Here is an 83,673-nt window from a genome sequence, read left to right as displayed (position 1 = left end):
CGGCGAGCCGCCCTCGTTCGTGAGGCGTATATAGTCGCCACACAGCCAAACTGTCAACACACCATCCGCAAGTTTTTGAACTTTTTGCGACAGGGCTCGCTGGGCTCCAATATCCATGGCCAGCTGCCGTAGCGGAACTGGGACGTCACGGCGCGTCGCCCAAGAGGTGGTCAAGCGCGAGCCCTATTGCCGCCGCATTGCGGTTCGACACCAAGGCCAAGAAGCAGAGACGCAAAGCCGGCCGACATGACCTTTTCGGGGACTGCCAGTGGACAGCATGGCGGCCTCATCGGGACAAAACGGCGCCCCTCCGGGTTGAAGCGCTCTATAAGATAACTGCGCGAGGGGATTCGCCCAACCTGGCGCTTCGTTGACTTCACCTGCCGTGACGGGCAAATGTCACGGCATAACAAAAGCGACAAGCAGTTCCGCCCGGGGAAGAAGCAGCCTTTCTGGATGCCAGATACGGAAGATGTCATAGCCGAACTCGGCAATGAGCCGCCGCTTATCGCGGATGGCCGCAGCGGCCCGCCGGATCGGCGCGAGGTTTCGGCACGTTGGCTGTCCGGCACCTTTCTCACCGGCGTCACCTCCAGTGTGCTGATGGGCGTGGCCCTGTTCGCGGCCCTTGACGGGCGCCAGCAATTGGCAACGCCCCCCGAGATCGCGGAACTGATCAGCCTTGCCGGCAATGGTGATTCCGGCGAAGTGGCCAAGACGACCAGGCTGGTGGCCCCGCGTCAGATCGCCAAGGCCAAGGACCGCCGCCGTATGGAAGTGTCGATGGTGACCAAGGTCGGTGACCGCGACGTCATCCACACCATGCCTTTCGTCCAGATCAAGATGGCGCTTGCCGCCGGCCACACCACAAACCGGACCTATCCGCCCTTCGACCCGATGCAGGTGTTCGGAGATGACAACGACGACAGCCCGGCGCAGCCCGCGACGGCCGCGTCGGGTCAGATCTACGGCGCCAAGGTCGAAAGCGAGATGAGCCTGAAGACCGTGGATTTCCCGATCGAGACCGCCGCCTTCGACGAAAAGAGCGACCTTTCGGCCGACGAAGTTGAAAAAGTGGTCCGCGAAGCGGGCACCGACCTCAGCGACGGCGCCATACAGGTTGCCTCGCTCCACTATGTCGACCCGCAGCGATTCGGCGAGGCCTTTGCCGAGAGCATGGCCGGATCCTACGACGTCAAGATCGTGCCCGAGAACGTATCGGTGGCGCCGCGCGCGACGATCGACGACCAGGCGCCGGCCTTTGCCGAGGAGATCATTCCCTTCAACAAGGATCTCGACCTTACCGAGGCCTTTGCTGATTCGGGCTACACCGGCGAAGACGCCACCGGCATGGCCGAAGCGATCGGCAAGCTGTTGAACGCCACCACGCTCAAGGCAGGAACCGTGCTGCGTGTCGGCCTCGAGGTTCACGGCGATGCAGCCAAGGTCGTGCGCACCAGCGTCTACGACAAGACCACGCATATCGTCACCATCGCGCTCGACGACCGTGGCCAGTACGTGCCGGCACAGGAACCCGACCCGAACCCCGAATTGCTGAGCGCATTCGATGATTCGTCGGCACCGGTGGTGGTGCGCGGCAACCTGCCCAATATCTATGACGGGATTTACCGCTCCGCCTACTCCTACGGCATGTCCAAGCAAATGACCCAGCGGCTGATCAAGCTGCTCGCCTCCGACGTCGACTTCCAGTCCCGCCTCAGCCCTTCCGATCGCATCGACGTATTGTTCTCGCAGCCCGATGGCGACGATCAGACCTCCGACAGTTCCGAGCTTCTCTATGTCTCCGCAACCTTCGGCGGCACCACCCGCAATTTCTACCGCTTCCAGATGCAGGATGGCAGCACCGACTATTTCAACGAGGACGGCTCGAGCGCCAAGCAGTTCCTGCTGCGCAATCCCCTGCCCGCCGGCAAATTCCGTTCCGGCTTTGGCGCCCGCAAGCACCCGATCCTCGGCTATGTCCGCATGCACACTGGCGTCGACTGGGCGGCGCCCATCGGCACGCCGATCATCGCGGCCGGCAATGGCGTTATCGAAAAGGTCGGCTGGGCTGGCGGCTATGGCAAGCAGATCATCATCCGCCATGCCAATGGCTATGAGACCTCCTACAATCACCAGAGCGCTTTTGCCAAAGGCATGGAGCCGGGCACGCGTGTCCGTCAGGGACAGACCATCGGCTTTCTGGGCCAGACCGGTCTCGCCACCGGGCCGCACCTGCACTATGAGCTTATCGTCAACGGCACCAAGGTTGATCCGATGCGTGTCCGCTTGCCGGTCGGCAAGGTGCTGAAAGGCGATGACCTCGTCGCCTTCAAGCGCGAGCGCGAGCGCATCGATGACCTGCTGAAGCTGGAAGACAGCGATCCGCTGAAGGTGGCTAGCGCCAAGATCGACGGCTAGAACGTCTCAGCGGTTTTGGGGAAACGCTCGACCATTTTGTCCCAACGCAACGAGTGAAAACCGACAGGCGAATGAGCCTGATCTGGCTTCAACCACGAGAGCTCTCTGCGCGCTTCAGCCAAGGCAGCCTCTGGCCAGAAATGGTCATCCAGGCGACCACGGCCGAAAGCAGGCACAGCAGCGCGGTCACCAAGGAAACCGCTGAAAAAGCTGCATCGCCGGCGGAGAGCCTTGCCGCATCCATTCCCGGCGCCAGGCCAGCCGGCGCCGGTTCGCCAAAGCCGGGCATGCCGGGGATCGCATCGCCGCCCAGCGCGCCGGCGTAGACCCAGGCGGCAAGCGATCCCATCGCGGCCACGGCGATCAGGCCGCCAATGCGCGAAACGGCGTTGTTTATGCCGGAGGCGGCGCCTGTGTCCTTGTCCTCGACCGCCGTCATGATGGCGGTCGACAAAGGCGAGACGACCAGCGCCATGCCGAGACCCATCACTGTCATCAGCGGAAATGTTCCCATCCAGAAACTATGGATCCCGGCCTGGGTGAGCACGGCGAGCCCCCCAAAGGCGACAGCCACCACCAGGCTGCCGCAGGCTATTGGAAAGCGTGGGCCGATCCGGTCCGAAAGCTGTCCGACCGGCCCCGACAAAAGCGCGATCGAGACCGACAGCGGCAGAAAGATGAACCCCACTTCAGCCGTGCTCAGTCCCCATCCTGCAATGAGCAGCATAGGCAGATAGAAAAGATTGGCCGACAAGGCGAAATAGAGGAAAAACGTCGCGACATTGGCGCCGGCGAAGGCTCTGCTGCCAAACAGCGACAGATCGATCATTGGCTCACGCCGCCGGAGCTCGAAAACGATGAAGAGGACGAGCAGGACCACGCCGGCGGCGATGCTCGGCCCGGACATCTTGCCACCGCCGCTGTCACTCATCGAGGTCAGCCCATAGGCGAGCGCGCCGAAAGCCAGCGTGGCTAGCGCGGCGCCGCCGAGATCCAGGCTGCGTTTTTCCGTCGGCGCATCGGCGGGTATCTTGGCCAGCAGGAGATAGATCGAGACCATGCCGAGCGGCAGGTTGATGGCGAAGATCGCCCGCCAGATACCATCGCCGAACGCCGACAGCACGACGCCGCCTAGCACCGGGCCAAGCGCGGTGGTCAGCGCCGAAGCCGCCGCCCAGATGCCTATGGCACGGCCGCGTTCCTGCTTCGGATAGGCCTTTGCGATAATGGCGAGGCTGCCCGGCACCATGACCGCCGCGCCTATGCCCTGGATGGCGCGAAACGCGATCAGCAACACCGCGTTTGGGGCCAGCGCGCAGGCAAGCGAGGCAAGGACGAACAGGGCGATCCCGGCAACGAAGGCGCGGCGCAGGCCGAATCGATCGCCAGCCGCGCCGCCGGCGAGGATCAGCGCCGACAGCGTCAGCGCGTAAGCGTTGGAGATCCATTGCGCTTCGGCCAGGCTGGCGCCCAGATTGGTGCGGATCGCGGGCATGGCGATGGCCAGAATGGAACCATCGATGAAGCCGAGCGCCGACGCCAGGATCGCCGCGACCAGGACAAACTGCCGCCGCGACCGAGGACAGAAAGTACCGTCCCCCACAGGGTTGTCGGGCGGAGCGGCTGCGGCTTCGGCTGGTGAATGCATGGACCAATGCTTAGACCGCATCCGCCGGGGCAGCAACCGGCCAAGGGCGGTGCCCCTCGTGCCCAGCCGTTAGGCCAGGATTTGCGCGCTCCAGGCTACGGCGCGATAGCCGCGCTATTGGATACCGCCTGCTCGCTGATGCGACTGACCCTACTCGACGAATTCCACCGTCACACCCGGCGAGACAAGTTTGGCCAATTCGCGCGCGTCCCAATTGGTGAGCCGCACGCAGCCATGACTTTCGGTCTTGCCGATCTTCGACGGGTCCGGCGTGCCGTGAATGCCGTAGGTTGGCTTGTCCAACGCGATCCACACCGAACCGACCGGACCATTCGGTCCTGGCGGAATGGTAAGGATCTTGTCGTTCTGGCCCTGCTTGAAATTGATGTTGGGATTGTACGTGTAGTTGGGATCCAGCGCGACACGCGAGACGGCATGCGTGCCGGACGGCGACGGCGTATCGGAAGAGCCGATGGTCGCCGGATAGGCAGCGACCAGCTTGCCGGAGGCGTCGTAGGCGAAAACCTCTTTCTTGTTCTTGTCGGCGATGATCCGGGCAACCGGCGTGGAGACAAGCTTGCCGAAATTCGCAACCTTTACAATGGTACCGGGACGATTGAAATTGGCGTCGGGGTTAAGCCCCTTCAGATAGTTCTCGTCCATGTGGAACCGTTCGGCGAGCGCCTCGGTCACCGAGGTGTACGCCATACGGTCGAGTTGCGCCTTCTGGCTGTAGTCTTCGGGGATCGAGGCAACATAGGGGCCCGCCGCGTCCTCCGGCGTGATGGTATAGTTGGCGAACGCGTCACCGCCGGTTTCCGCCAGGGCGGCCTTGATCGCGACCTCGTCGGTCGAACGCAGATTGCTGCCCGTGATCTCGTTATAGGCGGCAAGCGCCTTGTCGACATTCGAGCCGAAACGTCCGTCGATGACGCCGGGCGAAGCACCGCCGCGGTCGAGCAGGACCTGCAGCGCCGCGACGTCCTGGCGAGCTCCAAGCGATAAAGACGGATCGACGCTCGTCTTGCCGCCGGTTTGTGGCGGCGGCACCGCCTGGTCGCCCGGCACGGCAGGTTGCGCGGGCTCTATCGAAGCCTCATTCAAAGGCTTTCGCTTGATTGGAGCGGGCTTCGCCGGCTGGGGCCCGTCTGGATAGTTGTTGTCGTAGCCGCCGTCATCCTCTTGGGAAGGCGGATAGGCTTCGACCGAACCGTCACTGTCGGGATCGTATTCGTCCGCGGGGGGTGCGATGACCTGGCCGTCATCTTCCATCCTTTTGCGGCGGAACCGCGCCATGTCTTCAGGATCGTCTAGGTAGTAGCGGTCGTCGTCGACAGGAGCCCGACCCAGCTGGCGGGGAAGCGCATCGCGGCGCAGCGCACGTCGATCGAGGCGTGACCCGGGCGGCTGAATGGCGATGACCTTGCCGGTATCGGCATCGACGATGACACGATTGCCCCGGGCGTCGTAGTAGATGTCGAGATTGCCGTCCTGGGCGATGAGGATGCCGCCTTCGGAGCGCACGATGCGTCGCGCATTGTCAAGCGTTGGCGCCGCGAACGCTGCGGAAGACGCAAACCAAACGGCGAGTACCGAAAGGGTGAAGATGGTGCGTGACATGAGCCAAGCTCTCCGGTCCGTAATTGCCGTCGCCCGGCGTGTTGCTGTTAGGCGAACCCCTTCGCCTGGAAACCAGTTGTCCAAACTATGGTTCCAATATGAACCGGGCATGAAGATGGCCGTTTTCCGGCGCCACATGGAATATTAGCCGGGATGCGGCAAACCTAAAGCGTTGCCTGAGGCGGGTCGCAGACGTCGGCCCAAGCGTCGGTCCCACCTTTGACATGACATCGCCGCGCGCCCGGAGGCGCGCGGCGTTGGAATTAGGCCGCCGCTTCGGTGGCGACAAGCGTCGGCTTCGATCGGAAGTTCAACCGGTCGGAACCGGCGGTCACCTTGACGCTGGAGCCGTCGAGAATGTCGCCAAGTAGGATCTTCTCTGCCAGGGGGTCCTGCAGTTCCTTCTGCATCACCCGCTTCAGCGGCCGGGCACCATAGGCCGGGTCGTACCCTTTGGCCGCCAGCCACTCGATCGCATCCTTGTCCAGAGACAGCGTGATCTTGCGGTCGACAAGCAGGCTTTCCAACCGCTTGAGCTGGATTTCGACGATTCGGCCCATATCCTGACGGCGCAACCGGTGGAACAGGATCACTTCGTCGACGCGGTTGAGGAACTCCGGCCGGAACGACGCCTTGACGACATTCATCACATCGTCGCGGACCTGGTCCACATCCTGGTCCTCGCCGAGATTGACGAGATATTCGGCGCCGAGATTCGACGTCATGATGATCAACGTGTTGCGGAAGTCGACGGTCCGGCCCTGGCCGTCGGTCAGGCGGCCGTCATCGAGCACTTGCAGCAGCACGTTGAACACGTCCGGATGCGCCTTCTCGATTTCGTCGAACAGCACGACCTGATAAGGCCGACGCCGCACGGCTTCGGTCAGCGCGCCGCCTTCCTCGTAGCCGACATAGCCGGGAGGCGCACCGATCAGTCTCGCGACCGAGTGCTTCTCCATGAATTCCGACATGTCGATACGCACCATGGCGCTGTCGTCGTCGAACAGGAAACTTGCCAGCGCCTTGGTCAGTTCGGTCTTGCCGACGCCGGTCGGCCCCAGCAAGATAAACGAGCCGATTGGCCGGTTCGGATCCTGCAGGCCCGCCCGCGCGCGCCGCACCGCCTTGGAAACGGCTTGCACCGCCTCGCCCTGGCCCACCACCCGCTTGCCGATCTCGTCTTCCATGCGTAGCAGCTTGTCGCGTTCGCCCTGCAGCATCTTGTCGACAGGGATTCCCGTCCAGCGCGAGACGATATGGGCAACATGGTCGGGAGTGACGACCTCTTCGACCATACCGGCCTTGCCGTCCTGCGCCTCGGCGTCCTTGAGCTTCTTTTCAAGCTCCGGAATCCTGCCATAGGCAAGCTCGCCGGCTCGCTGGAATTCGCCCTTGCGCTGCGCAATGGCCAGGTCGTTGCGCGCTTCGTCGAGCTGCTTCTTCAAGTCGGCCGCGAGCCCGAGCTTCTGCTTCTCGGCCTGCCATTTGGCGGTAATCTCGGTTGAGTCTTCCTCGAGGTCTGAAAGTTCCTTTTCAAGGCGAGAGAGCCGGTCCTTCGAGGCGTCGTCAGTCTCGACCTTCAGCGCCTCGCGCTCGATCTTGAGCTGCATGATACGGCGGTCGATCTCGTCCAGGGCCTCTGGCTTCGAATCGACCTGCATGCGCAACCGGGACGCGGCTTCGTCCACCAGGTCGATGGCCTTGTCGGGCAGGAACCGGTCCGCGATGTAGCGGTTGGAGAGCGTCGCCGCCGCCACAAGCGCGGAGTCGGAGATGCGCACCTTGTGGTGCTGCTCGTACTTTTCCTTCAAGCCACGCAGGATGGAGACCGTGTCCTCCACCGTCGGCTCGTCGACAAAGACGGGCTGGAAACGGCGGGCGAGCGCAGGATCCTTCTCGACATGCTTCCTGTATTCATCGAGCGTTGTCGCGCCGACGCAATGCAGTTCGCCGCGGGCCAGCGCCGGCTTCAACAGGTTAGAGGCGTCCATCGCGCCATCCGCCTTGCCGGCACCGACCAGAGTGTGCATCTCGTCGATGAACAGGATGATGTTGCCGCTGGCCGAGGTGACTTCCGAGAGCACGGCCTTCAGCCGCTCCTCGAATTCGCCGCGATATTTGGCGCCGGCAATCAAGGCGCCCATGTCGAGCGCCATCAACTGCTTGTCCTTCAGCGATTCCGGCACGTCCCCATTGACGATACGCAGCGCCAGACCTTCGGCGATTGCCGTCTTGCCGACGCCCGGCTCGCCGATGAGCACCGGATTGTTCTTGGTGCGGCGCGACAGGACCTGGATCGTGCGGCGGATCTCGTCGTCTCGGCCGATGACCGGATCGAGCTTGCCGGCGCGTGCGTCGGCGGTCAGGTCGCGCGCGTATTTCTTCAGCGCGTCATAACCCTGCTCCGCGCTCGCCGAATCGGCGGTGCGGCCCTTGCGGACATCGTTGATGACCTGGTTGAGCGCCTGCGCGGTCACGCCGGCCTTAGCCAGGATGTCAGCCGCCTTGGCTGACTTTTCCATGGCGAGCGCCTGCAGGAGCCGCTCGACCGTGACGAAGCTGTCCCCGGCCTTCTTGGCCAGTTCCTCGGCGGTCGAAAACACCTTGGCCAGCGGCTGCGTGAGATAGAGCTGGCCGTTGCCGCCCTCCACCTTGGGCATAGCTTCGAGCGCCGTTTCGACGCCGAGCTTGACGTCTCGGACGGTGCCGCCGGCGCGCTCGATCAAAGACGCGGCAAGGCCCTCATCGTCGTCGACGAGGACTTTCAAAATATGTTCGGGAGTAAACTGCTGGTGGTTGCGCGACAGCGCCATGGTCTGTGCGGACTGGATAAAGCCGCGCACGCGCTCTGAATATTTCTCAAGATTCATTTATGTGTCTCCTTCCATCACCGGCCCGCTTGGCAGCACCGGATCCGATTGCGGTGACGGACCCGCCCAATCGGGCCGGATCCTGTTCAGCCCAGATATGGTGAATGGGCCATGCCGTCTCAAGACGCCTTGATGTGGGTCAACACATATTATTCCACCGCCGCCCAAACGAAAACGGCGGGAATCTCCCCGCCGTTCAACGTCTTGACGTGCCGTCCGATCAGCTGTCGATATCGGCGGGTTCGGCGTTGCCGCTTTCGACGGGAGCAGCAGCCTCGCCCGCATTGGCATTGTCGCCAGCGCCATCGACTTGGCCGACACTGATGCGGGGACGGCGAGGACGCTTGGGACGACGGACAGCACCGTTTTCTGCAACCGCTTCATTGAGCTCGGCCTGGGCGGCAAGGCCGGCAGGCGAAAGGTTCTGGAACGCAGGAGCCGGCTCGGCGGTAACGACCGATTCGATCGGCGAAGTCGCCTCGACCTGACCAGGAGCTTCGTTACGCTGCTGCTGACCCACCTGTTCGGCGGATCCATGGTCGCGCTGGCCATTCTGGCCATAGCCGCCATTGGGGCGGCGATCACGATGACGGCCCCCATTATTGTCGCGGCCATTATTGTCACGGCCGCCGTTATTGCGCCCGCTATTATTGTCGCGGCCGCCTTCCCTGTTCAGCGCCACCTCGGCCGGAACGCCTTCGATCACCGGCTGCGGACCGCCGCCGTGACTGACGGGCGTCGGTGCCTCGGAGTTCGCGTTGCCGGCATTGCCATTGTCGAAATCGTCGCGATCCTCGTCGCCGTCATCGTCGAAATCATCGCGATTCTGCTGCGTGTTCTGGATCGGCATCTGCGCCTGCGCGGCGGCGATGATGCGATTGTAGTGTTCAGCGTGCTGGAGATAGTTCTCCGCCATGACCCGGTCGCCGGAGCTATGCGCATCACGGGCCAGGGTGGCGTATTTTTCGGCGATCTGTTGAGCCGATCCACGGATCTTCACGTCCGGGCCGTTGCTCTCGTAGTTACGCGTCAGGGGATTCGGCCCCTTCCGGTTATTATTGTTGTTATTATTGTTGTTGCCACCGCCGCCGCCATTGTTGTTGCGACCGCGCATGCGCCTGTTCTGCTGTTGTGGCCTCATTAGACTCTCTTCATTTTGAAATTTTTGAAAACTCGTCCCGAACGGAGGCGCTCATGCGGCCAGCCGTTTGGTTTCTTCACCGGCGTTCGCCCGCATCGATTGCGTTGGCGCCACGTGCCATCCTGTTCCGGTTGCATCACTTGCCGGACGATTCCCGCACGAAGCTTGGGCGTCGTTTGCGCAAGAAGGCAGCTATTTCCAAGGAAACCGAATCGCTAAGAGCACTGCCTGCTTCGTCTCATCCGGTTGCGGCGACCCTAGCCGCATTCCCTTGTATTGCCAAGCGCTTTTTTCGCACCGCTTCAAGGCTTTCCCAGCTGAAAGACAAGAACCCTGTCATTTCCGCCCAGATCGCGAAATGCTCCCGCTGGCTCATAGCCGGCTGCACGGAATATCTCGCCAACCTCGTCGCGTTGCGTGTGGCCGATCTCGACGGCGATTGTGCTTTCAGATCCCAGAAACCTTGCCGCCTCGGCAGCGATTATCCTGTAGGGATCCAGACCATCCTCGCCGCCATCTAGGGCCCGGAGCGGATCGAAATCGCGCACTTCGTCCTGCAGATTTCGGATGTCTTGGGACCGTATATAGGGTGGGTTCGCGACGATTACATGGTATCGGCCCGAAACTTTTTCGAACCAGTCCGACCGCAGCGTGGCGAATCGCCCGGAAAGACCCAGTTGGTCGGCATTGCGGCGCGCCGTCTCCAACGCATCCGTCGATATGTCGACGCCAATGGCAGTGGCAGCCGGCACGGCATTGAGCAGCGCCAGTGCGATGGCGCCCGTCCCGGTGCCGAGGTCGAGAATGCGGCATCCGCCCTCGCGCGCCGCGACCGCCCGGACGAAGGGCAGCAACGCGTCGACCAGCGTTTCGGTATCTGGCCGCGGCTCCAGTGTTTCCGGCGACAGTGACAGACGCAGGCCGTAGAATTCGCGATAGCCCAGGATGCGGTGCACCGGTTCGCCTCTTGCCCGCCGGCTCAAAGCGGCGTCGATTGCCGTGACCGCGCTCCCGTCGACCGTGCGATCCGGATCGGCCATCGCCTGAGTGAGGTTCGTACCGGAAAAGTGCTCGACGATCAGCCTTGCATCGAGCGCCGGGTCCTCGACCGCGGCGGCGGCAAGCCGGGTCCGCGCTTCCCGCAGCAGGGACCCCAGCGCCTCGGGCCGCCGTTCAGCCATCGATGCCTATGTCGGCGAGCAGTTTCGACTGATGGTCCGCGATCAGGGCGTCGATCACTTCGTCGAGTTCGCCCATCATCACCCTGTCGAGCTTGTAGAGCGTCAGGTTGATGCGATGGTCGGTGACCCGGCCTTGCGGAAAATTATAGGTGCGGATCCGCTCCGAACGGTCGCCGGAACCGACCTGCGCCTTGCGGGATTCGGAACGTTCCTCGTCGGCCTTGCCGCGCTCGAGGTCATACAGGCGCGCCCGCAGGATCTGCATGGCCTTCGCCCGGTTCTGATGCTGCGACTTTTCCGCTTGCACCACCATAATGCCGGTCGGCAGATGGGTGATGCGCACCGCCGAATCCGTGGTGTTGACATGCTGGCCGCCCGATCCGGAGGCCCGCATCGTGTCGATGCGGATGTCTTCGGGCCTGATATCGATGTCGACCTCCTCGGCTTCCGGCAGGACGGCCACAGTGGCGGCGGAAGTGTGGATGCGCCCGCTCGCCTCTGTCGCGGGCACGCGCTGCACACGATGCACGCCGGATTCGAATTTCAGATGGGCGAAGACACCCTTGCCGGAGATCGTGGCGATGATTTCCTTGAAGCCGCCGGCATCGCCGTCGCTGGCCGACACGGTCTCGAAACGCCAGCCGCGTTCGGCGGCATAGCGCTCATACATACGAAACAGGTCGCCGGCGAAAAGCGCGGCCTCGTCGCCGCCGGTGCCGGCCCGGATTTCGAGAATGGCGTTCTTGTCGTCGGCGGCATCCCTCGGCAACAGAAGGATCTGGATATCCTTCTGCAACTGCTCGATGCGGTTCTCGACCTCGTGCAGATCGGTCTCGGCGAGGTCGCGCATCTCGGCGTCGGTGCCCCTGTCGGCAAGCATCGCCTCCAGATCGGCCTGCTCGCGCTCGGCCGAGCGCAGCGCCCTGACCTTGACGACCATGTCCTGGATTTCCGCATATTCGGACGCCATCCGCACATAGGCATCCGGCGCCGGTCCGGCCGACATCTGCGCCTCGAGCATTTCGAAACGCTTGACGACTTGGTCCATACGATCGCGGGGCAGGTTGACCATGATCTGATGTTACAACGGGATCGCGCGGTCGTCGGCGAAGGCCTGCAGCAGCGCCCGCATCGGCAGCCCCTGCGCCGGCGCCATCAAATTGTCGTCGAAGAAGGCCTTCAACTCGTCGAGCGGCAATTCCGTCAGCATCGCCTTGACGGGGCCGATCGATGCCGGCGACATCGAGATCGAACGGAAGCCGAGGCCGATCAGCGCCATGGCCGATATCGGCTTGCCGGCGAGTTCCCCACACAGCGTAACCGGCGTGTTGTTGCGCACGCCCGCGTCGGCGATCTGCTTCAGCACGCGCAGGAACGGCGTCGACAGCGTGTCGAAGCGGTTGGCCAATTGCGTGTTGCCGCGATCGACGGCCATGACGAACTGGAACAGGTCGTTCGAGCCGACGGAGACGAAGTCGACGGCATTCATCAATTCATCGAGCTGGAACAGAAGCGAAGGTACTTCCAGCATGGCGCCCACCTTGAGGCTGGTCGGCAGATGATGGGCGAACCGGGACAGATGCCGCACCTCGCGGTCGATGATCTCACGCGCCTGGACGATCTCGCCAAGCTCGGTCACCATTGGCAGCATCAGCTTGAGTTCCCGACCGCCGCTGGCTTTGAGCAGTGCGCGGATCTGGGTGCGCAGGAGCCCCGGCCGATCGAGGGTGAGACGGATCGCCCGCCAGCCAAGCGCCGGATTCTCTTCCTGGACGGAACCCTTGAAATAGGGCAGCACCTTATCGCCGCCGATATCGATGGTGCGGAACGTCACCGGCTTGCCGCGTGCGGCCTCCAGCACATCGCGGTAAAGCCGCTCCTGCGCCTCGGCGCGGGGAAATGTCGAGGCGACCATGAATTGCAGCTCGGTGCGGAACAGGCCGATGCCGGCGGCACCTGCCTCCGCCAGCTGCGGCAGGTCGACGGCAAGCCCGGCATTCATCAGAAGGTCGACCTGGACGCCATCCTTGGTCGTGGATGGCTTCTTGCGCAGTTCGCGATAGACCTCCTGGCGGCGGGCCCGGAACCGCACCTTCTCGGCGTAGGCCGCTTCCAGATCGGATTGCGGCCGCAGGTGGATGGTGCCTTCCTCGCCGTCGACGATGATGGCGTCGCCGTTTTCCGCCATGGAAACGGCGCCCTTCATCTGCCCGGCCACGGGAATGCCCATGGCCCGGGCGACGATGACGACATGGCTGGTGGCAGCACCATCCTCGAGCACCAGGCCGCGCAACTTTTCCCTCGGATAATCCAGCAGCTCGGCAGCGCCCATCGAACGGGCGACGATGATGGCATCCTTCGGCAGTGATGCGGCGACATCGTCGGGGCCGCGTCCCATCAACTGACGCAGCAGTCGGTTGGCAAGGTCGTCGAAATCGCTCATCCGCTCGCGCAGATAGGGATCGGTCATGTGCAGCATGCGGGCCCGCATGTCGCTCTGCACCTTTTCAACGGCAGCTTCGGCGGTCAGGCCGTTGCGGATTGCTTCCTCAAGCCGGCGGACCCAGCCGCGATCATTGGCGAACATGCGATAGGCTTCCAGCACCTGGCGATGCTCGCCCTCGAAGGCGACGTCGCGCCGTTCCAGCATATCGTCGATGGACAACCGCAGCGAGCCGAGCGAGGTCTCCAGCCTTCTGGTCTCCTCCTCGCTGTCCTCATTGAACAGATTCGTGACCACGATTCGCGGCTCGTGCAGCACGACATGGCCGAGCCCGACACCTTCATTGAAGGACATGCCGGTGAAGCTGACCGGGCGGCGCAGGTCGAGCTCGAGGCCCGGCCGCGTCAGCCGCGCCAGGTCGCCCGTGGCGATCATCTCGGCGATGACCATGGCGGTGGTTTCGAGCGCCTCGACCTCGTCGTCGCGGTAGTGCCGCATCGTCTTGTTCTGCACGACGAGCACGCCCAGGGTACGCCCTGCCCGCAACACCGGCACGCCGAGGAAGGAATTGTAGATCTCTTCTCCGGTTTCCGGCAGGTAGGCGAAGGCCGGGTGTTCCTGCGCATTGGACAGGTTGAGCGGGCGCGCGCTGGCCGCGATCGTGCCGACAAGGCCCTGTCCCAGCCGGAGCTGCGCCAGATGGACGGCGTTCGGGTTCAGGCCCTCGGTGGCGTAGAGTTCGAGCACCGAATCGGCGCGCAGCACATAGAGCGAGCACACTTCCGCGACCATGTTGGACGCGATGTCGCGGACAATCCGGTCGAGCCGCTCCTGCGGCTCCAACGGCTCCTGCATGAGCTCGCGGAGCCGTTTCAGCAAAACGCGCGGGCCACTGGCCTGGTCACGCATCGCGGCTTCTTCTCCAATGGGTCTTTTGCCCGCCGCAGTTTCCACCGCGACCGACGCACACGCAACAACTCAAATCGTTCTCGCTACTGCTTATCCAGACCGTAGACGGAATGCAAAGTACGAACCGCGAGTTCGGTGTATGGACCGTCGATCAGTATCGAAATCTTGATCTCGGAGGTCGTGATGGCGCGGATGTTGATCGCCTTGTCGGCCAGCGCCTTGAAAGCGGTGGCGGCGACGCCGGCATGGCTCCTCATGCCGATGCCGATGACCGAGACCTTCGACATGCCCGCTTCCGACTGCACGACATCATAGCCGATGTCGGCTTGCAAGCGCTCGAGCACGGCAAGCGCCTTGTCCACATCGCCCGACGGCACCGTGAAGGTCATGTCGGTGAACTTGCCGTCCTCGGAAATGTTCTGGACGATCATGTCGACATTGATGTTGGCCTCGGCCAGCGGCCCGAAGATGCCGGCGGCTACGCCTGGGCGGTCGCCGACACGGCGCAGCGAAATCTGCGCTTCGTCCTTGGCATAGGCAATTCCGGTGACGACCTGCTGTTCCACGATCTCTTCCTCGTCGCAAATGAGCGTTCCGGGCGGATTGAGCAAATCCCCCATGCCGGGCGCATCCGGATCGTCGAATGACGACCGCACGAAGGTACGCACCCTGTGCACCATGGCAAGCTCGACCGACCGCACCTGCAGGACCTTGGCGCCGAGCGAAGCCATTTCCAGCATTTCCTCGAACGAGATCTTGGCCAGCCGCCGCGCCTTGGGCTCGATGCGCGGATCGGTCGTGTAGACCCCGTCGACATCGGTATAGATGTCGCAGCGGTCGGCCTTGACCGCCGCGGCGATTGCCACCGCACTGGTGTCGGAGCCGCCGCGGCCTAGCGTGGCGATCCGGTTGTCCGGGCCTATGCCCTGGAAACCGGCGATCACCGCCACCTGGCCCTCGCCGAAGCGCTTGATCAGGAATGCCCCGTCAATGTCGAGGATACGCGCCGCACCGTGCGCATTGTCGGTCTTGATCGGTATCTGCCACCCCTGCCAGGAACGGGCATGCACGCCCATGTTCTGCAAGGTGATTGCCAGCAAGCCGGCGGTGACCTGCTCGCCGGACGCGACCACCGCGTCATATTCGCGCGCATCGTGCATCGGCGAGGCCTCGCGCGTCCAGGCGACCAGTTCGTTGGTCTTGCCTGCCATCGCTGAAACCACGACCGCTACCTCATGGCCGGCATCGACCTCACGTTTGACGTGACGCGCCACATTGCGGATGCGGGCGATGTCGGCGACGGAGGTTCCGCCGAATTTCATCACGATGCGCGCCATGGAAGCGAAATGCCTTTGACTGGATGCCGGACTCCGCCGGAAGCGGAGGTCCCGAAAAGCGGAACAACGTCCGGCTGACGCCGGCAGTTGAATGCGCGGCCTCCTTAGCCAAATGACGAAGGTTTCGCAAGGCTGCCGGCTGATTGCCACACGCGATCACGGACGCTGGAGACATATTGCTTTCCCAGTCGCCGCCGCTTACGAAATGTCGCCTGCGGAAAGTCCTTTTGGTTCGGCTTAACAGATGATTGCTCGTCTCCGACGCGCCACGCGGTGGCAATCGCTTCCGCTTGTCGCCGGCTTCGCGGTGCTGGCGTTGATCGTCGGCGCCCGCAGCCTGCTGGTCGAGGGCCAGAGGGCCAACCGGATCGCCGCTCGCAACGCGATAGAGTATCAGCAGTTGCTTTCAGGACTGCTTTCGCTGGCGCAAGATGCTGAAAGCAGCCAGCGCGGTTATCTGCTTACCGGGGACAAGACCTACCTCGAACCATACCGGAAGGGTTTGGCTTCCCTGACGGGCCTGCTCGCCCGCATCGACGAGATGACGGCCGGCGACGACAGTCGCGTCCTTCAGGTGGCCGGACTGAAGGACGCCTTGAAATTGAAGCTCGACGAGTTGGAGCAGACGCTTCGGCTCTATGAGTCCGGCGACGCGGCAAAGGCGCTCGAAGTGGTGCGCGGCGGTCAGGGCAGGGCCGCCATGGATCAGATCCGCGAGCGCCTGGAAACGATCCAGCGAACCGGTGGCGCCGAACTTCAGGCTCGTTATGCCCGCACCGATCGCGTCGAATACTGGTTGCGCATTGGCTCGTTTATGGCGCTGCTGGCGATCTTCCTGCTCGCCGCATACACGATCCGCGAGTCGCGCCGCCGGTTCCGCGATGTCATCCTGGCCCAGGACCAGCTGAACCGGCAGAATGTCGCGCTGACCAACGAAATCGCAACGCGCGAACAGGCCGAATCCCAAATCCGCCAGATGCAGAAGATGGAAGCGGTCGGCCAGTTGACGGGCGGTATCGCGCACGACTTCAACAACATGCTGGCCGTGATCATCAGCGCCATGAACCTTGCCCAGCGCAAGCTGGCGCGCGGTGAGCATGACATCGAGAAATTCATCGAAGCGGCGACGGATGCGGCAACCCGTGCGGCGAACCTGACGGCCCGACTGCTTGCCTTCTCGCGTCAGCAGCCGCTGGCGCCCCAGATTGTCGACACCAACCGTCTGGTCACCGGAATGTCGGACCTGCTCCGGCGGGCCCTGGGCGAAGCCATCCGCATCGAGACCGTGCTGGCAGGCGGCCTGTGGAAGACCCATGTCGACCCGAGCCAGATCGAGAATGCCATTCTCAACCTGGCTGTCAACGCGCGCGACGCCATGGGTGATGACGGCAAGCTGACCATCGAAACCGCCAACAGCCATCTCGATGACAACTACGCCGCCACTCACCCCGAGGTCACGGCTGGCCAGTATGTGATGATCGCCGTCAGCGACACCGGTGTCGGCATGCCGCCGGACGTCATGGCGAGGGCCTTCGAGCCGTTCTTCACCACCAAGCCGGTCAACAAGGGAACCGGTCTTGGGCTGAGCCAGGTATTCGGCTTCGTCAAGCAGTCGGGCGGCCACGTCAAGATCTACTCCGAGCCTGGCGAAGGCACGACGATCAAGATCTACCTGCCGCGATTCTTCGGCTCGGAGGACACGGTCGCGCCCTCGGGACGGGGCGAAAAGGCCGCCACGCCCGTCACCGAAATGATCCTCGTCGTCGAAGACGATCCAAGCGTGCGCGCCTCCACCACGGATGCCTTGAGCGAACTCGGCTACACCGTCATCAATGCCGCCGACGGCCACGAGGCGTTGCAGAAACTGGCGCAAAACCCAAGCGTCGCCCTGCTCTTCACCGACATTGTGATGCCGGTGATGAATGGCCGCAAGCTCGCGCAGGAAGCGCTGCAGCGCGTGCCGCATCTGAAGGTGATCTTCACCACCGGCTTCACCAGGAACGCCGTGGTGCACAACGGCGTGCTCGACCATGACGTGCACTTCCTGGCCAAACCCTTCACCATCGAGCAACTCGCCGCGAAACTGCGCGAGGTGCTGGACGCTTAGCAGGCCAGCAGCGGCCCCGTAGGCACGGTCGCCCCCCGCATTGAGAATTGTTGCCTTGACATTCGCTTCCTCGCGCCCGACTTCCTAGCGCTGTGCGTCAACCAAGAGCTCTAGGAGACCAATCGATGCCGGAGCCCCGACGATCGACGATCGATGCCGGAGAAGTGGAACGCTTTTCCGCCCTTGCCGCCGAATGGTGGAACCCGAACGGCAAGTTCCGTCCCCTGCACAAATTCAATCCTGTTCGCCTCTCCTATATCCGCGACCAGGTGGCGACGCGTTTTGGACGCGATCCACGCGCGGCAAGACCTTTCGAGGGTCTGCGCATCCTCGACATAGGCTGCGGTGGCGGCCTCTTGTGCGAGCCGATGGCACGGCTCGGCGCCGAAGTGGTGGGGGCCGATGCCTCCAGAACGAATATCGAAGTGGCTAAGCTGCATGCCGCCGAGAGCAATGTGAGCGTCGACTATCGCGCCACGACGGCCGAGGATCTGGCTGATGCCGGCGAGACATTCGACGTCATCCTCAACATGGAGGTGGTCGAGCATGTCGCCGACATCGACCTGTTCGTCGCCAAATGCGGGCAGATGGTCCGGCCCGGCGGCATCATGTTCGTGGCCACCATCAACCGTACGCTGAAGGCGTTGGGCCTTGCCATCATCGGCGCTGAATATGTGCTGCGCTGGCTGCCGCGCGGTACGCATCAATTCGGCAAGTTGGTGCGGCCGGAAGAGCTGGAAAAGGCGCTTCGCGATGCCGGCCTGACCATCATCGACCGGACAGGCGTGACCTACAACCCGCTCGCCGACCGCTGGTCGCGATCGAAGGATTTGGACGTCAACTACATGGTCCTGGCGGAAAAGGGGTCGGTCTGACGCTCCAGCGGTTCAGGCATTGGATGCCCTAAGCTTTCTGACTTTGCGCCCTGGTTGTGATGAATACGCCGGCGGTGACGATGATCGCTCCCGCCCAGGTCAGCAACCGATAGTGCTCGCCGAGGAAGATGGTGCCGGCAAACAGGCCTACGGCTGCCGCCACGTAGCCGATCTGGCTGAGATAGACCGGGCCGCCGACCCCTTGCAGCCGAAAGAAGAACGCGAACATCGCCGACGCCGAGGCAACCTGTGCGACGACGACCAGCGGCACTGCGCCAAGCGGTGCGAAGGCTCTTACGCCAAGCAAGGCGAGAATGCCGGCGAGCAGCAGTGCCGCCGCAGCCAGATGGCTGCCCACGGCAAGCTCGATCGGGCCGGCGCCTTCCGGCCAGTCGACCGTGCGGTAAATGTTGCCGGCGGCAAGGCTGACCGGAATGAGCAGACCCATCACCACCCAAAACAGGTCGGCCGGCTGACCGGCCTCGCCGCGTGTCACCGCCACCATGACGGCGCCGACGAAGCCGACAGCGATACCGGCGACCCCCAGCATGTTGGGACGCCGAACGCGCAGCAGGATCGAGAACACCAGCGTGATCACCGGCGACAGCGTGAACATGATGCCGGTATAGCCGGCGCCAAGATGCGGTATGGCCGAGAACATCAATATATTGGGGACGGCATAGGATATGGCCGCGGTGACGAAGAAGTAGCGCAGTTTTCGCCGGGTGAGCCGCATACGCTGGCCGCGCAGGAGCAACGAGCCGAGAAGCACGGCGCCGGCGCCTAGCGAGATGACGAAAGCCCAGACCATCGCTTGAACGCCGGCTGTCGTGGCAAGCTTGCCAAACGGTAGCGTCAGGCCGAGCAGGCCGCCGGTGACGACCAGGAGGCCGAGGGCGGAATGCCACAGTGTTTTCATGATCGAGCCCTGTCGTGCGTGGCCTTGGCCAGCAGTGCATCATGCGGTATGATAATGCAAAGATTCTTTACGTCAAGATACATGATGGTGAGATAGTGGATCGAGCAGCGAGGGCTATCGAACAATGGGAACGGGAGCGGCCCGATCTCGATGTATCCCCGATGGCGGTGCTTGGACGGCTGAACGAAGCCGCGTCCCTGATCGCCCGTGAACGCCTCGGGCCACTGTTCGCCCGCTATGGATTGCAGTCCGGGGAATTCGATGTGTTGGCGACGCTGCGCCGCTCCGGTTCCCCCTACGCGCTGACGCCAACCGCTCTTTACGAAGCGACGATGGTAACGTCAGGCGCCATGACCAACCGGCTCGACCGGCTCGAAACTTCCGGATTGATCCTGCGCGGCCCGCACCCCAACGATCGGCGGGGCATTGTCGTGCGGCTGACCGAAAAAGGTCTCGCCTTGATCGACGAGGCCGTCACCGCCCATGTGGCCAACGAACATCAAATCCTGTCCGGCCTGACACGGGCCGAAAGGGAAACGCTTTCTCGTCTGCTGGAGAAATTGATCGGGACCGTGACCTGAGCGGTCAGTTGCGATCGTCGGGGAATACCGGGATGGGCATGAATTCGATGCCATCGTCGGCGAGGCTCCTCGCCTCCTCGATCGTCGCCTCACCGTAGATGCCGCGCACATCGCTTTCGCCGAAGTGGATCTTGCGCGCTTCCTCGGCGAACCTGTCGCCGACATAGTCGGCATTCTGGCGCACTTTCTCGGCCATCGCCTTCATCTGGGCCAGGGCCTGCTTCTGCGCCTCGCCCATGGCGAGCGCGATCGTTTCCTGCTTGCGCGCCGTGGAGACGGCAGGCGCCATCAGGGCCTTCTCGACCTTGTGCGAACCGCAAAGCGGGCAATCGACGAAGCCGCGCTTCTTCTGGGTATCGAAATCGTCGTTACCGCGGAACCAGCCTTCGAATTCGTGCTCGTGCTCGCAGATCAGAGAAAAGCGGATCAAGACGCCGCACCCCGCAGCAGCGGCGCCGCGTCCACGCCGGAACTGACGGTGAAATCCCGGGCATTCCTGAGGTTGGGTATTTTCTTGCGCGCGGCGCTTGACTGCCCCGGATCGATCTCGGCGACGATGACCGCCGGCTCGTCATGCGCTGCTTCGGCGATGACTCGTCCCCACGGATCGACGATCAGCGAATGGCCATAGGTTTCTCGCCCATCCTCATGCAGGCCGCCTTGCGCCGCGGCCACCACATAGGCGCCGTTCTCGATGGCGCGTGCCCTGAGGAGAACATGCCAGTGCGCCTCGCCGGTCTGGCGGGTGAAGGCGGCGGGAACGCTCAACACTTCCGCCCCAGCCATCGCCTCGGCACGGAACAGTTGCGGGAATCGCAAATCGTAGCAGACCGCCAACCCCAGTTTTGTGCCGTCGAGGTCGGCTACAACGGCCTCGGTGCCGGGTTCATAGGCGGCCGATTCACGCCAGCTCTCGCCATTGTCGAGATCGACGTCGAACATATGAATCTTGTCGTAGGTTGCAATCGTGCCGCCATCCGGCCCGAACAGCAGCGCCCGGTTGGCCAGCTTGCCGTCGGCGCGCAGGATGGCGGTCGAGCCGACATGCACGAACACGCCAAGCTCCTTTGCCAGCATCCGCGCGGCGGAGACGATGATGTCCTTGTCCTCGGAGGTGAAGGAAGCGGCGCGCGCCTGCTTGTCGCGGATCAGCGCCCCGGTCATCTCAGGGGTCTGGATGTAGGTGGCACCGCGCAACGCGGCCTCGCGCACAAGCCGTTCGAAATCCGCTGCATTGCGCTCGGGGCTTTCACCTGAACGCATCTGGATCGCGGCGGCCCTGAAAACACCCATGGTCATATCCTCAAATCGCCGCGCCATTGGCAAGCAGCCTGTCGAGCCTGCCATCGGCCTCCAACTCGTGGAGATCGTCGCAGCCTCCGACATGCGTGTCGCCGATGAAAATCTGCGGAAAGGTCGTACGGCCATGCGCGCGCGAGATCATCTCCTGGCGCAGCTCGGGGGAGAAGGACGCATCGTGCTCGGTATAGGCGACGCCTTTGCGTTCAAGCAGCCGCTTGGCCGCAACGCAGTAGCCGCACATCATTCTTGTGTAGATTGTAACGTCGACCATGACGAATTCCGTTGTTCGTTGCCGACTTATATAGTCGCGGACTCGTCCGCCCGAAAGTCCCCCGGCAACACACGCGCGAAGGTCAGCACATCGACGGCGGCGGCGCCACCTCTTTTCAATGCTTTCGTTGCGGCGCGCACTGTGGCGCCCGTGGTGTAGACATCGTCGATCAGCAGGACCCTGCGGCCGGCAATCTCGATTTCGGCCTCCGCCGGCACGCGAAAGGCGGCTCGCACATTCTCTTCGCGTTCCGCACGCTCCAGCCCGACCTGCTGGCGCGTGAGCTTGACGCGGCGCACCGCCGAGGGCGCGAAGGGCAGGTCGCTGAGCAGCGCCACGGCTCTCGCCAGTTCCGCCGACTGGTTGAAGCGCCGCCTGAAGAAACGCCGCCAGTGGAGCGGCACCGGCACCACCACATCCGCCTCGGCGATGAGATCTGCGCCGGCCCGCACCATCCAGCCCGCCATCCATGGCGCGAGATCGGTCCGATCCTGGTATTTGAGCCCCTGCACCATCTGGCGGGCAACCCCGGAATAGGCGACGGCGGCCCGAGCCCGCTCGAAGGGCGGCGGGTCGGCAATCGCCTCGGCGGAGAGAAAACCGTCGCCCATATTGTGAGTGAATGGCGTGCCCATGACCGGGCACCAGGGCCGTTCCAGCAGCCGCAGCTTCGGCCAGCACGCTCCGCACAGCACGCCTGGCCGCGAGACAAGCCGGCGGCAACCGGAGCAAACCGGCGGAAACAGAATGCGCGCCGGCCAAGCCAGGGCTGATCGGGCCAGGCTCCGGATCTCGATGGGCTTGATCTTGGGCATCGGATCGGCCACGTGATTGGTTCCTGGTGACCATATCAATCACATCGGCGCCTAGCCAAGCAAGGAACCCCGGTTTGCAGCCCATAGTGGATAGTTCTCTCTGGCTGGCGCGCAAGCGGCGCGCCCTCGCCCATCCAGCCGACGGAGCCGATTTCCTGATGCGCCGCGCCGCCGAAGACCTGGCCGACCGGCTGGGCGCCGTCGGGCGAAGCTTCGGCAGGGCGGCGGCGCTGTTTTGCCAGACGCCGGCCGCGGCCGAGGTGCTCGAAGCGAGCGGCAAAGTCGCCGACATCGTCCGGGTCGAGGCGCACGCTGCTTTCCTGAATGGCGCCTCCGGCCTCGTGGCACCGTTGGAGACCGTGCCCTTCGATCCGGAAAGCCTTGATCTGGCGGTCTCGCTGCTATCGATGCAGGCCATGAACGACATTCCCGGCATGCTGGTCCAGGTCCGCCGCGCGTTGCGGCCCGACGGACTTTTCCTTGGCGCCTTCGCCGGCGCCGGCACGCTTGCCGAGTTGCGCGAGAGCCTCATTACTGCGGAGACCGAGCTTCATGGCGGCGCCAGTCCGCGTGTCGCTCCGTTCACCGACGTGCGCGACGCCGGCGCGCTGCTGCAACGGGCCGGCCTCGCCCTGCCTGTCGCCGATGTCGAGACCGTGACGGTCCGTTATGAGAGCATGTTTGGCCTGATGGCGGATCTTAGCGCCATGGGCGAGACCAGCGCACTCGTCGATCGCAGCAGGCGGCCGGCGGTGCGGAGCTTCCTTGCCCGCGCGGCGGAGATCTATGCGGAACGATTTTCCGACCCGGACGGCCGGGTAAGGGCAAGTTTTTCGATTGTCTGGATGTCGGGCTGGGCACCGGACGTCTCGCAGCAAAAGCCGCTGAAGCCCGGCTCGGCCACTGTCTCGCTCAAGAAGATACTGGAAGCGCCCAAAGGCGAATGATCGCTTGCGAAGCGAGCCCCGTCAGCGCGCGAACGCGTCTGACAGCTTGTGGCTATCGTCGCTCAACAGCCAATTGACGGCATTAAAGGCCTGGCTGACGCCGCCCACGATCGCCAGCGACAGCACGGTGAGGATCAGGCAATATTCGACCGCCGTCGCTCCGTTGTCGTTTTTCAGAAAGCGCAGCAGCACTGGTGTCATGAGTTGGGCCCCTCTTGCCGGAACCCTAACGTCTACCTGTTAAGAAACGTTAACGGCACAGGCTTAACAGCCGGTGAAACCACGTTTCAGAAGAAGCGTTGAGGTCTCAGCAGTCGCCGCTGCTCGTGCCATCCGACCTTATGATGCAGACTGAACCGGGTAGTGACTGCAGAACGCTGCGTCGCACCGTATAGGTGACGCGATGATCGATCGAGCCGGTGGCGGCCATGTCGAGCCCCGCGGCATCATCGCGGGCCGACAACAGCGAACGCGTTTCACTGTCTAGCAAGGTCGCGGCGACCAATGCCAGTGCGACGATGGCCGAACCGAACAGCAGTGTGATCCGCAACAGGCCCATGCCCGCTTCCGCTGCGCGCAAACCGCGGTCCGGCCGGATGGAATCCCAATCCCTGTCTAGGCTCATGCCATGGTCCCCTGGATCAATTCCGCGAACAATCGGAGGCGGTTTCCAACCGGATTCCTCAAACAAAGAGGCGGAGCGGCTCGCCGTTTCCTCGACCGGTGAAAGTCTTGGCGAATCGGCGGCACGCAGCGACTTGCCTCAATCTTTCACGGCAAGATAAATCATCCATTAACGATGCCGTTCAGGCCGTCATCAGCGTAACGCCCCTGTCGCGCCGTGAGAGCTCTCAGAGAAGATCGATGAGGAACGGAATCAAAGGCGCGTCGGCCGGCGGCATCGGATAGTCTCGCATCTGCTTTGGCCGCACCCATTTCAACGCCTGCCCTTCCCTTGGCCGCGCGATGCCCCGGAAGCGGCGGCAGACGTACAATGGCATCAGCAAATGGAAATCATCATAGGAATGGCTGGCGAAGGTCAGCGGCGCGAGGCAGGGCATGTCGGTTTCGATGCCGATTTCCTCCTGCAACTCGCGGATGATGCATTGTTCAGGTGTTTCGCCGGGCTCGACCTTGCCGCCGGGGAATTCCCACAGGCCGGCAAGTTGCTTGCCCTCGGGCCGCTGTGCCAGCAACACCCGGCCATCGGCATCGATAAGCGCGCAGGCCGCGACCAGAAGCAGGCGTTTGCCGGCGATCGTGACATCATTCATGCCGGTCTTCGCCCATGCCAACTTTCACCCATGTTCTGGCGGCCGACGGTAGTGATAGCGATAGACTTCGTCGAAGCCGAGGGAACGGTAAAGCGCCAGCGCCGGGACGTTGTCGGCTTCGACCTGCAGCCAGGCTTCCCGCGCGCCACGCAAGCGCGCCCATTTCAACGCCGACAGGATCAGGTTGCGGCCGTGGCCCCTGTTGCGCGCCGACCTATGGGTAGCGACCTCGAACAGGCCGGCAAGGTCGCCATCATGCACGCAGATCAGCGTCGCCAGCGGCTCGGCTCCCTCTTCGAGCGCGAACAGCCCCGCCTCCGGCTGGATGGCGCCGATGATTTCCGAAAGTCCGGGCCGCAACGAGACGTCGGAGCCGCTGACCTTCAGCGCCGCACCGATGAAGCGGCTGATATCCTTCAGCGGAATCTGGTCCATGGCGCCATCCAGCCGCGCATCGGCAAGCGGCAGCCGCATGACGAGCGATTCGTCGAACCGGCTCCAGCCCTCCTTGTCGAGATGACTGGCCAGATCGGGCCCCGACAACGGCGACATGCGGAATGTGAGCGGCCGGCCATAAGCATCGAAACGACGGCTGGCGCGGCCGATGCGGTCGGCGATGTGCTGGATATCGCCCGGATCGAGCGGGTTGACCGAGTTCAGCCGCTTGGCCGGATGGCCGGCGGTCAGCCGCACCACCCAGGTTCCGTCATAATGGACGGCCGCCGCTGGCCAGGCGCGGAAACCGGCCGCCTCGTAGCGGCGCACGGTCGCCAGCATGCTGGCCGGATGCCTGGAGGGCAAAGCCGTCAGCTCCGATAGTCGCCGTTGATGGCGACATATTCCTTGGTGAGGTCGCAGGTCCACACCGTCGCCTTGCCGCGACCGATGCCGATATCGGCGCGGATGCGGATTTCGTCGCGCTTCATATAGGCCGACGTCGCCTCCTCGGAATAGCCGGGGTCGCGCTCGCCCTCATGCGCCAGCCTGTTGTCGCCGAACCAGATCGACAGCCGGTCGCGGTCGGCAGGCTCGCCGGCCTTGCCGACGGCCATGACGACGCGACCCCAATTGGCGTCCTCGCCGGCAACCGCGGTCTTGACCAGCGGCGAATTGGCGATCGACAACGCGATCCGCTTGGCCGACCGCGCCGACTTGGCGCCGGTAACTGTGACCTCGACCTGCTTGCGGGCGCCCTCGCCGTCACGCACCACTTGCAGCGCGAGGGATTTCAGCACCTTGCCGAGCGCCCGGCGAAACGCCCCGAGGCGCGCGTCCCTGGGGTCATCAATCGTCGGCGCACCGCGCCCGGCGGCCTTGCCCGTGGCGAAGATCAGCAATGTGTCGCTGGTTGAAGTGTCGCTGTCGACCGTCACCGCGTTGAAGGTCTTGGCCGTGCCGCGCGACAACAGATCCTGCAGCACGGGCGCTGCGATCGGCGCATCGGTGGCGATGAAGGACAGCATCGTCGCCATGTCCGGTGCGATCATGCCCGCGCCCTTGGCGATGCCGTTGATCGTGACGTCGGTGTCGCCCAGCTTGATGGTTGCGGTCGCCACTTTCGGATAGGTGTCCGTCGTCATGATGGCCTTCGCCGCCTCGGTCCACAGATCCGGCTTGCCATTGCTGACCAGCCCCTTGAGCAGATGAGCGAACTTGCCGGTGTCGAGCGGCTCGCCGATGACACCGGTCGAGGCTAGGAACACCTCTGCGGAAGTGCAGCCGGCCGCCTTGGCCGCCGCTTCACCCGTCAGCCCGGTGGCCTCGCGGCCCTTCCTGCCGGTGAAGGCGTTGGCGTTGCCGGAATTGACGACCAGCACGCGCGCCTTGCCGGCAGCGAGATTCTGCCGGCAGAAATCGACCGGCGCCGACGGGCATTTCGACTTGGTGAACACGCCGGCCACCGTCGTGCCGGCATCGAAGACCATGGCCAGCAGGTCGGTGCGATTCTTGTATTTGATGCCCGCCTCGGCGGTGGCGATGCGCACGCCCTCGATGGAAGGCATCTTGGGGTATTTCTTCGGCGCGAGCGGCGAAATCGTCGTGGACATGGGACCTCGGGCGGCAACAATCGCAAGGGAAGGCCGGTTTGCCTCATACGCCGCGCGTGCGCAAGGGCGTATCGTCGCCCGCGCGGGCGGACCCAGCCGCGATTAAGCTTGCGTTTCAAATCTGTTGGCGTGGCGAGGTCTTATCGCGTTATGATCCCGCTTGATGGGCAGGCTTGGGATCCTCGCATTGGCGTTTATGGGACTGTTGCTGCTGGGCGCGGACGCCCAGCCGCAACGGCGCGTGGCGTTGGTGATCGGCAACGGCACCTATGCCGAAGCCGGCACGCTGGCCAACCCGGTCAATGACGCGCTCGACATTGCCGACAAGCTGCGTTCCATCGGTTTCGAGGTCATCGAAGGCAACGATCTCGGCAAGCGCGAACTCGAGCGCGGCATCGGCGAGTTCTCCGATGCGCTAGAAGGTGCCAGCGTCGGGCTGTTCTACTATGCCGGCCACGGCCTGCAGGTCGACGGTCGCAACTATATCGTTCCGGTCGACGCCAGGCTGGACATGCCGGTGAAGCTGCGGCTCGAAGCCGTGCCGATCGACGAGGTTCTCGACATCATGGAACAGCAGACCACGGTCAGCCTCGTGTTTCTCGACGCCTGCCGCAACAACCCGTTCGCCCGCAGCTTGAGCCGTGCCGCCACCACCCGTTCGGCGACGGCCCTGGCAGGGCTGGCGCAGTTCGATTCGACACGCGGCTCCTTCATCGCTTTCTCGACCGCCCCTGGAGCGGTCGCCATGGATGGAACCGGGCGCAACTCGCCTTTCGCCGCTGCCCTGCTGCGTCACATCGCCGAACCCGGCCAGAGCATCAACGACCTGATGATCGCGGTGCGCCGTGACGTTGTTTCTCAGACACGCGAGGCCCAGCGTCCGTGGGAGCAGGGCTCGCTGCTCGAACGCTTCGAGTTCGTGCCGGACGGCACTCCCGCCCCCTCCAAGGCGGTGACCGCGCCCGAGCCGGTCTCCCGGACCGCGGCGCTCGAACGGTCCGTGGGCGACGACAAGGGAACGATCGAACAATTCCTGCGGCAGGACTATCTGACGCCCGACACCAAGGCGATGACCGAAACCGTCAAGCGGCTTTACGGCCCGTCAGCCACCATCTTCGGCACACGCTACGACGCCGATGCCATCATCAAGCTCAAGACCGACTGGTTCGCGCAATGGGCTTCTTGGTCGTTGGGCCTGGTGCCCGGCAGCCTGGAGATCACCCCTCGTGGCGAGGGCCGTGCCGACGCCGTCTTTGCCATGCGCTATGACTATGTGCCGACCGACAAGGCCGCGGCGCGGCTGACCGGCAAGGCACGTGTGACCCTCGGACTGGTCAAGGCAGGGGAGGATTGGCGCATCGAATCCGAAACCTCGCAGGCGATCCAGTGACATTGTCAGGGGTCAGACCGTCATAAACTTGGATGCGGTGAAACGGGGCGTTTCGTTTCAGTCCGGCCTCGCCTATGATGAGATGGATTGTTTGCGAGGATGACAGAATGGCCGAGGACGCCGATCCGGCGCGCAGATCGATCGGCGCACGCCGCAACCCCGATAGCGCTGGCGCCATTCTCGAAGCCGCAGAGGCGGTCCTGGTCGAAGCCGGCTATTCCGGCTTCTCGATCGAGGCCGTGGCGCGGCGGGCGCGTGCTGGAAAACCGACCATCTACCGCTGGTGGCCAAGCAAGGCGGCATTGCTGCTCGAAGTCTATAAGCGCCAGAAGCGCGTCGACATTCCCGACACCGGACGGCTGGAAGAGGATCTCGTCGGCTTCCTGCAGAACCTGTTCAAGCATTGGCGTGAGACATCGTCGGGCAGCATCTTTCGGTCGCTGATCGCGGAGGCGCAGTCGGACGAGACCGCGTCTGCGGCGCTTGCCGAGTACGCGCTGGGCAGGCCGTCCCATACCGTCCAGATCGTCGAACGTGCCAGGCAAAGGGGCGAGGTCGCGGAGGGAGTGGATTCAGCGCCGGTCGCCGACCTGATCTCCTCCTACGCCTGGAGGCACCTGTTGACCAACCGGCTGGACCAAGACGAGCAGTCGATACGCAAGGCAGTTGGCTATGTGCTGAGAGGCATCGCGGCGCCCGGCAATTAGCCACTCCACGCGCCGGCAAAAAGAAGGGCGCGGCAACCCTTGGCTGCCGCGCCCTTGTCCCGATTGGTCGAGGCTTACTTGGCGCTTTCCAGCGTGTCGACCGCCTTCTTCAAATTCGCATCCGGAATTTCGACCTTGGCGGCCGAACGCAGCGACTTGACCAGCGCGAAATACTTGTCGCGGATGACGGCCTGCTTGGCCTGGTCCTTGACATCCTCGAAGGCCGGCGGCTGCTTCGTACGCTTGTCCTCGAGCTTGATGACGTGCCAGCCGAACTGCGACTGTACCGGCTGCTCGGTGTACTTGCCGACGTCCAGCGCGAAGGCGGCCTTGTCGAACTCGGGCACCATCTGGCCAGGTCCGAACCAGCCGAGATCGCCGCCGCTTGTCTTGCCCGAGGGATCGCTGGTGTGTTCGTTGGCGAGCTTCTGGAAGTCCGCGCCGCCGTCGAGCTGCTTGATGATGGCCTCGGCCTCTTCCTTCGTCTTCACGAGGATGTGACGGGCATGCACCTCATTGGTAGGCGGCGTGTTGGCGATTTCCTGGTCGTAGCGGGCGCGAACCTCGGCGTCGGTGACCTTGTCGACGACGCCCTTCTCCACCATCTCGCCATGCAGAGCGCGCTGCTGCAGGAAGGCCATGCGGCGCTGGAAGTCCGGGTCCTTATCGAGACCCGTGGTGACGGCCTGGGCGGCCATGACGCGGATTTCGATCGCCGCCGAAAGTGCGGCTGCGCGGCGCTGCTCGGGCGGCAGCTGCGCGAATTGCTGCGACAGCTCGCCTTCGGCGAGAACCAGGTCGGCCTCGGTCAGGGGCTGGCCGTTGATCGTGGCGACCACCGCGTTCGGGTCTACCTTCGCTGCGGCAGGCGGAGTCGCCTCGGCCGGCGCGGCCGCGGGGGCGGTTTCCTGCGCAACAACCGGCGAAAGGCAAAAGGCCGACAGGCCGAATGCCAGGCCAAGGCTGGCGAGCGACGCGCGGCGGAACGATAAGGACATGAAGATGACTCCGGTGGAGGATTGTGAGAGCGGGGTGGCTTCCAGATCAGCCAGATTGTGGCGGAATTTGGCGCGACTGGCAGGGCCAGCACGGCGTTGACATCAGTTGAGCCCCCTCTTATCTGTCCAACGACTTTGCGTCCAGAACCGTTTTCCGGGCGCTTTTTGTGTTTGTCCACATTCACGTGGAAGTGATGGGGCCGGCCGGCGCCCATCTCAAGATGAGAATTCTATCGAAAGGACCATTGGATGGTCAGTCTCGGCGGTCTCGCCCGTAAGGTTTTCGGTTCCTCAAACGACCGCCGGGTCAAATCGACACGGCCCCGCGTCGAGGCGATCAATGCCATGGAAAACGAGATGCGGGCGCTGTCCGACGAGGCGCTGGTGGGCCGAACCGCGAAATTTCGCCAGGACATCGCCAACGGCGCCAGCCTGGACGACCTGCTGGTCCCGGCCTTCGCCACCGTCCGCGAAGCCGCGCGCCGCGTGCTCGGCATGCGCCCGTTCGACGTACAGCTCATCGGCGGCATGGTGCTGCACAATGGCGGCATCGCCGAGATGCGCACCGGTGAAGGCAAGACCCTGGTCGCGACGCTGCCCGTCTATCTCAACGCGCTGGCAGGCAAGGGCGTCCACGTCGTCACCGTCAACGACTATCTCGCCACACGCGACTCCGAATGGATGGGTCGCGTCTACAAGTTTCTCGGCCTTTCGGTCGGCGTCATCGTCCACGGCCTGTCGGATGAGGAGCGCGCCGCCGCCTACGCCGCCGACGTCACCTACGCCACCAACAACGAACTCGGCTTCGACTATCTGCGCGACAACATGAAATACGAGCGCGCCCAGATGGTGCAGCGCGGTCACAATTACGCGATCGTCGACGAGGTCGACTCCATCCTGGTCGACGAGGCGCGCACGCCGCTGATCATTTCCGGTCCGCTCGAGGACCGCTCGGAAATGTACAACACCATCGACACCTTCATCATCCAGCTGCAGCCGCAGGACTACGAGATCGACGAGAAGCAGAAGACATCGATCTTCACCGAGGAAGGCACCGAAAAGCTGGAGAACCTGCTGCGCGAGGCCGGCCTGCTGAAGGGGGAATCGCTCTATGATGTCGAGAACGTCGCCATCGTCCATCACGTCAACAACGCGCTGAAGGCGCACCGCCTGTTCCAGAAGGACAAGGACTACATCGTCCGCAACGGCGAGATCGTCATCATCGACGAGTTCACCGGCCGCATGATGCCGGGCCGCCGCTATTCGGAAGGCCTGCACCAGGCGCTGGAAGCCAAGGAGCATGTGGCGATCCAGCCGGAGAACCAGACGCTGGCCTCCGTCACCTTCCAGAATTACTTCCGCCTCTACAAGAAACTGTCCGGCATGACCGGCACGGCGCTGACCGAGGCCGAGGAATTCGCCAACATCTACAATCTCGACGTGACCGAAATCCCGACCAATCTGCCGGTCATCCGCAAGGATGAGGATGACGAGGTCTACCGGACCGTGGAGGAGAAATACAAGGCGATCGTCCGGGAGATCCGCGAAGCCAGCGCCAAGGGCCAGCCGACGCTGGTCGGCACGACGTCGATCGAGAAATCCGAGCAGTTGGCCGAGCGCCTGCGCAAGGAAGGCTTCACCGATTTCGAGGTGCTGAACGCCCGCCACCACGAGCGTGAAGCGGCGATCGTCGCTCAGGCCGGCAAGCCCGGCGCCATCACCATCGCCACCAACATGGCCGGCCGCGGCACCGACATCAAGCTCGGCGGCAACGCCGAGATGCGCATCGAGGAGGAGCTCGGCGACATGCCGGCCGGACCCGAGCGCGAGGCGCGCGAAAAGGAAATCCATGCCGACATCGAGCGCCTGAAGGAAAAAGCGCTGGCGGCCGGCGGCCTCTACGTGCTCGCCACCGAGCGCCATGAATCACGCCGCATCGACAACCAGTTGCGCGGCCGCTCCGGCCGCCAGGGCGATCCCGGCCGCTCGAAATTCTTCCTGTCGCTGCAGGACGATCTGATGCGCATCTTCGGCTCCGAGCGCATGGACGGCATGCTGCAGAAGCTCGGCCTCAAGGAAGACGAGGCGATCATCCATCCCTGGATCAACAAGGCGCTGGAAAAGGCGCAGAAGAAGGTCGAGGCGCGCAACTTCGACATCCGCAAGAATTTGCTGAAATATGACGACGTCTCCAACGACCAGCGCAAGGTGGTTTTCGAGCAGCGCATCGAACTGATGGACGGTGAAGGCCTCTCGGAGACCATCGCCGAGATGCGCGAGGGCGTCATCGACGAGATCGTCGCCAAGGCGATCCCCGAAAACGCCTATGCCGAGCAGTGGAATGTCGCCGGGCTGAAGGCCGACGTCGCCGAGTTCCTCAATCTTGACCTGCCGGTCGAGGATTGGGCCAAGGAAGAGGGCATCGCCGAAGACGATATCCGCGAACGCATCACGCAGGCGGCCGATGCCGCCGCCAAGGAACGCGCCGAGCGCTTCGGCCCCGAAGTGATGACCTATGTCGAACGTTCGGTGGTGCTGCAGTCGCTCGACCATCTCTGGCGCGAGCACATCGTCAACCTCGACCATCTGCGCTCGGTCGTCGGCTTCCGTGGCTACGCCCAGCGCGACCCGCTGCAAGAGTACAAGAGCGAGGCATTCGAGCTGTTCCAGGCGATGCTGGGCAATCTGCGTCAGGCCGTCACCGCGCAGCTGATGCGCGTCGAACTGGTCCGTCAGGCCGCCGAAGCTCCGCCCCCGGAAGCGCCCGACATGTTCGGCACCCATATTGACGGCACCACCGGCGAGAACGATTTCGAGGGCGGCGAGACAGCCCTTCTCGTGCGCCCCGATGCGGCTGCTATCGTCGCTCCCGAGGACCGCGATCCCAACGACCCCAGCACCTGGGGCAAGGTCGGCCGCAACGAAGCCTGCCCCTGCGGCTCCGGCAAGAAGTACAAGCACTGCCACGGCGCGTTCGTCTAAGGGACGGGCCGCCAGGGCGTTTTAACAGGTCGCCAATTTTCAACCGCAGCCGGTTACGGGTCCTGTCAGGCTGGCTGAGGGCCGAGCGCCCTCCCGCCCACGTTTTCTTAAGGTGTCTCCGTTACACCAACCCCTGAAAAAGAGGCGGAAAACGGAGAGTATCGGGTGCGCTTTTCCGCGGCGACGATTGCCGGGCGTTACCTGCCGCAGCGCTTGGCGCTGCGCCTCGGCATCGTCATGCCCATCTCCGTAGCAGCCAAGGGAGCCGCGTAATGGCCGCCGTCCCGTTGCTTGAGGAAACCAGCGGCGGTACCGCCGGCGCCATGGTGTCGGGGCTTGCCGGGCTGGCGCGCGATGCCGACCCGGCCCATATCGAGATCCTCGCCAACAACCGCCCGGAGCGCAAGCTGGCCATCTATCCGGCATCGGCCGGTTTCGACCTGGTCGAGGAACTGGATTATCTGTGCACCCGCACGATCGAACCGAACGTCTTCTTCAATCCGCGCTTCCTGGCGCCTGCAATGCCCCGGCTGGAAGATCGCGAGGTTCAGCTGGCCGTGATCCGCGACGGCAGCGAATACCGCAACCGGCTGCGCCTGCTGGTGCCGTTCTCGGTCGAACGCCCGGTTATGCCGCTCGGCGTGCCGGTCATGCGCACATGGTCAAGTCCCTTCGGACCGCTTGGCACGCCCCTGGTCGACCGCGACGATCCGGTCGGCGTCGTCGAGGACTTCTTCTCCATGCTGTCGCGGCCGCACCTCAAGCTGCCGAGAGTGTTCGTCCTGCCCGACATAAGGCTCGACGGTCCGGCTGCCAGCCTGTTCGCCACCGTGGCCGAGACGCGCGGCCTGACGCTGGTCACCACCGGGCAAACCCTGCGCCCGGCGCTGGAGAGCGGGCTCGACGGCGACGATTATTTGAAGGCCTCGCTGCGCTCGCACCATTATCGCGAGTTCCGCCGCCTGAAGCGGCGCCTTGCGGATCTCGGCGCGCTTGAGCATGTCGTGGCCCGCGGTCAAGACGAGATCCGCCATGCGATCGAGAGTTTCCTGACGCTGGAAGCAGCGGGCTGGAAAGGACGCGAGCGCACGGCCATGGCGATCGACCGCTACCGCGCCGCCTTCGCCCGCGAGGCCGTGCACCGGCTGGCCGAACAGGACATGTGCCGCATCCATTCGCTGACGCTCGACGGCCGCACCATAGCCTGCCTGATCGTCTTCGTCGAAAGCGGCGTCGCCTACACCTGGAAGACCGCCTATGACGAGACGCTGTCGGCCTATTCGCCCGGCACGCTGCTGATGATCGAAGTGACCAAGCAGCACCTGGACGATCCCAACATCATGATAACCGATTCCTGCGCGGTGCCCGACCATCCGGTGATGAGCCGGCTGTGGAGCGAGCGCAAGCCGATGGGAACCCTCGTCATCGGCCTGCAGCCGGATGCCGACCGTCTCACCCGCCAGGCCGCGTCGCAGCTGCATCTCTACCGCGAGACCCGCAACATGGCCCGCCTGCTTCGCGACCGCATGAAGAGCTTGCTTAAGAGGCGGTAGCGCACCTAAGACTGCTCGCGGCCATTCTATCCTTGCCGAAACTTCTGCGAGCGCGGGTGCTCGATGACCGGCAATCGGCGTTTGAGGCCTGACTGATAGTCGACGGAGTTCGGTAGGCGGGATTTCAGTGCCAGTGGCGCGAGAAAGACCGTGGTGCCCCTAGCCGGGATCGAACCAGCACTCCTTGCGGAACTCGATTTTGAGTCGAGCGCGTCTACCAATTCCGCCATAGGGGCCCGGGCCGGGTGGCCTGGATGGCGCGGGACTATACGGTCGGAGGCCGGTTCGTCAACTGGCCATTTTCTCAGCCCCGCGACCAAACCTCACCTTTTCCAATTCGTGCGGCGCTGCCATTGTGCGGCCCGGAAAATGTTTCTAGACAGGCGGCGCATCAAGGGGCTTGGGCGGGCGGTCGGACCGACGGCACGCCGGGGTCTGCGTTTTCGCCGTCGGCCGGACACGGCGCGCTTTGGCGACATGCGTGAGGAGTGCCTATGCTTCGCGGACTCTATGACTGGACGCTGTCGCTGGCGGCGCGCAAATCCGCCGAATGGTGGCTGGCCTTCATCGCGTTCGTCGAAAGCTCCGTCTTCCTTGTGCCGGCCGACGTGCTCTATCTGCCGATGGCGCTGTCGCGGCCCGATCGCGCCTATCGCTACGCGCTGATCGCCACCGTGGCCTCGGTGCTCGGCGGCATCGCCGGATGGTTCATCGGCCACTACGCCTATGATGCCGTGGCGAGGCCGATCCTGCAATTCTACGGCAAGTATGACGAGTTCGAACATTTGCGGACCACGGCCGGCGTCGGCATCGAGCTTATCGTCCTGATGCTGATCACATCGGGCGCCGCGCATCTGCCGCCGATCAAGGTCGTGACGATCCTGTCGGGTGCCCTTGGCGTCAATCTGCTGCTGTTCATCGTGCTGGCGATCGTCGCGCGCGGGGGGCGTTTCCTGCTGCTGGCCTGGCTGCTGCGCCGCTATGGCGAGCCGATCCGCGAGTTCATCGAGAGGCGCCTTGGCCTGATCGCCGGCGCCGCAGCACTCGCCCTGATTTTGCTCTATATCCTCATCAAATACGCGCTCTAATCCAAGGCCAGGGTGCCTCCGCAGGAGGCAGCGGGCAGGCAGCGAGTTAACAGGCGGAAGACCAATGACTGCGACCATGAATGCCGACACCGGACGACAGCGGACGCGCACAGCCTTGTTTCTTGCTGTCGCCATGGCCGCGACCGTCGGTTCCGCGCTCGCCTTCCAGTATATAGGCGGCTACATTCCTTGCCACCTCTGCCTGGAACAGCGCACCCCCTATTATGTCGGCGTACCGCTGATGGTGCTGGCGGTGGTCGCATCGGCTCTGGGTGCGCCCTCCTGGCTGTCGCGCGGCCTGCTGGCGCTCGGCGGCCTGCTGATGCTCTACGGCCTCTATCTCGGCGTCTACCACTCCGGCGTCGAATGGCAGTGGTGGGCCGGCCCGACCGACTGCACCGCGGGCGCCGGCCCGGTCGACACCGGCGGGAAGGGCGTGCTCGACGCGCTCGATAAATACGTGCCGCCCTCCTGCGACAAGGCCGCGCTGCGCATCCTCGGCCTGTCGCTGGCCGGCTGGAACGCCATTGCCAGCCTCATCCTCGCCGCCGTCGCCTTCCGCGGCGCGCTGTCGCGGGACTGAGCCGGCACCAAAGCGTCGGCGCGCGAGATCGTTTACAGAATTCGGCAGGATGAGTCGTATGAAGTGAGCGTCGAGAACCGGAGCGGAGCGTACTTACAGTACGTGAGCACCGGAAGCGCAGACGCTTGCTTCAGACGGACAGCCTCCCGAATTCTCGAACGATCTCAAGGCTCCAGCTCGACATCCCAGTACAGATAATCCATCCAGCTCTCATGCAGATGGTTCGGCGGGAACAGGCGACCATTGTTGTGCAGGTCGTGCACCGTCGGCTGGTAGGGTTTCTGCAGCGGCCACATCTTGGCGTGCGCCGGCATCATGCCGCCCTTCCTGAGGTTGCAGGGCGAACAGGCGGCGACGACATTTTCCCATGTCGTGGCGCCGCCGCGATGGCGGGGGATGACGTGGTCGAAGGTCAGATCCTCGGGCGTGCCGCAATATTGGCACTGGAAGCGGTCCCGCAGGAAGACGTTGAACCGGGTGAAGGCCGGGTGCCGCGACGGCTTCACATAGGCCTTCAGGCTGACGACGCTGGGCAGCCGCATCGAGAAGGTCGGCGACGACACCGCGTGCTCGTATTCGGCGACGATGTTCACCCGGTCGAGGAACACCGCCTTGATGGCATCCTGCCAGGACCAGAGCGAAAGGGGATAGTAGCTGAGCGGACGGTAGTCCGCATTCAGCACCAGTGCTGGAAGCCCATCCGGAGATACGGCAACCGTCACGTGTTCACCTCCTTGGTTCAAGACCCGAACGGCGCGGATACTGTAAGCCCGACATGACAGGGATGTGAAGCGGATTGTCATGTCGTCGAAGCCTCAAAAACACATGATTCCTATGCCTTTTTGAAGTTTCAGGCGGGTGGCGTGGCATCCCTGCCCCGCGTTTCGCGATAATAGGACCAGAAAAGCCGCGACGCGACACCGCGCCACGGGCTCCATGATTCGGCCAAGGCAATCAGCGTTTTCTCCGGCGGACGCGGATCGATGCCGAGCGCGTGACCCACCGCGCTTTGCAAGGCGACGTCCCTTGCGGGAAAGATATCGGCATGCCCGGCTGCGAACAGAAGGTAGACTTGCGCCGTCCACGGGCCGACCCCGGGTACCGCCGTCATGGTCGCGATGGCCTCGTCGGCATCAAGCGAGCAGAGATGGTGGAGGTCGAGACCCTCGGCCACCGCTTCGGCAACCGCGATCAGTCCGCGCTGCTTCGGCCGCGACAGGCCCGCCTCGCGGAACATGTCCTCGCCGGCGGCAAGGATCGCTTGCGGCGTTAGCGGATCGACCAGTCTGGTCAGCCGGCCGAAGATCGCATCGGCGCTGGCGCGGGACACTTGCTGCGAGACGATGATGGAGGCGAGACTCTTGAAGCCGGGCTCGGAAAGCCGAAGCGGTACGTTGCCGGCCATGCCGCGCACCTTTTCCAGGCGCGGGTCGATCACGCAGAGCGCATCCAGCCCTCGCGCGATGTCGTCCAGTGTCGCGATGCGCCGCATGATATCCTTGTCTGCCGATGTACGGCAAACTAGCAACCGCCAGAACCGCAGCACAACCCGATCGCCGTTCAAGACATGACGCTCCTGACATTCCGCTTCGCGCCCAGCCCCAATGGCGAGCTGCATCTGGGCCACGCCTATTCGGCGCTCCTCAATCAGCGACTTGCCAAGCGCAGCCGCGGCCGCCTGCTGCTGCGCATCGAGGATATCGACACGGTGCGCTGCACGCCGCAATTCGAGGCCGCCATGCTTGCCGACTTGAAATGGCTGGGGTTCGAATGGGAAAAGCCGGTGCGCCGCCAGTCCGAGCATTTCGGCGAATACGCGTCGATGCTTGACCGGCTGATCCGCGAGGACCTCGTCTATCCTGCCTTTATGAGCCGAGGGGAGATCCGCGCCTACATCGCCGAAAGCGAACGGCGCGGGCGAGACTGGCCGCGCGACCCGGACGGGGTGCCACTCTATCCACCGGTCGACAAGGCGCTGCCGGTGCACGAACGCAAGCGGCGGATCGCCGAAAAGGCGACCTTTGCCTGGCGGCTGGATGTCGGCGCCGCCGTGGCGCGGCTCGGCAAGGAACTCTCGTGGGCGGAATTCACCGACGAGACGCTATCCGACACCAGCTCCGTCGAAGCCCGCCCTTTGGACTGGGGCGACGTGATCGTGGCGCGCCGCGACATTCCGACCAGCTATCACCTCGCCGTCGTCGTCGATGATGCGTTGCAGGGCGTCAGCCATGTCGTGCGCGGCCAGGACCTGTTTTCCGCTACCGGCGTGCAGCGTATGTTGCAGGAATTGCTCGGCCTGCCGCAACCTGCCTATTTCCATCATCGGCTCATTCTCGGCCCGGACGGCCGAAAACTCTCCAAAAGCTTCGGTGACACCGGCCTTGGCGCTCTGCGCGCAACAGGCGCTTCACCCAATGACGTCAGGCGGATGGTCGGTCTCTGAGGCCAGTTCCGTTAAACGCTGCATTCGACGTCCTTTGAATTCTCGTGAACCGTGGTTCAACGGTTTCGTTTTGCGCGCTCTCCTGAACGGGACTAGAGCATCGCCACGATCAACTCTCCCCGGCGCGGCGGCTTTCTGAAAATGCACGGCATCAAGCGGTTCATCCCCGCCACCTTCGTCGTCCTGTGGGCAACCGGCTTCATCGGCGCGCGCTACGCCATGCCATGGGTCGAGCCGTTCACATTCCTCGCCGCCCGTTTCGTGCTGGCCGCGATCCTGCTGGCGCTGCTGATGCTGGTGCTGGGCTCGAAACGGGCCACGCGCGAAGAAGCCCTGCATGCGGCCGGCGCGGGCGTCCTGATGCATGGCGTCTATCTGGGCGCCGTCTTCTGGGCCATCCATCGCGGCATGCCGGCCGGATTCTCGGCCCTGATCGTCGGCCTCCAGCCGCTGATCACGGCAGTGCTTGCAGGCAAGCTCCTCGGCGAGGCGATCTTGCCGCGCCATTGGCTCGGCCTTGGCATCGGCCTCATCGGCATCGTCACCGTGCTGTGGCCGAAGCTCGGCGCGCTCGGCGGTGGCGTGACGACGGCGACATTGGCGGCGTCCCTGATTTCTGTGCTGGGCATGAGCGCCGGCACGATCTGGCAAAAGCGCTTCGCCTCCGGCGGCGACCTCGTGGCGGCGACCATGTGGCAATATGTCGGCGGGGCGGCGCTGATGATGCTCGCCGCCCTCGCCTTCGAGACGCACGCGGTCGTCATCAACGGCGAACTGATCTTCGCCACCGCCTGGCTGGTTTTGGTGCTGTCGCTCGGCGCCATCTTCCTGCTGATGGTGATGATCCGCGACGGCGAGATGTCGAAGGTCGCCTCGCTTTTCTACCTGGTGCCGGCGGTGACCGCTGTCATCGCCTGGGCCCTGTTCAACGAGCAGCTCAACGCGTTGCAGATTGTCGGCATGGCGATCACGACTTTCGGCGTTGGCCTGGCGACGGCTCGGCCGGGCAGAGGAATTGAGGAATTGAGGAATTGAGGAATTGAGGAATTGAGGAATTGAGGAATTGAGGAATTGAGGAATTGAGGAATTGCTGCCCTCTCGGGCGCCCGTCTGCAACTCTTCAACTCTTCAATTCTTCACTTCTGCTATTCCTCAATTCTGCACCCCTCACCCCACACGGGCGCGCGCCTCCAGATAGCGGCTGATCGCGGCATTGAGCTCACCGCCCAGGATAAAGATCGCCGACAGCATGTAGAGGAAAACCACGGCGATCATGATCGAGGCGAGGCCGGCATAGGTCGTCACGTAAGACGAGAAATGGTCGAGATAGACGGCAAAGACCGTCGAGCCTATGAGCCAGGCCACCAGCGTGAAAATGATACCCGGCACGATGGAAACGAAGCGCCTTTTGCCGGCCGGTAGCCAGATGTGCACGGCGAACAATCCGCTGATGATGACCGCGGAAGCGATGACGTATCGCCAGAGCGTGATCGTGCCCATATAGGGCTGGATGCCTTCGATACGGGCTTCGGCCAGGCGTGCCAGCAGCGGCGCGAACACCAGAAGCACGCTGATCGCCAGGAAACCGGCCGTCGCGATCAGCACGAACAGGATGCTCTGCACCCGTCGGTAGATGATGCCGCGCGTTTCCGAGACGCGATAGGCCCGGTTGAGCGACGTGCGCAGCGCCTCGATGCCGTTCGACGCGAAATAGGCAGCCAGCAGCACGCCATAGGTCAGAAGGTCGGTGCGCCGGACAGTCAGCACATTGAGCACTTCGCGCGCGATCGGCTTGGCGATCTGTTCGGGCCAGGTGTCGAAGACCAGGTGAACGGCGGTGTCGGCGAACGCCTGCGCGCCAAGGAAGCTCGCCAGAGTGGTGGCAAAGATCAGGAACGGGAAGAGCGCCATCAGCGAGGTAATAGCCAGATGGCTGGCCATCGCCCAGCCGTCGTCGGTGTTGAAATGGCCGAGCGCGTCGTAGAGAACGCGCTTGAGGGCTACGATCTTCCGCATTGAGAACCGCGTCCCTCCAATTGTCTGCACGCCGCGAATATGGGAAGGGATTGCGGCAAATGGCAACCCTTGGCGAAACCACGATAAGTCCGGCCCCAGAGTTGCGCGCGATCATCGTCACCGGTGCATCTTCCGGAATAGGCGCCCATTGCGCCCGCGCGTTGAAGGCGGACGGTTGGCGGGTATTCGCCACGGCACGCAAGCCGGAAGACCTCGCCACCCTCGAGGCCGATGGCATCGAGGCCTTCTACATGGACTACACCGAGCCGGCGTCCATCGCCGCACTTTTGGGCGCCGTGCTCGACCGCACCGGCGGTCGGCTCGACGCCCTGTTCAACAATGGCGCCTACGCCCAGGCCGGCGCGGTCGAGGATCTGGCGGTCGAGGTGCTGAAAGACCAGTTCGAAGCCAACTTTTTTGGCTGGCACGACCTCACCAGCCGCGTCGTGCCCGTCATGCGGCGCCAGGGCCATGGTCGAATCGTACATTGCTCCTCGATCCTCGGCCTGGTGCCGGTGCCCTTTCGCGGCGCCTATGCGGCCTCCAAATACGCGCTTGAGGCCTTGATGCTCTGCCAGCGCCAGGAACTGGCCGGCAGCGGTGTCCATGTTTCGCTGATCGAGCCGGGCCCCGTGCGCTCGCGGCTGCCGATCAACGGCCTGCCATGGTTCCTCCGGAACATAGACCACCAGAAGTCCGTGCACCGCGCCGCCTACGAGGCGCAGATGGAAAGGTTGCGCGCCGGCGGCAGCCGCTCGCGGCTGAAGCCGGGGCCGGAAGTGGTTCACAAGGTTCTTCGCCATGCACTTCTGTCGCGGAGCCCGCGCCCGCACTATGTGGTAACGGTGCCGGCCAAGATCGGCGTGGCGCTCAAACGCATCCTGCCGGCGTCGATGCTCTATCGCCTGATGGCCAAACGCGCCTGACCGCGAAAAACAATTGGAAACGCACAATGGCTACCGTCTTCAACATTCTGGGCATTCTTGTCATGGTCGCCGTGGCGATTGTGCTGATCAGAGGCCTGATCAACATGATGCGCGGCGGCTCCAGCGTCACGTCAAACAAGCTGATGCAGGCACGCGTCATGTTGCAAGCCGTGGCGCTGGCGCTGATTCTGCTGGCGGTGTATTTCACCCGCAAGTGACGATACCGCAGCGGGAGACGATGTGGTCAAGCTCAACAAGATCTACACCCGCACCGGCGACGACGGTACCACCGGCCTTGGCACCGGCGAACGGCGCCTGAAATCCGACATTCGGGTGGAGGCCTACGGCACGGTCGACGAAGCCAATGCCTGTATCGGCATGGCGCGGGTCCACACAGTCTCGTCCCATCCGGCGATAGACGCCATGCTTGGCCGCATCCAGAACGATCTGTTCGACCTCGGCGCCGACCTTGCGGTGCCCGACGACGGCAAGCCCCTCGGCTACGAGCCCTTGCGGATCACGGCCACGCAGACGGACCGCGTCGAAAACGATATCGATCTCCTCAACAAGGACCTCGAGCCGCTGCGCTCCTTCGTCCTGAACGGCGGCACGCCGGCCGCGGCGGCCCTGCATCTTGCCCGCACGGTAGCGCGGCGAGCCGAACGGTTGATGGTGGCGCTCGCCCAGGACCAGCGCGAACACGTCAACCGCGACGGGCTCAAATACATCAACCGCGTCTCGGATTTCCTCTTTGTCGCCGCCCGGTCGGTCAATGACAATGGGAATGCCGACGTGCTATGGATTCCGGGCAAGAACCGCTGAACTGTTCGAAAGGCGCGAGGGCACAGGGACGATGTTCATCCCGCTTTACGACACTAACAGGCTGCGTCATATCCGGTATCAATACGTGACGATCGGCCTGATCGCGGTCAATGCCGTAGTCTACCTGATCACATCGCTAGGCGGCGAGACGTTCAACAATGCCGCCGTGCTTGGGCTTGGCTTCATCCCCTCGGTCGTTCACGACACCGCCGAACTGGATCCCCGCTTCATCGTCATCCCCGAGAAGCTGAGCTACCTCACCTATTCCTTCCTGCACAACGACATCCTGCACCTTGGCGGCAACATGCTGTTCCTGTGGGTGTTCGGCGACAACGTAGAGGATGCGCTCGGGCACATCCGCTTCCTCGTCTTCTACCTCTTGTGCGCCGTCGCAGGAGCCGTCTTCCAAGGGCTCATCGCCTGGGACTCGCAGGTGCCGCTTATCGGCGCTTCCGGGGCCATTGCGGGCGTCGTGGTCGCCTACCTGATCCTCTACCCGAGGGTAAAAGTCTGGGTGCTGGCCTTTGCCCGTATTCCGCTTCGCATCCCCGCCTTCATCCCGCTTCTCCTGTGGGTGCTTTTCCAGGTGGTGATGTTCGCGCGCGGCGGCGAGGACCAGATTTCCTGGGCCTGCCATATTGGCGGGATCATTGCCGGCATCGTCCTGGTGCTGGTCCTGCGCCGTCGCGGCGTGCCGCTGTTTGCCGGCGCCGACGAGGATGCCGCGGTCGCAGTTCCTGCCCAGCAACCCGTTGTAACGGCGGAACCGCCCACGCTTACGCAACGCTGGGGACGCGGCGGCGCTTCCGCTCCCGACTGAACCGATTTGAATGCCAGCCACCATGTTTCGGCATATTGACGTGCGGTGCCGCCGCAACTACGGAGACGTCTCCGTTGCGGCCCAAGGCGGTCAAAGACCAGAATTTCCATCCGGAATGTCGGCTTTCGACAACTCGGAGTGAGCGCGGGCTGTTATAGCGCGCCCAATTGTCTCTAGAGAGGTGACAGGCAGATGAAGATCCTTGTGCCCGTGAAGCGGGTTGTGGATGCGAATGTGAAGGTTCGCGTGAAGGCCGACGGTTCGGCCGTGGAACTCGCCAACGTCAAGATGGCGATGAACCCATTTTGCGAGATCGCGGTGGAAGAGGCGATCCGGCTCAAGGAAGCCGGCAAGGCCGACGAGATCATCGTCGTGTCGATCGGCCCGCAGCAGTCGCAGGAAACCCTGCGGACCGCACTGGCCATGGGCGCCGATCGGGCCATCCTGGTGAAGACCGACGAACAGACCGAGCCGCTCGGCGTCGCCAAGGTACTGAAGGGCGTCGTCGACGCCGAACAGCCCGGCCTCGTCATCCTCGGCAAGCAGGCGATCGACGACGACTCGAACCAGACCGGCCAGATGCTGGCGGCGCTGCTCGGCTGGGCGCAGGGCACTTTCGCCTCCAAGATCGTGCTCGACGGCGACAAGGCCAAGGTCACGCGCGAAGTCGATGGCGGCCTGCAGACCGTTGAACTGAAGATGCCAGCGATCGTCACCGCCGACCTTCGCCTCAACCAGCCGCGCTACGCCTCGCTGCCCAACATCATGAAGGCCAAGAAGAAGCAGCTCGACGAAAAGAGCCCGGCCGACTACGGCGCCGACGTCAAGCCGCGGCTCAAGGTGATCAAGACAGAGGAGCCGAGCGGCCGCAAGGCGGGCGTCAAGGTCAAGAGCGTCGCCGAGCTCGTCGACAAGCTCAGGAACGAAGCCGGCGTTTTGTAAGCGGTCGGGAAAGGAACAGACAAATGGCAATTCTTCTCATCGCTGAACACGACAACGCCACCCTCTCCGAACAGACCGCCAAAGCCCTTTCGGCGGCCCTGCAGATCGGTTCGGACGTGCATGTGCTGGTGGCCGGCAAGGGCGCCAGAGGCGCGGCGGACGCCGCCGCCAAGCTCAAGGGCGTCGGCAAGGTGCTGCTGGCCGAGGCTGACGAACTTGCCGAGCGTCTCGCCGAGCCGACGGCGGCACTCGTCGTTTCGCTGGCAGGCGCCTATGACACGATCATCGCGCCGGCCACCTCGTCGGGCAAGAACGTCGCGCCGCGCGTCGCCGCCCTGCTCGATGTCGCGCAGTTGTCCGAGATCATCGAAGTGGTGTCGCCCGATACGTTCAAGCGGCCCATCTATGCCGGCAATGCCATCCAGACGGTGCAGTCCACGGACGCCAAGAAAGTCATCACAGTGCGCACCGCTTCCTTCCAGGCAGCGCCCGAAGGCGGTTCCGCCGCGGTGGAGACGATCCAGGCAACCGCCAATCCCGGCCTCTCCACCTTTGTCGAAAACAGGCTGTCGGAAACCGACCGCCCGGAACTGACCTCGGCCCGGATCATCATCTCGGGCGGCCGGGCGCTCGGCTCCTCGGAGAAGTTCCAGGAGGTCATCCTGCCGGTCGCCGACAAGCTGGGTGCCGCGGTCGGCGCCTCGCGCGCCGCTGTCGACGCCGGCTATGCACCGAACGATTGGCAGGTCGGCCAGACCGGCAAGGTCGTCGCACCCGACCTTTACATTGCGGTCGGCATCTCCGGCGCCATCCAGCACCTTGCCGGCATGAAGGATTCGAAAGTCATCGTCGCCATCAACAAGGACGAGGAGGCACCGATCTTCCAGGTCGCGGACTACGGCCTTGTCGGCGATCTTTTCGCGCTCCTGCCCGAACTGCAAAAGGCGCTTTGACGCTTCCAGCCAAAGCGTATTAATAGTGAAGGGTGGGGTAGACGAAGTCTCCCCGCCCTTTTAGTTTGCACCGCACAAAAAGCAGGCTGCAAAGGCCTTTTGACGGGATCGGTGTAATGAGCAAGATCGAGACGATCGGCATCATCGGCGCAGGCCAGATGGGCGGGGGCATCGCCCATGTGTCCGCGCTCGCGGGCTACAAGGTGCTTATCTACGACATATCGGCCGACCGCATCGAGAAGGGCATCGCCACCATCAGCGGCAACATGGCCCGACAGGTGGGGGCCGGCAAACTCGAAGAAAAGCTGCGCAACGAGGCGATGGCGCGCATCGGTTCGGCGCCGGCCATGGCCGACCTCGCCGCGGCCGATCTGGTGATCGAGGCGGCCACCGAGGACGAGACCGTCAAGCGCAAGATTTACGCCCAGCTCTGTCCGCAGCTCAATCCCGAAGCCATACTGGCGACCAACACCTCGTCGATCTCGATAACCCGGCTCGCGGCGCAGACCGACCGGCCCGAGCGCTTCATTGGCATACATTTCATGAACCCAGTGCCGCTGATGAAGCTGGTCGAACTCGTGCGCGGCATCGCCACGGAGGATCAGACCTTCGAGGCGGCCAAGGCCTATGTGAAGCAGCTCGACAAGACGATTACGGTTTCGGAGGATTTTCCGGCCTTCATCGTCAACCGCATCCTGCTGCCGATGATCAACGAGGCGATCTATACGCTCTACGAGGGTGTCGGCTCTGTCGACGCCATAGACACCGCCATGCGCCTCGGCGCCAACCATCCGATGGGCCCGCTGCAACTTGCGGACTTCATCGGCCTGGACACCTGCTTGTCGATCATGCAGGTGCTGCATGACGGTCTGTCGGACTCCAAATACCGACCCTGCCCGCTGCTGGTGAAATATGTCGAGGCCGGCTGGCTCGGCCGCAAGACCGGGCGCGGTTTCTATGACTATCGCGGCGAGCATCCCGTCCCGACGCGCTAGAGCAGTAATTGCTCTAGTCTCCGAGCGTCACCGATATTCCGCGGTTCAGGGAATTCATGGCCATCGATATCTCGCTCGTTCGGCGGATTAGGTCGGTGCAATCCGAACCGTCCGCCGCCTGAACCCTGACGTGCAACATTGCGTCGGTGGCGATGATCGGGTCGCCTTGTAACGTCACCTCTACGGAGATGCTGATCTCCTTGATCTTCAGGTCTCTCTCAGCGGCGACGTATCGCAGGTCATTGGCGAAGCATCCGCCGATCGTGAGGCCCAGCAGTTCGGCGCCATTGAACCCCAGTCCAAGGCCGCCTGCTTTGCCCATGGCTCGATCGATGACGAGCGTGTGGCTCCCCGCCCAGCCCATGGCGGCTTGCGTGCCCTCCACGTTCCTGATCTCGATCGCTACAGTCTGCATCTCGCACTCCCCGCATGCCGGACCAACGCTCCAGCATCTCATCAAGGGTAGATGAACTGCAATACCGGTCCCTTGCTGTAGCAAGCACGGCATTGTGGCGCGGCACGCCGACTACCAGCGCACCAGGAACCGTCCGCCGAGCGCTCCCATCAAGGCCAGAGCCGTAATCGCAACCGTGTACCAGGCAGCGACGAACAGCGGCGAGTCGTCGAAGCAGTGGGCGGCGTAGAAGGTCGCAGCAAGCCCGCCGGCAAGCAGGCCCGCGACCGCGCCGGCAAGCACCGGCCGTGTCGGAGCGCCATAGCACAGGATCGCCAGGAAGATCGCAAGCGGGCCGATGCCGATCAGCGGGATGAGGCCCATGCAGATCATCATGTTGTGGCCGATGAGGCGCGCCCCCCACTCGGTCTGCGGCACCGCGAACAGTTCCAGCACCACGGCGGCGCCGACCAGCAGCGGAGCCACGACCAGGCCCGCCATCGCCCGCCCTGTCACGGCACCAGGGGTCGACAGGGCACGGATCAGGGTGAAAGCGCTGACCGCGAGCACGATTGTGAAGACGAATTTGGAGAGGAAGCGCAATGTATGCGCGGCAGCCATGAAATCGGGCCGCGGCCCGATGGTCAGCAGGAATACGACCGCCGCAACCACGGTGGCGGCTCCGGCGGCGAGCCACCAGGCCGACTGCAGCGGCATCGCCTTGTCTCGCGCATCGGCATCAAGCGCCTTGATGAGATCGTCCGTCCTCATGTCATTCCCGCCCGAACCGCGCCTGACCGAATCGCTTGGCTATCGCGGCAAGGCCTCGATGCAGCGACACGCGCACCGCGGTCTCGCTGATACCGAACTTCGCTGCCGTCTCGCCGATTGAGCGGCCTTCCACCGATATGGCCGAAACCACCGAACGCTGCGCCGGCGACAGGCCGCCCAATGCCCGGTTGATGTCGCGTTCGCTGACGGTCTCGGGCTCCGGCTCTGCCAGCGTCTCAGCCAAGTCGTCGACATCGATCTCGATACGCCGACCGCGCCGCCGGAAAGCGTCGATGAGCTTGAAGCGGGCGATCGCATAGATCCACGGCAACACCGGCGCGTCCTGGCGCCAGGTGTGACGTTTCATATGAATGGCCAGCAAAGTTTCCTGCACGACATCCTCGGGATCGACTCCGCCTTGCACGATCTTGCGCCTGACGAAACCACGAACCAACGCGGCAATACGGTGCAGCAAGTCGGCGTAAGCCCTTTCATCTCCTGCGATCGCGGCCCGCATGAGCCGGGAAAGCTCGGCCTCGTCCTTGCCGGTCACAAGAGTTCTCCCCCAAAATTCGCGCCTCGGCAGCAATTTGTTACGTGTCGGACGAAATAAAGTCCAAGGCAAACTACCGGCGCATCACGAAACTGTGCGGCTAAGCGTCCAGCCAAAATCGGCAAGAAAATGTTGACTAAGCCATTCAGGTATCGATAGGTGCCGGCGTACTACCCAGGATACCGATAGCGAGGACAGTGCCATGAAATTCACGCTTCTCCCCCTTGCCGGCGCCGCCGTGCTGGCCATAGGCCTGATGGCCGCCCCGGCGCTAGCGCAAGACGATGGCATCATTGTCTACAACGCTCAGCACGAAAACCTGACCAAGGCGTGGGCCGAGGGCTTCACCAAGGAGACGGGCATCAAGGTCACCGTGCGTAATGGCGGAGACAGCGACTTCTCCAACCAGATCGTGGCTGAAGGTTCATCCTCGCCGGCCGACGTATTCCTTACCGAGAATTCGCCGGCCATGGTCCTGGTCGAGAGTGCCGGCCTTTTTGCTCCGGTCGACGCGGACACGCTGGCGCAGGTGCCGCAGGATTTCCAGCCTGCCAGCGGAAAATGGGTGGGCGTCGCCGCGCGCAGCACGGTCTTTGCCTACAACAAGACCAAGCTCGGCGCCGACAAGCTGCCCAAGTCGCTGCTTGACCTGGCCGATCCGAGCTGGAAAGGCCGCTGGGCCGCGTCGCCATCCGGGGCCGATTTCCAGGCCATCGTCAGCGCCCTGCTGCAGCTGAAGGGCGAAGCCGCCACGGCGGATTGGCTGAAGGCGATGAAAGAGAATTTCACCGCCTATAAGGGCAACGGGACGGTCATGAAGGCGGTTAACGCCGGCGAGATCGAAGGCGGCGTGATCTATCACTATTACTATTTCGGCGATCAGGCCAAGACCGGCGAGAACAGCAAGAATGTCGGCCTGCACTATTTCAAGAACCAGGACCCCGGCGCCTTCGTTTCCGTTTCCGGCGGCGGCGTGCTGGCATCGAGCAAGCATCCCAAAGAGGCCCAGGCCTTCCTGAAATGGGTCACCGGCAAGGGCGGCCAGGAGGTGCTGAGGACCGGCACTTCATTCGAGTACGCGGTCGGCAAGGGTGCAGCGTCCAATCCGAAGCTGGTGCCGCTGGCCGATCTGCAGGCGCCAAAGGTCGACGCCACGACCCTCAATTCCAAGAAGGTCACCGACCTGATGACGGCCGCCGGCTTGCTTTAGTTGACATTCTCCCTAAAAGGACAGCCACCACGCTCCCGCGGGAATCCACGTTCCGCGGGAGTGATTTGTTTTCGAAATGGCATTCGTCGATGACGGCACGCTGTGTTCCCGGCCGCGCACGCGGTCTTTCAATCGCCGTAGCCGCACGGCAACGGCGCGATGTCTGAACCGATGCCGTCCGCGGTCGATCTCGCGCGCTCGATCCTGCCTGCCGGCGCGGGCCGCAGGTCGCGGCAACGCGCGGCTCCGTGGATTGTCTTAGCGGCCCTCTTGGTTTCGTTGGTGGCCCTAGTGCCGCTTGCCTTCATCATCTGGATCGCGGTGCAGACCGGCTGGGAAACGGTCTCAGCACTTGTCTTTCGGCCGCGTGTTGGCGAACTCCTGGTCAACACAGTCCTGCTGGTGCTGATCGCCGTGCCGATCACCATTGTACTGTCTGTGGCGCTGGCATGGCTGACTGAACGCAGCGACCTGCCTGGCGCAAGGGTCTGGGCCTGGCTGTGCGTGGCGCCGCTCGCCATCCCTGCCTTCGTCCACAGCTACGCCTGGATCACCATGGTGCCGGGGCTGCACGGCCTAGGGGCAGGCGTCCTGGTTTCCGTCATCGCCTATTTCCCCTTCCTCTATCTGCCGGTGTCGGCAGCGTTGCGCCGTCTCGATCCGGCGCTCGAGGACGCAGCCGCCGCGCTAGGCCTCGGCCCAGGCCGGGTCTTCGCGCGTGTCGTGCTGCCGCAATTGCGGCTCGCCATCTGTGGCGGCTCGCTGCTGGTCGGACTGCACCTGCTTGCCGAATACGGGCTTTATGTCTTCATCCGCTTCGACACCTTCACCACGGCGATCGTCGACCAGTTCCAGTCGACTTTCAATGGGCCGGCCGCCAACATGCTGGCCGGCGTCCTGGTCAGTTGCTGTCTGGTGCTGCTCGGTCTCGAAGTGCTGTTGCGTGGCGAGGAACGCTATGCGCGCGTCGGCTCGGGCGCGGCGCGACACCAACAACGCTCGCGCCTCGGACATGCCACCCTTCCTTGTCTGCTCCTGCTCGCCGCCACCGCGCTGCTGTCGCTTGGCGTACCGTTCGTCACTATTGGCCGCTGGCTTGCCGCCGGTGGCTCAGGGGTCTGGCGCCTCGACGAGATCGGCCTGGCGCTCGGCCAGACCCTGTTCCTGGCGGCCGCCGGCGCGTTGCTGGCCACGGTGGCCGCCATGCCGATGGCGTGGATCTCGATCCGTGCGCCTGGACCGCTGCAGCGTCTGCTGGAAGGCTGCAACTACATTGTGGGTTCGCTGCCAGGCGTCGTCATCGCGCTGGCGCTGGTCACCATCACGGTCCGCGTCGCCCTGCCGCTCTACCAGACCTTGTTCACAATCCTTGTGGCCTATGCGCTGATGTTCCTGCCGCGCGCCCTGGTCAGCCTGCGGGCCTCGATCGCCCAGGCCCCGGTCGAACTCGAACGCGCGGCCTCCAGCCTCGGCCGGCCGCCGCTCAAGGCGCTGTGGTCGACGACGATCCGCCTGTCGGCGCCGGGTGCGGCCGCCGGCATGGCGCTGGTGGCGCTCGGCATCATGAATGAACTGACCGCTACCCAAATGCTGGCACCCAACGGCACCCGCACCCTTGCGATGGCATTCTGGTCCTATAGCGGCGAGATCGATTACGCCTCGGCCGCGCCCTATGCTCTCATCATGGTGGCGATGTCGATGCCCTTGACCTGGCTGCTCTACGTCCAGTCGAAACGGATGGCCGGACGATGAGCATCCTCGAACTCAAGGGCCTCTACAAGCGCTATGGTCCGGTGGCAGCAGTGGCCGGCCTCGACCTGAGCGTCGCCAGCGGCAGCCGCACCGCGATCGTCGGGCCGTCCGGTTGCGGCAAGACAACACTGCTGCGCCTCATTGCCGGCTTTGAGATCCCCGACCAGGGCCGCATCACCCTCGGTAGCGAGGTGCTGGCCGGAGACGCTGCCGCGGTGCCGGCCTATCGCCGCGGCATCGGCGTGGTGGCACAGGATGGCGCACTGTTCCCGCATCTGACGATCGGCGACAATATCGGCTTCGGCATGGGCGGCGGCGATGAGAGGCGCGCCGAGCGCATCGTCGAACTCGCCTATATCGTCGGCCTCGACAAGGTGGTCCTCAAACGCCGGCCCCACGAACTCTCCGGCGGCCAGCAGCAGCGCGTGGCGCTCGCCCGAGCCATGGCGATGAAGCCCAGGCTGATGCTTCTCGACGAGCCGTTCTCCGCCCTGGACACCGCGCTGCGCGCCTCGATGCGCAAGGCCGTGGCCGAACTTCTGGAGGAGGCCGGCATCACCACAATCCTGGTGACGCATGATCAGGCAGAGGCGCTCTCCTTTGCCAGCCAGGTGGCGGTGATGCGCGACGGCAAATTCTCTCAGGTCGGCTCGCCGCGCGACCTCTATCTCAGACCCAAGGACCGGATGATCGCCGAGTTCCTCGGCGACGCCATCATCCTGCCGGCCAAGATAGCGGACGGTTTCGCCAACTCACCGCTTGGTCGCGTCGCCGTCGACACGAGGGAGCGGCGCGATGTCGCCCGCATCATGTTGCGGCCTGAACAGATCGGGCTGAAGCGAACATCGCGCGAAGGCATGTCGGGCACACCGGACATGCCGTTCGGCGAGGTGACGGAATCGGAGTTCGCCGGCTCCATGTGCACGATCGCGGTGCGGCTCCTGAACAATGCCGACCCGCCCGATGCCGCTGCGATCGGCAACACGCCGCTGATCCTGCGCAAGCCTGGCATGGACGCGCCGGCGGTCGGCGAGATCGTGCGGCTGACCGTATCGGGCAAGGCGCATGTTTTTGCCTGAAGCGGCCTTCGGCGAGCGCTGTCAACCGACGCGTCTGCCCGCCTGATCGAACCAGTGCAGCTTCGCGGCCACGCAGACAACCCGCAACCGATCCCCAACGCTGACCCTGGTACGCCCCGCGACCCGCACCACGATCCGGCCACCGCCTGCCTGGCAATGCAGAAAGCTCTCCGCGCCGACGGGCTCGACGGCTTCGACGGAAGCCGGCAACACCAGTGCATCCGAAGGCAGGTCGGTGCCGAATTCGATGTCGGCATCTTCTGGCCTGAAGCCGATTGTAGCGGCACCGGCCGGCGCCAAGCCGACGGTCGTGCCGTCGCCAAGAGCCGGTCCCGCCTGCCCTCCGACAAGGGGCAGCAGGTTCATTGGCGGTGCGCCGATGAATGAGGCCACGAAAGTCGATGCCGGCCTTTCGTATATGTCGAGCGCTGCGCCGGACTGTTCCACCAGGCCGCCATTCATGACGACCAACACATCGGCGAGTGTCATCGCCTCCAGCTGGTCATGCGTGACGTAAACGGAGGTCACGCCCAGGCTCCTCTGCAGATTCTTGATCTCGACCCGCATCTGGCCACGCAGCTTGGCGTCGAGATTTGAGAGGGGCTCGTCGAAGAGGAACACTTTGGGATCGCGCACGACGGCGCGCCCCATGGCGACGCGTTGCCGTTGGCCCCCAGACAATTCGCGCGGCCGCCGATCGAGCAGCCCCGACAGTTCCAGCATCTCTGCGGTCGAGCGGACGCGGCGATCGATTTCGTCCCTCGGCGTGCCACGATTGCGCAATCCGTAGGCCATGTTGTCGTAGACCTTCATATGCGGGTAGAGCGCGTAGTTCTGGAACACCATGGCGATGTCGCGTTCCGTCGGGCCGATCGTGTTGACCACTTTGCCATCGAAGGCGACCGTCCCTGCCGAGATGGTCTCCAGCCCCGCAATCATCCGCAGCAGCGTTGACTTGCCACAACCCGATGGGCCGACAAGCACGCAGAGCGCCTTGTCGGGAATTGCGATCGACACGCCCTTCACGGCTTCGACCCCGCCTGGATAGACCTTTTTCACCTCGTTCAGATCGACGGTCGCCATCGGTTTCTCACTTTTCGGATTCGACCAGGCCGCGCACGAACCAGCGCTGCATCACAACGACCACCAGGATCGGCGGTACGATAGCCAGCATCGCCGTGACCATGACCAGATGCCATTGCGTGTCGGCGTCGGCGAAAGACACCATCTTCCTAAGAGCGATGACAATCGTGTTCATATCATTGCTGTTGGTGACGAGGAGCGGCCACAAATACTGCGTCCAGCCGTAGATGAAGAGAATGACGAACAGCGCCGCGATGTTGGTGCGCGATAGCGGCAGCAGTATATCGAAGAAGAACCGCCACGGGCCGGCTCCGTCGACGCGCGCCGCCTCGAGCAGTTCGCCTGGAATGGTCATGAAGAACTGGCGAAACAGCAGGGTCGCGGTGGCCGACGCGATGAGGGGTATGATCAGCCCCGCGTAAGTGTCGATCAGGCCCAGTTCGACCATCACCTTGTAGGTTGGCAGGATGCGAACCTCGACAGGCAGCATCAGGGTGATGAAGATCAGCCAGAAAAAGACCATGCGCATAGGGAAGCGGAAGAACACGATCGCATAGGCCGACAGGATCGAGATGAAGATTTTGCCGACCGCTATGCCCAGTGCCATGATGGTCGTGTTCAGAAGCAGCCGGCCGACGCTCACGCCTCCCATCCGCCCCACCCCGCCGAACAGCGCTTCACCGTAATTGTTCCAGAACTGGTCCCCCGGCAGCATGGGCAGCGGAGGCTTCAGGATTGTCTGCAGCGTCTGGGTCGAAGCAACGAATGTGTAATAGATCGGAAAGGCGACGACCACGATGCCGAGAAGGAGCATGGCGTGGGCGATGAAGATGCGAAGTGGCGACTGACCGATCATCCCTGCCTCAGCCGTAATGGACTCTGCGTTCCACATAGCGGAACTGGATGGCCGTGAGCGCGATGACGATGACCATCAGGATGACCGATTGCGCGGCTGAATCGCCCAGGATCAGATTGACGAAGCCGTCATTGTACACCTTGTAAACCAGCGTTTCAGTGGACTTGCCCGGACCGCCGCCGGTCACGGCATGGACGATGCCGAATGTGTCGAACAAGGCATAGACAGTGTTCACCACGAGCAGGAAAAAGGTGGTGGGCGCTAGCAGGGGAAACACGATGGTCCAGAAGCGCTTGGTCTCGCCGGCTCCATCGATGGCCGCCGCTTCGATCAGCGTCTTGGGCACCGCCTGCAAGCCGGCGACGAAGAACAGGAAATTGTAGCTGATCTGCTTCCACGCGGCAGCCGAGACCAGCAGGATCATGGCCTGGGTCCCATTGAGCAGCGGGTCCCAGGCAATGCCCAGGCTTCTCAGCAGATACGCCAAAGACCCTATGGAAGGGTTGAACAGGAACAGCCATAGCATTCCGGCGATCGCCGGCGCGACGGCGTAGGGCCATATCAGCAGGGTGCGGTAAAGGCCTCTGCCGCGCACCACTTTCTCGGCCATGACGGCCAGCAGCAAGGCCACCCCCATCGCCACGATGGCGGTCGACAGCGAAAACACCACCGTGACCTTGAGAGAATTGAGGTAGGCGGGGTCGGCCAAGACCTTTCGGAAATTGGCGAACCACACGAACTTGCTCTTCAGGCCGAAAGGATCCTGGCGCAGCATCGATTGATAAAGCGCCTGCCCCGCCGGCCAATAAAAGAACGCCAGCGTTATGGCGAGCTGCGGCGCCACCAGGAGATACGGCAGGATCTTGTTGGGAAACACGACGCGCTGGGACAGGCTTGTTCTCCTGCTGTTCAGGCGCCCGCTTCGCGGGCGGACGCCGTTAGACCGCAGTGACGCGGGTCAGTTCCCGATCGCTTCCTGGATCGCGGCGTTGCCCCGCGTCACGGCATTGTCCAGGGCTTGCTGCGCGGTCTGCTGGCCGGCGAGCATCTTTTCCAGCTCTTCGTTTTCAATGTCGCGGACCTGAGGCAGATTGATCAGGCGGACGCCCTTGGAATTCTCCGTCGGCGCCTTGCCCATCATCTGCAGGATCGGCGTCTCGCGCCCCGGGTTCTTGTCGTAAAACCCCGATTTCTTGGTCGCTTCATAGGCAGCCAGGGTCACCGGCAGGTAGCCCGATTTCTGATGCAAATATTCCTGGACCTCGGTCTTGGACAGGTAGGAGAAAAACGCGGCCACGCCCTTGTATTCTTCCTCCGACTTGTTGGCGAAGACCCAAAGGCTGGCGCCGCCCGGCGTCGTGTTCTGCGGCGCACCCTTGGCGTCGCTGTCATAAGGCAATTGGCCGATACCGTAGTTCATGCCCGACTTGACGATGTCGCCCAGTCCGCCAGAGGATTCGGTGAGAATACCGCACTCTCCAGCCAGGAACACCTGCTTGGCCTCCGATGTGCGCCCGCCATACTTGAACGTGCCGTCCTTGGCGAGGTCGGCGATCGCCTGGAAATGGTTGACGAAGATCGGCGCATTGAATTTGAGCTCGACATCGGTCCCCGCCAGACCGTTCTGATTTGTGCCGTAGGAAACATCGTTCCACGCGGCAAAGGCCTCCAGGTGAATCCAGGTCAGCCAGGTCGTGGTATAACCGCACGCCGCAGCGCCGCTTGCCTTGATCTTCTTGGCGTCCTCCCACACCTCGTTCCAGGTCTTGGGCGGATTGTTCACATCGAGGCCGGCTTTCTGGAATATGTCCTTGTTGTAATAGAGGATCGGCGAAGACGAATTATAGGGAAACGAGAGCATCGTGCCGTCGGGCTTCGAGTAGTAGGCCACGATGCCTGGCAGATACTGGCTCTTGTCAAACGCCATACCGGCGCCTGTGAGCACATCGGCCACCGGCATGATGGCGCCTTCGGCGGCCATCATGACCCCGGTTCCGACGTCGAAGACCTGGATGATGTCCGGCGCCTGGCCGGCCCGGAAGGCGGCGATTCCTGCGTTCAGCGTTTCGGGATAGGTTCCCTTGAAGACCGGGACGACCTGATATTCGCTCTGACTCGCGTTGAAATCCTTGGATATCTTGTCGACGACCTCGGCATTGGCGCCGGTCATTGCATGCCACCAGCTGATCTGCGTCACTGCAAAGGCGGAACTCGTTGAAAGCAACGTCAAGGTGGCGGCAACACTGGCCGCGAAGCCCAGCAATCTCATGCGTCATCTCCCGATTGTCATTGGCGAAAGGCTCGCTCCCGCAAAGGCAATATGTGTCGGTCACGACATCAGGACAACGCTTTTATTGCAGTTCGGTGAACTTCATCTTCAACTAATGAACCCTTGGATTGTTCGACACCGCCAAAAGGGGCGACCCTCGGGCCGTCCCGGCCGCGAAGATTAGCTAAGCTCGGCAGTGACGGAAGCCCTCAGCCCGGCGTGCCGAGCGCGGTTTCGATCAGCCGTGTGGCGTCCGGTCCGGCCCATTCGGCCGGGCCGTTCATGTGGGCGATCAGGCAGCCTTCGCCATCGACCAGCATGGTGACAGGCAGGCCGAGCGCCAGACCGCGTTTCTTGAGGTCATTGAACAGGGCCATCGTCGAGTCCCTGTAGTAACCCAGTGTCTCGACGCCGGTATCGCTAAGGAACTTCTTCGGCTTCACATCGTCGCCGGCATCGACATTGACGGCAACCACCTGGAAGGCGTCGCTGCCCTTCTTCTTTTGCAGCGCGTCGAGCGCCGGCATTTCAGCGCGGCATGGCGCGCACCACGTCGCCCACAGATTGAGCAGCACGGTCTTGCCGGCATGGTCGGCGATCGTCATCGGCTTGCCGTCCGGGCCGTTGAAGGCGAGGCTCTTGAGGGATTGCGGCGGATCGGCCGGCAACAGCGCGGCCACTTCGCCGGTGGCAGCCGCCGCGACTTTCTTGGCGCGCTCGCTCTTGGCGGTGCAGACGACATCGTCCTTGTTGTCGCCGACCGCGACCTGGCTCGCGGCATTGTTGCCAGACCGGCTCTCGCTGACATATACCGCGACCGCGCCCGCCAGCACGCCCGCCACCAGGGCGGCGAGGATCAGGCGGGGGGCCGGGAAAAATCTATTACCGTCTGCCATTTTCTCAATACTGCTCCGAAGCACAGGTTATAGCGATGAGCGACAAGAAGACCAGCAACCAGATGTGGGGCGGACGTTTTGCCTCGGGCCCGGCCGCGATCATGGAGGCGATCAACGCGTCGATCTCGTTCGACCGCAAGCTCTATGCGCAGGACATCAGAGGCTCGATCGCCCACAGCGAGATGCTGGCGCAAACGGGCATTATTTCGGCGGCCGATCAAGAAAAAATCGCTCACGGGCTGAACACGATCCTGAAAGAGATCGAAGCCGGCACGTTCGAGTTCTCGACCCGGCTCGAAGACATCCACATGAACATCGAGGCGCGCCTCGCCGATCTCATTGGTCCGGCGGCGGGCCGCCTGCACACCGCACGGTCGCGCAACGACCAGGTGGCGGTAGACCTGAGGCTTTGGGTCAAGGACGAGTGCTTCCGTGTGGCCGAGGCATTGAAGGGGTTGATCGCGTCGCTGCTCGAGCGGGCCGAGGAGCATGCGGCGACCGTGATGCCGGGCTTTACCCACATGCAGGCAGCGCAGCCGGTGACCTTCGGCCATCATTGCATGGCCTATGTGGAGATGTTTTCACGCGACCTGTCGCGCGTGCGCGACGCCATCGAACGAATGGACGAAAGCCCGCTTGGGGCGGCGGCGCTTGCCGGCACCAGCTTCCCGATCGATCGCCACCGGACTGCCAGGGCCCTGGGCTTCCGCGAGCCGATGCGCAATTCGCTCGACAGCGTCTCGGATCGCGATTTCGCGCTGGAGTTCCTCGCCATGGCCGCGATCTGCGCGACCCACCTGTCGCGTCTCGCCGAGGAAATAATCATCTGGTCGACGCCGCAATTCGGCTTCGTCAGGCTGTCGGATTCCTTCTCCACCGGCTCGTCGATCATGCCGCAGAAGAAGAACCCTGACGCAGCCGAACTGGTGCGCGGCAAGACTGGGCGCGTCACCGGTCATCTTGTTGGCCTGTTGACGGTAATGAAGGGCATGCCGCTGACCTATGGCAAGGACATGCAGGAGGACAAGGAATCGGTGTTCGACGCCGCCGAGACGCTCGACCTGATGCTGGCGGCCATGACCGGCATGGTTTCGGACATGACGATCAACACCGCGGCGATGAAGAAGGCCGCCGGCTCCGGCCACGCCACCGCCACCGACTTCGCAGACTGGCTGGTGCGCACGCTCGGCCTGCCGTTCCGCGAAGCGCATCACGTCACTGGCCGCGCCGTAGCGCTGGCCGAAGAGAGGAAAGTCGGGCTGGAGAAGCTGCCGTTGGAGGATCTGCGGTCGATCCATCCGGGCATCACCCCGGACATATTCTCGGTGCTGGCGGTGCAGAACTCGATCAAGAGCCGGACCAGTTACGGCGGAACCGCGCCGTCCGAGGTGAAAAAACAAATTCGTGCCTGGAAGAAGCGGCTGGCGGCAGCGTGATGCCCTATACCGCGATGGCAATCGACCAGATTTGCCATCGCAATATCTCAGGATTTGCCATCGCAATGTCTCAGGATTTGCCATAGGCAATATCCCGGGATTTGCCGTAGCAATATCGGGGTGCAATGCGTCGAGAACTCCGCTAAAAGCGGCGGCTGGCAAACGTTTCGGACGGATGGATCGATGACCGGAAGCAGGACTTTGGTGACGCTGACGCTGCTTGCGGCGCTTACCGCTGTTACGGCTTGCGGCCGCAGGGGCGCGCTCGACACGCCTTACGAAGCAGCCGTCCAGGCGCGCAAGGATGCCGAGAAAGCCAAGCAGCCCCTTCCGCCGGAGCCGGAAAAACCGGTCGAGGACAAGAAATTCCTCCTCGACCCGCTGATCTGACGCCGACGACGGGACCGGTCTTTCCGGACCTCACTCCGTCGGCTCCAACTTTCCGGAAGTATTCTCGTGAACCATTTCGATTACCGCGACGGCGTGCTGCATGCCGAGGATGTGGCGATCCCTGATATCGCGGCGCAAATCGGCACGCCGTTCTACTGTTATTCGACCGCTACCCTGACCAGGCACTACCGGGTCTTCGCCCAGGCCTTCGCCGGGATCGACGCGCTCGTCTGCTACGCCATGAAGGCCAATTCCAACCAGGCGGTTCTGCGGACGCTGGCCGGTCTCGGCGCGGGTGCCGACGTGGTCTCGGAAGGCGAACTGCGCCGTGCGCTGGCGGCCAATATTCCGGCCAGCAAGATCGTGTTCTCCGGGGTCGGCAAGACCGCGCGCGAAATGGACTTCGCGCTCAAGGCGGGCATATTGTGCTTCAACGTCGAATCCGAGCCGGAGCTCGAACTCTTGTCGACCAGGGCCCAGGCTCTCCGCAAGGTCGCGGCGATCTCGCTGCGCATCAACCCTGATGTCGACGCCAAGACCCACAAGAAGATCTCCACCGGCAAGGCCGAGAACAAGTTCGGTATTCCGTGGCAGAAGGCGCGTCAGGTCTATGGCCGCGCCGCACGGCTTCCTGGCATCAAGGTCACCGGCATCGACACCCATATCGGCAGCCAGATCACCGATTTGCAGCCCTTCGACGACGCCTTCGCGCTGCTTGTCGACCTGGTCGGCGCGCTGCGCGCCGACGGCCATGCCATCGAGCATATCGATCTGGGTGGCGGCCTCGGCATCCCCTACCGCATCGACAACAACCCGCCGCCGCTGCCTGACGCCTACGCCCATATCGTCAGGAAGCACGTCAGCAAGCTCGGGCTCAAAGTCATGTTCGAGCCAGGGCGGCTGATATCAGGCAATGCCGGCATCCTCGTCTCGGAGGTGATCTTCGTGAAGGAAGGCGACGCAAAGAACTTCCTCGTCGTTGACGCAGCCATGAACGACCTGATCCGGCCGACACTCTACGACGCCTTCCACGATATCAGGCCGGTGGTGCAGCCGCCCGCGGACACGCCGCGCATGATGGTCGATGTCGTTGGCCCGGTCTGCGAAACCGGCGATTATCTCGGCCTCGACCGCGACCTGCCCCAGTTTAAGGCAGGCGACCGCATCGCGGTGTTCACAGCCGGGGCCTATGGCGCTGTGCAGGCCGGCACCTACAACACGCGCCTGCTAGTGCCCGAGGTTCTGGTCGACGGCGACCGGTTCCATGTCGTACGGCCACGCCAGACCTATGACGAGCTGATCGGACTGGATTCGGTGCCGGACTGGCTGGCATAGAGCTGGTCGCGTTACCCGAGGAGCAAGCCATGTCGCAGGGCAATACGGTCACAAGAGAACGCATCGCGGCGGTTGAACCGCGCATCCGCCCCTATATCAGGCACACGCCGGTGCTGCGTGTCGACATGGCCGACTTCGATCGCGCCCCGCTGGCGGTCGACCTCAAGCTCGAATGCCTGCAGCATTCCGGCTCTTTCAAGGCGCGCGGCGCCTTCACCAACCTCCTGGAAAGGCCGGTTCCCGAGGCGGGCGTGGTCGCCGCATCGGGCGGCAACCATGGCGCCGCGGTTGCCTATGCCGCCATGCGGCTTGGCCACAAGGCAAGCATCTTCGTTCCCGAGGTTAGCCCGCCGGCCAAGCTGGAACGGATCCGCAGCTACGGCGCTGACCTGGTCGTCGGCGGCGCGCGCTATGCCGAAGCGCTGGCTGCCAGCGAGCGTTTCGCCGAGGCGACCGGCGCCTTGCAGATCCATGCCTTCAACCAGGAGGAAACACTTGTCGGCCAGGGCACGCTCGGGCTGGAGATAGAAAGCGACCTGCCCGACATCGACACGCTGCTGGTTGCCGTAGGCGGCGGTGGCCTGATCGGCGGCATCGCGACCTGGTTCGCCGGCCGCATCCGCATCATCGCCGTCGAGCCGGAAGGAGCGCCGACGCTTCACCGCGCGTTCGAGGCCGGACGACCCGTCGACGCCCCCGCCGAGGGCATCGCCGCGGATTCGCTGGCGCCCAAGCGCGTCGGCGAGATGATGTTCCCGATCGCCGAGGCCTTTGTCGAGCGTTCCATCCTCGTCAGCGATGACGACATCATCGCCGCGCAGAAGGCGCTCTGGAGCCGCGTGCGCATCATCTCCGAGCCGGGTGGCGCCGCCGCTTTTGCGGCTCTTCTGTCCGGACGTTATTCGCCGGGATCCGGCGAACGGGTCGCCGTGCTGGTCTGCGGCGCGAATACGAATCCCGCGACCTTCTAAGCGCAACTAAGCCGGCAGTCTTCACGTTATTCCGAACTGCCTCGCCTTTGCCGTGTTTGCTGGTATCCTTGGAGTCGTGAGGCATGGGCTTTTTTGCCCATTCCGCAGGATGATCGCGAAAGCGGAACCCCGTTTTCTGAACAGGTCATGCTCATAGAAATCGAGCCCCCTCCCGCTTCTTTCCGGGATGGAACTGGCTCCAGGAAGGGCCGATGACAGAACGACCCACCTTCAAAAGCGATCACGGCCTGGCAGGGCGCCTTGCGTTCAGCCGGTTTGCGACGCGGGTCTCGATGCTGGTCGAGCGCGGTTGGCCGCTGCTGCTGCCTCTGGTCATCGTCGCCAGCCTGTTCCTGAGCGTCTCCTGGCTTGGTCTCTTCTCGCGCTTGCCGGACATCGCGCGCATCGCTGCGGTCGTAGCATTCACCATTGCGGCACTCGCCTCGCTCTATCCGCTGCGCTTCTTCCGCATGCCTGGCGCCGCCGAGGTTGACCGCCGCATCGAGGCCGCCAATGACTTGCTGCACAGCCCGGTTCTGGTGCAGACCGACCGGCCAAGCGGCAGGGAAAGCAGCTTTTCTCAGGCGCTGTGGCGCGAACATCAAAAGCGCATGGCAGGCAAGCTCGACGGTCTCGGTGTCGACCTGCCGCGCACGCGTGTGCCGGAACGCGATCCGTGGGCGTTGCGCACGGTGGCCGCGCTGCTTTTCGTTACCGCCTTTGCCTATTCGTTCGGCCCGGCGGGCGGCAGGCTGAGCGATGGCTTCAATGCGCACGGCGCGCATGATGCCGTCCCGCCGCGCATCGACGCATGGGTGACCCCACCGGCCTATACGGGCAAACCGCCGATCTTCCTGACTGCCAACGCCAACCAGGCGACGCCGTCATTTTCCGTCCCTGAAGGCAGCGACGTCTCGCTGCGCGTCACCGGCGGGTCGGGCGAGGAAACGCTTGCATATGCCGGCAAGGACGGCAATTCCCGCGAAATCGGTCCGGCCGGTGCGAGCGCCGCCGGGTCCAAGGCGGCGGCGAACCAGGCAACTCCGTCGAAGGTGCGCCAGTTCACCGGTAAGCTGACCGGCGACGGCACGCTGACGCTTAAGGCTGGCGAGGATCAGCTTGGCCGCTGGGCCTTCGCGGTCGTGCCCGATCAGCCGCCCCGCATCCGCTTCATCGGCGAGCCCAAGCGCGCGGTCAACGGCGCCTTGGAACTCAACTACCAGATCGACGACGATTATGGCGCCGCCAGCGCCAAGGCCGTCTTCACGCTCGCCGATCCACAGGCACCCGACGCGCGTCCGCTCTATGGTCCGCCGGACCTGCCGCTATCCCTGCCGCGCCGGGGCGGCAAGTCGAACGCCGCCAGGACGTCGAAGGACCTGACCGAGCATGTCTGGGCGGGCAGCAGCATCAAGCTTACTCTGCTTGCCACCGACAACGCGGGCCATACCGCGTCGAGCGAGACCAAGACCCTGGTCATGCCGCAGCGCCCGTTCGCCAATCCGCTGGCGCGCGCCGTGATCGAGCATCGCGGCCTGCTGGGGCTGGACGCCAACGCCAAGCCGCGCGTTCTCGACCTGATGGACGCCATCACGTTGCGGCCGGAAGACACGTTCGACAACATGTCTCACTACCTCGCCATCATGAGTGCTCGCAGCCGCCTCGACATGGCCGGCAGCGACGAGCAGCTGCGCGACGAGGTCTCCTATCTCTGGGAAATCGCGCTCGGCATCGAGGAGGGCAATCTGTCGGCGGCGGAAAAGCGCCTTCGCCAGGCGCAGCAGGCGCTGCAGGAGGCCATCAAGAATGGCGCCAGCGACGCCGAGATCGAGAAGGCGATGAAGGAACTGCGCGAGGCGATGAACGAGTTCCTGCAGGAATTTGCCGAACGCGCCAGGCAGAACCCGGATGCGCCGCAGATGCAGCAGAACGGGAGGGAACTGCGCCAGAGCGATATCGACCGCATGATGGACCAGATCGAGAATCTGGCGAAATCGGGAGACCGCGACAGCGCCCAGCAATTGCTGTCGCAATTGCAGGACATGATGAACAATCTCCAGGCCGGCCGTCAGCAGCAAGGCAACCAGCAGGACAGCGAGATGCGCCAGCAGATGGACAAGCTGGGCGACATCCTGCGGCGCCAGCAGGAGATGATGAACGACACCTTCCGCATGGAGCAGATGCAGCGTGGCGGCAACCCTAACGACCAGTCTGGTGGCGGCCAGGACGAGGACATGCCAGGCGTCGGCGAGGACCGCGACCCGCTCGCCCGGCCAAAACCGATGACGCCGCAGGAATTCGCCGATGCCTTGAAGCAGATGCAGGACGCCCAGCGCCAGCTGAAGAGCGATCTCGAGCAACTGAAGAAGGGGCTCGAGGGCATGGGCATGGAACCCAACAAAGGATTTGGCGACGCAGGCAAGTCCATGGGCAACGCCGAGCAGGCCTTGGGCGAAGGCGAGGGCGACGAAGCGGTCGGCCATCAGGGCCGGGCGCTGGAGGCGCTGCGCAAGGGCGCCAAGGACATGATGAAACAGATGCAGGCCATGCAGGGCGACGAAGGCGGCAGCGAGGAAGGCGGTCGCCAGCAGAATGCCGACCGCGATCCGCTCGGCCGTCAGCGCTCCAGCAAAGGCCCCGACTTCGGCGACTCCGTCAAGGTACCGGATGAGATCGACGTGCAGCGGGCGCGCCAGATCCTGGAGGCGATTCGCAAGCGGCTTGGCAACGCGCTCAGCCCCGATATCGAGCGCAGCTATCTGGAGCGGCTGCTTGAGTTGAAGTAAGGCATCTCGCGCCAGCGTGAACTCGATTGTGTGCATGAGACGACGCGTTCACGAATAAGCGCCAGCAACCGGTTTGGTTCTATGAATGACCTGCAGGCAGACCCTGCCTGTTGACGAAGGCCTCTCGTATTGCCTCCTGCATGCCGTCGATCGCCTCGCCCGACGCATTCGGGTTCCGATGCATCACCACATTCGAGGAATCGATGTCACCGAATCCGTCGGTGGACGTCAGTTCGCGGCAATCGGCCGGAATGTTGCTGCGCGAAATCGGCGCGATCGCCAATCCCGATGTCACCGCGAGCTTCAGGCCGCCAGTGGTGTCGCTGGTGTAGGCGACGCGATAGGCAAGGCCACGCTGCTCCAGCGACTTGATAGCGAAATCCTTGCACCAGCCGGCGCGATTGTAGAGGGCGATCGGCACCGGGCGCTCCTCGTGCATGTTGTGGCGGTTTGATGTGACCCATACGGTCGGATCATGCATCAGCACTTCGCCGCCGGCGGAATCCTGCCATTCGAACACCACGCATAAATCCAGTTCGCCAGCGGCGAGCGCCGCCAGCTGCGCGCCTGAATGCGCGTATTGGACGGTGACCTCGACCTTGGTGTGGCGCTTCGAAAATGCCCCGAGCGCGCGCGACAGGATGGCGTGGCCATATTCCTCGGGAATGCCTATCCGGACCGGCCCGCCGAGCGGCGCGGCCGACATCGACGCTGCCGTTTCGTCGAGCAGCGAGACGATGCGGCGCGCATTGACGATGAGTTCCCCGCCGCGCCGCGTCAGCGCGACTCCACGCGACCCGCGCTCGAACAGGGTGTCGCCGACAAGCTCTTCGAGCTTTTTCATCTGCATCGAAATGGCCGACTGCGTACGGCCGGCTTGCTCGGCCGCCCTGGTGAAGTTGCCGGATTCGGCAATGGCCACGAACGTTCGCAGGAGATCGCTGTCGAGGGTCGGGCGCATGATATCCGTCATAAGAAAAGCTGATCGTTGATATCATTCCAATTCGTTTGCAACATGTCAAACGCCGGAGGATAGTTGCTCACCCATTGGATATGCGGCTGCGTCGCCGCGGACCAATCAACAGTCCTCACTCCGCCCGCTGCCCGAAACGGTGGCGGGTTCTTTTTAACCTGACATGCGCTTGCGTGTCGAAAACTGGAGCCCAGACGGATGCAAAATAGGATGGTGCAAGGCATCCTGAGCCTCTGCCTGGGGGTTTTAGTGTTCTCGCTGCAGGATCCGCTCGTCAAGGCCGTGTCGAGCTCCTATCCGGTGACCGAGGTGATGGCGATCCGCTCGATCGTCGCGCTGCCCATCCTGATCATCCTCGTCCAAGCCGATGTCGGCTTGCGAGCCATCCTGTCGAGAAGATTCGGCCTGCTGACGATCCGCGCCTTTATCCAGTTCACATCTTATACCGTGTATTACCTGGCCATTGCCGCTTTGCCGCTGGCCGATGCCGTTGCGCTTTATTTCATGGCTCCGCTTTTCATCATGGCGCTGGCCGGCCCCTATCTCGGCGAAAGCGTCTCGTGGCGGACGTTGGCGACCGTGCTGATCGGCATGCTCGGCGTCGTCATCATGGTGCGCCCCGGAGCCGGGCTGTTCGATTGGGCGGCGTTGCTGTCGTTGGGTTCGGCGGCGCTTTACGGTTTCTCCCAGCTCATGGCGCGCAAGATCGGCGATACCGAATCGTCCACGGTGATGGCCTTCTACCAGAACGGCGCATACCTCGTCGGCGCCGCCTTGGTCGCCGGCACATTCCATCTTGCCGGGATAACCCACGCCATCCACCCCAGCGTCGAGTTCCTGGTCCGTCCGTGGATATGGCCGGCGCTGCCGGACTTCCTCAAGATGGCTGCCTGCGGTTTCGTGGCCTCGGCCGGCATGATTCTGCTGTCGCAGGGCTACAGGCTGGCGGCGGCCAACCGCGTTGCCACGTTTGAATACACTGGAATCCTGTGGTCGCCGCTGTGGGGTTTCCTTTTTTTCGCCGAAGTGCCGCGCTCGACGACCGTCTTCGGCGCGGTTCTGATCATCGGTGCCGGCCTGCTGGCGCTGAACACCGAACGGCGCCAAAAGAAGCCGGCACCGGCGATGGCAGCCACCGATCCTGCCTGATGATCAGGCGAAGCAGACCAGTGCGCGTTCGACACGCGAGCGGATTTCGGCCAGGGTGAAGGGCTTCTGCACGACATCGAGGATGATGCCGTCCAACTCCTCGGCCCGCTCGCGCTGGTCGGCATAGCCGGTCATCAGCATGATTTTCATCGACGGGAAAAGGGCTGCCGCCGCGACCGCCATTTCGATGCCGTCCATCTCCGGCATGCGGATGTCCGAGACGACGAGATCGTAGCCGCCCTGCATTGCCTTGATGAGCGACAGCCCCTGCCCACCATCTGCTGCTACGTCGATCGTGTGCCCGGCGCGTTCGAGCGCGCGAGCTGCCAGAGTGCGTACGGACTCGTCGTCCTCGACGATCAGAAGCTTTGCCATGGCCAGCATGTTTGGCCATGAAAAGTTGACTTTTCCTGAAGGCGCGAGCAGTCGGCACGCTTCATGAAAGACGGTCAGACATCGCCCCTGACGACGCCGACGAACGGCAGTTCGCGAAATGCGTGCGCCACGTCCATGCCGTATCCGACGACGAAATAGTCGGGACAGTCGAAGCCGACATAGTCGGCGGTCAGCGCCGTCTGGCGGCGCATGCGCTTGTCGAGCAGCACTGCGATGGAACAGCTCCTGGCGCCGCGCGACAACATGAGGTCGCGGGTGAAGGTCAGCGTCTTGCCGGATTCGAGAATGTCGTCGATGAGGAGCACGTCGCGGCCGGCGACCTCATTGTCGATGTCGCGCAGCACCCTCACCTCGCCACTGGTCGTGCCGGCGCCGTAGCTGGAAATGAAGATGAATTCGACCTCTGGGGACAGGCCGACATCGTGCATGGCGCGGATAAGATCGGCGGCGAAGATGAACGAGCCTTTCAGCACCGAAATCACCAGCAGATCATGATAATCGTGCCCGGCGATTTCCTTGGCGAGTTCGAGATTGCGCCGTGCGATCGCCGAGGCCGAAAACAGGACCTCGATGTCCTTGTCGCGTACGATTGGCATTGTGGTATCCCCGGTGCGCGCCTACTCGGCGAAAGTAACCAGAACGGTCCTCACGCCGTTCTTAGGCACGTCCAGCCGGCTGGCAAAGCCGAATCTTTCACCCGATGCCAGCGAACGGCCCGATGTCCCCAACGTATAGCGGGTCAAATGTCCGTCCTTGCCAGTCACGCGAATTTCGAGTGGCGGCAATTGCGCCGGTTTCGCACCGTCATTTGCCGCTTCGCCATCGACGACCAGCACAGGATTTGGCCCGGACGTGTCGACGCGTGACGTCACGCCGGAGATCGTCAGGGCCGACACTTTGGCACCCGAGACAAACGTCGCCTGGCGCACCAGCGCGTGGCCGCCGGAGACCCAGAACGCTGCCAGAGCGCCACCCACGCCGGCGATCCAGAAGATCGGACCGCCGCGCGAAGGCGGCGCGCGCTCCGCCGGAGCGTCCGGCTTGCGCAGCATTTCCATGCCCTCGATGGCGGGAGGGACGATCGCCCGAGACTGGGAGGCCGTTTCCTCCGCTGACGGGCCAAGACGCGTCATCACCATGAAGTCGGCGTCGATGACATCCGAGGCGGCGGGCGTGAGCCGACCCGCCGCAGCGACCGCGACGGCATCGGTCATGATTTCGCCGGAAACCGGGCGCGCGGTTTGATCCTCAGCCATTGTGGCCCCGATGTTGCGGCATGTGTTCTGTTGCAGCACGCGTTGGCTTTTCGTTTCTTTTGCGTAAACACAATTGGTTAATGCTTCCCCATCGGAGCCCTATGACGCACGGAAAGCAGTCAGGAATTAACCGCCGGTTAACCATGCCCGCCGAAGGTCTTTCGCGGGACGGGCACTGTCGCCGCCGCCGGAGCCGGATGATTTCAGCTCGAATTGATCTGGAATCCGAATCCGCCTCTAAGTCAGAGAGATAGGGCATGCTGTCGCCCGGAAGCCGCCTCATGCTTTCCGGCATCATGGTCTAGGAAATTCGGGTCGCCGAAATTGATTCGCTTCGAAAATGTCGGTCTGCGTTATGGCATGGGTCCGGAAATCCTCCGCGACATCTCCCTGCACATTCCAGAGCGCTCCTTCCAGTTCCTGAGCGGACCGTCGGGCGCCGGCAAGACCTCGCTGCTGCGCCTGCTGTTCATGTCGCTAAAACCGACGCGCGGATTGATCACCATTTTCGGCAAGGACCGTTCACGCATCTCGCGTGACGAGCTGCCGCATTTGCGGCGCCGCATCGGCGTGGTGTTCCAGGATTTCCGCTTGCTTGATCACATGACCACTTACGAGAATGTCGCCTTGCCGCTGCGCGTACGCGGGCGCGATGAGGCAAGCTATCGCACCGATGTGACCGAGCTGTTGAAATGGGTGGGGCTAGGGGAGCGCATGCATGTGCTTCCGCCGGTCCTGTCGGGCGGCGAGAAGCAGCGCGCCGCGATCGCACGGGCGCTTATCGAACAACCCGAGATCCTGCTGGCCGACGAGCCGACCGGCAATGTCGACCCGCCACTGGCGCGCCGGCTGCTGCGGCTGTTCATCGAACTCAATCGTCTCGGGACCGCCGTGGTGATCGCGACGCACGACCTCGGCCTGATGGAACAGGTCGACGCACGCCGCATGATCCTGGCCGGCGGAAGGCTGGACATCTATGACTGACCTTTCCGCCGAGCATCTGGACGATCCGGAGGCCGAGGCAGCGGAGCCAAGGCAGCGCGCACAGCGCCGTATGGCGCCGATCGTGCCGGCACAGAACATTGCCGGTCGGGCGCTGGTGCTGGTCATCGCCATCATGACCTTCCTGTCGTGCCTGACTTTCGGCGCCGTGACGCTGGTGCGCGACACGGCCTCCGTCTGGGAGAACCAGATCTCCCGCGAAGCCACGATCCAGATCAAACCCGTCGACGGGCTGGACATGGAGGCGGCGCTTGTCCAGGCCTCGCAAATCGCCGGCGAATTTCCCGGCGTGAAGAGCACGCGGATCATCGACCGCGAGGCGACGGCGCGTCTGCTGGAGCCGTGGCTGGGCACGGGCCTCAACATCGACGAGCTCCCCGTGCCGCGCCTCATCATCGTCACCATCGACGAAAACAGCCCGCCCGACTTCGCCGCCATGCGCGCCGCCATCACCCCGAAGCTGCCGAGTGCGTCCCTCGATGATCATCGCACCTGGGTCGACCGGCTTGTCGCCATGGCCCACACCACGGTGACCATCGGTATCGCCGTGCTGGCGCTCATGCTGTCTGCGACCGTGCTGACGGTTGTCTTCGCCACGCGCGGCGCCATGGCTGGCAACGGCCACATCATCGAGGTACTGCATTTCGTCGGCGCCGAGGCTCGCTTCATCGCTCGAGAATTTCGTCGCCATTTCCTGGTCACAGGCATGAAGGGTGCCGCCGCCGGCGGGGCCGCAGCCGTGCTGGTTTTCATCGTTTTTTCCTGGTGGTCCTCGCGCAACATGGCCACCCCGCAGGCCGACCAGGCCACCGCGCTGTTCGGCAATTTCGCCATCGGCTCGGCTGGATATCTCGGTGTCGTCATGATGGTGCTGGTGATAGGCGCGCTGACGGCCGCAACCTCCCACGCCACCGTCGTCGCCTATCTCAGCGACATCGATGTCCGTCAGCCGGATGGGGGCTGAACCGTTTCGACTAAAGAGCCAGGTCCGGCCGGGCAGATCATTAGAAAGCACAGATCACGATTGAAGAATTCGCGTAACGCAAAGTGCGAGTTTTGCCTACCCAAGGCCGCATTTGAGGGTTAACCATAGGCGATGAGCACGCGGGATTCGACCGGAATGGTTGGACAGATGCCGGTGGTGGCTGTTGGCGTGCGCAATCATGCCAACCTCGGCCGTTTTAGGCTCGCCCTCCGCGCCCTCACCCTCACAGTTCTTCTCGCCGCCGCCGTGTTTGCCGGTGGTTTTGGCTGGTTCGCCAACAAGGTCAGCCATTTGACGACGCCAGCCGACCCGGCCAAGGCCGACGCGATCATCGTGCTGACCGGCGGGCAGTCCCGTCTCGACGCCGCGATGGATCTGCTGGCATCCGGCAAGGGCGAGCGCTTGCTGATCAGCGGCGTGCATCCATCCGCAACCCGCCGGCAATTGCAGGTGGCTATCGGGGGCGACAAGAAATTGTTCTCCTGTTGCGTCGACATTGATCGGGCCGCGCTCGACACGATCGGCAATGCCGAAGAGAGCGCCAAATGGGTCGAGAGCCATGCCTATGGCACCGTGATCCTCGTCACCAACAATTATCACATGCCGCGCAGCCTGCTGGAAATGGGCCGCCTGCTGCATGGCGCCCGGCTCGAACCCTACCCGGTCGTCAATTCCAATCTCGACAATGGTGGCTGGCTGACCAAGCCGCAGGCGTTGCGCGTGCTGTTCACCGAGTACAACAAATATCTGCTGGCGCTGGTCCGCGGCATCGTCCCGGTAAAGCCGACACCGGACGGCATCTCGCTCGCCGAAACGACGGTTGGCGGCTGACCACCCCTATTGCGCCGATGCGTCCCGGGTAGCCGAAGTCCGCAGGCTCTTGAGCTCGGCGATCTCCTGTTCGAGGCGCTCGATGCGCCGGTCTCGTTCGCCCAAAGCCGCCGCCACATCCGCCGCTTCGAACCGTTGCGGGATGTGTTGCGGGCAATTGGCGTCCCACGCTGAAACCGTGAACAGGATGACCTGTTCCGGACGCGCCTTGTAGTCCTGCGGCATCAGCCGCGCGATCAAGTCTTGATCGTTCTCAACGACCCGCGCCGTGCCCCAGATCTTGATGCGCTGGCGATTCATATAATCGATCAGGAACAGGAAGGCCTGCGGATTGTCGGCCAGATTGCCCTGCGTGATGAACTGCTTGTTGCCGGAGAAGTCGGTGAAGCCGATCGTCTTTTCGTCGAGCACCTTGAGAAATCCGGCCGGGCCGCCGCGATGCTGGACATAGGGCTGGCCGCCGCCATTGGCCGTCGACAGGAACACGCTGGTCTGCATCGCGATGAAAGCGGCAAGGTCCGGCGTGATGTCGGCTTGCCAGCCTCCCCGTTCCTCCACGCGCCCATAGGACTGGCGCGAGCCCTTTCGCGCCTGGATCGCCTTGACGGTCGGCGTGAAGGCGATGTCGCTGGTGAAACCATGCGCGTTCATCGAGAACCTCCTTGGAAAGATGCTAAAGCCCGAGTTGCGACAGCGTCGGGTGGTCGTCCGGCCGGCGGCCGAGCGGCCAGTGGTATTTGCGGTCGGCAGCGCTGATCGGCAGGTCGTTGATGCTGGCGATGCGCAGGCGCATCAGTCCGTGCGCGTCGAATTCCCAGTTCTCATTGCCGTAGCTACGGAACCATGAGCCGCTGTCGTCGTGCCATTCATAGGCGAAGCGGACGGCGACACGGTTGTCGTGGAAGCCCACACCTCCTTGATCAGACGATAGTCAAGCTCGCGGCTCCATTTGCGCGTGAGGAACGCCTCGATGGCATCGCGCCCTTGTAGGAACTCGGCGCGGTTGCGCCAGCGGCTGTCCTGGGTATAGGCGAGCGCAACCCTCGCCGGATCGCGGGAGTTCCAGGCATCCTCTGCCATGCGCGCTTTCTGCGCCGCGGTCTCTGCGGTGAATGGCGGTAGCGGGCGATTATGCGACATGACACCTTCCTTCTGGCGATCGCCTCTTCGGCGCGACCAACCTAGACGATATAAAGCCTTCCATCATTCAGCTGCAGATGGCATATTTGCAATCTATCCTTCCAATTTCCGGTAGAAGCGATGGATCGTCTCGACGCCATGACCCTGTTTGTCGCCGCGGCCGAGGCCGGCAGCCTGTCCGCCGCCGCCCGCCTTTCGGGTGTTCCTTTGGCGACAGTCAGCCGCAAGGTCTCCGATCTGGAGCGACACCTGAAGACACGCCTGTTGAACCGTTCAACCCGGCTGTTAACGCTGACCGAAGCCGGTGACGCCTACCTCGCTGCCTGTCGGCGTATTCTCGATGAGGTCGGCGAGGCCGAGCGCATCGCCGGCGGCGAATACAATGCGCCGACCGGCGAACTGAGCATCACCGCGCCGATCGTCCTCGGCCGCTTGCACGTGCTGCCGGTCGTCACCGCGTTCCTCGCTGCCTATCCGCAGGTGAACGTCCGCCTGGCCCTGGGCGACAGGATAAGCCACCTGGCCGAGGAACACATCGATCTCGCCGTCCGCATCGGCCGGTTGCCGGACTCGCGCATGGTTGCCATGGTGGTCGGCTCGATCCGGCATGTGGTCTGCGCAAGTCCGGCCTATCTGGCCAAGCACGGCACGCCCAGAACCCCGCAGGATCTCGAAACCCACAGCTGCATCACCTTCGAGGGTCTCGGCCCTCTCGCCGCATGGACATTTGCGGCCGAGAAGCCCGATAGTGCTGTCGCGATCCGCTCCCGCTTGAGGGTGAACACCGCCGAAGCGGCGATCGACGCCGCGATTGCCGGCGTCGGCCTGACGCGGGTGCTCTCCTACCAGATCGTCGATGCGCTACGCTCCGGGACCCTAGGCCCCGTGCTCAGGGCTTTTGAACCGGAGCCTTGGCCGGTGAACCTGGTGCATGCCGGCCATGGCCGGCTGCCCGTGAAACTGCGCGCCTTCCTCGATTTCGCCGCGCCCCGCCTCAGGGAACGTCTGGCGCAGGCGGCGTGGTAGGGCGGGTACGGTCCGGCAGTTTCCTTTTTCGCCGCGCTTGGTGTAACCAACGCACTCCTCCTCACCGGGCCTCATCCATGCTCTATGTCCGATCGCTGGCGTTCAACTTCGCTTTCTATGTCAATCTGATCGTTCAGATGCTCGTCTGGACGCCTTTCTACTTCCTGTCGCCCCGTCACCGCGCCTGGTTCGTGCCGAAATTCTGGTCGCGCACCTCGATGTGGCTCTATGACAAGATCGCCGGAACCAGGAGCGAAATCACCGGACTGGAAAATCTGCCTGAGGGTTCGTTCATCCTGGCCCCCAAGCATCAGTCGTTCTGGGACGCGATCGCCTTCTTCCCGTTCCTCAACGACCCGCTCTACATCCTCAAGCGGGAACTGACCTGGATCCCCTTCTTCGGCTGGTACATTATGAAGATGCGCATGATTCCGGTCGATCGCGGCAGCCGCTCGAAGGCCCTGAAGGCGGTGGTCGCCGCGACCAAGCAGGAAATGGCGCGCAATCCGCGCCAGCTCATCATCTACCCGGAAGGCACGAGGCGCGCGCCCGGGGACGATCCGGCCTACAAATATGGCATCGTTGAGATCTACGCTCAGCTCGGCGTCCCGGTGGTTCCGGTCGCCCATGTCGCCGGCCTTTACTGGCCGCGCCGGAAGTTCCTGCGCTATCCCGGCACCATAAAGGCGCGCTTCCTGCCGCCCATTCCACCCGGGCTTGCCAAGGACGAATTCATGGCGCGGCTGATCGGCGACACCGAAGCTGCCTGCGACGAGTTCCTGATCGATGCGGCGCGCGCGCCGCACCCGCCGGCGCTGCCGCCGACGGCTGTGAAAAGGCTGCGCGAATTGGGCGCCTGAGCGGCTAGGCGCTTGCCCTGTCGAGTTCGGCCATGTCGTCCGTGCTGAGCTTCAATGACGCGGCCTTGATCAGGCTGTCCATCTGATCGGCTTTGGTGGCGCTGGCGATCGGGGCGGTCACGCCCGGCCGGGCGATCACCCAGGCAAGCGCCACTTCCGCCGGTTTGGCTGAATGCCTGGCGGATACCGCGTCCAGCGCCGCCAGGATGCGCTTGCCGCGTGCGTTGAGATAATCCTTGATCCCGCCGCCGCGCGGGCTTTGGCCAAGGTCGGCCTCGCTGCGGTACTTGCCGCTGAGAAAGCCCTTGGCCAGGCTGAAATAGGTGATGACGCCGATATCCTCCGCCATGCACAGATCGCGCAACGGCCCGTCGAAGGACGAGCGGTCGTAGAGATTGTATTCGGGCTGCAGCACCTCGTAGCGCGGCAGGCCGCGCAGGCTGGCGACATCGAGCGCGGCACGCAACTGACCTGCGTCCAGGTTGGAGCAGCCGGCATAGCGGATCTTGCCTTCGGCAAGCAGTTTTTCGTAGGCGCCGAGCGTTTCCTCATATGGCGTCGCGGGATCAGGCCAATGCGACAGATAGAGATCGATATAATCCGTCCGCAGCCGCTTGAGTGATGCATCGACGGCCTTCTCGATATAGGCGGCCGACAGATCCTTGTGGCCCTGCCCCATATCGGAGCCGACCTTCGTGACGACGATCACCTTGTCGCGGTTGCCGCGATCTTTCATCCAGTTGCCGATGATGGTTTCGGATTCGCCGCCCTTGTGACCGGGTACCCAGCTCGAATAGACATCGGCCGTGTCGATGGCATTGAGACCGGCGCCGACGAAGCGGTCCAGTAGGTCGAACGAGGTTTTCTCGTCGGCGGTCCAGCCGAAGACGTTGCCCCCCAGAACCAGCGGCGCGATGGAAAGGTCGGTGCGACCGAGACGGCGTTTCTGCAAGGCGTATCTCCGTGATGATCGGGGCGTCGAATGCCGCCCTCTGGCTGTGTCCGAGCCTAACCTAGGCCTTGCCGCCTCGAGGTCAAAGGGAAGACCATCGTTTCTGCCATGGCGGGCGGTTCACAAAGGCGCTACCAGGCGCGCCACCTCCTCCAGCCAATGATCCCGGATGCCCAGCGCTTCGAGATGTTCGAGCGTGCTGAGCACATAGTCTTCATTGTTGCCGGACTGTCCGATGGCGCCACGCACGACCCCAGCGGCGTGGGCGGGATCAAGCGCGCCGGCATATTGTTCGTGGTGGCGGTCGACGATGTAGGCCACCGCTTCGACGATCGCGCCGCCGTCGAGCCGGATCCTGACTGTCCGTTCGAGATAGACGTTGGTAACCAGTTCGCGCTCGCGCAGGTACGCGATCACCTCTTCGCGCAGGTCACCGGGAACGCGGAACGCCAGCCCGACGCATGAGCCTCCATGGTCCAGGCCGAGCACCAGCCCGGGCCGCTGTCGCGTGCCACGATGTACGAAGGAATAGACGCAAAGCGAGCGACGATAGCCGTGCAGGCGGGCGCGGCGCGTTTCGACATGCACGAAACCTGGCCGCCAGATCAGCGAGCCGTAGCCAAACACCCAAAAATCGCCCATATCGCCGCGCCTGATCGCAAAAAGATGCCGACATCGCCAGGACGCCGGTGTTCTTTTAGCCCGCGCCTGTCTACCTATGCGTCCCTGCGCACCCCTCGTCGGAACCGACGGGGGCGTCCGCAGTACCGATGCGTTAACGAGAGCCAAAGCATGACGTCAAGTGACGAACGCCAGCCAACTCGCCATCGCCGCCTGTTTTGGCTTGCCGCGTTCGTCCTCGTGCTGTTTGCAATCTACACCGGCGGCTGGTTCTATCTGGCCGACCGGGTCAAAAGCCAGACCCATAACGCTGTCGCCGCGCTCAATGCGGATGGCGTCGAGGCCGACTGCGCCAATCTTGAGGTCGGTGGCTATCCCTTCTCCTTCGCCGTGTCCTGCGACAACCTTGCCTATGAGGACGACGCCAAAAACATTGCGGCCTCGGCCGGCAGTTTCAAGGCGGTGGCGCCGATCATCCAGCCCTGGTCTCCGGTCGCCAATTTGCGTGGTCCGCTCAGGGCCTCGATTCCGGGCATGGTGCCACTGTGGATCGACTGGGATGATCTGCGCGCCAACATCAATCTGTCCTGGCCGTTACCGCGTCGGGTCACGCTACGGGCCGAGGGCCTTTCAGGCCAGACCGACCCGGCCGACGATACCGATCCGGTGCAATTGTTCAGCGCCGGAAAGGCCGCCGGGGAATTGCAGCCGAACGGCCAGGATCTCGACTATCTCGGCAGCTTTATCGATCTGGAGATCGATCCCGACGCGATCGGCGGCCGCGTGCTGCCGGCTTTCGATGCCACCGGCGACGCCAGCTTGAAGAACGGCGTCGCGCTCATTGGCACGCATATTGAAAGCCTGCGCGGGCAGGCTCTCAATATCCGCAACCTCGACCTTTCTTCCGGGACGGCGAGCGTCACCGTTTCCGGTCCTTTGTCGGTCGATGCCGAAGGCTTTGTCGATGCCGATCTGATGATAAGGATCAAGGATCCGAAGGCCGTCGCTTCAATCCTGGGCGCCGCCATACCTGAAAACAAAAGCGAGATCGAGCAGGGCTTCGCGGCCTTGTCCTTGCTTGGCAACGAACCATCCATGCCGCTGAAAGTGTCCAAGGGCAGGGCGTCACTCGGCTTCATCCCGTTGGGCAAGATCAAGCCGTTGGACTGACACCTCATGGCCAGACCGGTGAAATTGCTGAGTGTTGGCGCGCTAACTCTCGACATGATCCTTCGTATCGAATCCCTTCCCGCCCATCAGGGGAAGTTCATCGCTTCCGATGGCATCCAGATCGCATCCGGCATGGCGACCAGCGCGGCCTGCGCGGCACGCCGCCTTGGCGCCGACGTCTCACTATGGGCGAGCGCCGGCGATGATCCCGTCGGCGACCAACTGGTTGCCGAGATCGCGGCCGAAGGCGTCGATTGTGCTTTCGTGCGCCGTATCCGGGGTGCCCGTTCGGCACTGGCGTCGATCCTCGTCGATGCCCATGGTGAGCGCGTCATCGTACCCTTCTACGACCGGCTCGCCCAGGCCGACCCGGAAGCTTTGCCGGCAGCCGATCTCTCCGCATTCGATGCCGTGCTTGTCGATGTCCGCTGGCCGGGCGCGGCGGCGCTTGCCCTAGAGGCGGCCCGTGCCGCCGGCCGACCGGCGATCCTTGATGCCGATACCGCGCCGTTGGAAGTCCTGGAACGGCTATTGCCGCTCGCCACCCATATCGTCGCCTCGGAGACGGCGGCACGCATCTTCCTCGGCCAGGCACTCGACCCGGAGCAGGCCTGCGCCGATCTTGCCAGCCGCACCGATGCCTTTGTCGCGGTGACCGGGGGCGCGGCGGGAAGCTGGTGGCATGATCGTACCGCCAATCGTGTGCGCCATGTCGCAGCGCCGAGCATCAAGGCAGTGGACACGCTCGCCGCCGGCGATGTCTTTCACGGCGCCTTCGCCGTCGGGCTGGCCGAGGCCATGCCGGTCGAGCAGGCCCTGCGCTTCGCCAGCGCGGCGGCCGCGCTCAAATGCCTGCGCTTCGGCGGCAGGCTGGGCGCACCGGATCGCGCCGAGACGCTGGCGATGATCGAAACGACGTGGCCCGCTCTGCCTTAACTCTTGGCCGGGTGCTCGACGGCCTGGCGGCCGAAGTCGGGAACGTCGATGTCCTGGCCGGCCTCGATGATCGAACGGCGCACGGCCCGGGTCCGGGTGAACAGGTCGAAGAGTTTTTCGCCGTCCCCCCAGCGGATGGCCCGCTGCAATGACGCCAGATCCTCCGAGAACCGCGCCAGCATTTCGAGGATGGCGTCCTTGTTGTGCAGGCAGACATCCCGCCACATGGTCGGGTCCGAGGCGGCGAGACGGGTAAAATCCCTGAAGCCAGACGCGGAGTATTTGATCACTTCGGACTTGGTTACCGATTGAAGGTCATCGGCCGTGCCGACGATGTTGTAGGCGATGATGTGCGGCAGGTGCGAGACGATGGCCAGCGTCATGTCGTGGTGCTGGGGGTCCATTGTGTCGATATTGGCGCCGCAGCGGCGCCAGAATTCCGAAAGGCGCTCCAACGCTTGCGGGTCGGTATCGGGCAGCGGCGTGAAGATGCACCAGCGATTGTCGAAGAGGTCGGCAAACCCCGCGTCCGGGCCGGATTTCTCGGTGCCCGCCAGAGGATGGCCGGGAATGAAATGGACGCCGGCAGGCACGTGCGGCTGCATTTGCGTGATGACGGATGCCTTGGTCGACCCGACGTCGGTCAGGATCGCTCCCTGCTTCAACGCGGGCGCGATTTCCTCGGCGACCGCGCCGGACGAGCCGACCGGCACAGAAACGATGACAAGGTCGGCGTCGCGGACCGCCTCCTTCGCGTCGGTTGTGTAGGAATCCCCCAGTCCAAGCGCCTCGGCTCGGGCGAGCGTCGGCGCGCTGCGGGTGGAGATAGCGACGTGGCGGGCCAGCCCTTCGCGGCGGATGACGCGGGCAAGCGAGGAGCCGATCAAGCCGATGCCGACCAGCGCGATCTTCTCAAACATCGGTGATGTCATGATGCCTAGCTTTTCAGGAACGTGGTGAGAGCGGCGACCACGCCGCGATTGGCTTCCTCCGTGCCGACGGTCATGCGCAACGCGTTGGGAAAGCCATAGCCGGAAACACGCCGCAGGATAAAGCCGCGCGCGCTGAGGTAATCATCGGCTTTCGCCGCCGAGTATTTCTCGTCGTCGGGAAAATGAATGAGGATGAAATTGCCGACGCTGGGCGTCACCCGCAGGCCGAGCTTTGTCAGTTCTTCGCTCAGCCATGTCAGCCAGGTCTGGTTGTGACTGACGCTGCGCTCGACATGGTCGCGGTCACGGATCGCCGCGATTCCTGCCTCGATCGCCGTCGTGTTGACGTTGAAAGGGCCGCGTATCCGGTTGATGGCGTCGACGATGTGGGTCGGCGCGTACATCCAGCCGATCCGCGCCCCGCCGAGGCCGATCTTCGAGAAGGTGCGGGTCATGACGACATTCTCGGCGCTGCCGACCAGCTCGATACCGGCCTCGTAGTCATTGCGGCGAACATACTCGGCATAAGCCGCGTCGAGCACCAGGAGCACATGCCTGGGCAGCCCGGCATGCAGGCGCCGCACCTCCTGGAACGGTATGTAGGTACCGGTCGGATTGTTCGGATTGGCGAGGAAAACGATCTTGGTGCGCGACGTGACAGCGGCGAGCATCGCATCGATGTCGGCGTGCTCGTCGGTTTCCTTGACCGTGACCGGCGTGGCGCCGGCCGACTGGATATAGATCTTATAGACCATGAAGGCGTGTTCGGTGATGACCGCCTCGTCCCCCGGAGAGAGATAGGTCTGCGCCAGCAGCCCGAGGATCTCGTCGGAGCCGTTGGAGCAGATGATGTTGGCGGCGTTTAACCCATGCACTTCGGCAATCGCCTCGCGCAGCCGCCTCGCGGTACCGTCGGGATAGATGTCGAGTTTGGCGGCAACCTCACGGGCGGCCTCGATCGCCTTCGGCGACGGACCGAGCGGATTTTCGTTCGACGACAGCTTGTGGACCTTGGCAACGCCGGCTGGCGCCGCGCTCTTGCCCGGCACATAGGCCTCGATATCCATGATGCCCGCGCGCGGGGTTGGACGTTGCTTGTCCGATGTCTGGCTCATGTCGAAAAATCCACCGAGAACGCTTCCGCCGGGAAGCCGCTGCGGAAATACAAGCCAAGGCTCCTAATGTCGAGAGCCGGCGGGCCGCGATGCGGCAAGCCGTTGACGGCAAGCCGCCACAGCCCTAGAAGGGGGACAGACTTCCGTGGTGATTTGGCCGGTCGGCTTGCAGCCACGTTAAACAACTTGCTAAAGGGCCGTTTGCATCCTGTAACCGGCTTTGCGACGGCAATGCCGGTTTTTTGTTGTCCGCGCCGGCCGGACACCGCAGAGGCGAGAAGTCAGCATTGATTTCGGAGCACCGTGCGGGGATGCAAAAAAGTGAGATCGATGCCATGGCCGCTTTGCGTGCTGGAAAGACCAACAACGAGGCCGACAACCCGTCGAGCCCGGTGTTGCGTTTCGGGGTCGATCAGCCGCTGAAGCTTGACGCGGGAACGCTGCTATCGCCATTCCAGATCGCCTACCAGACTTATGGCACGCTCAATGACGCCCGCTCCAACGCCATCCTCGTCTGCCATGCGCTGACGGGCGACCAGCACGTCGCCAACACCAATCCGGTGACCGGCAAGCCGGGCTGGTGGGAAGTGCTGATCGGTCCCGGCAAGATCATCGACACCAACCGGTTCTTCGTCATCTGCTCTAATGTCATCGGTGGTTGCCTGGGCTCCACCGGCCCGGCCTCGACAAATCCTGCCACCGGCAGGCCTTATGGGCTCGACCTGCCGATCATCACTATCCCCGACATGGTTCGCGCTCAGCAGATGCTGGTCGATCATTTCGGCATCGAAAAGCTGTTCTGCGTGCTCGGCGGCTCGATGGGCGGCATGCAGGTGCTGGAATGGGCGTCGAGCTATCCGGAGCGTGTCTTTGCGGCGCTGCCGATCGCCACCGGCGCTCGCCATTCCTCGCAGAACATCGCCTTCCATGAGGTCGGCCGGCAAGCCGTGATGGCCGATCCCGACTGGCATGGCGGCAAGTATTTCGACTATGGCAAACGCCCGGAAAAAGGGCTCGCGGTGGCCCGCATGGCCGCCCACATCACCTACCTGTCGGAAGCCGCCCTGCACCGGAAGTTCGGCCGCAATTTGCAGGACCGCGAGGCACTGACCTTCGGCTTCGATGCCGACTTCCAGATCGAAAGCTATCTGCGCCACCAGGGCATGACCTTCGTCGACCGTTTCGACGCCAATTCCTATCTCTACATGACGCGGTCGATGGACTATTTCGACCTCGCAGCCGATCATGGTGGTCGATTGGCCGACGCTTTCGCCGGCACGAAAACGCGCTTCTGCTTGGTGTCCTTCACCTCGGACTGGCTGTTTCCCACCGAGGAGAGCCGCACGATCGTGCACGCTCTGAACGCTGCCGGTGCATCGGTCTCCTTTGTCGAGATCGAGACCGATCGTGGCCATGACGCCTTTCTGCTCGACGAGCCGGAACTGTTTGCCGCCATCAATGGCTTCATCGGCTCCGCTGCCCGGGCGAGAGGGCTCAGCGCATGACCCCGGAAAGTCCAGCCGTTATCCGCTCTCGGCCAGGAGCGGGACAGGAGACGGCATTATGAGTGTAAACCGTGACCAGCGCGTCGATCTAGAGGTCGTCGCCAACCTCATCCCGCCGCGCTCCCGCGTGCTCGATGTCGGTTCCGGCGACGGCTCGCTGCTTGAACTTTTGCGAGACACCAAGCAGGTCGATGGCCGAGGGCTCGAACTGTCGCAGCGTGGCGTCAACGAATGCGTGGCGCGCGGGCTCTCTGTCATCCAGGGCGATGCCGACACGGATCTCGAATTCTATCCCGACAAGGGCTTCGACTTCGTTGTCCTGTCGCAGACGCTGCAGGCCACCCGCAACCCCAAGCTCGTTCTCGACGAATTGCTCAGGATCGGCGACCGCGCGATCGTTTCCTTCCCCAATTTCGGTCATTGGCGGGTCCGCGCGTCGCTGTTTTTCAACGGTCGCATGCCGGTCACCAAGGACTTGCCCTATTCCTGGTATGACACGCCGAATATTCACTTCTGCGCCATCCGCGACTTCGTCAATCTGTGCGACGAGCTCGGCGCGACGGTCGAGAAGGCAACCGCGCTCGACGCCGCTGGCCAGAAGATCGGCCTGTCGATGCCGTGGTGGTTCTGGAACTTCTTCGGCCAGCAGGCGGTCTTCCTACTCAGGCGTTAGAACAAGGACTGAAGCTGTTGCCCTTTTCCTCTAACCAGTTAACTGCTTTAGCCGGCTTTGGGCAGCGACGCACTTGACCGCAGTGGGGTGTTGCCGTTGGGTCGCTAGGCCGTGAATTCATCCCGCCGCGCGGTTTGAAACGGGCGCGACGAGATGACATGGCAGCCTCTTTTTTGTAGAATCGCCGCTGATCGCGGGGGCGTCAGATCGGTAGGAGTGCTCGACTCGGGTTCCCGCGTAATTTTCTACAGATCCGACGGGCATTTGCCCGCCAGAATAGAGCTGCAGCGCATGACCGGGAAAGCCGATATCTCGCCGTTCATCTCAGTGATCACACCGACCCACAACCGGCGGGAAGCGGTGCTGCGCGCTGTGGACAGCGTGCTATCGCAGAGCCTCCAGAAGATCGAGCACATTGTTGTCGACGATGGCTCGACGGACGGGACTGCCCAAGCCCTTGCCCGCATTCGCGATCCACGGCTGATCTATGTCGGCGCGAAATGGCGCGGCGCCAACGCCGCCAGGAACGCAGGCATCGAGGTGGCACGAGCGCCTGTGGTGACTTTCCTCGATTCCGACGACGTCTACATGCCGCACCGACTTGAACGCACCCTGGCCCGGTTCGAAGACGAACCAACGCTCCAGGTGCTGATCAGCTCCTATGTCTCACTAAAGGCGGAGCGCGTCACCAAATGCGTCAACCGCGAGGCGGTCCTCAACACCACCATGCTGGAACGGGCTCTGGTCGCCCAGACGATTTTCATCGCGGGCTCGGCAATCACGGCGCGCCGTGACGCCCTGCTCGCCATCGGCGGCTACGACAGCGACATCACTCGTATGCAGGACCGTGAACTGTTGCTGCGCCTCTCCAGGCGTTTCGGCGCGCGCCTGTCGGAAAACATCGACTGGACGAAACACAATTCGGCAAACTCGATTTCCGGACGCCGTGACGGCTATGTCGAAGCCTATGCGGATCTGATGGGCAAACACCCGCATATCGCCCGCTCCTATCCTCATATTCCGCCTTACATGATTTCGCGGCAGATCATCGCTGACATCCTTAGAGGCCGCTTCCCCCAAGCTTTTGCCGGCTATAAGGCCAATCGCTCGTCCGAGGCCCTCGGCTATTCACTGGCGGAACTGGCGTATGGTTATGTCTGCGGCCGGCGCTGGCGCCGTGACCTCTACCAGGAGTTTCGCGAAAAATATGGCGCGCGTCCGGCGTAGCTTTCGCAGATAGCGGCCGGGTTGTCGTGGCGGCGCCGGACGGTTTCCGTCCGGATTGGCAGACGAGAGCCGCGTATCAGGCATCCGCCTATTTCCTGCGGACAGGATGGGGCGGCGGCTCTATCGCGCCGGCCCTGAGGCGGGCAGGTTTGAGGGCGGATGCGCCGGTATTTTGACGATGGTCAAGGCGCGCGGAAAGAACTGGCTGTTGTGCTGGCCGCGTCCGATGTTGAGGATTGCGGCATCCGGCAAGCGCTTAGCCAGCATCGCTAGCACGCGCCGCAAGGAGGGCCCGTCCAACGCATCCATCGCCTCGTCTATGATCAGCCATTTCGGTTGCCGCAAGACGAGCCTGGCAAAGGCCAGCATCCGCTGCTCATCATCGCTCAGTTCATGATCCCAGCGTCCTGTCCGGTCGAGCGAAGCCGACAGGCGGTCGAGCCCGACTTCGGCGAGCACTGCCGTGATGTGGGCATCGCTCGTCGGTGCCGGCCCGTTCGGGTGGTCGAGCACCTCGCGCAACGTGCCGGCCGGGAAATATGGCACCCGCGGCACGAAGATCAGGGGTTTCCCCGCCGGCAGGCCGATCCGCCCGCTCCCCCATGGCCACAGGCCCGCAATGGCGCGGAAGAACAGCGTCTTGCCCGCGCCCGGCTCTCCGGTGATCATGACGCGTTCTCCGGCATGGATCTCGACATGATCGTCGGCCAGCCTCGTGCATCCTTCCGGCGAAGCCACTTCGAGCTGCTCGAAGCTCAGGATGCCGCTCGCATTTTCACCGAAGGCGATGCGCTTTTCCGTGTCGTGCAGCACGTCGGTTTCGTCCAGCGCTATTCGGAAATCGGCGACGCGCATCAGCGTGGCGCGCCAATCGGCGATGCCGCCGATGTTGTTGATGAACCATCGCAGAGAGGAGTGGACCTGGTTGAAGGCCCCGACCGCCATCATCAGTCCTCCAAAACTTATATCGCCCGAGAAATAGACCGGCGATGCAACCAGGATCGGCGCGACCACGGTGATCCAGCCATACGTATCGGTCACCCAGGACAGATTGATCTGGGCGGCGTAGATGCGCCGCATCGCGCCGAGCACCGTGTCGAGGTCGAGATCAAGCCGCCGCCTGGCGTCGGCCTCACCATGATACAAGGCGATGGCATCGACATTCTCGTTGACGCGCACCATCGACGAGCGCAGCTCCGCCTCGCGCGTGTAGCGG

General features: G+C 63.5%; 78 protein-coding genes, 1 tRNA gene, 2 pseudogenes and 1 riboswitch (1 of these 82 running past the window's edge). Of the genes and pseudogenes, 39 read left to right on the top strand and 42 right to left on the bottom strand.

What is annotated here, in order from left to right:
* Positions 1-456 precede the first annotated feature (456 nt).
* Entirely contained in the window at positions 457-2,421 is a 1,965-nt protein-coding gene (locus LB513_RS21820; protein ID WP_224665592.1) for a M23 family metallopeptidase, read from the top strand.
* Between the two features lie 88 nt (positions 2,422-2,509).
* On the opposite strand, the gene LB513_RS21815 is transcribed toward LB513_RS21820, so the two are convergent.
* The 8 genes from LB513_RS21815 to LB513_RS21780 all read right to left on the bottom strand — a co-directional run bounded on the left by LB513_RS21815 (position 2,510) and on the right by LB513_RS21780 (position 15,570).
* A complete protein-coding gene (locus LB513_RS21815; protein ID WP_224665591.1) occupies positions 2,510-4,069 on the bottom strand; it encodes an MFS transporter in 1,560 nt (519 codons plus the stop codon).
* Between the two features lie 150 nt (positions 4,070-4,219).
* Positions 4,220-5,689 (bottom strand): L,D-transpeptidase family protein, encoded by a 1,470-nt coding sequence (locus tag LB513_RS21810; protein ID WP_224665590.1) that lies wholly within the window; start codon positions 5,687-5,689, stop codon positions 4,220-4,222.
* Positions 5,690-5,952: 263 nt separating this feature from the next.
* Positions 5,953-8,559 carry an ATP-dependent chaperone ClpB gene (gene clpB, locus LB513_RS21805; RefSeq protein ID WP_224665589.1) on the bottom strand — a complete coding sequence of 869 codons (2,607 nt, stop codon included), beginning with the start codon at positions 8,557-8,559 and terminating at the stop codon, positions 5,953-5,955.
* A 220-nt stretch (positions 8,560-8,779) separates the two neighbouring features.
* Positions 8,780-9,700, bottom strand: a complete 921-nt coding sequence (locus LB513_RS21800) for a DUF4167 domain-containing protein (RefSeq protein WP_224665588.1) — start codon at positions 9,698-9,700, stop codon at positions 8,780-8,782.
* Positions 9,701-10,002: 302 nt separating this feature from the next.
* Entirely contained in the window at positions 10,003-10,881 is an 879-nt protein-coding gene (gene prmC / locus LB513_RS21795) for a peptide chain release factor N(5)-glutamine methyltransferase (RefSeq protein ID WP_224665587.1), read from the bottom strand.
* Positions 10,874-11,953 (bottom strand): peptide chain release factor 1, encoded by a 1,080-nt coding sequence (gene prfA, locus LB513_RS21790; RefSeq protein ID WP_224665586.1) that lies wholly within the window; start codon positions 11,951-11,953, stop codon positions 10,874-10,876. Before prfA ends, prmC begins: the two co-directional genes overlap by 8 nt.
* A gap of 9 nt (positions 11,954-11,962) precedes the next feature.
* Positions 11,963-14,233 (bottom strand): phosphoenolpyruvate--protein phosphotransferase, encoded by a 2,271-nt coding sequence (ptsP, locus tag LB513_RS21785; protein ID WP_224665585.1) that lies wholly within the window; start codon positions 14,231-14,233, stop codon positions 11,963-11,965.
* Between the two features lie 83 nt (positions 14,234-14,316).
* Positions 14,317-15,570, bottom strand: a complete 1,254-nt coding sequence (locus LB513_RS21780; RefSeq protein WP_224665584.1) for an aspartate kinase — start codon at positions 15,568-15,570, stop codon at positions 14,317-14,319.
* Positions 15,571-15,814: 244 nt separating this feature from the next.
* On the opposite strand from LB513_RS21780, the gene LB513_RS21775 reads away from it, so the two are divergent.
* Together LB513_RS21775 and ubiG are read left to right on the top strand one after the other, a co-directional pair.
* Positions 15,815-17,677, top strand: coding sequence for a CHASE3 domain-containing protein (locus tag LB513_RS21775; protein WP_224665583.1), 1,863 nt, complete (start codon positions 15,815-15,817; stop codon positions 17,675-17,677).
* Between the two features lie 125 nt (positions 17,678-17,802).
* Entirely contained in the window at positions 17,803-18,552 is a 750-nt protein-coding gene (ubiG, locus tag LB513_RS21770; RefSeq protein WP_224665582.1) for a bifunctional 2-polyprenyl-6-hydroxyphenol methylase/3-demethylubiquinol 3-O-methyltransferase UbiG, read from the top strand.
* A 28-nt stretch (positions 18,553-18,580) separates the two neighbouring features.
* Here ubiG and LB513_RS21765 read toward each other — a convergent pair whose 3' ends face one another.
* A complete protein-coding gene (locus tag LB513_RS21765) occupies positions 18,581-19,471 on the bottom strand; it encodes a DMT family transporter (protein ID WP_224665581.1) in 891 nt (296 codons plus the stop codon).
* A gap of 95 nt (positions 19,472-19,566) precedes the next feature.
* Here LB513_RS21765 and LB513_RS21760 point away from each other — a divergent pair, with 95 nt between their 5' ends.
* Positions 19,567-20,052, top strand: coding sequence for a MarR family winged helix-turn-helix transcriptional regulator (locus LB513_RS21760; RefSeq protein ID WP_224665580.1), 486 nt, complete (start codon positions 19,567-19,569; stop codon positions 20,050-20,052).
* Between the two features lie 4 nt (positions 20,053-20,056).
* On the opposite strand, the gene LB513_RS21755 is transcribed toward LB513_RS21760, so the two are convergent.
* Genes LB513_RS21755 through LB513_RS21740 form a run of 4 tightly spaced genes read right to left on the bottom strand, consistent with a single transcriptional unit; the run spans position 20,057 to position 22,452 of the window.
* Positions 20,057-20,482, bottom strand: a complete 426-nt coding sequence (locus LB513_RS21755; protein WP_224665579.1) for a DUF1178 family protein — start codon at positions 20,480-20,482, stop codon at positions 20,057-20,059.
* Positions 20,479-21,345 carry a carbon-nitrogen hydrolase family protein gene (locus tag LB513_RS21750; protein WP_224665578.1) on the bottom strand — a complete coding sequence of 289 codons (867 nt, stop codon included), beginning with the start codon at positions 21,343-21,345 and terminating at the stop codon, positions 20,479-20,481. The genes LB513_RS21755 and LB513_RS21750 overlap by 4 nt, the downstream gene beginning before the upstream one ends.
* Positions 21,346-21,355: 10 nt before the next feature.
* On the bottom strand, positions 21,356-21,625 hold the full coding sequence (gene grxC, locus LB513_RS21745) for a glutaredoxin 3 (protein WP_224665577.1): 270 nt from the start codon (positions 21,623-21,625) through the stop codon (positions 21,356-21,358).
* 26 nt (positions 21,626-21,651) lie between these two features.
* A complete protein-coding gene (locus LB513_RS21740) occupies positions 21,652-22,452 on the bottom strand; it encodes a ComF family protein (RefSeq protein WP_224665576.1) in 801 nt (266 codons plus the stop codon).
* Positions 22,453-22,514: 62 nt separating this feature from the next.
* Here LB513_RS21740 and LB513_RS21735 point away from each other — a divergent pair, with 62 nt between their 5' ends.
* Positions 22,515-23,387 (top strand): class I SAM-dependent methyltransferase, encoded by an 873-nt coding sequence (locus LB513_RS21735; RefSeq protein ID WP_224665575.1) that lies wholly within the window; start codon positions 22,515-22,517, stop codon positions 23,385-23,387.
* A 21-nt stretch (positions 23,388-23,408) separates the two neighbouring features.
* On the opposite strand, the gene LB513_RS21730 is transcribed toward LB513_RS21735, so the two are convergent.
* The 5 genes from LB513_RS21730 to argJ all read right to left on the bottom strand — a co-directional run bounded on the left by LB513_RS21730 (position 23,409) and on the right by argJ (position 26,709).
* The gene (locus LB513_RS21730; RefSeq protein WP_224665574.1) at positions 23,409-23,588 is read right to left on the bottom strand and encodes a Flp family type IVb pilin; all 180 of its coding nucleotides are present in this window, start codon (positions 23,586-23,588) and stop codon (positions 23,409-23,411) included.
* Between the two features lie 106 nt (positions 23,589-23,694).
* The gene (locus tag LB513_RS21725; RefSeq protein WP_224665573.1) at positions 23,695-24,012 is read right to left on the bottom strand and encodes a hypothetical protein; all 318 of its coding nucleotides are present in this window, start codon (positions 24,010-24,012) and stop codon (positions 23,695-23,697) included.
* 226 nt (positions 24,013-24,238) lie between these two features.
* On the bottom strand, positions 24,239-24,661 hold the full coding sequence (gene mutT / locus LB513_RS21720; RefSeq protein WP_224665572.1) for an 8-oxo-dGTP diphosphatase MutT: 423 nt from the start codon (positions 24,659-24,661) through the stop codon (positions 24,239-24,241).
* Between the two features lie 24 nt (positions 24,662-24,685).
* Positions 24,686-25,438, bottom strand: a complete 753-nt coding sequence (locus LB513_RS21715) for a GNAT family N-acetyltransferase (protein WP_224665571.1) — start codon at positions 25,436-25,438, stop codon at positions 24,686-24,688.
* 29 nt (positions 25,439-25,467) lie between these two features.
* On the bottom strand, positions 25,468-26,709 hold the full coding sequence (argJ, locus tag LB513_RS21710; protein WP_224665570.1) for a bifunctional glutamate N-acetyltransferase/amino-acid acetyltransferase ArgJ: 1,242 nt from the start codon (positions 26,707-26,709) through the stop codon (positions 25,468-25,470).
* 163 nt (positions 26,710-26,872) lie between these two features.
* On the opposite strand from argJ, the gene LB513_RS21705 reads away from it, so the two are divergent.
* On the top strand, positions 26,873-28,099 hold the full coding sequence (locus LB513_RS21705) for a caspase domain-containing protein (protein WP_224665569.1): 1,227 nt from the start codon (positions 26,873-26,875) through the stop codon (positions 28,097-28,099).
* Between the two features lie 107 nt (positions 28,100-28,206).
* Entirely contained in the window at positions 28,207-28,806 is a 600-nt protein-coding gene (locus tag LB513_RS21700) for a TetR/AcrR family transcriptional regulator (RefSeq protein WP_224665568.1), read from the top strand.
* 74 nt (positions 28,807-28,880) lie between these two features.
* On the opposite strand, the gene LB513_RS21695 is transcribed toward LB513_RS21700, so the two are convergent.
* Positions 28,881-29,804 carry a peptidylprolyl isomerase gene (locus LB513_RS21695; protein WP_224665567.1) on the bottom strand — a complete coding sequence of 308 codons (924 nt, stop codon included), beginning with the start codon at positions 29,802-29,804 and terminating at the stop codon, positions 28,881-28,883.
* 249 nt (positions 29,805-30,053) lie between these two features.
* On the opposite strand from LB513_RS21695, the gene secA reads away from it, so the two are divergent.
* Positions 30,054-32,786 (top strand): preprotein translocase subunit SecA, encoded by a 2,733-nt coding sequence (gene secA / locus LB513_RS21690; RefSeq protein ID WP_224665566.1) that lies wholly within the window; start codon positions 30,054-30,056, stop codon positions 32,784-32,786.
* A gap of 272 nt (positions 32,787-33,058) precedes the next feature.
* Positions 33,059-34,339 (top strand): GNAT family N-acetyltransferase, encoded by a 1,281-nt coding sequence (locus LB513_RS21685; RefSeq protein ID WP_224665565.1) that lies wholly within the window; start codon positions 33,059-33,061, stop codon positions 34,337-34,339.
* A 151-nt stretch (positions 34,340-34,490) separates the two neighbouring features.
* On the opposite strand, the gene LB513_RS21680 is transcribed toward LB513_RS21685, so the two are convergent.
* Positions 34,491-34,575, bottom strand: a tRNA-Leu gene (locus LB513_RS21680).
* 258 nt (positions 34,576-34,833) lie between these two features.
* Here LB513_RS21680 and LB513_RS21675 point away from each other — a divergent pair.
* Both LB513_RS21675 and LB513_RS21670 read left to right on the top strand, forming a co-directional pair.
* Positions 34,834-35,427, top strand: coding sequence for a YqaA family protein (locus LB513_RS21675; protein WP_224665564.1), 594 nt, complete (start codon positions 34,834-34,836; stop codon positions 35,425-35,427).
* 64 nt (positions 35,428-35,491) lie between these two features.
* A complete protein-coding gene (locus LB513_RS21670) occupies positions 35,492-36,010 on the top strand; it encodes a disulfide bond formation protein B (protein WP_224665563.1) in 519 nt (172 codons plus the stop codon).
* A gap of 164 nt (positions 36,011-36,174) precedes the next feature.
* On the opposite strand, the gene LB513_RS21665 is transcribed toward LB513_RS21670, so the two are convergent.
* Together LB513_RS21665 and LB513_RS21660 are read right to left on the bottom strand one after the other, a co-directional pair.
* Positions 36,175-36,732 (bottom strand): HNH endonuclease, encoded by a 558-nt coding sequence (locus tag LB513_RS21665; RefSeq protein ID WP_113192368.1) that lies wholly within the window; start codon positions 36,730-36,732, stop codon positions 36,175-36,177.
* Positions 36,733-36,860: 128 nt separating this feature from the next.
* Positions 36,861-37,502, bottom strand: a complete 642-nt coding sequence (locus LB513_RS21660) for a DNA-3-methyladenine glycosylase family protein (RefSeq protein ID WP_224665562.1) — start codon at positions 37,500-37,502, stop codon at positions 36,861-36,863.
* Between the two features lie 75 nt (positions 37,503-37,577).
* Between LB513_RS21660 and gluQRS the strand changes: the two genes are divergently transcribed.
* Complete coding sequence (gene gluQRS, locus LB513_RS21655) at positions 37,578-38,453, top strand: tRNA glutamyl-Q(34) synthetase GluQRS (protein ID WP_224665561.1); 876 nt, start codon at positions 37,578-37,580, stop codon at positions 38,451-38,453.
* A 141-nt stretch (positions 38,454-38,594) separates the two neighbouring features.
* Positions 38,595-39,488, top strand: coding sequence for a DMT family transporter (locus LB513_RS21650; protein ID WP_224665560.1), 894 nt, complete (start codon positions 38,595-38,597; stop codon positions 39,486-39,488).
* 132 nt (positions 39,489-39,620) lie between these two features.
* On the opposite strand, the gene LB513_RS21645 is transcribed toward LB513_RS21650, so the two are convergent.
* Positions 39,621-40,469: a YihY/virulence factor BrkB family protein gene (locus LB513_RS21645; RefSeq protein WP_224665559.1), complete on the bottom strand. Its 849-nt coding sequence runs from the start codon at positions 40,467-40,469 to the stop codon at positions 39,621-39,623.
* A 59-nt stretch (positions 40,470-40,528) separates the two neighbouring features.
* On the opposite strand from LB513_RS21645, the gene LB513_RS21640 reads away from it, so the two are divergent.
* From LB513_RS21640 to LB513_RS21610, 7 genes are all read left to right on the top strand, one after another.
* Positions 40,529-41,395 carry an SDR family oxidoreductase gene (locus LB513_RS21640; RefSeq protein WP_224665558.1) on the top strand — a complete coding sequence of 289 codons (867 nt, stop codon included), beginning with the start codon at positions 40,529-40,531 and terminating at the stop codon, positions 41,393-41,395.
* Positions 41,396-41,421: 26 nt separating this feature from the next.
* Positions 41,422-41,613 (top strand): twin transmembrane helix small protein, encoded by a 192-nt coding sequence (locus LB513_RS21635; protein WP_224665557.1) that lies wholly within the window; start codon positions 41,422-41,424, stop codon positions 41,611-41,613.
* Positions 41,614-41,635: 22 nt separating this feature from the next.
* Positions 41,636-42,217, top strand: coding sequence for a cob(I)yrinic acid a,c-diamide adenosyltransferase (locus tag LB513_RS21630; protein WP_224665556.1), 582 nt, complete (start codon positions 41,636-41,638; stop codon positions 42,215-42,217).
* A gap of 31 nt (positions 42,218-42,248) precedes the next feature.
* Positions 42,249-43,037, top strand: a complete 789-nt coding sequence (locus LB513_RS21625) for a rhomboid family intramembrane serine protease (RefSeq protein ID WP_224665555.1) — start codon at positions 42,249-42,251, stop codon at positions 43,035-43,037.
* A 192-nt stretch (positions 43,038-43,229) separates the two neighbouring features.
* Complete coding sequence (locus tag LB513_RS21620) at positions 43,230-43,979, top strand: electron transfer flavoprotein subunit beta/FixA family protein (RefSeq protein ID WP_224665554.1); 750 nt, start codon at positions 43,230-43,232, stop codon at positions 43,977-43,979.
* A 23-nt stretch (positions 43,980-44,002) separates the two neighbouring features.
* Positions 44,003-44,932: an electron transfer flavoprotein subunit alpha/FixB family protein gene (locus LB513_RS21615; RefSeq protein WP_224665553.1), complete on the top strand. Its 930-nt coding sequence runs from the start codon at positions 44,003-44,005 to the stop codon at positions 44,930-44,932.
* A 116-nt stretch (positions 44,933-45,048) separates the two neighbouring features.
* A complete protein-coding gene (locus LB513_RS21610; RefSeq protein WP_224665552.1) occupies positions 45,049-45,927 on the top strand; it encodes a 3-hydroxybutyryl-CoA dehydrogenase in 879 nt (292 codons plus the stop codon).
* Between the two features lie 13 nt (positions 45,928-45,940).
* Here LB513_RS21610 and LB513_RS21605 read toward each other — a convergent pair whose 3' ends face one another.
* The 3 genes from LB513_RS21605 to LB513_RS21595 all read right to left on the bottom strand — a co-directional run bounded on the left by LB513_RS21605 (position 45,941) and on the right by LB513_RS21595 (position 47,645).
* Positions 45,941-46,342, bottom strand: coding sequence for an OsmC family protein (locus LB513_RS21605; protein WP_224665551.1), 402 nt, complete (start codon positions 46,340-46,342; stop codon positions 45,941-45,943).
* 111 nt (positions 46,343-46,453) lie between these two features.
* Positions 46,454-47,092, bottom strand: a complete 639-nt coding sequence (locus LB513_RS21600; protein WP_224665550.1) for an NrsF family protein — start codon at positions 47,090-47,092, stop codon at positions 46,454-46,456.
* 1 nt (position 47,093) lies between these two features.
* A complete protein-coding gene (locus tag LB513_RS21595; RefSeq protein WP_224665549.1) occupies positions 47,094-47,645 on the bottom strand; it encodes a sigma-70 family RNA polymerase sigma factor in 552 nt (183 codons plus the stop codon).
* A gap of 202 nt (positions 47,646-47,847) precedes the next feature.
* Between LB513_RS21595 and LB513_RS21590 the strand changes: the two genes are divergently transcribed.
* From LB513_RS21590 to LB513_RS21580, 3 genes are all read left to right on the top strand, one after another.
* On the top strand, positions 47,848-48,855 hold the full coding sequence (locus LB513_RS21590) for an iron ABC transporter substrate-binding protein (RefSeq protein ID WP_224665548.1): 1,008 nt from the start codon (positions 47,848-47,850) through the stop codon (positions 48,853-48,855).
* Positions 48,856-49,026: 171 nt separating this feature from the next.
* The gene (locus tag LB513_RS21585; RefSeq protein WP_224665602.1) at positions 49,027-50,607 is read left to right on the top strand and encodes an ABC transporter permease; all 1,581 of its coding nucleotides are present in this window, start codon (positions 49,027-49,029) and stop codon (positions 50,605-50,607) included.
* Positions 50,604-51,686: an ABC transporter ATP-binding protein gene (locus LB513_RS21580; protein ID WP_224665547.1), complete on the top strand. Its 1,083-nt coding sequence runs from the start codon at positions 50,604-50,606 to the stop codon at positions 51,684-51,686. Before LB513_RS21585 ends, LB513_RS21580 begins: the two co-directional genes overlap by 4 nt.
* A 21-nt stretch (positions 51,687-51,707) precedes the next feature.
* Here the strand turns inward: LB513_RS21580 and ugpC are convergent, their stop codons facing one another.
* From ugpC to tlpA, 5 genes are all read right to left on the bottom strand, one after another.
* Complete coding sequence (gene ugpC / locus LB513_RS21575; protein ID WP_224665546.1) at positions 51,708-52,769, bottom strand: sn-glycerol-3-phosphate ABC transporter ATP-binding protein UgpC; 1,062 nt, start codon at positions 52,767-52,769, stop codon at positions 51,708-51,710.
* 7 nt (positions 52,770-52,776) lie between these two features.
* Positions 52,777-53,625, bottom strand: a complete 849-nt coding sequence (ugpE, locus tag LB513_RS21570) for a sn-glycerol-3-phosphate ABC transporter permease UgpE (RefSeq protein WP_224665545.1) — start codon at positions 53,623-53,625, stop codon at positions 52,777-52,779.
* A gap of 7 nt (positions 53,626-53,632) precedes the next feature.
* Positions 53,633-54,517, bottom strand: a complete 885-nt coding sequence (ugpA, locus tag LB513_RS21565) for a sn-glycerol-3-phosphate ABC transporter permease UgpA (protein WP_224665601.1) — start codon at positions 54,515-54,517, stop codon at positions 53,633-53,635.
* A 66-nt stretch (positions 54,518-54,583) separates the two neighbouring features.
* The gene (gene ugpB / locus LB513_RS21560; protein ID WP_224665544.1) at positions 54,584-55,894 is read right to left on the bottom strand and encodes a sn-glycerol-3-phosphate ABC transporter substrate-binding protein UgpB; all 1,311 of its coding nucleotides are present in this window, start codon (positions 55,892-55,894) and stop codon (positions 54,584-54,586) included.
* Between the two features lie 209 nt (positions 55,895-56,103).
* Positions 56,104-56,790, bottom strand: a complete 687-nt coding sequence (gene tlpA / locus LB513_RS21555) for a thiol:disulfide interchange protein TlpA (RefSeq protein WP_224665543.1) — start codon at positions 56,788-56,790, stop codon at positions 56,104-56,106.
* Between the two features lie 35 nt (positions 56,791-56,825).
* Between tlpA and argH the strand changes: the two genes are divergently transcribed.
* The 5 genes from argH (at position 56,826) to LB513_RS21530 (ending at position 63,708) form a co-directional block, all read left to right on the top strand.
* Entirely contained in the window at positions 56,826-58,226 is a 1,401-nt protein-coding gene (gene argH / locus LB513_RS21550; protein ID WP_224665542.1) for an argininosuccinate lyase, read from the top strand.
* A 183-nt stretch (positions 58,227-58,409) separates the two neighbouring features.
* Complete coding sequence (lptM, locus tag LB513_RS21545; protein WP_224665541.1) at positions 58,410-58,616, top strand: LPS translocon maturation chaperone LptM; 207 nt, start codon at positions 58,410-58,412, stop codon at positions 58,614-58,616.
* 66 nt (positions 58,617-58,682) lie between these two features.
* Positions 58,683-59,951 carry a diaminopimelate decarboxylase gene (gene lysA / locus LB513_RS21540; protein ID WP_224665540.1) on the top strand — a complete coding sequence of 423 codons (1,269 nt, stop codon included), beginning with the start codon at positions 58,683-58,685 and terminating at the stop codon, positions 59,949-59,951.
* 29 nt (positions 59,952-59,980) lie between these two features.
* Entirely contained in the window at positions 59,981-60,922 is a 942-nt protein-coding gene (locus LB513_RS21535) for a threonine/serine dehydratase (RefSeq protein WP_224665539.1), read from the top strand.
* Positions 60,923-61,134: 212 nt separating this feature from the next.
* On the top strand, positions 61,135-63,708 hold the full coding sequence (locus tag LB513_RS21530; RefSeq protein WP_224665538.1) for a TIGR02302 family protein: 2,574 nt from the start codon (positions 61,135-61,137) through the stop codon (positions 63,706-63,708).
* 79 nt (positions 63,709-63,787) lie between these two features.
* Here the strand turns inward: LB513_RS21530 and LB513_RS21525 are convergent, their stop codons facing one another.
* Positions 63,788-64,669 carry a LysR family transcriptional regulator gene (locus LB513_RS21525; protein WP_224665537.1) on the bottom strand — a complete coding sequence of 294 codons (882 nt, stop codon included), beginning with the start codon at positions 64,667-64,669 and terminating at the stop codon, positions 63,788-63,790.
* A gap of 210 nt (positions 64,670-64,879) precedes the next feature.
* Here LB513_RS21525 and LB513_RS21520 point away from each other — a divergent pair, with 210 nt between their 5' ends.
* Complete coding sequence (locus LB513_RS21520) at positions 64,880-65,830, top strand: DMT family transporter (RefSeq protein WP_224665536.1); 951 nt, start codon at positions 64,880-64,882, stop codon at positions 65,828-65,830.
* Between the two features lie 3 nt (positions 65,831-65,833).
* Here LB513_RS21520 and LB513_RS21515 read toward each other — a convergent pair whose 3' ends face one another.
* The 3 genes from LB513_RS21515 to LB513_RS21505 all read right to left on the bottom strand — a co-directional run bounded on the left by LB513_RS21515 (position 65,834) and on the right by LB513_RS21505 (position 67,482).
* Positions 65,834-66,205: a response regulator gene (locus tag LB513_RS21515; protein WP_224665535.1), complete on the bottom strand. Its 372-nt coding sequence runs from the start codon at positions 66,203-66,205 to the stop codon at positions 65,834-65,836.
* Between the two features lie 74 nt (positions 66,206-66,279).
* The gene (gene hpt, locus LB513_RS21510) at positions 66,280-66,822 is read right to left on the bottom strand and encodes a hypoxanthine phosphoribosyltransferase (RefSeq protein WP_224665534.1); all 543 of its coding nucleotides are present in this window, start codon (positions 66,820-66,822) and stop codon (positions 66,280-66,282) included.
* A gap of 21 nt (positions 66,823-66,843) precedes the next feature.
* The gene (locus LB513_RS21505; RefSeq protein ID WP_224665533.1) at positions 66,844-67,482 is read right to left on the bottom strand and encodes a hypothetical protein; all 639 of its coding nucleotides are present in this window, start codon (positions 67,480-67,482) and stop codon (positions 66,844-66,846) included.
* 324 nt (positions 67,483-67,806) lie between these two features.
* On the opposite strand from LB513_RS21505, the gene ftsE reads away from it, so the two are divergent.
* The 3 genes from ftsE (at position 67,807) to LB513_RS21490 (ending at position 70,300) form a co-directional block, all read left to right on the top strand.
* Positions 67,807-68,466: a cell division ATP-binding protein FtsE gene (gene ftsE, locus LB513_RS21500; RefSeq protein WP_224665532.1), complete on the top strand. Its 660-nt coding sequence runs from the start codon at positions 67,807-67,809 to the stop codon at positions 68,464-68,466.
* Positions 68,459-69,448 (top strand): cell division protein FtsX, encoded by a 990-nt coding sequence (locus tag LB513_RS21495; RefSeq protein ID WP_224665531.1) that lies wholly within the window; start codon positions 68,459-68,461, stop codon positions 69,446-69,448. The genes ftsE and LB513_RS21495 overlap by 8 nt, the downstream gene beginning before the upstream one ends.
* A 132-nt stretch (positions 69,449-69,580) precedes the next feature.
* On the top strand, positions 69,581-70,300 hold the full coding sequence (locus LB513_RS21490) for a YdcF family protein (protein ID WP_224665530.1): 720 nt from the start codon (positions 69,581-69,583) through the stop codon (positions 70,298-70,300).
* 6 nt (positions 70,301-70,306) lie between these two features.
* Here LB513_RS21490 and LB513_RS21485 read toward each other — a convergent pair whose 3' ends face one another.
* Entirely contained in the window at positions 70,307-70,951 is a 645-nt protein-coding gene (locus tag LB513_RS21485; protein ID WP_224665529.1) for a pyridoxamine 5'-phosphate oxidase family protein, read from the bottom strand.
* A 22-nt stretch (positions 70,952-70,973) separates the two neighbouring features.
* A pseudogene (locus tag LB513_RS21480) lies at positions 70,974-71,440 on the bottom strand (DUF1348 family protein).
* 120 nt (positions 71,441-71,560) lie between these two features.
* Between LB513_RS21480 and LB513_RS21475 the strand changes: the two are divergent.
* Together LB513_RS21475 and LB513_RS21470 are read left to right on the top strand one after the other, a co-directional pair.
* Positions 71,561-72,466 (top strand): LysR family transcriptional regulator, encoded by a 906-nt coding sequence (locus LB513_RS21475; protein WP_224665528.1) that lies wholly within the window; start codon positions 71,561-71,563, stop codon positions 72,464-72,466.
* A gap of 77 nt (positions 72,467-72,543) precedes the next feature.
* A complete protein-coding gene (locus tag LB513_RS21470) occupies positions 72,544-73,326 on the top strand; it encodes a lysophospholipid acyltransferase family protein (RefSeq protein WP_224665527.1) in 783 nt (260 codons plus the stop codon).
* A gap of 4 nt (positions 73,327-73,330) precedes the next feature.
* On the opposite strand, the gene LB513_RS21465 is transcribed toward LB513_RS21470, so the two are convergent.
* Both LB513_RS21465 and LB513_RS21460 read right to left on the bottom strand, forming a co-directional pair.
* Positions 73,331-74,278 carry an aldo/keto reductase gene (locus tag LB513_RS21465; protein WP_224665526.1) on the bottom strand — a complete coding sequence of 316 codons (948 nt, stop codon included), beginning with the start codon at positions 74,276-74,278 and terminating at the stop codon, positions 73,331-73,333.
* A 120-nt stretch (positions 74,279-74,398) separates the two neighbouring features.
* Positions 74,399-74,920, bottom strand: coding sequence for a gamma-glutamylcyclotransferase (locus LB513_RS21460; protein WP_224665525.1), 522 nt, complete (start codon positions 74,918-74,920; stop codon positions 74,399-74,401).
* Positions 74,921-75,070: 150 nt separating this feature from the next.
* Between LB513_RS21460 and LB513_RS21455 the strand changes: the two genes are divergently transcribed.
* Complete coding sequence (locus LB513_RS21455) at positions 75,071-76,069, top strand: DUF2125 domain-containing protein (RefSeq protein ID WP_224665524.1); 999 nt, start codon at positions 75,071-75,073, stop codon at positions 76,067-76,069.
* Positions 76,070-76,075: 6 nt separating this feature from the next.
* The gene (locus LB513_RS21450; RefSeq protein ID WP_224665523.1) at positions 76,076-77,005 is read left to right on the top strand and encodes a sugar kinase; all 930 of its coding nucleotides are present in this window, start codon (positions 76,076-76,078) and stop codon (positions 77,003-77,005) included.
* Here the strand turns inward: LB513_RS21450 and LB513_RS21445 are convergent.
* Together LB513_RS21445 and hisC are read right to left on the bottom strand one after the other, a co-directional pair.
* The gene (locus LB513_RS21445) at positions 77,002-77,937 is read right to left on the bottom strand and encodes a prephenate/arogenate dehydrogenase family protein (protein ID WP_224665522.1); all 936 of its coding nucleotides are present in this window, start codon (positions 77,935-77,937) and stop codon (positions 77,002-77,004) included. The two genes, LB513_RS21450 and LB513_RS21445, sit on opposite strands and share 4 nt — an antisense overlap.
* A gap of 5 nt (positions 77,938-77,942) precedes the next feature.
* Positions 77,943-79,052, bottom strand: a complete 1,110-nt coding sequence (hisC, locus tag LB513_RS21440) for a histidinol-phosphate transaminase (protein ID WP_224665521.1) — start codon at positions 79,050-79,052, stop codon at positions 77,943-77,945.
* 135 nt (positions 79,053-79,187) lie between these two features.
* A riboswitch (SAM riboswitch) is annotated at positions 79,188-79,265 on the top strand.
* Positions 79,266-79,387: 122 nt separating this feature from the next.
* Between hisC and metX the strand changes: the two genes are divergently transcribed.
* The 3 genes from metX to LB513_RS21425 all read left to right on the top strand — a co-directional run bounded on the left by metX (position 79,388) and on the right by LB513_RS21425 (position 82,457).
* The gene (gene metX, locus LB513_RS21435) at positions 79,388-80,557 is read left to right on the top strand and encodes a homoserine O-acetyltransferase MetX (RefSeq protein ID WP_224665600.1); all 1,170 of its coding nucleotides are present in this window, start codon (positions 79,388-79,390) and stop codon (positions 80,555-80,557) included.
* A gap of 58 nt (positions 80,558-80,615) precedes the next feature.
* Positions 80,616-81,230 carry a methionine biosynthesis protein MetW gene (gene metW, locus LB513_RS21430; protein WP_224665520.1) on the top strand — a complete coding sequence of 205 codons (615 nt, stop codon included), beginning with the start codon at positions 80,616-80,618 and terminating at the stop codon, positions 81,228-81,230.
* A gap of 291 nt (positions 81,231-81,521) precedes the next feature.
* Positions 81,522-82,457, top strand: a complete 936-nt coding sequence (locus LB513_RS21425; protein ID WP_224665519.1) for a glycosyltransferase family 2 protein — start codon at positions 81,522-81,524, stop codon at positions 82,455-82,457.
* Positions 82,458-82,545: 88 nt separating this feature from the next.
* Here LB513_RS21425 and LB513_RS21420 read toward each other — a convergent pair.
* A pseudogene (locus LB513_RS21420) lies at positions 82,546-83,673 on the bottom strand (ABC transporter ATP-binding protein/permease) (it continues 695 nt past the right edge of the window).

The sequence above is a fragment of the Mesorhizobium sp. ES1-1 genome (assembly GCF_020164785.1).
Classification (GTDB): Bacteria; Pseudomonadota; Alphaproteobacteria; order Rhizobiales; family Rhizobiaceae; genus Mesorhizobium.
This window is presented reverse-complemented; position numbering and strand designations above follow the sequence as displayed.

Coding starts and splice junctions, on each gene's coding strand:
- secA (WP_224665566.1), top strand. CDS start 30,054: ATGGTCAGTCTCGGCGGTCTCGCCCGTAAGGTTTTCGGTTCCTCAAAC.
- LB513_RS21625 (WP_224665555.1), top strand. CDS start 42,249: ATGTTCATCCCGCTTTACGACACTAACAGGCTGCGTCATATCCGGTAT.
- hisC (WP_224665521.1), bottom strand. CDS start 79,052: ATGAGCCAGACATCGGACAAGCAACGTCCAACCCCGCGCGCGGGCATC.
- LB513_RS21485 (WP_224665529.1), bottom strand. CDS start 70,951: ATGAACGCGCATGGTTTCACCAGCGACATCGCCTTCACGCCGACCGTC.
- metW (WP_224665520.1), top strand. CDS start 80,616: ATGAGTGTAAACCGTGACCAGCGCGTCGATCTAGAGGTCGTCGCCAAC.
- ptsP (WP_224665585.1), bottom strand. CDS start 14,233: ATGCGTGACCAGGCCAGTGGCCCGCGCGTTTTGCTGAAACGGCTCCGC.
- LB513_RS21425 (WP_224665519.1), top strand. CDS start 81,522: ATGACCGGGAAAGCCGATATCTCGCCGTTCATCTCAGTGATCACACCG.
- LB513_RS21520 (WP_224665536.1), top strand. CDS start 64,880: ATGCAAAATAGGATGGTGCAAGGCATCCTGAGCCTCTGCCTGGGGGTT.
- LB513_RS21490 (WP_224665530.1), top strand. CDS start 69,581: ATGAGCACGCGGGATTCGACCGGAATGGTTGGACAGATGCCGGTGGTG.
- LB513_RS21535 (WP_224665539.1), top strand. CDS start 59,981: ATGTCGCAGGGCAATACGGTCACAAGAGAACGCATCGCGGCGGTTGAA.
- gluQRS (WP_224665561.1), top strand. CDS start 37,578: ATGACGCTCCTGACATTCCGCTTCGCGCCCAGCCCCAATGGCGAGCTG.
- LB513_RS21640 (WP_224665558.1), top strand. CDS start 40,529: ATGGCAACCCTTGGCGAAACCACGATAAGTCCGGCCCCAGAGTTGCGC.
- ugpB (WP_224665544.1), bottom strand. CDS start 55,894: ATGAGATTGCTGGGCTTCGCGGCCAGTGTTGCCGCCACCTTGACGTTG.
- grxC (WP_224665577.1), bottom strand. CDS start 21,625: ATGGTCGACGTTACAATCTACACAAGAATGATGTGCGGCTACTGCGTT.
- LB513_RS21455 (WP_224665524.1), top strand. CDS start 75,071: ATGACGTCAAGTGACGAACGCCAGCCAACTCGCCATCGCCGCCTGTTT.
- LB513_RS21445 (WP_224665522.1), bottom strand. CDS start 77,937: ATGACATCACCGATGTTTGAGAAGATCGCGCTGGTCGGCATCGGCTTG.
- LB513_RS21645 (WP_224665559.1), bottom strand. CDS start 40,469: ATGCGGAAGATCGTAGCCCTCAAGCGCGTTCTCTACGACGCGCTCGGC.
- LB513_RS21650 (WP_224665560.1), top strand. CDS start 38,595: ATGCACGGCATCAAGCGGTTCATCCCCGCCACCTTCGTCGTCCTGTGG.
- LB513_RS21470 (WP_224665527.1), top strand. CDS start 72,544: ATGCTCTATGTCCGATCGCTGGCGTTCAACTTCGCTTTCTATGTCAAT.
- LB513_RS21525 (WP_224665537.1), bottom strand. CDS start 64,669: ATGCGCCCGACCCTCGACAGCGATCTCCTGCGAACGTTCGTGGCCATT.
- LB513_RS21610 (WP_224665552.1), top strand. CDS start 45,049: ATGAGCAAGATCGAGACGATCGGCATCATCGGCGCAGGCCAGATGGGC.
- LB513_RS21775 (WP_224665583.1), top strand. CDS start 15,815: ATGATTGCTCGTCTCCGACGCGCCACGCGGTGGCAATCGCTTCCGCTT.
- hpt (WP_224665534.1), bottom strand. CDS start 66,822: ATGCCAATCGTACGCGACAAGGACATCGAGGTCCTGTTTTCGGCCTCG.
- LB513_RS21725 (WP_224665573.1), bottom strand. CDS start 24,012: ATGAGCCTAGACAGGGATTGGGATTCCATCCGGCCGGACCGCGGTTTG.
- LB513_RS21505 (WP_224665533.1), bottom strand. CDS start 67,482: ATGGCTGAGGATCAAACCGCGCGCCCGGTTTCCGGCGAAATCATGACC.
- ugpE (WP_224665545.1), bottom strand. CDS start 53,625: ATGATCGGTCAGTCGCCACTTCGCATCTTCATCGCCCACGCCATGCTC.
- LB513_RS21815 (WP_224665591.1), bottom strand. CDS start 4,069: ATGCATTCACCAGCCGAAGCCGCAGCCGCTCCGCCCGACAACCCTGTG.
- ugpC (WP_224665546.1), bottom strand. CDS start 52,769: ATGGCGACCGTCGATCTGAACGAGGTGAAAAAGGTCTATCCAGGCGGG.
- LB513_RS21715 (WP_224665571.1), bottom strand. CDS start 25,438: ATGCTGGCGACCGTGCGCCGCTACGAGGCGGCCGGTTTCCGCGCCTGG.
- prfA (WP_224665586.1), bottom strand. CDS start 11,953: ATGGTCAACCTGCCCCGCGATCGTATGGACCAAGTCGTCAAGCGTTTC.
- LB513_RS21460 (WP_224665525.1), bottom strand. CDS start 74,920: ATGGGCGATTTTTGGGTGTTTGGCTACGGCTCGCTGATCTGGCGGCCA.
- LB513_RS21605 (WP_224665551.1), bottom strand. CDS start 46,342: ATGCAGACTGTAGCGATCGAGATCAGGAACGTGGAGGGCACGCAAGCC.
- argJ (WP_224665570.1), bottom strand. CDS start 26,709: ATGTCCACGACGATTTCGCCGCTCGCGCCGAAGAAATACCCCAAGATG.
- ubiG (WP_224665582.1), top strand. CDS start 17,803: ATGCCGGAGCCCCGACGATCGACGATCGATGCCGGAGAAGTGGAACGC.
- LB513_RS21695 (WP_224665567.1), bottom strand. CDS start 29,804: ATGTCCTTATCGTTCCGCCGCGCGTCGCTCGCCAGCCTTGGCCTGGCA.
- metX (WP_224665600.1), top strand. CDS start 79,388: ATGGCCGCTTTGCGTGCTGGAAAGACCAACAACGAGGCCGACAACCCG.
- LB513_RS21530 (WP_224665538.1), top strand. CDS start 61,135: ATGACAGAACGACCCACCTTCAAAAGCGATCACGGCCTGGCAGGGCGC.
- LB513_RS21475 (WP_224665528.1), top strand. CDS start 71,561: ATGGATCGTCTCGACGCCATGACCCTGTTTGTCGCCGCGGCCGAGGCC.
- LB513_RS21615 (WP_224665553.1), top strand. CDS start 44,003: ATGGCAATTCTTCTCATCGCTGAACACGACAACGCCACCCTCTCCGAA.
- LB513_RS21580 (WP_224665547.1), top strand. CDS start 50,604: ATGAGCATCCTCGAACTCAAGGGCCTCTACAAGCGCTATGGTCCGGTG.
- LB513_RS21700 (WP_224665568.1), top strand. CDS start 28,207: ATGGCCGAGGACGCCGATCCGGCGCGCAGATCGATCGGCGCACGCCGC.
- LB513_RS21820 (WP_224665592.1), top strand. CDS start 457: ATGCCAGATACGGAAGATGTCATAGCCGAACTCGGCAATGAGCCGCCG.
- LB513_RS21590 (WP_224665548.1), top strand. CDS start 47,848: ATGAAATTCACGCTTCTCCCCCTTGCCGGCGCCGCCGTGCTGGCCATA.
- LB513_RS21780 (WP_224665584.1), bottom strand. CDS start 15,570: ATGGCGCGCATCGTGATGAAATTCGGCGGAACCTCCGTCGCCGACATC.
- clpB (WP_224665589.1), bottom strand. CDS start 8,559: ATGAATCTTGAGAAATATTCAGAGCGCGTGCGCGGCTTTATCCAGTCC.
- LB513_RS21730 (WP_224665574.1), bottom strand. CDS start 23,588: ATGACACCAGTGCTGCTGCGCTTTCTGAAAAACGACAACGGAGCGACG.
- LB513_RS21620 (WP_224665554.1), top strand. CDS start 43,230: ATGAAGATCCTTGTGCCCGTGAAGCGGGTTGTGGATGCGAATGTGAAG.
- tlpA (WP_224665543.1), bottom strand. CDS start 56,790: ATGGCAGACGGTAATAGATTTTTCCCGGCCCCCCGCCTGATCCTCGCC.
- LB513_RS21585 (WP_224665602.1), top strand. CDS start 49,027: ATGCCGTCCGCGGTCGATCTCGCGCGCTCGATCCTGCCTGCCGGCGCG.
- LB513_RS21800 (WP_224665588.1), bottom strand. CDS start 9,700: ATGAGGCCACAACAGCAGAACAGGCGCATGCGCGGTCGCAACAACAAT.
- LB513_RS21495 (WP_224665531.1), top strand. CDS start 68,459: ATGACTGACCTTTCCGCCGAGCATCTGGACGATCCGGAGGCCGAGGCA.
- LB513_RS21705 (WP_224665569.1), top strand. CDS start 26,873: ATGGGCAGGCTTGGGATCCTCGCATTGGCGTTTATGGGACTGTTGCTG.
- mutT (WP_224665572.1), bottom strand. CDS start 24,661: ATGAATGATGTCACGATCGCCGGCAAACGCCTGCTTCTGGTCGCGGCC.
- LB513_RS21675 (WP_224665564.1), top strand. CDS start 34,834: ATGCTTCGCGGACTCTATGACTGGACGCTGTCGCTGGCGGCGCGCAAA.
- LB513_RS21515 (WP_224665535.1), bottom strand. CDS start 66,205: ATGGCAAAGCTTCTGATCGTCGAGGACGACGAGTCCGTACGCACTCTG.
- LB513_RS21765 (WP_224665581.1), bottom strand. CDS start 19,471: ATGAAAACACTGTGGCATTCCGCCCTCGGCCTCCTGGTCGTCACCGGC.
- LB513_RS21670 (WP_224665563.1), top strand. CDS start 35,492: ATGACTGCGACCATGAATGCCGACACCGGACGACAGCGGACGCGCACA.
- LB513_RS21660 (WP_224665562.1), bottom strand. CDS start 37,502: ATGCGGCGCATCGCGACACTGGACGACATCGCGCGAGGGCTGGATGCG.
- LB513_RS21635 (WP_224665557.1), top strand. CDS start 41,422: ATGGCTACCGTCTTCAACATTCTGGGCATTCTTGTCATGGTCGCCGTG.
- LB513_RS21450 (WP_224665523.1), top strand. CDS start 76,076: ATGGCCAGACCGGTGAAATTGCTGAGTGTTGGCGCGCTAACTCTCGAC.
- lptM (WP_224665541.1), top strand. CDS start 58,410: ATGACCGGAAGCAGGACTTTGGTGACGCTGACGCTGCTTGCGGCGCTT.
- LB513_RS21600 (WP_224665550.1), bottom strand. CDS start 47,092: ATGAGGACGGACGATCTCATCAAGGCGCTTGATGCCGATGCGCGAGAC.
- argH (WP_224665542.1), top strand. CDS start 56,826: ATGAGCGACAAGAAGACCAGCAACCAGATGTGGGGCGGACGTTTTGCC.
- LB513_RS21810 (WP_224665590.1), bottom strand. CDS start 5,689: ATGTCACGCACCATCTTCACCCTTTCGGTACTCGCCGTTTGGTTTGCG.
- LB513_RS21750 (WP_224665578.1), bottom strand. CDS start 21,345: ATGGGTGTTTTCAGGGCCGCCGCGATCCAGATGCGTTCAGGTGAAAGC.
- LB513_RS21685 (WP_224665565.1), top strand. CDS start 33,059: ATGGCCGCCGTCCCGTTGCTTGAGGAAACCAGCGGCGGTACCGCCGGC.
- prmC (WP_224665587.1), bottom strand. CDS start 10,881: ATGGCTGAACGGCGGCCCGAGGCGCTGGGGTCCCTGCTGCGGGAAGCG.